Source organism: Mycolicibacter virginiensis (assembly GCF_022374935.2).
Lineage (GTDB): Bacteria > Actinomycetota > Actinomycetes > Mycobacteriales > Mycobacteriaceae > Mycobacterium > Mycobacterium virginiense.
Window position 1 is genome coordinate 227772 of the sequence record NZ_CP092430.2, and the last position, 115343, is coordinate 343114.

Here is a 115343-nt window from a genome sequence, read left to right on the forward strand (position 1 = left end):
AGCCGCGGCGTCGCGCCAATACTGCGGCAGTGCGCTGAATGTTCCCGGCGGCGTGAGCCGCCCGGTCCAGGCCAGTGACGTCGAGACCATCAGCGCCGTCAGGACCACCAGACCGACCGCGGCCGACTTGTGGTGTTCGGGATGGACGAACGCGCGCCGCCACACCAGTGCCGGCGCGCTGCCCGGCAGCGGGATGCGGCCCAGCAGATGGGTGAGCCCCAAAACCAGCGGGATACGGATCACCGACTCGAGTTTGTGCAGGTTGCGCAGCGGCGCCCCGGCGCCGTCCAGGAAGGCCTGCACCGAGTGGGCCAGCGGCGAGCCGAGCCCACCGGCATAGCCGATAGCCAGCAGCGTCACCCCGATCAGCAGCATGGTGACCAGCCGTCCGGCGCCGGGCAAGCGCCGAGACAGCATGCCGGTCAGTCCGGCCAGACCCGCGGCCGCCACCAGGCAGGTACCCAGGACCATCACCGGACGTGTGACCAGCGGTGCCCCGGCCGTGGCATTCGGCGCGACGAACGGTGTCCAGCTGTGGGTGCCGCGCAGCATCTCGGTCAGCGACGTCCACCGGGTGGTGACGCCGGCCGATTCGATGAAGTCCAGGAACGGCGGGCTGACTCGGCCGAGCAGCAGCAGGGCCACCACCCACCAGGTGACCGCTAAGGCCAGCGCCAGCAGCCACCAGCCGGTGAACCGCCACCAGCGCCGGTTCGGGCGATGACACAGCCACCAGATGATCGCCGGCAGGCACCCCGCGAGCGTCGCGACCGCGTTTACCGCGCCCATCAACGCAACCGCGACCCCTGCCTGGCCAGCCAGCACCCGTGCGGACCGCTCCGCGGTGTCCGGGCCGGGATCACGTGGCGCCCCCAACGCCCGGATGACCGGCAGCAACACCCAGGGGGCCAGCATCATCGGCAGTGTCTCGGAAGAGATGGAACCCAACGTGGTGAGCACTCGTGGCGACAGGGCGAATGCGGTGGCGCCGATCAACCGTGCCGTCGGGGTCCCGATCCGCAACGTCTCGGCGACCCGCAGCAGGCCCCAGAACCCCACCGTGAGCAGTACCGCCCACCACAACCGCTGAACGATCCAGCCGGGCAGCCCCAGCAGATCACCGGCCAGGAAGAAGGTGCCATGCGGGAACAGGTAGCCATACGCCTGGTTCTGCACCTGGCCGAACGGCAGTTCGCTGCTCCACAGGTTGGCGGCACGAGCCAGAAACCGCAGCGGAGCGATGGTCAGATCGAGCTTGGTGTCCGGCGAGATCCGTCCGGGCGCCTGCAGCAGGCTGAAAGTCAGGGAGACGGCGCCGACCAGCCACAACCAGCGCCGGGACAACGGTGTTACAGCCTGCGGCTTTGCCGGCGGACGGTCGGGCGTTGCCGGCGTCCGCAGGTCAGCCGCGGTTGCCGTATTCCACCCTGTTCAGCACCGAGGACTGCGGGTCGCCACCGGCGATCTGCGGCTTGGTGTCTTGTTGCACCATCAGCGTGACCCCGAAGACGGCCGCCGCACCCAGCAATACCCCCACGACGATGCTTATGGCGGCCGGCACCACGAACCGAGGCATGGTCAGGCTCCTTCTGCACTCTCGTGACGTAGGTCAGGGGCGCCATCAACATCAGCCCCCGCTTGGGCCCCGACCGCCAACGTAGCACGTGGGCCTTCATGAGCCCGGCGGTTCAGTGAGGCTCGACGTAGGAGAGGCGATGCTGGGACCGCCGCATGAGCCCGGCGGTTCAGTGAGGCTCGACGTAGGAGAGGCGATGCTGGGACCGCCGCATGAGCCCGGCGGTTCAGTGAGGCTCGACGTAGGAGAGGCGACGCTGGGACCGCCGCATGAGCCCGGCGGTTCCGGCCGTGACAGCATGGTGCGATGCCTGGATCGCTGACTCGACAACTGCCCGGTCTGCTGCTGGCCGCCGCGGTGCTGCCGGCACTCGTCACGTCGTGCTCGCACCGTGACGAGACGCCCGCACCGTCGGCTGACGCCGGGGCGTCGCCTACTGCGACGGCCTCCGCGCCGGTGGATCCGGTGTGTGCACAGGTGTCGGCCCTCTCGGTCCGCGACAAGCTGGCACAGCTGGTGATGGTGGGGGTCCGTGATGCGGCCGACGCCCGTGCGGTGGTCACCGATCACCACGTCGGCGGCATCTTCATCGGCAGCTGGACCGAGCTGTCCATGCTCACCGACGGTTCGCTGAAGGAGATCAAGGAAAGCCAGGCGCCCACCGGCCCGCTGCCGCTGGCGGTCAGCGTGGACGAGGAGGGCGGCCGGGTGTCTCGGCTGTCGTCGCTGATCGGGAAGTCGCCGTCGGCGAAGGAGCTGGCGCAGGCCAGTAGCGCCGCGCAGGTGCGTGAGTTGGCCGCTGAGCGGGGCCGCAAAATGGCTGACCTGGGCATCACCGTCGACTTCGCGCCGGTTGTCGACGTGGTGGACGCCGACACCGACGAAGACACCGTGATCGGTGACCGTTCGTTCGGTTCGGATCCGGCCAAGGTCACCGAGTACGCCGGCGCGTATGCGCAGGGTCTGCGGGACGCCGGGCTGCTGCCGGTGCTCAAGCACTTCCCCGGCCACGGCCACGGTTCCGGTGACTCGCACACGGCCGGCGCGGTGGTCACACCGCCTCTGGCGCAGTTGCAGGACAACGACTTGGTGCCCTACCGCACCTTGGTCACCGAGGCGCCGGTGGCGGTGATGATGGGCCACCTGGAAGTGCCCGGGCTGACCGAGGATCCAGCCAGCCTGAGCCCGGCGGCGGTCAAGCTGCTGCGCACCGGCACCGACTATCACGGCCCGGCGTTCGACGGCCCGGTGTTCAGCGACGACCTGTCGTCCATGGCGGCGATCACCGAGCACTACGGGGTCGCCGAAGCGGTGCTGCGCAGCTTGGCGGCCGGTGTCGACATCGCGCTGTGGGTCACCACCGACGAGGTGCCCGCGGTGTTGGACCGGCTGGAGCAGGCGGTGTCGGCCGGCGAGCTGAAGCAGGAAGCCGTCGACGCGTCGCTGGCGCGCGTCACCGCGGTCAAGAAGCCCGGTACGCACTGCCACGGGTGATTCCGGCGGCACCGAGCAGCACACAAGTTACTCTTCGGTAAGATCGGGCCGAGGGGGAGCGCGGAAGGACCTCGAGGCGATGGCAGCTGGTAGCAAGCGGTTACCGCGGGCCGTGCGCGAACAGCAGATGCTCGACGCCGCGGTGCAGATGTTCTCGGTCAACGGCTACCACGAGACCTCGATGGATTCGATCGCCGCGGCCGCGCAGATCTCCAAGCCGATGCTCTACCTGTACTACGGCTCGAAAGAAGAGCTGTTCGGGGCATGTCTGGACCGCGAACTGCGCCGGTTCGTCGAGTCGGTGCGCACCGAGATCGACTTTCAGCAGCCCCCGAAAGACATGCTGCGCAATACAATTCGCGCCTTCTTACGCTATATCGACGCCAACCGGGCGTCGTGGATCGTGATGTACACCCAAGCCACCAGTTCGCAGGCGTTCGCCCACACCGTGCGCGAGGGCCGCGAGCGAATCATCGAGCTGGTCGGCCGGCTGTTGCGGGCCGGCACGCGCAAGCCCGAACCGGGCGTCGACTTCGAGCTGATGGCCGTCGCGCTGGTGGGCGCCGGCGAGGCGATCGCGAGTCGGGTCAGCACCGGCGACACCGGCGTCGACGAAGCCGGCGAGCTGATGATCGACCTGTTCTGGCGCGGCCTCAAAGAAGCCCCCGGCGGCCGCGACGGCGCCGACGCCGCCGCGACCGGATAGTCGGGCGCGGCCTCAGGCCGTGAAGAGATCCTGGATGGTCGCGGTGATTTCGCGGACCGCACCGTTGAGTGCGAGGAACTCGAAACCGGCTGCCAGCGTGCCCAATCCGACGACGCCGGCAATCGGCAGGCCGATGGCGTCGATGATGTCGCCTTGGGCGAGTTCCTGGGCGAACACCTCGAATGCATACGCCGGTGCGGTGGTGAACAGGGCGTTGAGGATGTCGGCAGTCGGCAGCAGCGTCGCGTAAGCCGACGCAGCGATGCTGCTGAACGCGTTGGCGAGTTCGCTGAGGCTGGGCAGCGCGAACGATGCGACATCGCCCGCCGAGGCGCCCAGGAAATCGGCCGCGCTGGGGAAGGACAGGTTCGACAGATCGTCGACGAAGTTGTTCCAGCCCTCTTGCGCCCCATTGCCCAGCGCGGTCAGGACCTCACCCCAGTTGAGGTCTGTCGGGAACAACTCGAACGGCGCGGCCACATTGGCCGGGCCGGAAGACCAGCCCTCGGTGATGCTGCCGTAGCCGAGGTTCACCAGGATCCGCATGCTCGGTTCCAGCAAGTCGTAGAGCGGCTCGCCGATGACTGGGATCGAACGCAGCGGCATCAACAGCGGCAGTATCTCGCTGGGAATCATGAAGTAGTGGGTGTTGCCGTCGTAACCCTCGCTCATCGGCAATTCGATGGCCGTCGCCAGTTGTTCGGCGGTCAGGCTCGGGTAGATGGTGTGTTCGTAGATGATGCCCAGGACGGCGTTGAGGTCGGCCAGGAAATTGATCGGGTACTTCGGGAAGTCGGCGTAGCCGTCGTATTCCAGCGTGTAGACCGAGGTGTCCCACGGGGTGCCGTCGGGGATGGCGCCGTTGAACGTGATGCCCAGGCTCGGGATGGTCGGGTAGCTGCCATCGGTCAAGACGTCGAAGCGCTCGAACAGGCCGCCGTTGGGATTGTTGGGGGCGCCCAGCAGCACGAAGGACAGCTGGTCGGCCGTCGGCTGTTGGTCGGGCGGCAGCGCCAACAGATCGCGCATCACGATGGTCGAAATGGTGCTGCTCTGGGAGTAGCCCAGTACGACGAGATTGTTCCCTTCGGCGATCTGCTTGTTGATCGTGTCGTGCAGGATGGTGACACCCTGGGCGACGGACGGGTCCAGTTCCAGGCTTTTTACGCCACTGTTGGGGTAGAGGCCTTCCGGTGTGAACAAGGGATTCGTCTTATCCACCGGGTAGCGCGGCTGACCGTCGAAGAACGGGGTGGCGGGATCGATGTAGCGCTCGAAGAGCGCGTCGATGTAGCTCTGGGGCGGGATCGGCAGGCCGCTGCCGCCCATGATCCATGCCTCGGTGTCCAGCAATTTCACCTGGGCCGCAACGGTTTTCCATGCCGTGGTCGATACCGGGTGCAGGGCCGGGGATACGCCCAGGGTGACGGCGGAGGTGATGGCCAGCGGTACGGCGAGCGCTTGCAGCGGCCGGCGGGTGTTCTCGAGACGAAACGTGAAGGTCATCGGTGTGTCCTTACAATGCCTCATGGCAGGGTCTTCGGGCCTGAACAGCGGAAATGACGACCGAGCCTCAGTTGACTGTTCATCTGATCAGTCAGATTAGCTGTGGCGGACCTGTTAATGCAATAGGGGAATCCCAATGAAAAATGGCACGCGGGCCGAGCAGCGCGCCGCCACGCGTCAAGCATTGGTGGGTGCGGCGGTCGAACTGCTGCGGACCGAGGGGGTCGTCGCGGTGACCACGCGCCGCGTCGCCGGCGCCGCGACCGTGTCGCAGAGCACGGTGATGTATCACTTCCCGACCCGCGATGATCTGGTGACGGCCGCGGTCGCTCAGCTCGCTTTCGAACTGGCCAATCAGGCCCGCATCCATTTCGAAGAGACGGCCGCGACCGCCACGCTGGACCTGGGCGGATATCTCGACCTGATCTGGTGCGAATTCACTACACCCCAAGCACTTTCGGTCGCCCAGTTGTGGGTGGCATGTTGGACCGACCCACAACTGGCCAAGACGGTGAAGTCGTTGGAGCAACACATCTACGGTCTGGCGGTCGCCTCCGCCGAGGCGCTACCCGCGCCGGGCCCAGGGTTCTCCGCGCGGGCTTACATGGACACCGTGATGGTGGTCGTCCGTGGGCTGGTGATGTCGATTCCGGTCTGGGGGATCGAGGTCGTCAGCGCCCGCTGGGAGGTCAGTAAGGCGACGCTGCTGAAGGCGGCCGGCCTCGCGGCCGACAACGCCTAAGACGCAATGCGGCGCGGGTTACAGCGCCCGCACTGCCCCGGTCAGGTAGGGGTAGCCCTTGGCGATATTGCGCAGCGCCAGATCCCAGCCGCCGTCGACCTTGTCGATGTAGAGGCCGGGGCTTGCCGGCAGCAGCATGGGCTTGCCGAACCGCACCGTGTAGTCCACCGCGTCCGGCAGCGCCCCTTCGATGTTGGCCAGAACCGTTGCTGCCGAGAACATCCCGTGCGCGATCGCGGTGGGGAAGCCGAACAGCTTGGCGCCGATCGAGCTGGTGTGGATCGGGTTGTGATCGCCACCGGCCGATGCGTAGCGCCGAATCTGTCCCGGGGTCACCCGCAGCACCGCGCTGGGCGGGCCCAGCTTGGGCTGCTTGGCCGGCGGCGGCTTCGGCTCGTCGGACAGGCTGGTGCGCTGCTGGTGCAGGAACGTCGTCACCTGATGCCAGGCGGGGTCGTTGCCCACGGTGATGTCGGTGACGACGTCGACCAGCAGGCCCTTGCGGTGTTCCCGCAGGTTCTCCGCCCGCACCGTCACGCCGACGGTGTCGGTGACCGCGATCGGGCGGTGGCGGGTGATCCGGTTTTCGGTGTGCACCGAACCCATCGCGGCGAACGGGAAGTCAAACCCAGTCGCCAGCTCCATCACGGTAGGGAACGTCAGCGCGAAGGGATAGGTCAGCGGGACCTGATCCGCGAAGCGCAGCCCGGTGACGGCCGCGTAGGCGGCGACGTGGTCGGGGTCGATGGTCAGCTCGTCGACTCGCAGCGTCCGGTTCGGCAGGGTTTGCGTGCGCGAAACGAACGGCAGCGCCCCCGCGACCGCGCGCACCATGTTTCTCATGCCACTTGGCTGGGCCATGCCGCTCAGGCCCCCAACATCGCTTGGCCGCAGACCCGGATGGTGTTGCCGGTCACCGCATTCGAAGCCGGGCTGGCGAAGTAGCCGATCAACTCGGCGACATCGACGGGCTGACCACCCTGGAACAGCGAGTTGAGCCGACGCCCGACCTCGCGGGTGGCCAGCGGGATCGCCGCCGTCATCTCGGTTTCGATGAACCCCGGCGCAACGGCATTGATCGTGATGCCCTTCTTGGCCAGCGTCGGAGCCAGCGCTTCGGTCAGTCCGATCATCCCGGCCTTGGTGGCCGCGTAGTTGGTCTGGCCGCGGTTACCCGCGATCCCGGCCATCGACGACAGGCCGATCACCCGACCGCCCTCGCCGATGCTGCCGTTGGCGACCAGTCCTTCGGTAAGGCGCTGCGGCGCAAGCAGGTTGACCGCCAGGACCGCGTTCCATCGTGCGTCGTCCATGTTGGCCAGCAACTTGTCGCGAGTGATACCGGCGTTGTTGACGAGTACGTCGGCCTTGCCCCCATGGTGTTCGGCGAGGTGCGCGGCAATCTGGTCGACTGCGTCCTCGGCGGTGACGTCGAGGGCCAGCGCGGTCCCGCCCACTCGGGAAGCCGTCTTTTCCAGCGCCTCGGCGGCCTGAGGTACGTCGATCGCCACCACCTTGGCGCCGTCACGGGCGAACACCTCGGCAATGGTGGCGCCGATGCCGCGCGCCGCGCCGGTGATGATCGCGACCTTGCCCTCCAGCGGCCGGTCCCAGTCGGCGGGGGCGGTCGCGTCGTCGGCACCCACGTAGAACACCTGGCCGTCGACGTAGGCCGAGCGGGCCGAGAGGATGAATCGCAGCGTCGATTCCAGGCCGGTGGCACCAGGCTTGGCGTCCGGCGACAGGTACACCAGCTGCACGGTGGCGCCGCGCTGCAATTCCTTGCCCAGCGAGCGGGTGAAGCCCTCCAGTGCACGCTGGGCGATCTGCTCGTCGGCGCTGCCGGTGGCCTCGGGGGTGGTGCCGACGACCACCAAACGGCCGCAGCGGCCCACGTTGCGCAGCAGCGGGGTGAAGAACTCGTGCAGTGCGGTCAGTCCGGCGGGTGAGGTGATGCCGGTGGCGTCGAAGACCAGTCCGCCAAACGAGTCGGCCCAGCGGCCGCCCAGGTTGTCGCCGACCAGTTCGTAGTCGTCGGCGAGTGCGGCGCGCAGTGGCTCGACCACCCGGCCCGACCCACCGATCAGCAGGGGCCCGGCCAGTGCCGGCTCGCCGACTCGGTAACGGCGCAGCGTCTCGGCCTGCGGAACGCCGAGCTGCTTGGACAGGAACGATCCGGGTGCGGAGTTGAGGATCTGGGACAACAGGTCCGAGGAGAGCTTGGGGGCCTTAGGGGGCATGGGTGCTGCCTTCCATGTGGGGACGTGCCTGGTGCGGGCCACGGTGTCGACAACGAACTTACTCCAGAGTAAGAATACTGGGTAGTATCAGCCCGACGGTCCCCGGCAATGCGGGGGACCCACCATCAGAGACGAGAGATCGTGGCATCTGCATCTGCTGCTAAACCTGCCGAGGCAACCGCCGGCACGCGACGCCGTGTCGCCGTTCTCGGGGGCAATCGCATTCCATTCGCACGCTCCGACGGCGCCTACGCGAACGCGTCCAACCAGGACATGTTCACCGCAGCGCTGGGCGGCCTCATCGATCGGTTCGGCCTGGCCGGCGAGAAGCTGGACGCGGTGGTCGGCGGGGCGGTGCTCAAGCACAGCCGTGACTTCAACCTGATCCGCGAATCGGTGCTGGGCTCGGCGCTGTCGCCCTACACGCAGGCCTTCGACCTGCAGCAGGCCTGCGGTACCGGGCTGCAGGCGGCGATCTGCGCCGCCGACGGGATCGCCGCCGGTCGCTACGAGGTGGCCGCCGCCGGTGGCGTGGACACCACCTCGGACGCACCCCTGGCGATCGGCAACGAACTGCGCCGCACGCTGCTTGCGCTGCGCCGGTCGAAGTCGAACCTGCAGCGCCTCAAGCTGGTCGGCAAGCTGCCCGCCGCGCTGGGCGTGGAGATCCCGGCCAACAAAGAATCGCGGACCGGCCTTTCCATGGGCGAGCACCAGGCCATCACCACCAAGCAGATGGGCATCAAGCGGGTCGACCAGGACGAGCTGGCCGCGGCCAGCCACCGCAACATGGCCGCCGCCTATGACCGCGGCTTCTTCGACGACCTCGTGACGCCGTTCCAGGGGCTCTACCGTGATGACAACCTGCGGCCCCAGTCCAGCCCGGAGAAGCTGGCCACGCTCAAGCCGGTGTTCGGCGCCAAGGCCGGTGACGCCACCATGACCGCGGGCAACTCCACCCCGTTGACTGATGGTGCGTCGGTGGCGCTGCTGGCCAGCGAGGAGTGGGCGGCCGCGCGCAAACTGACTCCGCTGGCGTATTTCGTGGACGCCGAGACGGCCGCGGTGGACTACGTCAACGGTGCCGACGGGCTGCTCATGGCCCCGACCTACGCGGTGCCGCGGCTGCTGGCGCGCAACGGCCTGACCCTGCAGGACTTCGACTTCTACGAAATCCACGAGGCGTTCGCCGCCACGGTGTTGTGCCACCTAGCGGCGTGGGAGTCCGAGGAGTACTGCAAGGAGCGGCTGGGACTGGATTCGGCGCTGGGCGCCATCGACCGGGCCAAGCTCAACGTCAACGGCTCGTCGCTGGCTTCGGGCCACCCGTTCGCGGCCACCGGCGGGCGGATCGTGGCGCAGGCGGCCAAGCAGATCGCCGAAGCCAAGGCCGCCAAGAAGGGTGCCTCGAAGAACAAGCCCGTGCGCGCGCTGATCTCGATCTGCGCCGCCGGAGGCCAGGGCGTCGCAGCCATCCTCGAGGGGTAGCGCCGATCGCAAGTGCGGCGGAGCCGGGCGCCGCGGGTCGGCGCCGATAACGCAGCAGGCGCGACGATCCACGTTTGACACGCGCCGTTGCCGGGTAGTCGAGACATCGGTTCGCTTCGCGTGGCTACGCGCCCCCGGTGGCAGCGCGAAGCAACCTGCCCGGTCCGCCGCTGAACTGAGGGGATTCAGCGGCGGACCGTTTGGGTCCGCCGGTTGCGAACCGCGCCGATCGCCTGATCCCACAGCAGCAGTGCGCTGGCCTTCAATTGGGCCGGCTTCGCCAGCTCCCTGGCCATCAGGGCGGTGGCCGCCGCCTTGGTCTGCGCCGATGCCTTCGAGGTGTGCCCGGAGTCGAACGGCGGCTGCGGGTCGTATTCCATCGACAACTGGATGGCCTTGGCGCGGCCCTCGCCGCCGATCTGGCCGGCCAGCCACAGCCCGAGATCGATACCGGCCGACACCCCCGCGCAGGTGACGATGTCTCCCTCGTGCACGATGCGCTCGTCGCCGACCGCGGTGGCGCCGAACGTCTTCAGCGCGGGTAGTGCCATCCAGTGCGAGGTGGCGCGCTTGCCGGTGAGCAGACCGGCGGCGCCCAGTACGACCGAACCCGAGCACACCGACGCCGTCCACGTCGCCGTCTGGTGGGCGGCGCGTACCCAGTCCAGCAGCTTCTCGTCGCGGGCATGCTCCATGGTCGTCATTCCGCCGGGGATCAGAATCACGTCGGGGGAGGGCGTCTCGCCGAACGAGTGGGTTGCCCCGACCACCAGGACACCGGAGTCCGCGGTGATCGGACCCGGCTCGTGCCACACGAAGCGCACCTGCGCATCCGGCAGCCAGCGCAACATCTCGTAGGGGCCGATGAAGTCCAGCGAGGTGAATCCGGGGTAGAGCACAATTGCGATCTGCATGGGTTTTCCTTTCAGGCGAAGGTCTTGCGGTAGTGATCGGGTGAGATGCCGAGCCGGCGAATGAAGGTGCGCCGCAGGGTTTCCGCAGTGCCGAATCCACAGCGTCCGGCGATCGCGACGACGGTGTCGTCGGTCTCCTCGAGTTGTCGGCGTGCGGCCTCGGTGCGCACTCGCTCCACGTATGCGCCCGGTGCCATGCCCACCTCGTCGGTGAAGACCCGGGTGAAGTGCCGGGGGCTCATCGAGGCTCGGGACGCCAGTTCGGTAATCCGGTGCAGGCCACCGGGTTCGGACTCGATCAGCTCCTGGACATCACGGATCGGCGCGCGACGCGAACGCGGCAGCCAAGCGGGAACCGCGAACTGGGACTGGCCGCCGGGGCGCCGCAGATACAGCACCAGCCAGCGGGCCGCGGTCTGTGCCACCTCGGTTCCGTAATCTTCTTCCACCAACGCCAAGGCCAGATCGATACCGGCGGTGACCCCGGCCGCGGTCCACACCGTCGCCGAACTGCGCACGAAGATGGGCTCCGGGTCGACGGTGACGCTCGGGAACTCGCGGGCCAGCGCGTCGGCAAATGCCCAATGCGTGGTGACGCGGCACCCGTCGAGCAGACCCGCCTGCGCGGCCAGGAAAGCACCGGTACACACACTGACCACCCGCCGGGTCTGGGCAGCGGCGCGGCGGACCCATTCGACGGTTTCCGGATCGGCCTGCACCGTGTGGACACCGACGCCGCCGGGCAGCACCAGGGTGTCGACGGGCTCGCTCGGCGCGGGTAGGGGACTCGGCGCGAGAGCCAGCCCGCTGCTGGTGGCGATCGGGGCGCCGTCGACGCTGGCCACCGTGACCTGGTAGCCGTCCTCGCCGCGGCCCTGACCGAGCAGGACGAGCGTCGCGGTGGCGAACACCTCCGCGGGCCCGAAAACATCCAGCGCCTGGATTCCGGGGTAGCCGAGGATGACGACGTCGCGTGTCATGCCATCAGTGTCAGCGGTCCGGCGCGTGGCGTCTACGACATACATCCCACAAATCAGGACAAGCCGCCCCGCCCCGGGTCCGGACCCGGAAATGCAGCAGGCCCCCAAGGGGTCTCCCCGGGGGCCTGCGCGGTCTGTGCTGGGCGTTTAGAACGCCGCTTCGTCGAGCTCCATGATGTCGTTGTCGATGTTCTCGATCACCGAGCGAGTGCTGGTCAGCAACGGCAGGAAGTTCTTGGTGAAGAACGACGCCACCGCGATCTTGCCCTCGTAGAAGGACCGGTCGGCACCCTCGGCACCGGCATCGAGCTTCGCCACCGCCACCGCGGCCTGGCGAGCCAGCAGCCAGCCGATCATCAGGTCGCCGACGCTCATCAGGAAGCGCACCGAACCCAGGCCGACCTTGTAGATGCTGGAGATGTCCTCCTGCGCGGCCATCAGGTAGCCGGTCAGCGTCGCCGCCATGCCCTGCACGTCGGCCAGCGCGGTGGCCAGCAGTTCCCGCTCGGCCTTCAGTCGGCCGTTACCGGTCTCGTTCTTGATGAACGTCTCGATCTCGCCCGCGACGTGGGCCAGTGCGGCGCCCTTGTCACGGATGATCTTGCGGAAGAAGAAGTCCTGTGCCTGGATTGCCGTGGTGCCCTCGTAGAGCGAGTCGATCTTGGCGTCACGGATGTACTGCTCGATCGGGTAGTCCTGCAGGAAGCCCGAGCCACCCAGGGTCTGCAGACTCTCGGTGAGCTTGGCGTAGGCCTGCTCGGAGCCGACACCCTTGACGATCGGCAGCATCAGGTCATTGATCTTGACCGCCAGATCGGCGTCGACACCGTGCAGCGCCTTGGCGACCGCTTCGTCCTGGAAGGTGGCGGTGAACATGTACAGCGCCCGCAGACCCTCGGCGTAGGCCTTCTGGGTCATCAGCGACCGGCGGACGTCCGGGTGATGGGTGATGGTCACCCGCGGTGCGGACTTGTCGGTCATCTGGGTCAGGTCGGCGCCTTGCACCCGCTCCTTGGCGTACTCGAGCGCGTTGAGGTAGCCGGTGGACAGCGTCGCGATGGCCTTGGTACCGACCATCATCCGGGCCTGCTCGATCACGTCGAACATCTGCGCGATGCCGTTGTGCACCTCGCCGACGAGCCAGCCCTTGGCCGGTACGCCGTGCTGGCCGAAGGTCAGCTCACAGGTGGCCGAGACCTTCAGGCCCATCTTGTGCTCGACGTTGGTCACGAAGGCACCGTTGCGCTCGCCGAGCTCACCGGTCTCGAAGTCGAACAGGAACTTCGGCACGAAGAACAGCGACAGACCCTTGGTGCCGGGCTTGGCGCCCTCCGGGCGGGCCAGCACCAGGTGGAAGATGTTCTCGAACAGGTCGTCGGAGTCAGCCGAGGTGATGAATCGCTTGACGCCGTCGATGTGCCACGAGCCGTCCTCTTGCTGGACGGCCTTGGTGCGGCCGGCGCCCACGTCCGAGCCGGCATCCGGCTCGGTCAGCACCATGGTCGAACCCCAGCCGCGCTCCGCGGCGAGGACAGCCCACTTCTTCTGCTCGTCGGTGGCGATGTTGTAGAAGATGTTGGCGAAGCCTGCGCCGCCGCCGTACATCCACACCGCCGGGTTGGCGCCCAGGATGTGCTCCTGCAGGGCCCACATCAGGACCTTGGGCATCGGAATGCCGCCGAGCTCCTCGATGACCCCGACCCGGTCCCAGCCGCCTTCCAGGTGGGCGCGCACCGACTTCTTGAAGGACTCGGGCAGCGTCACCGAGTGGGTGGCCGGGTCGAACACCGGCGGGTTGCGGTCGCCGTCGACGAACGACTCCGCGATCGGGCCCTCGGCCAGGCGGACCATCTCGCCGAGCATCTCTTGAGCGGTGTCGACGTCCAGGTCGGCGTAGTCGCCTTCGCCGAAGACCTGGTCCAAGCCCAGCACCTCGAACAGGTTGAACACCTGGTCACGGACATTGCTCTTGTAGTGGCTCACTACTTCCTCCTCATGGAATGCCACCTGTGGTTGGGTACTCAGGCTTAAGTTACCCACCAGTAACGTAACCTGAAATATACTCGCCAGTAGCCATAGTGCAAGCTGATGTGAGCTATGTCCTTTATGCGGGTAACCAACCGGTTGGTCTCGGGCTGAAAACGTGGTCGTTGGCGGCCGATCTGCCGAGGTGGAGGGGCGGCGAGTAGGGTTCTGGGCGACCAGACCAGACGAGGCGAATGAGTCCCCGGTGAATCCCCACGTGAGTTCCGCGAGCAACTTGACCCCGTTGACCCCGTCGTCGCTTCGGGAGGCCTTTGGGCATTTCCCGTCCGGAGTGGTGGCGGTGGCGGCCGAGATCGATGGCGTTCGGGTCGGCCTGGCGGCCAGCACCTTCGTGCCGGTCTCGCTGGAGCCGCCGTTGGTGTCCTTCTGCGTGCAGAACACCTCGACGACGTGGCCGAAGCTCAAGGACTCGCCGCGGCTGGGCATCAGCGTGCTCGGCGAGGCGCACGACGTCGCGGCGCGCACCCTGGCTGCAAAGACCGGTGATCGGTTCGCCGGGCTGGAGACGGTGACCAACGACGGTGCGGTGTTCATCAAGGGCACCGGCGTATGGCTGGGCAGCTCGATCGAGCAGCTGGTGCCCGCCGGGGACCACACCATCGTGGTGCTGCGCGTCTGCGAATTGACCGTCGATCCGGAGATCGCTCCGATCGTGTTCCACCGCAGCGGTTTTCGCCGCCTCGGTGGCTGAGGTCCGAGCCGCTGTAGGCGTGCCGGGGGTGCGATAACCCCCGCCGATGTGTTGCTATGGGCAGATGGCGCCCCTGCGTAGCGACCCCGTGCAGTTGAGGACCACCGCCGAGACACTGGTGGCCGAAGCAGCCACCTTCGTCCGGCGTCGACGCGCCGAGGTGTTCGGCGCCGAAGCGGCCGAGTCGTCCTCCGGCCTGGTCCAGACGAAAAGCAGTCCGACCGATCCGGTGACCGTGGTCGATACCGAGACCGAGAGCTTCATCAGAGATCGACTGAGTCGGCTTCGGCCCGGTGATGCGGTGCTGGGCGAGGAAGGCGGAGGATCCGGCGACGTCTCCGGTGCTGAACCGGGGGTCGTCACCTGGGTGGTCGACCCGATCGACGGCACAGTGAACTTCATGTACGACGTCCCGGCCTACGCGGTTTCGGTGGCAGCGCAGATCGGCGGGGTGTCGGTGGCCGGCGCGGTGGCCGACGTCGTCGGTGACCGGATCTATTCTGCCGGTGCCGGATTGGGCGCCCGAGTGACCGACCGGCAGGGAACCACCGGTCTGCGCTGCACCGATGTCAGCGAGCTGTCGCTGGCGCTGCTGGGCACCGGGTTCGGCTATTCACCCCGGCGCCGGGCCGCCCAGGCGGCACTGCTTGCCCGACTGCTGCCGGAAGTGCGCGATGTACGGCGAATCGGATCGGCTGCGCTGGACCTGTGCATGATCGCTGCCGGGCGACTGGACGCGTACTACGAGCATGGGATCAAGCCGTGGGATTACGCCGCCGGCGCGTTGATCGCGGTCGAGGCCGGGGCGCGGGTGGTGCTGCCCGGCCCGGAGATCGACAGCGGCGAGGTGTGCGTCGCCGCCGCACCCGGCGTCGCCGATGCCTTGATCGCATTGCTGCAGCGCGAAGGCGGCTGGGCTGCTATTCCGCAGTAGCCAGGTCATACGAAGAGTGTTGTGAGCGAGTTCACTTCGCGACCGGTTTATTGCCTATCACCTGTTGACCACCATTCAGCCGCGTCGGTAGAACGGGACGTGCAGAAGCGCTGAAGCTTCTGCGGCCGCAACGGCGCGGCCAGCGCCAGAGAGATGAAACCTGGCTATTAGCAGCTGGTTTCCCGGCTGATTGACACGTAACTAGTGATGGCAACGTAACGGAGCGTGTAGGTCGAAGATATGACGATTTCATTCGAGTTGGAATCCGCCGCAGATACTTCCCTGTCGATTCCCCAGGTGGCCCTCAATGACGAGGTGGCCATGCCCGTGTTGGGTCTGGGAGTCGCCAAACTGTCCGACGAGCAAACCGAGGCATCGGTGCTGGCAGCCCTGGAAAGCGGTTGCCGGCTCATCGACACCGCCGCGTCCTACGGCAACGAGGCCATAGTGGGACGGGCGATCGAGGCTTCCGGTGTGCCGCGTTCGGAGTTGTTCGTCAGCACCAAGCTGGGCACCTCCAATCAGGGCTACTGTGCTGCCAAACAGGCCTGCGAACGCAGCCTGGATCAGCTCGGTCTGGACTACATCGACATGTACCTCATCCATTGGCCGGCACCGCAACTGGGCAAATACGTGGAGAGCTTCCAAGCGATGATCGAGGCGCGTGACGCCGGCCTGGTCCAGTCGGTCGGAGTATGCAACTTCACCGAGGAACACCTGACCGAGGTGATCGACGAGACCGGCGTGACCCCGGCGATCAACCAGATCGAACTACATCCGCGGCTCAACCAGGCCGAACTGCGTGACGTCAACGCCAACCGGGACATCGTCACCCAGTCCTACAGTCCGCTGGGTGTGGGGAGCCTGCTCGATGACCCCGCGGTGACGGCACTGGCGAGCGCCCACGGGCGAACCCCGGCGCAGATCTTGATCCGGTGGAATCTGCAGTGCGGCAACGCGGTGATCTCACGATCCGGGAATCCGGAGCGGGTTGCGGCGAATCTGGACGTATTCGAGTTCGAGCTGTCCGAGGCCGACATGGCTACCCTGGACAGCCTGCATGACGGCACCCGGGTGTTGCACGACCCGATGACGTTCTTGGGAACCTAGGTCAGTCGGCCTTGCGGCGGAAGATCTTTCGACCGAGCCAGACGACCGGGTCATAGCGGTTTCCGACCACCCGTTCCTTCATCGGGATGATGGCGTTGTCGGTGATCGTGATGTGCTCCGGGCAGACCTCGGTGCAGCACTTGGTGATGTTGCACAATCCGAGCCCGGCGTCGTCCTGGGCGAAGTCACGCCGGTCGGCGGCGTCCAGCGGGTGCATGTCCAACTCCGCGAGTCGGATGAACATCCGCGGCCCGGAGAACCGTGGCTTGTTCTCCTCGTGGTCTCGGATGACGTGGCAGACGTTCTGGCACAGGAAGCATTCGATGCACTTGCGGAACTCCTGGGAGCGCTCCACATCGACCTGCTGCATCCGGTACTCGCCGGGCTTGAGATCCGCCGGCGGCTTGAAAGCCGGCATCTCGCGGGCCTTCTCGTAGTTGAACGAGACATCGGTGACCAGGTCCCGAACCACCGGGAAGGTCCGCACCGGGGTGACGGTGATCGTTTCGGCCGGGTCGAACATCGACATCCGCGTCATACACATCAATCGCGGGAATCCGTTGATCTCCGCCGAACACGATCCGCACTTGCCGGCCTTGCAGTTCCAGCGCACCGCCAGATCCGGGGTCTGGGTGGCCTGCAGGCGATGGATGACGTCGAGCACCACCTCGCCCTCGTTGACCTCGACCTCGAAGTCTTCAAGTCCACCGCCGTCAACGTCACCACGCCAGACTCGCAGGTGGGCGTTGTGTGTCATTACGCTCTCCGTCCCGGATGTTGCGCCAGCTCTTGGTCGGTGTAGTACTTCTCCAGTTCGGAGATCTCGAACAGCTCCAGCAGGTCCTCGCGCATCCCGGTCTGAGGCTCCGGGGTGATCGTGATGTCGGGGACCGCGCTACTGTCCGTGACCCGGCAGACCAACAGGGTCTTGCGCCAGTTGGCGTCCATCCCCGGGTGGTCGTCGCGGGTATGCCCGCCGCGGCTCTCGGTGCGTTGCAGCGCTGCTTTTGCCACGCATTCGCTGACCAGCAGCATGTTGCGCAGGTCGACGGCCAGATGCCATCCCGGGTTGTAGTGCCGTCCGCCGTCGACGGTGACCGCCGCGAACCGGGCCTTGAACTCGGCAAGGCGGACCAGGGCCTGCTCCAGCTCGCCGGCATTGCGGATGATGCCGACCAGGTCGTTCATCGACTGTTGCAACTCGGCGTGCAGGGTGTAGGGGTTCTCCGGTGTCCCACCGCCGGCTGGACCGTGGAACGGCGCCAGTGCCAACTCGGCCGCGGCCTCCAGCGCTGCCGGTGTCACGGCCGGTCGAGTGCCCAGCCCCTGCACGTACTGCGCCGCGCCCAAACCGGCGCGACGGCCGAACACCAGCAGGTCCGACAGGGAGTTGCCGCCCAGTCGGTTGGAACCGTGCATCCCGCCGGAGCATTCGCCGGCGGCGAACAGTCCGGGTACCGCCGCCGCGCCGGTGTCCGGGTCCACTTCGATGCCACCCATCACGTAGTGGCAGGTGGGGCCGACTTCCATTGCGTCCTTGGTGATGTCGACCTCGGCGAGCTGCATGAACTGGTGGTACATCGACGGCAGCCGGCGCTTGATCTCTTCGGGTGTCAGCCGAGAGGCGATGTCGAGGAACACTCCGCCGTGCGGCGAACCGCGTCCGGCCTTGACCTCGGAGTTGATGGCGCGGGCCACCTCGTCACGGGGCAGCAGGTCCGGGGTGCGGCGGGCCGAGTCATTGTCCTTGAGCCACTGATCGGCCTCTTGCTCGGTCTCGGCGTACTGACCCTTGAACACCGGCGGGATGTAGTCGAACATGAACCGGGTTCCGTCGGAGTTTTTGAGTACTCCGCCGTCGCCGCGGACGCCCTCGGTGACCAGGATCCCCTTCACGCTGGGCGGCCACACCATCCCGGTCGGGTGGAACTGGACGAACTCCATGTTGATCAGCGTCGCGCCGGCGCGCAGCGCCAGCGCGTGGCCGTCGCCGGTGTACTCCCAGGAATTCGACGTCACCTTGAACGATTTGCCGATGCCGCCGGTGGCCAGCACCACTGCCGGCGCTTCGAACAACACGAAGTTGCCGCTTTCACGCCAGTAGCCGAACGCGCCCGAAATAGCTCCGGTAGCTTCGTCTTTGAGCAGTTCGGTGATGGTGCACTCGTGGAAGATTTTGATCCGGGCCTCGTAGTCACCGAATTCGGCGTAGTCGTCCTGCTGCAGCGAGACCACTTTCTGCTGCATGGTGCGGATCAACTCCAGGCCGGTGCGGTCACCGACGTGGGCCAACCGCGGATAGGTGTGGCCGCCGAAGTTGCGCTGGTTGATCTTTCCGTCGGGGGTGCGGTCGAACAGCGCACCGTAGGTCTCCAGCTCCCAGACCCGCTCGGGTGCTTCCCGGGCGTGCAACTCGGCCATCCGCCAGTTGTTGAGGAACTTCCCGCCGCGCATGGTGTCGCGGAAGTGCACCTGCCAGTTGTCCTTGGAGTTGACGTTGCCCATTGACGCCGCGCAACCACCCTCGGCCATCACGGTGTGCGCCTTGCCGAACAGCGACTTACACACCACCGCAACGCTCAAGCCCTGTTCGCGGGCTTCGATCACCGCGCGCAGGCCAGCGCCCCCGGCACCGATCACGACCACGTCGTAGGAGTGCCGTTCGACTTCAACCATGAATTCTCGCTAACCCTTCGTGTGATCGCGGCACTTAGCCGACGAACCGGAAATCGGTGATGACGCCGCTGGACACCAGGGCGACGTAGAGGTCGGTGAACGCCAGCGTGCCCAGGGTGATCCAGGCGAACTGCTGGTGGCGGCCGTTGAACCAGCTGATCTTTGTCCAGAACCAGTAGCGGACCGGGTGTTTGGAGAAGTGGTTGAGGCGACCGCCGAACACATGCCGGCAGGAGTGACAGCCGCCGGTATAGGCCCAGAGCATCGCCACGTTCGCGAACAGCACGATGTTGCCCACGCCGAACCCGAACCCGCCAGGCCCGTCGTCGGAGTGCAGCGCGGCGAACGCGTCATAGGTATTGAGCGCGGCCAGCGCGAACGCGGCATAGAAGAAATAGCGGTGGCTGTTCTGCAGGATCAGCGGGAAGCGGGTCTCGCCGGTGTAGTGGGCGCGGGGTTCGGGAACCGCGCAGGCCGTCGGCGACTGCCAGAAGGCGCGGTAATAGGCCTTGCGGTAGTAGTAGCAGGTGAGCCGGAAACACAGCAGGAAGGGCAATACCAATGCTCCCAAGGGAATCCACCGAGGGAACTCCGGTAACCAGACGCCCAGGTGGCTTGAGCCGGGCACGCATGACGCACTGATGCACGGCGAGTAGAACGGCGTCAGGTAGTGGTACTTGTCAACCCAGTAGGCGCTGCCCCAGAACGACCGGATGGTCGCGTAGATGATGAACGCGTCCAGTCCGAGGTTCACCCGCAGCGGCGACAGCCACCAGCGGTCGGTGCGCAGCGTGCGATTCGCGATCCGTGCGCGAGTCGCCGAGAAGACGCCGGGACGGTTCACGGCGGGTGCGCTCATCTGGTGGGGTTCCCTTCGGCTCAGTTCGTCGGAGGGCGCCCCTTGGCCGCAAGCAGCACCCGGTGTGGGTCAGTACCTGCCTTGGCCGCCGACGCCTTCGTCGTCGACGTCGCGCCAGAATTCGCTGTCGTATTCGGTGTCGGGGATGGTGATCTTCTCGTGCGACCGCTCGGCCGCCCAGCGCTCCAAGTCCATCTCTCCGGCATCGGATTCGAGGAGTTGAACGTCGGTGAGAATGCGCTCGGCGTCCAGTTCGATGCGGCGCATTCCAGGGATGTCGCCGAAGCGCGTCTTCAGCCCCAGCACGCAACGCCGCAGGTCACCAATCAGGGTGTGCAGTTCGGCGAGTTCGGTAGTGCTCGACACCAGACCTCCTCGGGTGGTACGGATCACAGTACGTTCACCCGATGCTAGTCACACCGGGAACGGAACGTGAGACAGATCACGTTGTGCGCACGACGTGTTGGACGCCGAAAACCCCCACACACGGGCGTGTGCAGGGGTTTTCGGGTCGGACGGCGCCTAGCCGGCTTACTTGGTGATGGCGATGGACTGCGGCTGAGTGCCCGCGTACACGCCCGCTACCCGGACCGTCAGTACGCCGGCGTCATACGTCGCCGTCACGGCTTCGCTGGTGACGTGCGCCGGAACCGCGAACGAGCGGCGGAACGTGCCGTAGCGCACCTCCCGCAGCGTGCGGTTGGTGTCGGCGTCGGTCTCGGCGTGCTCATCGCGGCGTTCGCCGCGCACCACCAGGTGACCGCTGTCGAGTTCGACCGTCACGTCCTTGTCGACGTCGATGCCCGGCAGTTCCAGCCGGACCACCGCGTCGTCGCCATCCTTGGTGATCTCGGCGGCCGGCCGGAACCCGGTCGCGGCGGGCGCCCGCCAGTCGCTGGCCGTGGCGGGGCTGAAGAAGTCGCGGACCCAACGGTCGGTGTCGAAGGCGGGGCTGAAGCGGTGGCTTGAATAGGGCTTGAATGGACGTTGCCACAGAGTCGGGGTGCTCATGGGTGTCTCCTTGTGGTGGTTGCTTGCGTGCCGGTCGGGTACCGGTCCGTCACCGGGTAGAACTTGAGTCGACCGCGCTAAAGTTCCGTGTTCGCCGTGGGTGAACGAGCACTTCAGACGGGGCTGTCGTGAGGGGTCTCACAGCGGCGTGAGCAGACCGTCACACGCTTGTAACGTATGGCGATATTCCGGCAATATCGGCTTCCTAGCCTCTTTGTCATGACCACGATCGAAACCCCGCGCGCCGTGAAAGACCTTGTCGTGGTCGGACACGGGATGGTGGGACACCGCTTCGTGGAGGCTCTGCGCAGCCGGTCCGGCGGCGAGAACTGGCGGGTCACGGTGCTCGCCGAAGAATCCGATCCCGCCTACGACCGCGTCGGGTTGACCTCCTACACCGACGGGTGGGACCGATCCAGGCTGGCGCTGCCGGGCAACGACTATGCCGACGACGAGCAGGTGCGGCTGATGCTGAGCACTCGGGTCGAGAAGGTCGACTTGGCCGACAAATCGGTGCTCGCCGTGGACGGACAGCGGTACGGCTACGACACCCTGGTGCTGGCGACCGGCTCGCGGGCGTTCGTCCCCCCGGTGCCGGGCCATGATCTGCCCGGGTGCCACGTCTACCGGACTCTGGATGATCTGGACGGAATCCGGGCCGACATCGAGTGCATGCTCGAAGCCGGTAACACCCGAGCCGGAGTGGTGATCGGCGGCGGGCTGCTGGGGCTGGAGGCCGCCAACGCGCTGCGGGCGTCTGGCATTGAACCGCACATCGTCGAGATGGCGCCGCGGCTGATGCCGCAACAGCTCGACGACGCCGGCGGTGTCCTGCTGAGCCGGATGATCTCGGACCTGGGCATCGCGGTGCATGTCGGCGTGGGTACCGAGTCCATCGAGCAACTGACCCACCAGTACGGTTCACCGACCCTGCAGGTAAAACTCTCTGACGGCAACGCGATTGAGGCCGGGCTGGTGATCTTCGCCGCGGGGGTGCGCCCGCGCGACGAACTGGCTCGTGAGGCCGGCCTGGCGATCGCCGAACGCGGCGGGGTATTGACCGATCTGTGCTGTCGGACCAGTGATTCCGACGTGTACGCGATCGGCGAGGTGGCCGCCATCGAGGGTGTCTGCTACGGATTGGTAGGGCCCGGCTACACCAGCGCCGAGGTGGTCGCCGACCGCCTGCTCGAGGGTGTGGCTGAATTCGGCGAGGCGGACATGTCCACCAAGCTCAAGCTGCTCGGTGTCGACGTGGCCAGCTTCGGTGACGCGATGGGGGCGACCGAGAACTCGCTGTCGGTCGTGGTCAACGATCCGGTGAAGCGGACCTACGCCAAGCTGGTGCTCTCCGACGACGCCAAGACCCTGCTCGGCGGGATCCTGGTCGGTGACGCCTCGTCCTACGGTGTGCTGCGTCCGATGGTCGGCGCCGAGCTGCCCGGCGATCCCCTGGATCTGATCGCCCCGGCCGGCTCCGGCGACAACAAGAGGGCACTGGGGATCAGTGCGTTGCCTGGAGCGGCGCAGATCTGCTCCTGCAACAACGTCAGCAAAGGCCAGCTGTGCGACGCGATCGCCGGGGGCTGCCACGACGTGCAGAGCCTGAAGGACTGCACCAAAGCGGGAACCTCGTGCGGATCCTGCATTCCGCTGCTCAAGGAGTTGCTGGTCGCCGAGGGCGTCGAGCAGTCCAAGGCGCTGTGCGAACACTTCGCCCAGTCGCGCGCGGAGCTGTTCGAGATCGTCCAGGTCACCGGAATTCGCACCTTCTCCGAACTGCTGGAGCGGTTCGGCACGGGCCACGGCTGTGACATCTGCAAGCCCACCGTCGCCTCCATCTTGGCGTCCACCGGATCCGACCACATCCTTGAGGGCGAGCAGGCGGCCCTGCAGGACACCAACGACCACTTCCTGGCCAACATTCAGCGCAACGGCAGCTACTCCGTGGTTCCGCGGGTGCCCGGCGGCGAGATCAAGCCCGAGCACCTGATCCTGATCGGCCAGATCGCCCAGGAATTCGGCCTTTACACCAAGATCACCGGCGGGCAGCGGATCGACATGTTCGGTGCACGGGTGGATCAGCTACCCGCTATCTGGCGCAAGCTGGTGGACGCCGGCATGGAATCCGGTCAGGCGTACGGGAAGTCGTTGCGGACGGTGAAGAGCTGTGTGGGCAGCGACTGGTGCCGCTACGGGCAGCAGGACTCGGTGAAGATGGCCATCGATCTGGAGCTGCGCTACCGAGGACTGCGCGCGCCGCACAAGATCAAGATGGGTGTCTCGGGCTGCGCGCGCGAGTGTGCCGAGGCACGCGCCAAAGACGTCGGCGTGATCGCAACCGAGATCGGTTGGAACCTTTACGTCGGCGGCAACGGCGGTATGTCGCCCAAGCACGCCCAGCTGCTCGCCAGCGACCTCGACACCGAGACGGTGTTCCGCTACGTCGACCGGTTCCTGATGTTCTACATCCGCACCGCTGATCGGTTGCAGCGCACCGCGCCGTGGATCGAGGCGATGGAAGGTGGACTCGACCACGTCCGCGAGGTCGTCTGCGACGACTCCCTCGGGCTGGCAGAGGAATTCGAGGCGGAGATGGCCCGCCACGTCGACAACTACACCGATGAGTGGAAGGGCGTCCTGGACGACCCGGAGAAGCTGTCGCGATTCGTCTCGTTCGTCAACGCCCCCGAAGCCGAAGACCCCACCGTCGCGTTCACCGTGCGCGACGGCCGCAAGATCCCGTTACCCGTACCGGTCGTGCGCTCATCTAAGGAGGAATCATGAGCACCAGCAACATCGACACTTGGACCACCGCCTGCCGCTACGACAGTCTGATTCCCGGGCTCGGCGTAGGCGTGTTGCTCCCGAACGGTAAGCAAGCGGCATTGTTCCGGCTTGATGACGGCTCGGTGCGTGCGGTGTGCAACATCGACCCATTCTTCCGGGCAGCGGTGATGTCCCGCGGGATCGTCGGCGACCGCGGTGGCCGGCTTTCGGTCATCTCTCCGCTGAAGAAGCAGGCGTTCGCCTTCGACGACGGCAGCTGCCTCGATGACCCGAGCGTGTCGGTGCGGGTGTACCCGACTCGGATCACCGAGGACGGTTATGTGCAGGTCGGACAGGCCGTCGCGGAACGCGCCGTTGCCTAGCCGGTCTTAGCCGGTCTTAGCCGGCTTCCTGATCTACCTGGTCCACGGCCAGGCGATATCCCCGTTTGACAACGGTGGCGACAATGTTCTTGTCGCCCAGGGTGGTTCGCAGCCTCAGGACGGCGGTTTCTACCGCGTGGGTGCTGGCACCGTTGCCGGGCAGCGCTTCGAGCAGGGTCTGCCGCGAGACGACACGACCAGGCTGGTGAGCCAGCGCCCGCAGGGTGGCCATACTCGAGGGCGACATCGGCTTGGCCACCCCGTCGATTATCACGCAATTGCCGCGGAGTTCGATTCGATGTCCGGCGGCCTGGACGGTGTGGGTGCGCAGCCGCGGCAGCTCGTCGATGATGTGACGAGCTAACGCCCCCAAGCGCATTCGCCGCGGAGATGAAGTAGGGACGTTCAGCAGCGTCAGCGGCCGGGCCGTCAACGGTCCGACGCACATCGCGTGTACGTCGGACCGCAGAGCGAGAAGTAGCGCGTCGGAGATGCCGAGGTCGGCCGCACGAGCGAGTGTCGCCATCACGGCGGCAGCCGAGGTGAAGCTGACCGCGTCGAACTGGCGCTGGGCGATCTGCGAGGTGAGCTGGTCGAACTCCCCACCTGGGTGGGCCGGCCGCCACCGGTAGACGGGGATGGAAAGAACTTCGGCTCCCGCTCTGCGAAATTGGTCGAGCAGCTCGGGGGCGGGATCCCAGTCGCCGGTGGTGCCGTGCAGCTGCACTGCCATGCGAGCGCCGGCAATGTCGGACTTCAGGTAATCGAACATCGCTTCTGACGACTCGGATTCGGGCGACCACTCCTCAGGCAGGCCCACGGTGCGCAACGCGCCGACTGCCTTTGGCCCCCGGGCCACGATGCGGGCGGTGGTCAGGGCTGCGATCAGCCGGTCGGCGATGCCCCACCCTTCGGCCGCAGCGATCCAGCCCCGAAAGCCCATAGCGGTCGTCACAACCAGGACATCTGGCGGCGTCTCGATCAATGCTTCGGTACGTCCGCGCAGAACGACATCGTCGGTCAAGTCGATCATGGTGATAGCTGGTGCTGCGCAGACCGAGGCGCCGTGGCGCCGCAACAAGGTGCAGAGCTCGTCAGCGCGGCGCGCTGACGTCACCGCGACCCGATAACCGCTCAGCGAAGTGGACACCTTATGCCGGTGCCAACGCGGCCTGGGCCGATTGCGGGGCGAAGAACGGCCGACGTACGTACCTCAGCCAGGTCAGCGCCGCAGCACCGACATAGCCCACCAGGAAGATCCAGAACGCCGTGGTAGCCGAGCCGCTGGTGATATACGACTGGCGCAACGCCAGATTGATTCCTACCCCGCCCAACGCGCCGATTGCGCCGGCGAACCCGATCAGCGCCCCCGACATGGCCCGCGCCCAGTGCCGACGGTCGCTCTCGTGCATCCCCATTTGGTGACTGCGGGCCTCGAAGACCGACGGAATCATCTTGTACACCGAGCCATTGCCGATGCCGGACACGATGAACAGCGCCACGAAGCCGATGACGTAGCCCACCATGACGGCGCCGGACGTGGGGCCGGTGCGACTGCTGTCCAGGGTGCTCACGGCGACGAGCAGCCCCGAGGCTGCGAACAAGCCTCCGAAGGCAGCCAGCGTGACGCGGCTGCCGCCGAGTCGATCGGCGAGGCGCCCGCCGAAGATCCGCGACAACGACCCCAAGAGCGGGCCCAAGAACGCTATTTGGGCAGCGTGCAACGAGGCCTGGGCGGGACTCTGGCCGCCGCCCACAAAGCTGATCTGCAACACCTGGCCGAAGGCGAACGAGAATCCGATGAAAGAACCGAAGGTGCCGATGTAGAGCAGTGCGACGATCCAGGTGTCGAGTTCGGGAAGGATCGCACGCATGGCCGTCAGGTCTGCCCGTTGACCGTCGAGATTGTCCATGAAAAGTGCTGCGCCGATCGCGGCAACCGCGAGGACCACCAGATAGATCGCACACACCCAATACGGCTGGCGGTTGCCCACGGTTGCCAGCACCGCCAACCCGACCAGCTGGATCAGCGGAACGCCCAGGTTGCCGCCCCCGGCATTGACTGCCAGCGCCCAGCCCTTGAGTCGATGTGGGTAGAAGGCATTCACGTTGGTCATCGAGGCGGCGAAGTTACCGCCGCCCAGACCAGTCAAGGCCGCGCACAGCAGGTAAGGCCAGAGCGGCAGTCCAGGGTTGGCCAGCAGGCCCATCATCCCGATGGTCGGGATCAACAGCACCAGCGCGGAGAAGATCGTCCAGTTACGCCCGCCAAAGGCCGCGGTGGCCAGCGAATACGGTATACGCAGCAGACCGCCGGCAAGGGTGGCGGTGGCTGCCAGCAGGAACTTGTCGCCGGCGCTGAAGCCGTACACCGACTCGGGCATGAACAACACCATTACCGACCAGATCGACCAGATCGAAAAACCGGCGTGCTCAGCAATTGTCGACCAGATCAGGTTGCGCCGCGCGATCTTGTCGTTGCCGGCCTTCCAGGCCACGGTGTCTTCGGGATCCCACTGGGTAATCAGGTGTGAACGAGCCATGTGGTCACGGTAGAAATCTTTCGTTACCGCAATGCTGCACGAGATGACTCAGCCGTGAACTTCTCCTCACGGCGCTGATGGCCGCGTGTGAGGCGCAGCGGTGGTCCGGGGAGGGGCGGGAGGCAGCGCGGGTCGCCGATCAACACGGCGGGGACAGAAAGGAATTCACGGTGCCCGCGTCGGGCCGAAGCTTGCACTGACGCGGATTGTTGCCGAAAGAGTGTTATCGCACCGGAATCCGGGTGTTGGCGGTGATGAACCGGTCGGCGACGACTCGGGCGATCCCGGGATGCGTGCCCAGCGGCTCGGTCACCAGGTCCGCGCCGGCATCGCGCAGGCGGCGCTGGAAAAGGCCGTCGGCCAACAAGTAAGACGCGATCACGACGCGTGACGCGCCTTGGTTGCGCAGGTTGGCGACAGCTTCGGGGACGCTGGGCCCGCCGATGGCGGCGAATGCCACTGTGACGGGCGTCCCGATCATTCCGGACACCATCTGCGCTGCTTGCTTGAGGTCGTTCTGCGCGACCGGGTCTGAGGAGCCGGCCGCAGCGAGAACCACCGAGTCGCCGGGGCGCCAGCCTGATTCGGTCAGCCGAGCGGCGACCACCGCGGCGACACGAGCGTCGGGCCCCAGTGCCGGAGTGATCGTGACGTCGGGGTGACCGCTGGTGGCAACCTGCGTGGGAACGTCCACGCCGACGTGGTAACCGCGTGCGAGGAAGGCGGGTACGAGGATGGCCGGGCAGCCGTTTTCGGCCTCAGCGGCAAGGATCTCGGCCGGGCTGGGTCCCAGTACGTCGACGAATGCCACTCTGACCGGTTGTGCCAGCAGGGTGCTGACCCGTTCGGCGAGTTCGCCGATCATGACGACCCCGTCGGGCTGACGGGTGCCGTGCGCGACCAGGATGGGGATCATGCTGCGCCCTGCTCACTGTCGATGGCCAGTCGGTACCCACGCTTGACCACCGTGGCGACGATCTGGCTGTCGCCCAGCGCTGTTCGCAGTCGGAGCACGGCAGACTCGACGGCGTGCATGCTGTTGCCACGTCCCGGGAGTGCGCGCAGCAGGGCGTCCCGGGCGACGACGTTGCCCGGACGGTGCGCCAGGACGCGCAGGGCGGCCAGGCCGGCTGGAGAGACCGGCTTGACCATCCCATCCACGAGGACCCGGCTCTCCTCGATCTCGATACGGTGACCGGCGGCGTAGACGGCGGTACTCATGTATAAGATTTAGCCCCAGTCGATTTCATCTGTGTTACCGAGCGATTTCGGAACCGTTGCCCTATTTGGCCCGTGTTCCACGTCACGCCGAGATCTTCTCGGTGTCGACCGGAACGCCGGCGCTTCGGGTGCCTCGCGGCCGGCGGACGTACATCGCCCAGGTCAAACCCGCAACCGCGCAGTATGACGCCAGAAACACCCAGAACGCCGGTGTCTCTGACCCGGAGCTCGCGTAGGCCTGACGCAGGATCAGGTTGATGGCGACACCGCCGAGTGCGCCGACGGCGGTCGCGAAGCCGATCAAGGCGCCGGAATGTGAACGTGCCCAATGCCGGCGCTCGGTTTCGTCGGCGTCCAGCGACCGACTGCGGGCCTCGAAGATCGACGGGATCATCTTCAACACCGATCCGTTGCCCATCCCAGCCAGGATGAACAGCACCATGAACGCGGCGATGTAGATCGCGATCGTCGATGTGGTTGCGCGGCTGGTGTGGTCGTCGATAGTGCTGGTCGCGACCAGTACGGCGGACGCCAGGATCATGCCGAGGAACACCACCAGGGTGACGCGGCCCCCGCCGCGGCGGTCGGCCACCCGGCCGCCGTAGATGCGGGCCAAGGCGCCCAACAATGGGCCCAGGAACGCGATTCGCGCGGCGTAGAGGGCCGCCTCGGCGGGGCTGTGGCCGGCCTTTTCGAAAGTGACGTGCAGCACTTGGGCGAACGCGAATGCGAAGCCGATGAACGAGCCGAACGCCGCGCAGTACAGCGCCGAGACGATCCAGCTATCCGGGACCGACAGGATCGACCGAATGCTGCCCACCTCTTCCATGCCGTGGTCGAGGTTGTCCATCCACAGCGCGGCGCAGGTGCCCACCACGGCAAGCAGCACCAGGTACACCGAGCAGACCAATTCGGGCTTGGTGTTGCCGACGGTGGCCAGAACCAGGAGGCCGACGAGCTGGATGGCTGCCACCCCGAGGTTGCCGATGCCGCCGCACAGTCCGAGGGCGACGCCCTTGAGGCGCTGGGGGTAGAAGGCATCGACGTTGGCCAGCGAGGCGGCGTAGTTTCCGCCGCCCAGGCCGGTCAGCGCAGCGCACACCAAATACATCCACAGTGGTTGACCGGGGTTGACGAGCAGCAGCAGGGTCCCGACGGTCGGGATCAGCAAGATCAGCGAGGAGGCCACCGCCCAGTCGCGGCCGCCGAATTTCGCGGTGGCCCGAACGTAGGGCACGCGGACGCATCCGCCGACCAGGGTCGCGACTGCGGCGAGCAGGAGTTTGTCGCCGGCCTTGATGCCGTAGACCGATTCGGGCATGAACAGCACGACCACCGACCACAGCGACCAGATGGAGAAAGCGACATGCGTACTGGCGGTTGACCAGATCAGGTTGCGGCGTGCGATGGCGGCGTTGCCGGCCTCCCAGGCTGCGCAGTCCTCAGGATCGAAATTTGTGATGTGGCCGTTCGTCATGCGATCTCCTCGGGCTCTGGGCCACCGCTGCGCGCAGAATCTCGCATCACGATGGACGGTGTGCGAACCTACCGACCCGATCTGGCAAGTGGCAGAGCAGAACCTGAAAATGCGGTGGGCTCACCGACTGCGAGTGGCCCACATCACGTATTGGCCGCGCGCACAGGACATTTCGCCTGGTCGATCGACCGAGCGGAGAAGCGTTGCGTTCGGTTGGAACCTTCTGTCAGCTGACTGGAAGCCAAAGGTTGACGGCCTTGGCGATCTGCAGATACAGCGGTATCCCGATGGTCACGTTGTAGGAGAACGTCAGGCCCAGAGATGCGGCCAACGGAACCGTGGGACTGGCCTCGGGGATCGCCATTCGCTGCACCGCCGGCACGGCGATGTAGGACGCCGCGCCGCACAGCACCGCGAAGAGCACGTAGCTGCCGGGTTCGAAATGGGTGCCGGTGATTTGCGAGTAGGTATGGATGATGAAAATTCCGGCTATCGCAAAGAGGTTGGGCGCCAACAACCCGAAGGCGATCAGACCGCGTCCCGCCGACCGCAGGTCCTTGAGCTTGCGCGACGCGGTCATCCCCATTTCGAGCAGGAAGAGGCACAGCATCCCCTGGAACGCGGTGACGAAGACGTGGTCACCGTCCTCGATGACCGAGGCGCCCTGCAGGCGACCGACGAAGCCGATGAGGATTCCACCGAACAGCAGGTAGAGCCCCGGGTTGAGCAGCACTTCGCGCAGCAGCGCTCCGCTGGGCGGTGCTGAGGAGGTAGTCGATGTCGCAGCGCTCGGCCGGACGTGCTCCTGCCTTTCCAGCGCAAGGTCGATTTCGTCTTGGATGCCCTTGTTGTGCCGGGTCGAGGTGTGCGACCCGTTCGCCTGGGTAGTGGCGGCGACGAGCTGGCGGCTGACTTTCTTGTTGTAGCCGGGCTCGTCGGCCATGTTGCCCTGCGCGTCCATCCCGCGTGCCCGCAACCGAGACACCAGGGCTAGGGCCACGATGCAGCCCGGGATCTCCATGACGGCCAGCATCACCGGCATATAGGCGTCGAACGCTATGTCCAACGTTGCAAGCACACCAAGGCAGGTGGCGAAAGTACCGGCGGAGTCCGACCCGTAATACCCCGCGACGGTGGCTCGGTCGATACGTCTCATCTTGGTCATCCGGGTCAGCAACCAGTAGGCGACGAATCCGATGATCAGGTTGGTGGCGAAGCCCAGCACGATGAAGCCCAGGACGCCACCGATGCTCGATGAGTCGACGGTTGCGAGCTCTTCGCCGCCCCGCCAGCCGATGGCGAGCAGCAAATACAACGTCAAGCCCTGATACAGCACGTAGGGGAACTCGAACTGGATCTTCAGCAGCGGGATGAGGAAGCCCATGTAGAAGAAAAGCAACAGTGGCTTGAACAAGTTGTGGGTGAAGTTGTGCCAGAACTCGTACAGCATGAGGGTGCGTCTTTCGAGAGGGGGGCCGTGCAGGGCCGGGGCAAGCCGTGACGGTCACACCATAAGGCCACTTTCGTGGGGAGTCGCCCCGAAGTCAGGCCCCCGCGACTATTGGCAGCAGAGTGGCAGGGAGCCGCAGAATTCGGCCCTGCGCCCGAAGTGTCTCCGCGCACGGCGCGGGGGGCTGACGCGGCCGGCGCGACCGGTATGCCCAGGTCAAAGCGTTGAATACTTTCCGATCGGCGGCGAACAGTCGCAATGCCGGCATAGTCGCGCCGGTTCGCCTGTGAGGCTGACGCAATATTAAGTTAACAATCAATCCTGGCGCTGCTTGAATCGCACGGCTGATTCTTATGAACACTGCAGGGATTGTGAGCCGTCTCACTGCAGTCCCGCTCGGCCACCAGGCATACACCGGCTGTCCACGGGCCGTTAACCCGTTGTTACCAGACGTGGCCGTCCCGCCAGTCGCATGTCAGCTCGGCGGTGACGTCCAGGTCTCTACCCACCGGCATGACGAACACGGTTCCGTCCGCCTCGGGGGTGCGCACCGGACCGGTCGGTGCTAAGACGGCCGTTGGTCCACGCCACAGCAACCATCCGCGCGCGGCGTAGAGCCGGCGGCTGAAGCTTGGCGAACTGAGCGCGCCGAGCTCGAACGCGCCGCGGATCACCTGTTCGCATGCCTCAAGTACCGCGGTGCCCAGGCCCCGCTCCCGGTGATCGGCGTGGACGGTGACGGCCTCTATATAGCCGCACCGCAGCGATCTGCCGCGATAGAGCAGTTGGCGCCGGATCACAGAGCCATGGGCGATCAGGACGCCGTGGTGCCAGATCAGTGCGTGCATGCCACCGAGCGCGTGCTGCCAATCGGCGTCGGAAAGTGTGCCGCCGGAGGCTTCGGTGACCAGCCGATGGGCGCCGCGGCGGGTCTCGTCGTCCAGATCGCTGGTATGGATCAGGCGGGCGGTATGAACCTGGCCGGGCACCCGACGGGCCTACCAGGCCGAGCGCGAGGCGGGGTGCTGGCGGGGCCGAGACCAGTGCATCCGTACGGTCTGCCCGGGCTGAACCTGGGCCAACGTGTCGATGTCCTCGTCGACCACCACCCCCACCACCGGGTAGGCGCCGGTCACCGGATGATCCGGACCCAGGATTATCGGAAAGCCGTTCGGCAGGATCTGGATTGCCCCACGGTCGGCTCCCTCGGCGGGCAATTGCCGTTCCGGCCACCGGTATTCCAGCGGCATCCCCACCAAGCGCATGCCGACGCGGTCGCTGCGGTTACTCACCAGCCAATTGGTGCGCACCATGATGTCCGGATCGACGAACCAGTCGTCGCGTGGGCCGGGTGTCACCCGCAGTTCGACTACGTCGTCAGGGATGGTCGCCACCGGCGCCTGGTCGATCTCGGGGAAGTGGCCGGTCCGTTCGCCGATCTGCAGCACGTCGCCGTCACGCAACGGGGCCGGGCCGATATCGCCCATCACGTCGTAACTGCGGGAACCCAGCACCGGGGTGACATCGATGCCGCCCCGCACCGCCAGATAGCTGCGCAGGCCAGAGCGCGGCCTGCCCAAGGAGACCACCTGGCCGTCGCGGACATGCTGAATGCTGTTGGTGCCGAAGCTGGCTCCGTTGACATTCGGGTCTGTGTCGGCGCCGGTGACCGCGATGTCGACGTCTCCGCCGTGGACTCGCACGGACAACCCGCCGAATGCCACCTCGATGGTGGCTCGATCATCGGGATTGGCCAGCAGCCGGTTGGCCAGCTTGTGCGAGCGGCGGTCGGCGGCTCCGGACGGGCTGACTCCGAGGTGACCCATCCCCGCCCGGCCCAGATCTTCGACCAGGGCCAGCGGGCCGGTGTGCAGAACTTCCAGGGTGGTTGTCATGGCGGTCACGCAGCCCGGAATCGCACCGACAGGCCCGGCGTCAACAGCGCCGGGTCGGGACGGTCCAGGTCCCACAACAGGGCGTCGGTGTGGCCGATCACCTGCCAACCGCCGGGCCACTGCCGCGGATAGATGCCGCTGAACTGGCCGGCCAGCGCCACCGAGCCGGCCGGAACCGGCCGCAACTCGGCGCGGCGGGGCACCTGCAGCCTAGGGTCGCCGCCGAGCAGGTAGGCGAAGCCCGGCGTGGATCCGCCGAACCCCACCACCCAGGGCGTTGCGGTGTGGGCATTGATGACCTGGGCGACGCTCAGGCCGGTGTGTTCGGCCACCTCGCTCAGGTCTGGCCCGTCGTAGATGACATCGACCACCACGTCTGCGGGCCCATCGGGGGCGCGGGTCTGGACTGCGTCCGGGTTGACATCCAGGGTCGTCAGGCGGCGCCGGACGCCGGCCCGGTACCGGGGGGCGGCCAGTTTCACCAATACCGTGTGGGACGCCGGGACGATGTCGACAACGCCGGGCAGCGCGGCGGAATGCAGCGCCGCGGTCCATGCCAGCACGTCGGCGGTGGAGTCGAACTGCAGCAACAAGGCGCTGTCGCCGTAGTCGAGGACCACGTCGGTCTTGGTGAAATCCTGGAAATCCAATGCCACGCTCATGCCACGACCGTAGCCTCGAATGACGCCGAATAGTGACGTAGAACACAATTCTGCGGGGTATGCCAGAGGGGTCTTACTGAACGCGCAGAGTTGGCCCTAACCAGTGATCTTGGCGATCAGGGCGGGTAGCTGTTCGGCCACCAGCGGGTAGCTCAGCGGGGAGGCGAAGGCGATCGCGCCGGCCTGATCCTTGGTTGTGAAGATGCTGCGTGACTCGAACCCGGCGATGTCCGGTTCGGCCAGCAGCGCCGTGCGCTCGTCGTCGCTCTCGGTGGTCCAGATCAGCACATCCGCGCCGCCGAGCGCCGATCTGATCCGCTCGTGCTCGATCACCGTGGGCGCCGCGGCGACGGTCAACCCCATCTGGGTCAGAAACGCGGTACGCCAGCCGGTGGCGGCGCTGACATTGCCCTGGTCCAGTCGGCCGGCCAGCAGCAGCACCTTCTTGCCCTTGAAGCCGGGGCGCGCAGCGGCGACGTCGGTGAACGCGCGGTCGACCCCGTCAATCAGCGACTGCATCTGCTGGCCGCGATGCACCGCCTTACCGATGGCGGTGGCCTGAACCTTCCAGGGCTCGAAGAAGGCGTCACCACCCGACTGCGGCACGGTCGGCGCGATCGCCGACAGTTTCTGATATGTGTCGGCATCCACCCCGGCGTTAGTCGCGATGATCAGATCCGGCTTGAGGTCGGCGATCTGTGTCACCGCGATCCCGTTGTCCAAGTCCAGCACCACCGGTTTGGCATCCCCGAGCTGTCGCTGCGCCCAGGGCCACACCGCGAACGGCTGATCGCCGAACCAGTTGGTCACCGCGATCGGGACGACACCGAGCGCCAGCAGGTCGTCCTGGCCGGTGTAGCCGGCACACACCACCCGGCTGGGTGGCTCCGGGACAGTGGTCTCGCCGAAGATATGGGCGATGGTGACCGGCCCGGGTGCGCCGTCGTCGGAGTGCTCCTCCGACGAGCAGGACGCCAGAAGCACGGTGGCACCGGCCGCGCCGCAGAGGCCGAAGAAACCGCGCCGGCTCCACTGGTCTCGCATCGCGTGAGATTAACCCGCGATCAGGCGGGCTCGCCATAGCCGCCGCCACCGGGAGTCTCGATCACCAGCACGTCGCCGGGGCCGAGGTCGGTGGAGTCGCAGCCGGCCAACTCGGTCACCGAGCCGTCCGCGCGTTCCACCCGGTTACGTCCCAAGTCGCCGGTTTGGCCACCGGCCATGCCGTAGGGCGCAACTCGCCGGTGTCCGGTCAGCACGCTGACCGTCATCGGCTCACGGAATTCGATCTTGCGCACGCCGCCATCACCGCCGTGCCAGCGTCCGGACCCGCCGCTGCCGTGCCGGATCGCATACTCGCGCAACAACACCGGGAAGCGCATCTCCAGCACTTCGGGGTCGGTGAGCCGCGAGTTGGTCATGTGGGTCTGCACCACCGACGCGCCGTCGAAACCGTCGCCTGCGCCCGACCCGCAGCCGAGCGTCTCGTAGTACTGGTGGCCCGAGTTGCCGAACGTGACATTGTTCATCGTCCCGGAGCCCTCGGCCTGCACCCGCAGTGCGGCCAGCAGCGCACCGGTGATCGCCTGGGAGGTCTCGACGTTTCCGGCAACCACCGCGGCCGGGTAGGCCGGCGACAACAGGGTGCCGTCCGGGATCGTGATCCGTAGCGGGCGCAGGCACCCGTCGTTGATCGGGATGTCGTCGGCTACCAGCGTGCGGAACACATAGAGCACTGCGGCGGTGGCCACCGAAGACGGCGCGTTGAAGTTCGTCGCCAACTGCGGCGATGTCCCGGCGAAGTCGATGGTGGCACCGCGAGCTGCACGGTCGACGGTAACCCGCACCGCGATCGTCGCGCCGGAGTCCATCTCATATCGGTACTCGCCGTCGTCGAGGGAATCGATGACCCGGCGCACCGCCTCCTCGGCGTTGTCCTGGACGTGGCGCATGTAGGCCTGCACGACATCCAGACCGAAATGGGCGATCATCGCCCGGATCTCGTCGATGCCCTTCTGGTTGGCGGCGACCTGCGCACGCAGATCCGCGAGGTTGGTGTCGGGACTACGCGAGGCGTAGGTCGCCGCGGTGAGAAGGTCGCGGGTCGGTGCCTCGCGAAAGTGGCCGTCGTCGACCAGCAGCCAGTTGTCGAACAGCACGCCTTCCTCGACCACGGAGCGGCTGTCCGCGGGCATGGAACCGGGTGTGGTTCCGCCGATCTCGGCGTGGTGACCGCGCGAGGCCACAAAGAACAACACGGGGTCGCCCTCGCCCGCGGCTTCGGCGTACACCGGAGAGACGACGGTGATGTCGGGCAGGTGGGTGCCGCCGTGATACGGGTCGTTGACCGCATAGACCTGGCCGGGCCGCATCGTGTCGGCGCGGCGGGAGATAACCTCCTTGACGGTGGCGCCCATCGATCCCAGGTGCACCGGGATATGGGGCGCATTGGCCACCAGATTGCCGTCGGCGTCGAACAATGCGCAGGAGAAGTCAAGCCGTTCATGGATATTCACCGACTGGGCGGTTGCCTCCAGTCGGGTTCCCATCTGCTCGGCGATGGCCATGAACAGGTTGTTGAAGATCTCCAGCAACACCGGATCGGCCGCGGTTCCGGCGGAAACCGGCGCGGTAGTGGCCAGCCGCTGCAGCACCAGTTGACCATCGGCGGTGAGCTGCGCCTGCCAACCGTCGTCGACGACGGTGGTGGCGTTGTCCTCGGCGATGACGGCCGGCCCGACCACCACATCGGTGATCGCGGCGCGCTGGTGCAGCGGCGCGTCATGCCAGGCGCCGCCGGCGTAGAGGCGCACGGCTTCAGCGGGTTGACGGGCTGTATCGGCATCGCTGCGCCCGAACAGTTCGGGTTGCTCGGTGAGTCCGGTCGCCTCTACCGAAACCGCCTCGGCGATCAGCGCACGCTCCATCAGGAACGAGTACATGCCGCGGTGGATCTCTTCGAATGCCGCCGTCATCGCAGCGATGCCGCCGAGCTCGACCGGGATCGAGGTGTCGGTGCCCTGGTAGCGCAGGTGCACTCGGCGTATCGCGTGGGTTTGGTTGGCCGGGATGTGCTGGGCGGCGAGCTCGCCGCGGGCCTGCCGCTCCAGGTCGTCGGCGACCTCGGCCAATCCGGCGAGGGTGGTGGCGTCCAGCTCGGCCTCGACGGCGCGCTCGCGGATCACGGTGGTGTCGGCCAATCCGATTCCCAGTGCGGAGAGCACGCCCGCCATCGGCGGCACCAACACCGTGCGGATGCCGAGCTCGTCGGCGACCGCGCACGCGTGCTGTCCACCGGCACCACCGAAGGTGGTCAGGGCGTAGCGGGTTATGTCGTGTCCCCGGGCCACCGAGATCTTCTTGACCGCGTTGGACATGTTGGCCACAGCGATGCGCAGGAATCCCTCGGCAACCTGCTCGGGGCTGCGGTCATCGCCGGTGGCGGAACGGATTTCGTCGGCCAGCGCGGCGAAGGAGCGCCCGACCGTCGCTGCGTCCAGTGGTTCGTCGCCGGCCGGCCCGAACACTGCGGGGAAATGTGCCGGTTGGATGCGCCCCAGCATGACGTTGGCGTCGGTGACGGTCAACGGACCACCGCGCCGGTAGCAGGCCGGCCCCGGGTCGGCGCCCGCGGACTCTGGGCCCACCCGGTAGCGGCTGCCGTCGAAGTGCAGGATCGAACCGCCGCCGGCCGCGACGGTGTGGATGTGCAGCATCGGTGCGCGCAGCCGTACCCCGGCGACCTCGGTGGTGAACACCCGCTCGTATCCGTGCGTGGCGGTGTAATGCGAGACGTCGGTGGAGGTTCCGCCCATGTCGAAACCGATCACCGAGTCGAATCCGGCCAACGCCGACATCCGAACCATGCCGACGATTCCGCCGGCCGGACCGGACAGGATCGCGTCTTTGCCGCGGAAGTGATCTGCCGCCGCCAGCCCGCCATTGGACTGCATGAACATCAGTCGCACGCCGGTGAGCTGGTCGGCCACTTGGGCCACATAGCGGCGCAGTACCGGTGATAGATAGGCATCGACGACCGCGGTGTCGCCCCGCGGGATCAGTTTCGGCAATGGACTGACCTCACACGACAACGAGACCTGGTCAAAGCCGATCTCGCGGGCCAGATCACCGATAACCCTTTCATGCAAGGGATTTCGGTAACTGTGCAGGCATACCACCGCGCACGCGCGGATGCCGTCGGCGTGGGCGGCCCGCAGCTGTGCGGCCAAGGCTTCCAGGTCCGGTTTCTGCAGTACGGTCCCGTCTGCGGCCACGCGTTCATCGACCTCGAGGGTGCGCTCGTAGAGTTGCTCGGGCAGCACGATCTGCCGGTCGAAGATGTGTGGCCGATTCTGATAGGCGATGCGCAGCGCGTCGCCAAAACCCCGCGTGATGACCAACAGAGTCCGCTCGCCGGCGCGCTCCAGCAAGGCGTTGGTGGCTACCGTCGTGCCCATCCGCACCGATTCGATCAGCCCGGCCGGAATCGGTGCCCCGCTCTCGATCTGCAGCAGGGCGCGGATTCCGGCCACCGCCGCGTCTCGGTATTGCTCGGGATTCTCCGAGAGGAGCTTGTGGGTGAGCAGGCGCCCGTCGGGATGGCGCGCCACGATGTCGGTGAACGTGCCGCCCCGGTCGATCCAGAACTGCCAGGTACCCGCCACGGGTCACATTCTGCCGTCGGCTGCCGATGGTGGGGAAGCCGGTCCGGGACTGCACGGCTTGGTGAGTAGGGAGACAGCGAAATCGGCGTAGGTGCGTGCGGTCTCCTCGGGGGTGGCCGGACCGTCGGGGTTGAACCACTGGGGCAGCGACGTGCACATGGTCGTGATGGCGCGTCCTGCGATGCGGCGGTCGAGGACATCGGCGACGTCGACGTCAGACTCGCGCGCGGCGCGGTCGATGGCGGCGTCGAGGGTGTGCTGCAGTTGATTTCGTGAGTCGGCGATACGTTGCCGATTCGCCGCTGTCAGGCTGCGCATCTCGCTGGCTCCGATGAAGGCCAGCTTCTGGCGGTGCGTGTGGAACAGGGCAAGGGCTTCAACGACCAGCCGCACCTCCTGGAGGCCGGTTGTGGCGTCGGCGCGGGCAGCGGTGACCCGCCAGTGCAGTTCGCTCATGGTCAGGTCGAGGATCGCCACCAGCAGGGTCTGCTTATCGGGGTAGTGGTGGTAAATCCCGGGCACACTCATGCCCGCGCGCGCGGAGACATCCCGCATGGAACTGCCGTGGTAGCCGGTGTCGACGAACGCATCGATGGCAGCGGCCAAGACGCTGTCCAGGGTCAGCGGCGGAAACCGTCGCCAGTCGCGCTGCGCGGAATCGGCCACATCGCTGCGGGTGTGCGCTGGGCGGGCCGACGCTGCGGAGACGGTGCCCGCCAGGATCTGGGCCGGTGTGACACCCAGCGCCCCGGCGCACGCCTGCAGGCGTGCCACCGAGATTCCGGTCTTGCCGTTCTCGATGGCGCTGATTGTGGCGGGGCTGACCTGCAGGCACTGCGCAAGGTCGCGGACGGTCAGGCCTCTGGCCTGACGGGCGGCGCGGATCGCCGTGCCGCACTCCGGCGATCCCGCCACGGCTACCTCCAGTTTGTTCAGGATTACTGAACTATATCGCAGGGTAATGGCGCCGCTCGATGGCCGATTTTGACGGAAAATGGACTCCTGTGTCACAGTCCGTAGTGTTCGGGCCGAGTGATCGGTCGGTCATTGCGAGAGTGGTGATGGGGTGTCATGGCGATCGAGTTGAGCTACTCGGCGGAAGTGTCGGCGCTCGTCGAAAAGACGCGAGCGTTCATCGAGGACGTGGTGCTGCCGGTGGAGGACCGCTTCGGCGGGGACATCGCCGCCGCGGGCGGTGACGCCGCGGTCAAAGAACTGCAAGCGGCTGCTCGCGATGCGGGGGTGTTTGCGCCGCACGCTCCCGTCGAATACGGCGGGCTGGGCTTGAACATGTCCGACCGGGCGCCGGTCTTCGAGGCTGCCGGCTACTCGCTGTTCGGCCCGGCTGCGGTGAACATCGCCGCGCCCGATGAAGGCAACGTGCACCTGCTGGCGGAGGTGGCCAGCCCCGAACAGAAGGCGCGTTACCTCGCGCCCTTGGCGGCCGGCGACGTGCGATCCGCGTTCGCGATGACCGAGCCAGGGCCGGGCGCGGGCTCGGACCCGTCGGCGCTGACGACAAAGGCCGAACGCCGTTCGGGCGACTGGTACATCACCGGACGCAAGTGGTACATCACCGGCGCCGACGGCGCGGGATTCTTCATCGTCATGGCACGCACCTCCGGGGAGCCCGGCCAGCGCGGCGGCGCCACCATGTTCCTGGTCCCCGCCGACACTGCGGGGCTGACCGTCGGCCGACACATCCCGACCCTGGACCGATCCATGGTGGGCGGCCACTGTGAGGTGTTCTTCGATGACGTTCGGGTTCCCGAGGAAGCGGTGCTCGGCGAGGTGGACCGCGGCTTCGAATACGCCCAGGTACGTCTCGGGCCCGCGCGCATGACGCACGTCATGCGATGGCTCGGCGCAGCGCGTCGCGGCCACGACACCGCACTGTCGCACGTCGTGGAGCGTCAGGCCTTCGGCTCGACGCTCGCCGACCTCGGCATGATCCAGAACATGGTGGCCGACAACGAAATCGACATCGCGGCCACCCGAGCGCTGCTGGTGCGCGCATGCTGGGAACTTGATCAGGGTTCTAGCGCCGGCGACGCGACGTCGATCGCTAAGACATTCGCTGCCGAGGCGATCTTCCGGATCGTCGACCGCAGCGTGCAGATGTGCGGCGCGCTCGGCGTCACCGAGGACCTGCCCCCGGCACGGCTTTCTCGCGAGGTGCGTCCGTTCCGGGTGTACGACGGTCCCTCCGAGGTGCACCGCTGGGCCATCGCCAAGCGGCGTGTCGGGGCCGCCCGGCGCGCTCGCAAGGACGCCGCGCAGTGACGGCCGAAGCCCTCGATCCGGTTGCCCTACGGCGATATCTCGTCGCCAACGACGTTCCGGTTCAGGGAGAACTCACCGTCGAACTGATCGCCGGTGGCCGGTCAAACCTCACCTTCAAGGTCAGCGACGAATCGTCGGCCTGGGTTGTACGCCGGCCTCCGCTCGGCGGTCTGACTCCGTCGGCTCACGATGTGGGCCGTGAATTCGCGGTCACCGACAAGCTCTACGGCACCGGTGTTCCGATCGCGCGGCCCGTGGCACTCGACTCCGACGGCACCGTGTGCGGTGCGCCATTGACAATCACGGAGTTCGTGACCGGTCGGGTCTACCGCCACAAGGACGATCTGGACACCCTGTCCGACGCGGAACTGGCGGCCAACGCCTCGGCGCTGGTGCGGATTCTGGTGGACCTGCATGCGGTCGACTACCGCGCCGTCGGGCTCGAATCCTTCGGCAGGCCAGATGGTTTCCTGGAGCGGCAGGTGCGCCTGTGGGCTCGCCAGTGGGAACTGGTCAAAACGCCCGGCAACGATGACGCGCTGTCCGACGATGTCACGAAGCTGGCCGCCGCACTGGCCGACACCATCCCGCCGACATCGCAACCGTCGGTGGTGCACGGCGACTTCCGCATCGACAACACCATCTGCGATCCAGAACAGGCGGACGTCATCCGGGCTGTTGTGGACTGGGAGCTTTCCACCCTCGGTGACCCGCTCACCGATATCGCCCTGATGTGCGTCTACCGGTCACCGGCATTCGACCTGGTGTTCGGCCACCCCGCCGCGTGGACCAGTACACGCCTGCCGTCGGCCGACGCCCTCGCCGAGGAGTACGCACGGCTGTCCGGCCGAGACCTGAGCGACTGGAACTTCTACCTGGCGCTGGCGAACTTCAAAATCGGGGTGATCGCCGAAGGGATCACCCACCGAGCACAGCATGGCGCGAAAGACGTACAGAATGCCGGTGCGGCGGCACAGGCTGCGCCGGAATTCATCGCTGCGGCCCGAAACGCATTGAAATAACCGGAGAAAAGTCGAGAAAGGTGAGTCGGGTGAGCGTACTGGACAAGTTCCGCATGGACGGCAAGGTCGCGGTGGTGACCGGAGCGTCCTCGGGCCTCGGCGTGTATTTCGCCCGGGCCTTCGCCGAGGCCGGTGCGGACGTCGTGCTGGCAGCGCGGCGGGTGGACAAGCTCGCGCAGGCGGCCGAACTCGTCACCGCTGCCGGACGCGCAGCTCTGCCGGTGGCGACCGATGTCGCGGACCCGGCGGCGGCGACCAGGATGGTCGAAGCGGCGATGGAGCGATTCGGCCGGGTCGATGTGCTGATCAACAACGCCGGCATCGGCACGGCGCACCCCGCTACCCGGGAGACTCCCGAGCAGTTCCGGGAGGTCATCGACATCAACCTCAACGGGGCCTACTGGGCGGCGCAGGCCTGCGGGCGGGTGATGGGGCCGGGTTCGTCGATCGTCAACATCTCCAGCATCCTGGGCCTGACCACGGCGGGTCTCCCGCAGGCGGCCTACGCCGCCAGCAAAGCTGGGCTCATCGGTCTGACCCGGGACCTGGCTCAGCAGTGGGGTGGCCGAAAAGGCATCCGGGTCAACGCGATCGCACCCGGTTTCTTCGCATCGGAGATGACCGAACAGTATCGTCCGGGCTACCTGGACAGCGTCGCGCACCGCATCGTGCTGGGTCGGATGGGAGACCCGGAAGATCTTGCAGCCTCGGTGCTGTGGCTCGCCTCGGATGCCGGTGGCTACGTCACGGGACAGACCATCGCGGTCGACGGCGGCTTCACGATCAACTAGCCCGGTGGGCCGGTCAGGGGAAGCGTGCCATCCCCGGCAGGTTCTAAGGTGATCGGTGGCCAACGAGGCGCTGTGCCGTTGGTGCCCGAGAGGACCCGCTTTGTGACCGATGTCGATACCGTGCACGCAACGCAAGGGTCCGGGCTGGAGCCCGACGTCACGCGCTCGGTCCGCAGGGCATTCGGTGTTCTGGAGTGGTTGGCGCCACGTCTGGGCGCGCGCTGGGCGATCGAGTTGTGGTGTACGCCGCCGGAGGCGAAGTCGACGCGCATGCCACCGGGTGCGGGCGTCGGCGAGCCCGTGGAAGCATCTTGGTCAGGCCATCGCATCGTGGGCGAAGCATGGGGTGCGGGACCAACGGTGTACCTCGTGCACGGCTGGGGCGGATGTCGAGCGCATTTGGGCGTCTTCGTCAAACCCCTCGTCGCGGCCGGGCATCGGGTCGTCGCCTTCGACCTGCCCAGCCACCATGAATCCGGGCCGGGCGAGCTGGCACCGGGACGCACCACGATTGCCGAATGCGGGCGAGCGGTGCAGGCCATGGTGGACGCTCACGGACCCGCGCGGGCGATAGTCGCGCACTCGCTCGGCGCCAAGGCCACCGCGCTGGCAATGTCGTGGGGGACACCTGCCGAGCGGTTGGTCTTCTTGGCGCCGATGGGTGGCTTCGCCCACTACCTCGACTGGTTCGCGCGGCGGCACGGTTTCGGTCCGCGCATCCGCGACGCGTTGCACCGGCGCCTTGACCGCCGGCTGGGATTCCCACTGCTGCACGCAGACCTGCCGCATTTGGCGTCGTGCCTAAAAGATCCGCCTCCGCTGCTGATCGTGCACGACCCGGATGACCCAGACAGTCCCTTTGCCACCAGCGAGGAGCTGGCATCCGTGTGGCCGGGGGCGAGCGTGACCGCTACGAACGGCCTTGGGCGCCTGGCGCACTACCGCATCATGCGCAACCCCCAGGCGGTGCGCGCCGCAGTCGCGTTCATCGGCTCGGCGCCCGCGTTGTAAGCCGATCTCCGGCACACGCAGGTAGCCTGCGCTGGTGAGCGTCGCCCCGATTCTGCTATCGGAGCTGGGCACTGACCCGGCCGCCGTCTTGCAGCTGGTCGCCCACTTCGATGCGCTCCTGGAGTCGTCGGCCGATGCCGAGGCGGTGATCTTGTCCGCCGAAGCGGTTGCCGAATGCCCGGTGACCGTGCGGTGGACGTCGGCGACCGAGCCCGAGATCCGGCTGGAACGCGCGGGCCGCGCACCCCATCCACTCGATGAAGTACTGCTCGACCGAGTGCGCCACGCGTTGCGAATGGCGGCATCGCGGGCCGGCGAGACCGTCCGCCTGGGCGACCCAGCGCTGGTGGAACTGTTGTTGTCCGACAACGAATTACCCGCGGAGCGGGCCCGCGCGATCCGGCTATTGGGCCTCGATGAGACCCGCGAGGTCCGGGTGCTGGCGGTGTCGGCGGGATCGCCTGCAGAGGCGTTGCGCGTGGTCGTGCGCGAACTGGGCGACCAACCGGTCCGCTCGGTCACGATCGGCGCCGACACGGCGCTGCTGTGCTACAGCTCCGAAGACGCCCGGACCCTGTCGGACCGGCTCGATGCGGCGATCATCGCGGCCTTTCCGCCACCGTTGCCGGCGCAGGTGGGGCGCGGGCCGTGGGTGGGGATCGGCGCCAAGACCACCGTGTTCGCCGCCGCGGCGTCCTGGCAGCAGGCGCAGCGGGGTCTGCGATTCGCGTCGTCCACCCACTACGGGCGGCGAGCGGTCGCCTACGAACGGCTCAGTGTCCTGGAGTTGCTGGCCGACCTGCCGCTGGAGCAGGTGCTGCGGCACCACGATGTGGCGCGGATCAACGCGATCGCGGCGAAACCGGCCGGTGCGCACGACGTCGACACCACCGAGGCGTTCTGCGTGCTCGGTTCGCTGCGCCGCACCGCCACCCAGCTGCACCTGCACCACAGCACGGTGGCGGCGCGCATCGCCCACGTCGAGACGGCGATGGGCTGGGATCTGGCCGACCCGATCGATCGGTTCACCGCCACCCTGGTGCTCTTCGTGCGCCGGATCGCACTGTCATCGGCCGAGCTCACCGGCAACGGACCGACAAACGTCGGACACAATCCATGATTCGCCAGACGTATGGCGGATGACCGGCGTCGGTGGTTGCAGTGATGATGATCACCACCTGAACGAAGGAGCGAGAATCGTGGCCGTCATCGACCCCAGCCGGACCTGGGCCCCCTTGGAGAAGCGGTTGGCCGAAACCACCAATGAGCGGCACCGGGCCGCCCTCCAAGTGGTGATCGAGCACATGAAGGGCGAGGCGTCGCCCGACCTCGACCAGGTGATGGGGACGCTGAGCCCCGAGCCCGACTACCACTTCTGGATGGGCGGTCAGGATGTCGGTCCCAAGACCACCGAGGGCGTGCACACCTACTACACGGCCTTCATGGCGACCCGGACCAATGTGTTGGAGTTCGAGATCGACCGGTTGGTGGTCGACGACGACTGTGTGGTGACCGAGGGGAACATGAAGCAGCTGTACCCGGGTTCGCAGACCGCCATCCTCGGGATTGAGGTCGAGGATCCCGATGCCGACTACTTGGTGGTGTATCGGCAGGTGCTGCTGTGGCCGCTCGACGCCAACGGCAAGATCGTCGGTGAGGACTCCTACTTCGCCGGCGTGCGCAGCGTGACCCCGGTGGCCCGCGAAGACCTCCCGCAGTCCTACATCGATCTCGTTCACGCGCCCGCGGCCAATGCGTCCTGACATCGCGGGGCTGCTGCTGGATCGCCTCGGCGATCGGCATCTGGGCCTGCGCACCCGGCAACGGGATTGGACCTGGGACGACGTGGTGCGCGAGTCCGCTGCGCGGGCCGCCCTGGCGTCGTCGTTGCGCCGGGACGGACCGTTTCACATCGGCGTACTGCTGGACAACGTCGAAGATTTCGTGTTCTGGCTCGGCGCCGGCGCGCTGGCGGGCGGGGTCATCGTCGGGATCAACCCCACCCGCGGGGATGCCGAGATGGCCGCGGAGATCCGGCACGCGGACTGTCAACTGATCGTCACCGACACCGTCGGGATGGACCGGCTGCGCGGCCTGGACCACGGACTGAATCCCGACCGCTTCCTGGTGATAGACGAGCCCGGCTACGCCGCACTGCTCGACGAGCACCGGGTGGAGCCGGCTGCCGCCACGGGCGTGGGGCCGGAATCGCTGCTACTGCTGCTGTTCACCTCGGGCACCACCGGTGCCTCGAAGGCAGTCAAGTGCAGCCAGGGCCGGCTGGTCCGGATCGCCGAGATGGCCACCGCCAAATTCGGTCACGTGCGCTCTGACGTCGACTACTGCTGCATGCCGCTGTTTCACGGCAACGCGATCATGGCGCTATGGGCGCCCGCGCTGGCCAACGGAGCCACCATCTGTCTGACACCCAAGTTCTCGGCATCGCAGTTCCTGCCCGACGTGCGCTACTTCGGCGCAACGTTCTTCACCTACGTGGGCAAGGCGCTGGGCTACCTGCTGGCCACCGCCGAACAGCCCGACGACGCCGACAACGTCCTGGTTCGCGGCTTCGGTACTGAGGCGTCGCCACAGGATCAGGCGGAGTTCCTCCGCCGGTTCGGAGCCGTCCTGCACGAGGGATACGGCTCCAGTGAGGGTGGCAACGCGGCGATACCCGACCCGGCGGCACCGCCCGGCGCGCTGGGCCGTCCGGCGCATGCGGGCATCGCCATCGTCGATCCGAAGACCCGTGCCGAATGCGCCACGGCGATCCTCGACGAACACGGCAGGGTGGCCAACGCCGACGACGCGGTCGGCGAGATCGTCGACAGGACCGGGGCCCGCGACTTCGAGGGCTATTACAAGAACGACGCCGCGGACTCCGACAAGATCCGTGACGGCTGGTACTGGACCGGCGACCTCGGCTACCGCGATGAAGCCGGCTTCCTGTACTTCGCCGGCCGCCGCGGCGACTGGATCCGGGTCGACGGCGAGAACACCTCCGCGCTGACCATCGAACAGGTGCTGCGCCGGCACCCGCTGATCATCAGTGCCGGCGTCTACGCGGTGCCCGACCCGCGCTCCGGCGACCAGGTGATGGGTGCCGTCGAGGTCGCCGACCCGGACAGCTTCGACGCGGCAGCCTTCGCCGGGTATCTGGCCGCCCAACCCGACCTGGGCCGCAAGGGCTTCCCACGATTTCTGCGGGTCTCGGCCAGCCTGCCGGTGACCGGCTCGAACAAGGTGCTCAAGCGTGAACTGCAGGCGCAGCGCTGGCACACCGACGAACCGGTATACCGCTGGGTCGGGCGGGGTACCCCCGAATACACCCGCATGACCGACGAAGACAAGCGTTCACTGGACGCCGAATTCACGTCCTATGGCCGGCAAAGCTACCTGCGAGGCGAAGGGTAGAGACGATGAGCGACTCCGCGATCCGCGAGTTGGACCACGGCATACCGAAGACCCGCTATGCCCGGGGATGGCATTGCCTGGGGCTGGCCGAAACCTTCCGGGACGGTAAGCCGCACGGCATCAACGCGTTTGGCATCCGGTTGGTGGTGTTCGCCGACTCCAGCGGTGCCGTGCACGTGCTGGACTCGTACTGCCGGCACATGGGTGGCGACCTGTCCCGGGGCACCGTCAAGGGTGACACTGTGGCCTGTCCCTTTCACGACTGGCGTTGGCAGGGCTCGACCGGACGGTGCGTGCAGGTGCCCTATGCCAAACGACCGCCGCGGATAGCGCGCACGCGGCATTGGCCCACCTGCGAGGTCAACGGCCAACTGCTGGTGTGGCACGACCCGGAGGGCTCGACGCCACCGGCCGACCTGACTCCGCCGCAGATCGAAGGAATGGACGCCGGCAGGTGGTCGCCGTGGCAGTGGGATTCGGTTCTGATCGAAGGCGCCAACTGCCGAGAGATCATCGACAACATCGTCGACATGGCCGCACTTCTTCTACATCCATCACTCCTATCCGACCTACTTCAAGAACGTCATCGAGGGAACCTGCGCCAGCCAGTACATGGAGAGCAAGGTGCGGCCGGACTCCCCGGGCGCCGACAGATTGTGGGAGGGCACCTACCTGCGCTCTGAGGCGACCTACTTCGGCCCGGCCTACATGATCAATTGGCTGCACAACGACCTCGCGCCCGACTTCACCGCCGAGATCGCGCTGATCAACTGTCACTACCCGGTCACGCAGAATTCCTTCATGCTGCAGTGGGGCGTCGCCGTCCAACAGATGCCGAATCTGCCGGCGGAGAAGGCCACCAAACTCGCCGCGGCGATGAGCCGCTCGTTTGGTGCGGGATTCTTGGAGGACGTCGAGATCTGGAAGCACAAGGCGCCTGTCGAGAATCCGTTGCTCACCGAAGAGGACGGTCCGGTGTACCAGCTGCGCCGGTGGTACGAGCAGTTCTACGTCGACGCCGCGGCCGTCACCTCGGATATGACCGACCGGTTCGAGGTGGAGGTCGACACCACCCATGCGTTCAGCCACTGGGAGAAAGAAGTCGCCGCGAACCTGGCCGCCGGCATCACCGTGCCCTGATCGTGGATCAGCCCTTGGCGCCCTTCCGGCTCCACGGGCTGTAGTCGGCGATCAACTCTTCCTGGGGTGGGCGCTGAGCCTGCGCGACGTGCTGCAGGTTGATGCGGACTCGGTACCAGATCGAACTCGGACCGCGCATGCCGTCGAGCAGAACATCCTCCGGGGCAAGCTGTTTCGCCGCTGCGGCATGCCGGTCCCGCCAGACATCGAGGGCAGCCATCGCCTCGCCGCGCGTCTTGGTGCGGGCGATCTCGATCAACGGCAGCGGCGACGTCCGCCGGCCGTCGACGCTCTTGCGTGCGCCGCGGGGCGCCTTCTCCGCCGGGCCCTGCGCTTCGGCCAGTTCCAACAGTGAGTCCAGCCCGCCGATGGTGTCGTCCATGCCCGCCCACGGGTCGCCGACCTGGGCGAAGCGATCCGGCACCGTGTCCAACGTGAACGACGCCGGGTCGACGTCGGCGACCTCATCCCAATGCAGCGGCGTCGACACTCGGGCGTCATCAGTGGCCCGCACCGAGTACGCCGAGGCGACGGTACGGTCCTTGGCGTTTTGATTGAAGTCCACGAAGACGCCGTGCCGCTCCTCTTTCCACCACCGGCTGGTGGCCAACTGCGGTGCGCGCCGTTCGATCTCGCGGGCCACCGCCTGCGCCGCCAGTCGTACCTGGGAGAACTCCCACTGTGGCGCGATCCGCGCATAGATGTGCATGCCTCGCGAGCCGGATGTCTTCGGCCACGCCGTCAGCCCGTGGTCGGCCAGTACTTCACGAGCCAGCAGGGTCACCTCGACGATCTGTGACCAGCCGACTCCCGGCGTCGGATCGAGGTCGACTCGCAGCTCGTCGGGATGGTCGAGGTCGCCGGCGCGCACCGGGTGCGGATTGAGGTCCACACAGCCCAGGTTGATCACCCAGGCCAGGCCGGCCGCGTCGTCGACGACGACCTCTTGCGCCGACCGGCCCGACGCGTAGTGCAGCTCTGCGACCGATACCCAATCCGGCCGGTTTGCGGGTGCCCGCTTCTGGAAGATGGCCTCGGCGTCGATGCCGTCGACGAAGCGTTTGAGGATCATCGGCCGCCCGGCCACCCCGCGCAGCGCACCGTCGGCCACCGCCAGGTAGTAGCGGATCAGCTCGATCTTGGTACGCGGGGTGGAACCTCGTCCACCTGGAAACACCAACTTCTCCGGGTGGGTGACCACCACCCGGTGTCCCGCAACCTCCAGCGACATCCCGCCGGCCATGACGTCATGTTAATGAGAGCCCGCCATCCGCCGCCCGACGGCGATCTGCGTCACATAAGGTTGTCCCATGGCTAAGCTCACTGACCTGCCCAGTCAGGCTGCAAACAAGCTCGGTCGCTATCTCGAACGCGGTGGCGCCGAGTTGCATTACCTGCGCAAGATCCTGCAGTCCGGCGCGTTGAAGCTGGAGTCCCCACAGGTCATCGCCAGTGCACTCGCCGACGGAGCGCGCTGGGGCGAGCTGGGGATGATTCCCGCACTCAATGCCCGTCGTAACCCGAACGGCGTCGCCGTGATCGATGACGACGGCAGCATCACGTTCAAGGAGCTGGACGACGCTGTCAACGCGGTGGCCAACGGTCTGCTCGCGATGGGGGTGCGTGGCGGTGACGGCGTGGCGATCCTGGCCCGCAACCATCGCTGGTTCCTGATCGCCAACTACGGTGCCGCCCGAGTCGGCGCCCGGCTGATCCTGCTGAACAGTGAATTCTCCGGCCCGCAGATCAAGGACGTCTCCGAACGCGAAGGCGCCAAGCTGATCATCTACGACGACGAATACACCGCGGCGGTGGCGCAGGCCGAGCCCACGTTGGGCAAGTTGCGGGCGTTGGGCGTCAACCCGGACACCAACGAGCCGTCCGGCAGCACCGACGAGACACTGGCGCAGCTGATCGCGCGCAGCAGCAAGGCGCCGGCGCCCAAGATCACCAAGCACGCCTCGATCATCATCCTGACGTCGGGCACCACCGGTACCCCCAAGGGCGCCAACCGCAGCACCCCGCCCACCATGGCGCCGATCGGCGGCATCCTGTCGCACGTCCCGTTCCGCGCCGGTGAGGTGACGTCATTGCCGTCGCCGATGTTCCATGCCCTGGGCTATCTGCACGGCACGCTGGCCATGTTCTTCGGCTCGACCCTGGTGTTGCGGCGCCGCTTCAAGCCGGCCACCGTGCTGGAGGACCTGGAAAAGCACAAGGTGACCGGCATGGTCGTCGTCCCGGTCATGTTGTCCCGGATCCTCGACCAGCTGGAGAAGACCAGCCCCAAGCCGGACCTGTCGAACCTGCGGATCGTGTTCGTCTCCGGGTCGCAGCTCGGCGCCGAATTGGCGACCCGGGCCATGAAGGACCTGGGACCGGTCATCTACAACATGTACGGCTCCACCGAGGTCGCGTTTGCCACCATCGCCGGCCCCGCCGACCTGCAGCACAATCCCGCGACGGTGGGACCGGTGGTCAAGGGAGTCAAGGTCAAGATCCTCGACGACAACGGCAACGAACTGCCGCAGGGCCAGGTCGGGCGGATCTTCGTCGGCAACTTCTTCCCGTTCGAGGGCTACACCGGTGGCGGCGGCAAGCAGATCATCGATGGCCTGTTGTCCTCCGGCGACGTCGGCTACTTCGACGAGCGCGGGCTGCTGTATGTCAGCGGCCGCGACGACGAGATGATCGTCTCCGGCGGTGAGAACGTCTTCCCTGCCGAAGTCGAGGACCTGATCAGCGGCCACCCCGACGTGATCGAAGCGACGGCGTTGGGCGTCGAGGACAAGGAGTGGGGCGCACGGCTGCGGGCCTTCGTGGTTCGCAAGGAAGGCTCCACCGTTGACGAGGACACCATCAAGGTCTACGTGAAGGAGCACCTGGCGCGTTACAAGGTGCCCCGCGAAGTGGTCTTCCTCGAGGAGCTGCCGCGTAACCCCACCGGCAAGATCCTCAAGCGCGAACTCCGCGACCTGTAGGGGGCGCTTCTCGCGCTCGCTCAGGAGACGGTTTCGATCTCCCGTTTCCAGGTGGCGCCGCTGATATCGGTGAGGACGAGCGTGTAGGAATGTGCGCCGTCCCACCGGATCTGTCCGGTGTCGATGGTCAGCTGTGCTTTGGCGCCGAGCGGGACGATCAGGCTGTACGGGCCGGGTTTCACCTTGGCCACGTAGCGGTTGGCGATCGCCGCCTCGGGCAGCCGGCTGAGCTGCGCGCCATCCAGTTGCATGACGGTATTGCCGGCGGTGTCGTCGACGACGCTGACGCCGATCAGGAATGAGCCGTAGACGTCCGCGCCTTCGGTTCGGTAGAGCTGGAATTGCAGGCTGTTGCCGGCGACCCGGGCTTCGGACACCTCGATCTTCGGCGCGACCGACTTGTTGTGTAGCGGCCCATACACCCCGCCGTGGAACTGCTGGTTGGTGAACAATGCCAACGCCAAAACGGCAAACGAGCCGATGAGTATCGCTGGCGTTTTGATGGTGACCGCGCCGGACGTCAGCCAGTGGAGCCGTGTTCGCTGTGCGAACCGCGGATACTTCGCGGAAAGGACACGATCCACCGAGTAGCGTCCGCCGCCGGTCAAGAACAGCATGAAGCCGCTGGCCACGCCCAGGATGCCGATCTGCCACTCGTCGAGGCAGGTGGTGCCCAGCCAGCCGGCGCTGAGCAAGATACCGAAAGCCAAGCCCAGCACGGCCAGGCTCATGACCCTGGTGAACAGTCCGACGATCACGCAGATCCCGACGATGCCTTCCACGATGGTGAACACCGTCATGGCTGCGGCGAGCAGGCCGGGATGGGTCAGAAGATGCTCGATGATCGGGCCGATGCCAAGCGCATTCGGGAGAAAATGGTTGAACTTCTCGCCGACATAGCCAGGGACGTCCGGATTCAATTTGACATCGAGACCGACTCGTCTCCAGAAGGCGGAGAAATATGTCCAGCCGATGACTAGGCGGACGGGCAGCGCGAAAAGTGCGGCGGTATTGAAATGGCTTGCGGTGATCTTATTTTCGTCAGCAGCGTCAACGGTCACGTAAGCAGTCCTGAGGCATTCGTTCGTGGCGATTCGCCCGCCATGCTAGCAGCGCCGTCAGAACCCCAGCCGAAACCCGTTGCCCCGTCGAATCGATTGCCGAGTGTGCGTTTTCGTTGGCAAAAGAACCTTTTCGCCACCGAAACCGCACACTCGGCGCCTCTGGTGACCCTTTACGGGTCGCGGGGGAGGCCAAGCAGACGCTCGGCGATGATGTTGAGCTGGACCTCCGAGGTGCCGCCGTAGATGGTGGTGGCCCGGCTCATCAACAGGTACTCGGCCCACTTGCCAGGCAGCTGCTCACGATCGCCGATCGCGGCATCACCGCCGAACGTGCCCACCGCGAACTCGGCGTAGCCCTGTCCGGTGCGCATCGACAGCAGCTTGGACACCGCGGCCGCCGGCATCGGGTCCTTGCCCGCCAGGGTCAGCAGCGTCGAGCGCAGGTTGAGCAGCTTGGCGGCGTGCCCTTCGGCGATCAACTGGCCGGCCCGGCGCTGTTCACCGCCATCGAACTGGCCATCCCGGATGAACTCCACGAAGCCGTCGAGGCTCGCCAGGAACGGCATCTCAGAGCCGCCGATCGACACCCGCTCGGCCGTCAGCGTGTTACGGCTGACCTCCCAGCCGCGGTTCACCTCGCCGAGCACCAACTCGTCCGGGATGAACACGTCGTCGATGAACACGGTGTTGAACATCGCCCCGCCGGTGAGTTCGCGCAGTGGGCTGACCGTCACACCCTCGGCCTTCATGTCCAACAAGAAGTAGGTGATGCCGTCATGTTTGGGAGCGCTCGAGTCAGTCCTGGCGAGCAGGGCTCCCCACGAGGAGAACTGCGCGGCCGACGTCCAGATCTTCTGGCCGCTGATCCGCCACCCGCCGTCAACCTTGGTTGCCTTGGTGGTCAGGCTGGCCAGGTCCGAACCGGCGCCTGGCTCGGAAAACAGTTGGCACCAGACCATTTCGCCCCGGAACGTGGTGGGCAGGAAACGCTGTTTCTGCTCCTCGGTGCCGAACGCCACGATCGATGGGATCAGCCAGGCGGCGATCCCCATCGCCTGGCGACGCACCCGGCCGGTGGAGAACTCCTGCTCGATGATGATCTGCTCGATCGGCTCGGCGGCTCGCCCCCACGGCTTCGGCAAATAGGGCAACACCCAGCCGCCCTCGGCGATCGCGACCGTGCGCTCGTCGTGCGCCATGGCCTTCAGTGCAGCGACCTCGGACCTGATCTCGGCGCGCAACTTCTCGGTGTCGGGATCCAGGTCGATGTCGATCTTGCGCATCCCACCGGCGGTGGCGGTGTCGACCACCTGTTGCGGGTATGCGGAGCGGCTCCCGAAGGAAGCGGCCAGAATCAGTGCCCGCCGGTAGTACACACCAGCGTCGTGCTCCCAGGTAAAGCCGATTCCGCCGTGCACCTGGATGCAGTCCTGGGTGCAGTGCTGCGCCGCGCTGGGCGCCAGTGTGGCCGCCACGGCAGTCGCGAACTGCACCGTCGAAACCGCAGCGTCCCAACCATTCTCGTTTGCCTCGTCGATAGCGCGGGCGGCGTCCCAGACCGCGGCGGTGGCCCGCTCGGTGTCGGCGATCATCTCCGCACACTTGTGCTTGATGGCCTGGAACTGGCCGATCGGCCGGCCGAACTGTTCGCGGATCTTGGCGTAATCCGCCGCGGTGTCGGTGGCCCAGCGGGCCACTCCGACCGCCTCCGCGGACAGCAGCGTGGAGATCAGCGCATGTGCCCGCGCCGACGCGAGGTCACGCAGGACCGCGGCGTCGTCGATCTCCACGCCGTCGGCACGCACATGGGCGATCGGGCGCAGCGGGTCCACGCTTGCCACCGGCTCGATCTCGAGCTGGTCGGCGCGCAGCACCACCCACACCTCGGCACCGTCGACCGCCACGGGAGCCACCAACAGCGACGCTTCAGCAGCGGCCGCGACGGCACGGGCCTCACCGCGGATCACCAGGCCCGACCCCGCCACGGTGCCGGTCAGCCCCGGGTTGATCGTGTAGCTGGCGATCACCTCTCCGTTGGCCAGCCCGCTCAGCGCGGCGGCGGACGGATCGTTTGCGGCGATCAGGGCGCTGGCGATTGCCGACGGCACAAACGGCCCGGGCACTGCCCCGTAGCCGAACTCGGCGAGAACCACCGCCAGTTCCAGGATTCCGAAACCCTGGCCGCCGGCATCCTCGGTCAGATGCACACCCGCCAAGCCCTGCTCGGCGGCGGCTCGCCAGTACGGCGGCGGGTTCTGGATCGGGGTGTCCATCGCGGCGTGCAGCATCTCGGATGGCACGGAGCGGGCCACGAAGGATCGCACGGAATCGGCGAGGTCCTGGTGTTCAGAAGTGATCGCTATCGGCATTGAGACGCCTTTCAGGTGAGTACGTATAGTGAATCTAACAACCAGTCGGTTGGTTGACTACGTGGGTCAGGGACTGCCCGTCGCGCAGCCGGCGGCAGTTGTCGACAGCCGCAGCCAGGTAGCGCCCCATGGTGTCGGCGGTATACCAGCTGACATGGGGGGTCAGCACCACGTTCTCCAAGCCGAGCAGCGGATTGTCTGCGGTCACCGGCTCGACGGTGAACACGTCGAGCCCGGCCCCGGCCAGCCGCCCGCCGCGCAGCGCGTCGGCTAGCGCGGTTTCGTCGACGATCGGTCCGCGCGCGGTATTGATCAGCACCGCCTCGGGCTTCATCCGCGCCAGGGCGGCCCGGTCGATCAATCCCTCGGTGGTCTCTGTCAATGGAACGTGCAGCGAGACGATGTCCGAGGCGGCCAGCAGTTCGGGCAGGGGCCGCCAACCGGGCGTGCCGTCGTCACGGGTGCTGGTGTGCAGCACCTGCGCGCCCATGGCGGCCACGATTCCGGCCACTCGCTGGGCGATGCTGCCGAAGCCGACCAGGCCGACGGTGCAGCCGCCGATGTCGCGGCAGCGCTCGCCGAGATCGGGATCGGTCGGCCAACCGCGGACCTCGCGGGTCGCACGGTCCAGCGGCAGTAGCCGGCGCAGCACGGCGAGCATCAGCAGAACGGTGCCCTCGGCTACCGACGCGGCATTGGCACCGGGCATATTGGCCACCGCGATGCCGCGCTGGGTCGCGACGTCGACGTCGATGGTGTTGATGCCGACACCGAATTTGTGCACCAGTCGTAGTTGAGGCCCGCTTCGCAGGTCGTCGCCCGAGAGCGGTCGCAGTACGTGCCAGAGCACCTCAGCGTCGGCCAGTTCGCGGCGGAACGTGACGTCGTCGTCGGCGGCGCACCACCGGATGTCCAACCAATCAGACTCGGGTGCAACGAATTCCTCGACCTTCGGGCCGGGAATGAAGTGCGCCAGGACTCTCAACGCCATGCTCAGGAATTCTCCTCGGTGTAGATGGCCCGATAGAACACGTTGGCCAGCGTGCGAATACACGATGCGTCATCGGGGCCGCCGTCGTCGCGGGGCGTGGCGAGCTGGACGTAGCAGAACTGGTTGAGCATCGACACGATCGCCACCGCGAGCAGTTCCGGGTCGTCATTGGTGCAGTAGCCCTCGGCTTGGGCGCGCTTGACCGTTTCCGTGATGTGGCCGACGGGAACCGCGCAGATCTCCGCCCAGTACCGGGCGAAGTCGTCGTTGACCATCGCCAGCTGGGAGACGCCGACCATCTCGGCCAGCCGGTTGCGGTAGGTGTGCCAATGTGCGGCGGTGGCCTGCTCGATCCGTTCGCGATTGGTCAGCCCGTGCCGCACCACGCTGGATGCTCGCTCGGCGGCCTCGTCGCGGAATCGCAGGGCCCATTCGGCGACCATCGCTTCTTTGGAGTCGTAGTAGTTGTAGAACGACGCCGCCGATCGGCCGGCTTCGGCCGCGATGTCGGCGATGGTGGCGGCCAGCACTCCCTTGCGGGCGATCACCGCGCGCGCCGCCGAGTCGATCGCGGCTTGGGTGCGTCGACCCCGGTGGGTGGGCAACGGGTCGCGGTGGCCGGACTGCTCGGGACTGGTCGACACCGGAACACACTCCCTGTCTTGGTGGGGCTGGATCAAATCTGAATCTGATGTTAGATTCAGTTTCAGATCTTGACCAGAGGAGTGTCCGCACATGATCAAGCCGCACGGTGTCAACACCGAATTCGAAATCAGCGGGATCAACCACGTAGCGATGGTGTGCTCCGACATGGAGCGCACCGTCGACTTCTACAGCAACACCTTGGGCATGCCCCTGATCAAGTCGCTCGACCTGCCCGCGGGTATCGGTCAGCACTTCTTCTTCGACGCCGGCAACGGCGACTGCGTGGCCTTCTTCTGGTTCCGCGACGCGCCGGACCGGGTTCCCGGGATCTCCTCGCCGGCCGCCATCCCCGGAATCGGCGAGATCACCAGCGCGGTGAGCACGCTCAACCACCTGGCCTTCCATGTGCCGGCGGACAAGTTCGACGCCTACCGCCAGCGACTCAAAGAGAAGGGTGTCCGGGTCGGCCCGGTCCTCAACCACGACGAGTCCGAGTGGCAGGCCAGCCCGACGTTGCACCCGGGGGTGTATGTCCGCTCGTTCTACTTCCAGGACCCCGACGGCATCACCCTGGAATTCGCCTGCTGGACCAAGGAATTCACCGGCGACGAAGAGCACGTCACGCCCAAGACCGCAGCCGACCGGCGGGTTCCGGCCAGCACCTAGAAACTGCGTCAATACCGCGCGAGGTTGATCACCCGGTCCAGTTCGTCGATACAGGTGTCGATGGAAGCAAATAACGCGGCATTGCCGGACCGTGCCACCACCATGTGACTGCGGGCCGCTGTCGCGTGCGCGGTCGCGGCAGCGGGCTCGTCACGGGTGAGGGCGGCGGCCGCTGCGGCGAGCTCGCCGACTGTTTTCTGGACCGGTTCGTCGAGCGGTTCGGCGGTCCCGGTGATGGTGCGCGCCAATTGCACGACGGAAGTGGCCAGCAGGGACAGTTGCGCGGCCTGCCGGTCGGCGGCTCGGGTCTCGGTCCGCAGCGGCCAGCGAAACGGGCATACCCGCGCCAACTGTTCGGCGGTACCGCGAGCTTCGGACAGGCCTGCCAGACGGTGGTGCAGCTCGGCCGCGGCTGACAGCATCCAGTCGGAATCGCCGGTGCGGCTGCGTGTCTGGGTGAGGATGTCATGCACCGCCGTCAACACTTCGATCCGGGCATCGCGCAGCACAACTACCGGGTTCCGGGGGAAAATCAGGATGCTAAAGGTGGCCGCGATCCCGCCGCCGACCAGCGCGTCGAACAGCCTCTCCGTTCCGATACCGCTGTGCGGCAGGGACAACACCAGGATGGCTGAGATGACCGTCTGGTTGACGAACATAGGACGGTGCTGCAGGAAACCTCGGCCGATGAGCAACGCCGCAGACAGCGAGACCAAGACGACCACGGACATCGCGATCGGCCCGGTGCCCAGGACCATGTTCACCAAGCTGCCTAATCCGATGCCCAGTCCCACCCCGACCACCATCTCGGCTGCGAGCTGGGAGCGGACCACGTTGGTCGCCCACATGCACACCGCGGCAGCGATCGGCGCGAAGAACGGGGCAGTATGGTCGAGCACGTCGCGGGCCAAGTACCACGCCACGCCCGCGGCCAGCGCGGTCTGCAGGATCGCCCACATGGTGGCGCGCAATCGCGACGTACCGATCATGTTGCCAGCAAACAGCATCTGCGGTATCAGCGCACCACTTCCCGGTAGACCGCATCGATTCGGCGGGTCCAGCCGCGGGCATCGAGAAGCTCCAGCAAGGGGATCGCGACCCGCCGGGTGGTGTGCAACGCCTGCTTGGCTTGGGTGGCGGTGAAAGGCTGCTTCAGCGACGCCAATTCGCGCATCGCCAACGCGGGCGCAGTCGGCAGCAGCACCAGATTCTCGGCCAGGCGTAACAGCCGCCCCACCCGTTCAGCCGCCGCCAGCTCCCGGATTCCCAGGTGCAGCGCGGACAGGTCGTCGGCTTCCGGGGCGTGAAACGGGGACGCCGCCAACCTGGCCTCCAACTCGGTGATCGCGCCCTCGACAGGGCCGAGATCGTCACGGCCGTCCGGCAACCGAATCAATCCGTCGCGGTGCTCCAACCCCGCAGGGCCCACCAGCTCATCGAGCAACGCGGGATCGGGCAGCGAAAGCAGATCCGCCGCCGCGCCCCGGGACAGTCCGGCGGACAGCGGATTCCGCTCTCGCAGGTCACGCACCGCGCTCTGCAGCCGGTCCCGCCACGCGCTATACGCCGTAGCGTGCACCCACCAGCCGCCGATCACTGTCACTTCCGGCGGTACCGGGGGGAGCGCGTACCCAAGCAACTGCAGCCGACGCTGCGACACCGCACCGCGGCGAGCCACCTCGGCCAGCACCTGTCCTGGCTGATCGGCCGGATCGGTTCCGGCGAGTTCGTCGGCGCGTCGGGCCGCGTCACCGCGTCGCCGCAGGGCAGGCGGATCGGCGTCGAGCACCACCACCCCGCCCAGCACTCGACGGGCCCCCGGGTCGCGCAGTGCCAGATGATCCGAAAACATCAGCGGCAGCGGGCTTTCCAAAGTAAGGCGGGCGTGGTCGGCGTCGAGGAGCCGCAGCCGGGCGGGCACCGCGGCCGTGCCTACGTGCACCACGATGCGCTCGGGTGCCTCGGGCAGGGGGCAACCGGTGCGGTGTCGGACGTCGGCCACCATGGTGGTCAGCCACTCGTCGGAGCTGACCAGGGCGTCCCCGCGGCGCACCTCGCCGGCCGCCACCCCGCGCAGATTGACCGCGACCCGCACCGTGGGGTGCAGTTCCGAATGCGTCTCGCCGCAGCTCTGCAGCCCGCGAATGACCACCGCACGCGAATGGCCACGCCCCAGCAACTGCAGCTGATCACCGGCTGCCAACGCGCCCGCGGTCAGGGTGCCGGTCACCACCGTCCCGGCCCCGGTGATGGTGAACGAGCGGTCCACCCACAACCGAACACGCCCCGTGCTCGAAGGCTCCGGGAGCTCGGCCAGCAGGTCGTCGAGCGCAGCACGCAGTGCGTCCAGGCCGGTGCCGTCCAGCGCTGACACGGCGACGATCGGGGCGTCAGCCAGACCCGTCTGGGCCAGTTCGGCGCGCACCTGGTCGGAAACCTGCGCGACGCGTTGATCGCCGGCCCGGTCAACGCGGGTGAGCACCACCAGTCCCTGCGTAATGCCCAGGGCGGCTATGGCGTCGCGGTGATCATCGGACTGTGCCCGCCAGCCCTCGTCGGCGGCGACCACGAAACACACCACCGAAGCCGGTCCCAGACCGGCCAGGGTGTTGGGCAGAAACCGTTCGTGGCCTGGCACATCGACGAAGGCCACTCGCCGGCCCGACGGCAGCGCGGTCCAGGCGAAACCCAGATCGATGGTGAGTCCGCGCCGTCGTTCCTCGGCCCAACGGTCGGGTTCCATCCCGGTGAGCGCCCGCACCAGGGTGGACTTGCCGTGGTCGACGTGGCCGGCCGTGGCAATAACAAACATGGCCGAACGCCCCTCACCCGATCCGGTCGAGCGCGGCCCGCACCGCGGCCAGCAGCCGGTCGTCGTCGGCTTCCGGCACACAGCGCAGATCGATCAGGCAGGCGCCGTCGTGCACCCGGGGCAGCACCGCGGGATCGCCGGTGCGCAGCGCGGCCGCCGCGGCCTCGGGCAGCCGGACCGCCCAGCCCGGCAGCGGAACTCCCGGAGCTCCGCCGCCGCCGACGCGGCCGTCATGGACGACGACGGTGGCACCGACCGCGGCGGCCAGCCGGTCGGCACGCGAACGCAACTGGACGGGGTCGGCGTGCAGTGCCCGGGTCACCGGGGCGGCGGCGCCGGAGACGGTGGCCTCCAGGGCTGCCAGGGTGAGTTTGTCGGCGCGAACCGCGCGAGCCAACGGATGTCGAGCGAGCTGGGCGATGACCTCGGCCCGGCCCAACATGACCCCGGCCTGCGGCCCGCCGAGTAGCTTGTCCCCGCTGGCGGTCACGATGTCGGCGCCGGCGGCAAGCATGGTCGCCGCATCCGGCTCGGCGGGCAACAGCGGATCCGGGGATAGCAGTCCGCTGCCCAGATCGGCTACCAAGGCCACCTCGTGTTCGGTTGCCAGGGGCCGCAATTGCGCCAATCCCACCGCTGCCGTGAAACCGTGGACGGCGAAATTGCTGGGATGGACCTTGAGGATGCAGCCGGTCTGGGGTCCGATGGCCTCGGCGTAATCACGCAGATGGGTGCGGTTAGTGGTGCCGACCTCCCGCAGCCTCGCCCCGGTGGAGGCGATCAGGTCCGGTAGGCGGAAGCCGGCCCCGATCTCGATCAGCTCGCCCCGGCTGACCACCACCTCGCGGCCGGCGGCCAGCGCTGTGGTGGCCAGCACCAGGGCCGCGGCACCGTTGTTGACCACCAGCGCGTCCTCGGCGGCCGGGCAGGCCGCCAGCAGCGCAGCCCGGGCCGCGACCCCGCGTTTGGAGCGCGCGCCGGTGGCCAGGTCCAGCTCGACGTCGACGTAGCCGCTGGCCGCCACCAGTGCCTCGACCGCGGCGGCTGACAGCGGCGCTCGACCCAGGTTGGTGTGCACCACCACCCCGGTGGCATTGAGGACCGGCCGCAACGTCGTCCCCGTCTGGCCGGAAAGGCCTTCCAGAACAACGCTTTCGACTTGCTCTGGTGCCAGATCGCCGCGTCGCGCCCGATCCTGGGCGTCACGCACCAGGCCGCGGACCACATGCTCGCCAAGTCGTGCACGGGCCGCGCGAACCGGAGGCAGCATCAACAGTGCATCGGTGCGTGGAATGGCGCGGCGCGGATCGGTGTCGGTCACGGCTCCTCCTGGCGATACGCGGCTGGCGGAGGCGGACGGGAATCGAACCCGCCAGGCCGAGCTACTCGGCCTCACCGGTTTTGAAGACCGGGGAGCCCACCAGGACTCAGACGCCTCCGCTGATCAACCTAAACCTTCAGCGATTTCGGCGCGGTAATGACCGCTCAGCGGAGAAAAACGCGCCGAGACCGTGGGTAGCATGACCCCGAAGGAGGCCGTGACCATGACGAGCCAAACCAAGCCGGCGGTGGGCGGGCACATCCATGAACCGGCCGGCGTGGAGATCCACGCCCGCAATGTCGAGTTCGACTGGTCACAGACACCGCTGCACTGGATCAAAGACGAGCCGGTGGCCTCCGATGTGGTGAGCATCCTGCACCTGATCCTGCCCGAGGGCGAGCGGTGGTTCTGCGAGGTTTTCAACGAGGCGCTGCCGTACGTCAAGGACGAGGATCTGGCGCGCGCCATGCGCGGCTTCATCGGCCAGGAGGCGATGCACGCCGAGTCCCACGACAAGGCGGTGACCGAGTTCCTGGAAGCGCGCGGCGTCGACACCGGGCCCATCCTGCGGCAGTTCGAGTACTTGTTCCGCAAGCTGCTGGCACCGCGCAGCCAGCGGTTCGCCCGCACCCGCTACAACGACATGGTGCAGCGGCTGTGGCTGATCGCCGCGATCGAGCACTACACCGCGATCCTGGGTGACTTCGTGCTGAACTGCTCGTGGGACGACTACGACGTGGATCCGACGATGGCCGACATCTGCCGCTGGCACGGTGCCGAGGAGATCGAACATCGCTGCGTGGCACACGATGTGGCGAACTACTTTCACCCCGGCTACCTGAACCGTTGCCGTGCGATGGTGGTCGGCCTGGCGTACCTGGTGTTGATGATTCACCGGGCGATCGGATTCATGTGCCGCTCAGATGACACCATCAGCCATTCCTATTTCTGGTTGTGGCGTCAGTACCTGAGCGGGTCGCGGCGCAACATCCTGCCCCAGTTGCGGCAGGTGCTCAAATACACCGTCGTCTATTTCAAGCCGTCGTTCGACCCGGCGTCCATCGGCTCCACCGCGCAGGCTGTCGCCTACCTGGCGACGTCGCCGGCAGCACGCAGGGCGCGGCGTTGACGACCTCGGGACACGACGCCGCGGGATCACGATTCCGGCCGCTGGGCGAGATTCCGGCCGACGTTCCGCCGCAGCTGTACGGGCGGTGGCGCCACGACCCCCTGCTGCGGGCCTCGAATCTGCTGGCCAAGATCGCCTTCCCGGCGTTCAGCGTGTTGATGCGCCGCTGGAAACTGGCCGAGCCGGATCGCACGCGCGAGTTGCGGGTGGCCCGGCGTGAGATCGTGGCCCACGACAAAGACGTGGTGGCGTTGACCCTGGTCGCCGCCGACGGCAAGCCGCTGGCCCGCTGGACACCCGGCGCGCATCTGGACCTGCTGCTGCCCTCCGGCAAGATGCGGGAGTACTCGCTGTGTGGAGACCCCGCCGACTCCGACAGCTACCGCATCGCGGTGCGCCGCATCCCCGACGGCGGCGGTGGGTCGATCGAGGTGCACGACACGTTGCAGCCCGGCGCCACGGTCACGATCAAGGGACCCCGCAACGGCATGCCGATGGCCGTTCCCGGTTTCGGTTCGCCGGCGCAGCGTCTCCGCTTCGTCGCCGGCGGTATTGGGATCACCCCGATCCTGCCGATGATGCGCGCCGCTGAACGCCTGGGACTGGACTGGTCGATGATCTACACCGGCCGCTCGGCCGACTCCATCCCGTTCATCGATGAGGTGCAGCAGTTCGGCGACAAGGTGGCCGTCCGCACGGACGACACCTACGGGCTACCGACGGCCGCCGACTTGATCGGCGACGCGCCGGTGCCGACGGCGCTCTACGCGTGCGGCCCGCCGGCCATGCTCGAGGTGCTCCGTCAGGGGCTGATCGGCCGTACCGACGTAGAGCTGCACTACGAACGGTTCTTTGCCCCACCGGTTCTCGACGGCAAACCGTTCACCGTCACCCTCGCCAAAAGCGGCACCGTCGTCCCTGTCGACGCCGAACAGACCGCGTTGGCGGCGATCCTGCAGGTCCAGCCGGCCACCCCCTACTCATGCAAACAGGGATTCTGCGGCACCTGCCGGGTGCGGGTGCTCGACGGGGAGATCGACCACCGAGATCAGACCCTGACCGATACCGAACGCGCCAACGGCGACATGCTGATCTGCATCTCCCGCGCGGCCGGCGACCACCTCATCATTGACGCATGACCGAACTGCGATTGACCGGCTACGCCCACGGCGGCGGCTGCGCATGCAAGATTCCCCCCGGCGAGCTGGAGGAGGCGGTGCGCGGCCTGACCGGGCAGTCCGGCGAGAACGTTCTGGTCGGCCTCGACGACGGCGACGACGCCGCAGCCGTGCTGGTGCGCGACGACCTCGCCGTGCTGTCCACCGCTGACTTTTTCACCCCCGTCGTCGACGACGCCTACGACTGGGGCCGGATCGCTGCCGCCAATGCGCTCTCGGACATCTATGCGATGGGCGGACGCCCGGTGGTCGCGATCAATCTGGTCGGCTGGCCGCGGGAAACACTACCCCTGGAGTTGATGACGGAGGTGCTGCGCGGCGGTCTGGCGGTGGCGCAGCAGGCGGGCTGCCCGGTGATCGGCGGCCATTCCATCGACGACCCGGAGCCCAAGTACGGCATGGCGGTCACCGGGGTGGCCGATCCGAACAAGTTGCTGCGCAACGACGCCGCGCAGCCTGGCCTACCGCTGACCTTGACCAAGCCGCTGGGGGTGGGGCTGCTCAACAACCGGCACAAGCGCACCGGCGAGGTGTTCGACGACGCGATCGCGACCATGGTCGGACTCAACCGTGACGCCGCCGAAGCCGCACTGTCGCTCGGGGTGCGGGCGGCCACCGACGTCACCGGTTTCGGGCTACTCGGCCATCTGTACAAGATGTGCCGTGCCTCGGGGGTGGGTGCGGTGCTCGACCGATCTGCGGTGCCGATGATCGCCGGCGCGCACGAAGCGCTGCGCGATGGCTACGTCTCCGGTGGCACGCGCCGCAACCTGGACTGGGTGCGTCCGCACCTGCGCCCCGGCCCCGGCGTCACCGAGGACGACCTGCTGCTGCTGGCCGACGCTCAGACCTCCGGGGGCCTGCTGGTCGTCGGAGAGCTGCCCGGCCACCCGGTGATCGGACATACCCTGGCGGGCAGCGGAATTGACGTCGTGTGAGCTGGAACTCTGATAGGTTCCTCGATCACCATGAACCTTTCTCAGGGCAGTGTTCGCAACTCGTTCCGCGCGGTGGCCGTGTGCGCTGCCGCAGTTATCTCCGCCGGGCCGGCCTACGCTGATCCGCCGCTGCTCAACGGCGAATACCAGGGTGCCGACCAGGAGTTCGCCTGGACCATCGCCACCAGCTGTAGCCAGGCCGACTGCAACGGAACCGTCTCCAGCAATCAGGGCTGGACCAGTCCCATGAGCCTGGTCGACGGGCACTGGCAGTTCAGCGTCACCAAGCCGGACGGCGGGATCTGCGCAGACGGCAACTACGCGCCGGCGATCATTCGGGTCTCGATCGACCCGGTATCGCTCGGCGGGGTGGTCACGACCAGTTCCGATGGCGAATGCCCGGGAAGTACTTTGGCCTCCAAGCCATTTCAGCTGCACCAGCTCGGCTGAGATACTCCGGCAGGACTTAATCGGCGGTGGTGATCGAATCCCCGGTGATCCCCGCCGCCTGCCGCTCCGCCAGCCGGCGCTTCTGCGGCTCGATGGTGTAGCGCGGGTCCTTGGCCGAGGCCATGCCGGCCTCGAACACCCCAAAACGAGTCAGCGCCGAGGCGCCTAGCAGCGCCAGCCCCGACAACGCTGCCACGCTGCGGCGACGTCCGCCCAGGAGTGTCCCGACACCTCCGGCGATCGCCAACCGTTCGCTCCATCGCAGCATCGCGCCGGCCCGGCCCTGCTGCAGCGGCTCGGCGGCGATCGGGTCCATCCGATGTTCCATGGCCCTGGTGGCGATGACATCACCGAGCACCCCGAGCACGGCCAATCGCCGCGCCGGGCCGGCCTCGCGCACCGGGGTGGTCAGCATGGCCAGCCCGCCCGAGGCCAGACTTGCCGAGCTGACGAACACGAACGGCAAGTCGCGGTGCGCGCCGTGCCAGGTCGGGGTGGCGGTGTCGCCGAGCAGCACCGCGGTATAGACGGCCAGCGGCGCCGCGAACACGGCAGCCTCCAATCCGGCCGGCCCCTCCGCCGCGTGCAACACGCCGCGCAGCGGGCCCAGCGGTAACCGCTGGCCGGTCAGCCGGTCCACCTCGGCGGCCGCCGCCACCGACGCGCCCGCACCGAACCCCGACAGGATCCACGAACCCACGCTCATCGGCGACGTCAGTTTGATGGTGCGCAGCATGTTGACGAAGCGCTCTGGACGGCCGAGGTCGCTGATCAGGGCCGCCGCACTCAACACGATCGCGACCAGCGCCGCCAGGCGGGAGTTGCGCCGCAACACTTTTCGTCCGGTCAGCTGGGCGCCGGCGGCCAGCAGACCGGAGCCGCCTGCCAGTCCGCCCAGGAACAGGTAGGCGGCGATCTCGTGCGACCACGGTGCGGGTTTGACCACCGGACGGCCGTAGTAGGAGCTGAACTGCACGTCGGGGACCATCGGCATCTCACGGCCACCGTCCCCGCCGCCCCGGCGTCGGCGTCTGCCGCCGCCGCGGCGGGGGCCTTCGGACACCATGTTCATGAGCGTCCCCCCAAGAAGGCGACCGCCGCGGCGGCCAGCATGCCGGCCGCGGCCAGCGCCGATCGCTTGAACATCGTCGGCAGGTCGGCGGTGCCCACCCGCGGGTCGGGCGGTAGCCCGTAGACCTCCGGCTCGTCGAGCAACAGGAAGACCGAGCCGGTGCCACCGACGCCGTCATGTTCATTGGCGCCGTAGAGCCGGGCTTCGGTGCGGCCCTGAGCATGCAACTGGGCGACCCGCTGCCGGGCCCGCTGCACCAGGTCGTCGTGATCGCCGAACCGGATGGACTCCGTGGGGCAGGTTTGCGCGCACGCCGGCGTCTGGCCGTCGACCAGCCGGTCATAGCAGAGCGTGCACTTCTGGGCGACCCCGGTGTTGGGCACCGGTTCTGGGCCGCGGCCGGCCTTCGGCGCGGCGGTGCCGTCGGTGCGGCGCTCGATCACCCCGAACGGGCACGCCGGCACGCAATTGCCGCAGCCGTTGCAGACGTCGGCCTGCACCACCACCGTGCCGAACTCGGTGCGGAACAGCGAGCCCGTGGGGCACACGTCCAGACACCCCGCGTGCGTGCAGTGTTTGCAGACGTCGGACGCCATCAGCCAGCGGAACTGATCGGTGTCGGGCGGAGCGGCGTCCGCCGGCTCGCCGGGCATCTTCGGTAGACCCAGGTTGATCAACTGTCGGCCGGACTCGCGGGCTACCTCGATGCGGTCACGGCTCTGCTCGATGAACGCCACATGCCGCCAGGTGCTGGCGCCCAGCGCACCGGTGTTGTCGTAGGACGACCCGAGCAACTCCAGCGGGCCGTCCTGCGGGTTGTGGTTCCACTCCTTGCACGCCACCTCACAGGCCTTGCAGCCGATGCAGATCGACGTGTCGGTGAAGAACCCTTTGCGCGGGTGCTGTGGCGACCACCTGGCGTCGGCGGCGGGGTCGGTCGGCCCGGACAGTTGGCCCATCAGTCCCGCCCTTCTGGATCTATAGCAGCATTGCCGGTCTCCGGCGTTGTGCCGGAACGGCTTTGATACTCCGAGATCAGGCGCAGCAGCGCCTCACCGTGCGGCCGCCGGCCCGCCCGGATATCGCACGAACCGGCCTTCGATTCCTGGATCTGCACGTTGGGGTCCAGCGTCACCCCGAGCAGATCGTTGGCGGCATCGCCGCTGACCACCGCGTCCCCACCGACTCCCCAGTGATACGGCAGCCCGATTTGGTGCACCGTGTGCCCGCCCACGATCAATGGCGTCATCCGGTCGGTCACCAGCACCCGGGCCTCGATCGCCGCCCGCGGCGAGATGATGGTGGCCCAACCGAAGTTGTCCAGGCCTCGCTCGGCGGCCAGCGCCGGGGAGACCTCGCAGAACATCTCCGGTTGCAGCTCGGCCAGGTACGGCAGCCAGCGGCTCATGCCGCCGGCGGTGTGGTGCTCGGTCAGTCGGTAGGTGGTGAACACGTAGGGATAAACATCCGCGCCCGGCTCACCGGCGCTGGGTGCCGACAGATTGTCCTTGCGGGGGAACGTGATTCGGGCGGGATTGCGCTGCTGACGATAGACCGCGTTGGCGACCGGCGACTCCTGTGGCTCGTAGTGGGTGGGCAACGGCCCGTCCACCACGCCCTTGGGGGCAAACAACCACCCCTTGCCGTCGGGTTGCATGACGAACGGGTCGTCGCCGGCCAACGCATCCGGACCGCCCAACGCCGGATCCGGTCGAGCGCCCGGCGCGCGGTCGATCACAAAGTCGGGCACGTCATTGCCCGTCCAACGGCCGGCCGCGGCGTCCCACCACACGTAGCGTTTACGTTCGCTCCACGGCACCCCGTCCGGATCCGCCGAGGCGCGGTTGTAGAGGATCCGCCGATCAGCCGGCCAGGCCCAGCCCCATTCGGACTGGCTGGGGCTAGGCCCGCCACGAGGCACCCGGCGGGCAGCCTGATTGATCCCACCGCCGTAGACGCCGGCGTAGATCCAGCAGCCGCCGGCGGTGGACCCATCGGCGCGCAGCTCGGTGAAGCCCGAGATGCACCGGCCGGCATCGGGACCGGACAACTGATGGCCATTGATCTCGGCCAGCACGAACTCCGGATCGGGATCGCCGTGCTCATCGACCGGGTAGTCCCACACCAGATCCAACAGCGGGCGATCCCGCGGATCGGTGGAGTCGGCCAGGCGAGCGCGAATTCGGTTGCCCAGCTTGATAAAGAACTCCAGCTCGCTGATGCAGTCCCCCGGCGGAGCGACGGCCTGATGGCGCCATTGCAGTAGACGCTGGGTCTGGGTGAACGTCCCGGCCTTCTCCACGTGACTGGCCGCCGGCAGGAAGAACACCTCGGTCTCGTTGTCTTGCGAGCACAGCTCGCCGGAGGCGATCTCCGGGCCGTCCTTCCACCAGGTGGCCGACTCGATCAGGTTCAGATCCCGCACCACCAGCCACTTCAGGTGCGACATCCCCAACCGCTGTTGCCGGCCGTTGGCCGAACCGACGGCCGGGTTCTGGCCGAGCAGGAAGTAGCCCTCCACTTCGTCGTTCAGCATTCCGGTCACCGCCTGATAGGTGCCGTGTGGTCCGGTCAGCCGGGGCAGGTAGTCAAACGCCCAGTCGTTGTCGGCGGTCGCGGCGTCCCCCCACCACGCCTTGAGCAGGCTGACCAGATACGCGTCGGCGTTGGCCCAAAAGCCTTTCTGGCTCTTCGATCCGACCCGGTCCAGATACTGCCGCAGGGTGTCGTCACGCCCGGCTTTGGGCATCGGCAGATAGCCGGGCAGCATGTCGTAGAGCGTGGGGATATCGGTGGACCCCTGAATGCTGGCGTGCCCGCGCAGCGCCATGATCCCTCCGCCCGGCCGGCCCACATTGCCCAGCAGCAGCTGCAGGATCGCCGCGGTCCGGATGTATTGCGCGCCCAGGGTGTGCTGCGTCCAACCCACCGCATAGGCGAAACACGTGGTGCGTTCACGCCCCGAGTTGGCCGTCACGGCGCGCGCCAGATAGTCGAACATCGCGGTGTCGATACCGCAGACGTCGCGGACCATCTCCGGTGTGTAGCGCGCGTAGTGCCGCTTGAGGATCTGGAAAACCGTACGCGGGTGCTGCAGCGTTTCGTCGCGCTGCACGCGGGCATGTTCGAGGGCTGGCCCGCCGCTTCCGAGCGTCTCACCGAGTGAGCGCGCCGACGCGCTGGCGCCGTGCTCATGGCCACCGCCGGGCGAGCCGATGTCCTCCTCGCCGGCTCCCTGGCTTTGATAGGCCCAGCTCGACGGGTCGTACTGCCCGGTCTGCGGATCGAAGCCGGAGAACAGCCCGCCCAAGTCCTCGGTGTCGCGGAAGTCCTCGCTGACCAGGGTCGCGGCATTGGTGTAGGCCAGCACGTACTCACGGAACCACAGGTCGTGGGTGAGTACGTGGTTGATCAGCGCACCCAACAGCACCACATCGGAGCCGGCCCGGATCGGAATGTGCTTGTCGCACACCGCCGACGTGCGGGTGAACCGCGGGTCGACGTGGATCACCACCGCGCCGCGGGCCTTGGCCTCCTCCACCCACTGGAAACCCACCGGATGGCACTCGGCCATGTTCGAACCCTGGATGACGATGCAGTCGGCATTCGCCATGTCTTGCAGGGTTTGCGTCGCTCCACCGCGACCGAAGGAGGCTCCCAGACCGGGAACCGTGGCGGAGTGTCAAATACGAGCTTGGTTGTCGACCTGTATCACGCCTGCGGCGGTGAAGAGTTTCTTGATGATGTAGTTCTCTTCGTTGTCCAATGTTGCGCCGCCCAGCGAAGCGATGCCCATGGTGCGCCGCAACGGCCGGCCATCAGCGTCGTGGTCCTGCCACGCGTTGCGCCGCGAGGCGATGAACCTCTCGGCCACCATGTCGATCGCGGTGTCCAGCTCCAGCGGCTGCCACTGGGTGGCGCGGGGTGCCCGGTAGAGCACGCTGATCTGCCGGCCGGGCGAGTTGACCAGCTGTTCGCTCGCCGACCCTTTCGGACACAGTCGCCCCCGCGAGATCGGCGAATTGGGATCGCCCTCGATCTGCACGACCTTCTCGTCTTTGACGTAGACGCGCTGGCCGCAGCCGACCGCGCAATAGGGGCAGACGCTGCTCACCACGCGGTCGGCGGTAGCGGTTCGCGGCGCGATGTTGCGGGTGTGCTCGGAGGTGACCGCCGGCCCGCGGCCGAACACGTCGCCGGTGCGCAGTTGCCGGATTACCGGCCACTCCAGGAATTTTCGCTGAACCATCCCTGCAGCGTAGTCCCGCAGTGCTCGCGCGACGCGCTGTTCGGCGGCAACCTGGCGCGGCTGAGAACCCGACCGGCGATGATGGAGCGATGAGTCGGATAACGCAGCGTCGGCGGGTCAGCCGCCTCGTCGCGGGGGATGTGACGCAGCGGCCCGAGACGCTGGCGGTGGAGGAACCGCTGGAGATCCGGCTGGGCGGCGCGCCGCTCACCGTCACGATGCGCACACCGGGATCGGATGTCGAGCTGGCGCAGGGCTTTCTGCTCTCCGAAGGGATCATCGGCGGGCGTGACGATGTGGTGAGCGCGCGTTACTGCGGCGAGTCGGAGGCCGACAACACCTACAACGTGCTCGATGTGACGCTGGCGCCGGACGTGCCGCCCCCGGCGGTGGACATCTCCCGGAACTTCTACGCCACCTCCTCCTGCGGTATCTGCGGCAAGGCCTCACTGGATGCAGTCCGCCTCGCCAGCCGGTATCGCCCGGGCGATGACCCGGTACAGGTTTCCGCGGCGGCGCTGACCGCGATGCCCGATCAGCTACGCGCCGCGCAAGACGTCTTCGCCAGCACCGGCGGCCTGCATGCCGCGGCGCTGTTCGACTTCACCGCCGGCGGCGCCATGCAGGTGGTGCGCGAGGACATCGGCCGGCACAACGCCGTCGACAAGGTGATCGGCTGGGCGCTCGAGCGGCGCCGGATACCCCTGTCGGGGACCGTGCTGCTGGTCAGCGGGCGGGCGTCGTTCGAGCTGACCCAGAAGGCGGTGATGGCCGGTGTCCCCGTACTGGCCGCCGTCTCCGCGCCGTCGTCGTTGGCGGTCGACTTGGCCGGCGAATGCGGGCTGACATTGGTCGCGTTTCTTCGTGGTGACTCGATGAACATCTACAGCCGGGCCGACCGCATCATCAGCTGATTCAGCGGTTTGGCGTCACACGCAGCCACGTCATATTCCAGGGTTTTCTCCCGCAATAACGGGAGATAATGCGTCATTAGTGTCGCATTATCGATAGAGCGATTAGTGTGAGCGGACTGAGTAAGCCCTGGTCGGAAACCCGAGGAGGTGCCCGATGGCCAGTCACCATCAGGATCGAAGTCGCCGGATCAACAGGCGACTGATCAGCGCCGGCATGACGGCCGGTGCGTTCTTGGTCGCCGGATTGGCGCCGATCAGCCTCGCGCCGGCCGCGCATGCCGACCTGTGGGACCTGTTCGTCGATCCGATAGCAGATGTCGTCGACGGCGGGCCGGCTGTCGACCCGTTCGGGGACTTCGGAGATCTGGGACTGGGCAGTGCCGAGGCTGGCCCGCTCGACTTCTGGCAGTCGATCAACGACTCGCTGCAGGAATGGCTCGCCAGCGCCTCCGGCATGCAGATCGCCGAGATGATCAACCAGCCGTTCGTGTATCTGTTCGGGCGGGACCTGATCGGCAATGGCCTCGACGACTTCACCGACGCGAATACCTCGCTGCTGGGCAGCACGGGCATGTTCGGTGATCTCGGTGACGGCGGTTTCCTGTTCGGCAACGGCGGGGCGGGGGCCGCCGGTGAGGTCGGCGTGAACGACGGCGTCGGCTGGGCGGGCGGCTCGGCCGGGATGTTCGGTGACGGCGGCGATGGCGGTGCGGGTGCGGCCGGCGCGGCCGGTGGTGCCGGTGGCGACGGCGGCAGCATGTTCGGCAACGGCGGCAGTGGGGGCGCCGGGGGCGATTCCACCGGCGTCGCGGTCCCCGGCGGTGACGGCGGCGCGGGCGGTAACGCCGGCTCGTGGTTCGGCAACGGCGGCAACGGCGGCGACGGCGGCCTCGGCTTGCTGGGCGTCCAGGGGGTGTCTGCTGGGGCCGGGAGCGCCGGCGGTAATGGTGGCGCCGGCGGTAACGGTGCATCCCTGGGCTACGGCAACGGCGGTGATGGCGGTGCCGGCGGTACGGGCGGCGACGGAGCCGCGGTAAGTGGCAGCGGAACCGGCGGAACCGGCGGCGGCGGTGGCGGCGGTGGCGGCGGAGGAGGTGGCGGGGGCGGCGGCGCCTCAGGCACCAATACCGCGGGCGGCAACGGCGGACGTGGTGGCGCGGGTGGCAGTGCCGCCTTGATGTCCGGCAACGGCGGCAACGGTGGTGACGGTGGCAACGGCGGCTACGCCGGGATCAGGGGGCCCGATAGCCCCGGTGGCCAGGGCGGCGTCGGTGGCCAAGGCGGAGCGGGCAGCATGAGCGGGAGCAACGGCGAAACCGGCACTACAGGGAAGACGCCCGGCAGCCATAGCGGCGGCGGTGGCGGATGTGTCCCCAACCCCGGTGGCGGCGGCCCGGGCGGGCCGGGCAGCGGTACGGGCTGTAATTCCGGCTAGGCGCCGCGCGAAGTCTCCGGGGTCGCCCAGTCGATCGCGGCGGCGATCGCCCAGCCGAGGAGTCCGGCTACCAGGCCGAACCCGAGGTGGAACAGCGCCTTGTCGCCGATGCCTATCACCGCCGCGTGGTGGCCGCCGATAAGCCCAGTCGCAATCGGAACAGCAAGCGCGACAAGGTGTATCGGAGCTGCAGCCAGCGCGACCAGCCAGCGGCGGCTCCGCACGGCCGGGCTGGTGGTCAGCAGGTAGAAGAATGCCGCGGCGCCCAGATAGCGAACCCCGGCCCAGGGGCCGGGACCGGACTGCAGCAATACGGTGGCTGCCGTGGACACCGCACCCACCGCGAGCACCGTCTGCGGCCGTCGTGCGGTGAGGGCCACCGCCACCAGCAGGGTCAGCCACACCAAGCCGCGATGCCCGGGCAATCCCAGCGGCATCCGCATGTCCGAAGACAAGGTGATCACCACAGCAGCGGCGGCCGGGAACGCTACCTCGCGGGCCAGAGCCAGGCTGGACGGTCGCGGTGTGGTCCATGGCAGCACGGTCATCGCCTCAAGGTAGGCCCGACGGCCGGACCGCACAACCTCATCTGAGGGCCGGATCGGCCCCAGGCAGCTTGAATACGTATCGATGCATGCTTACGGTCATGCACATGCGGTCATCTGTTGGGTGCCGGTTCGGACTGGGTTTGGCGGCGCTGGTCGTTGGCATCGGAGTGACAGGGTGCAATGCCGACACCGACATCGGCGAGGACACGGCGACCGGGTTTCACCTGGTGGTCCGGCAGGACGGTCGAATACTGGACGAGTTCGACCTGGCCCGACTGGGTGGCCTGCCGCAGACCGAGATAGCCACGCCGCAATCCCACGGAAGCCCCGTGCAGGCAGGCCCTGCGGTGCGCGCGGTTCTGGACGCGGCCGGCGCCACGGCGGTCCATAGCGTTCGGTTCGAAGGACGCGACCCGGCGCAGACGCTGACCGCCGCCGAGCTCACCGACCAGGTCGTGTTGAGCTTCACCAAACGCGACACCCTCAAGCTGGCGGGCGTCGACCTCGAGCGCGACCGGTGGGTTCGCGATGTCAGCACCGTGATCGTCAACCCGTGACGGTCTTTGCCGGTGTCGATCTGCTGATCGGCATCGACGACACCGATGACCAGTTCAGTCCCGGCACTGGCCGGCGCGCCCGAGCGTTGTTGCGGGAGTTGGCCGATGCCGGCCTGGGCAGCGAGGCCGGCGCCACCCGGCATCAACTCCTCGTCGACGACAGGGTCCCCTACACCTCGCACAACTCCAGCGCGTGCCTGGCTTGGCGCAGCCCTGGTTCCGACCCACACGCAGTGCGCGACGAGATCATCGGCTTTGTGGCCGGATTCCTGGAACGGGTCTGCCCGCCGGCCGCGGATCCCGGTCTAGCGGTGGCAATTCCGGCGGATCTAGCCGACACCGGCCCGCTGGTGGACTTCGGTCGGCGGGCCAAACGGGAGGTGCTGCAGCGGGCGCAGGCCCGCCGGCTCGGCGACGCACTCGGTGTGCACGTGTCCGGACACGGCGGCACCCACGACGGGGTCCTGGGTGCTTTGGCGGCGGTCGGTCTACAACTGTCCGGCAACGACGGTCTGTTCATCACGTTGCCCGGACTCGGGAACTTGCCCACCGAGACAACCGTCGAAGAACTCCGGGCCAGCGTGCCCATCGACGACGCCCGTGACGGCAGCGGCCATCGACCCGCGCCCGGAGAACTGATCGAGTTGGGCGACTGGGTCCGGCCCGTTCTGCTGGATGGGCGCGCGGTGCTGCTCCTGGACCCGCCCGTGCACCACGGCGAAGGCCGCCGTCGTTGGCGAACCGCACCACGATCGGTGGTCAAGAAGCACTGATGTGTATCCGCAGTTACGGGATCATTGAGAGCTTAGCTCGGCATATCGTGACTGCAACAACGTAATTATCCGCAGGTATGGTTGGTGGCATATCGGCCGGAAGGGGGCTCCGTCATGGTCCTGCACGTTGTGCCCGAGGGCTTGGCCGCCACAAGCGCGGCGGTCGAGGCAATCACCGCTGCACTGGCGGCAGCGCATGCGAACGCGGCTCCGTTGATCACCGCGGTGGTACCGCCCGCGATCGATCCGGTTTCGCTGCAGGCCGCGGCGGAACTCAGCTTGCAGGGCAGCCAGCACGAGGCGGTCGCTGCGCGCGGCGCAGAGGTGCTGGGCCGCGCCGGCGTGGGAGTCGCGCAAGCTGGGGCCAACTACCAGGTAGCAGACACCATGGCGGCGTCGGTGTTTGGGCAATAGCGGTGCGGTGATGTCGGCCCCCGCCACCTGGATGGCGGCCCCGCCCGAGGTGCACTCAGCAATGCTGAGCACCGGGCCGGGGCCGGGGCCGCTGCTTGCGGCGTCCACGGCTTGGGCGACATTGAGCAGTGAGTACCTCGCTGCCGCAAGTGATCTCGCCGCCGTTCTCGGCGATTCCCAGCAGGTCTGGGCCGGTCCGACCGCCGATGCGTATGAGGCAGCGCATCTGCCCTATTTGGCCTGGCTGCAACTGGCCGGCACGCTCAGCGCCCGGACCGCCGCCCAGCACCAGGTGATCGCGTCGGCGTACAGCAGCGCCCTGGCGGCCATGCCTACCCTCGCCGAGCTGGCCGCCAACCACACCACCCACGCGGTGCTGGTGGCGACCAATTTCTTCGGGATCAACACCGTGCCGATCGCGGTCAACGAGGCCGACTACGCCCGGATGTGGACCCAGGCCGCCACCGTCATGAGCGCTTACCAAGCGACCACCGAGAGCGCGCGAAACTTGGGGCACACCAGCGGCAGCACACAAGCCGGCGTCGCAGCGGCCGGAGGCGGCGTCGGTGGTGGCGGGGGAGGCAACGGCGGCAACAGCGGAGGCGGTGGCGGGGCCTTTGACCTGCCGACACCGGCAGAGGTCTGGCAGATGCTGTTCGGCTCCGACGGTCAGCAGGTGCCCGGCCAAGGGCAGCCCAACTGGAGCCCCGCCGAATTCCTGCAGAACCTGTCCAATTTCGTCAACGGTAACGAGAAGGCGCTGGCCTGGCTGCAACAGAACTTCCAGGGCGTGCTGACTCCCGCCCAGTGGTGGCAGCTGACAAGCTACTTCGTCGCCTGGCAGACCTACCGCGCCGTCAACTGGACACTGCGCAGCCTGCGATTCCTGCTGCAGCTGTCCCCACTGCTGGCGGGCATCGGGCTGAACCTGGCGATCGGCAGCCTCGCGGCGGTGGGGCCGTCGGCCGGCCTGGCCGGATTGGCGGGGCTGGCCGGTATCCCCGCCCCGGGGGTATCGGTACCGGCGGCACCTGTTGCCGTGGCGCCGGTCATCCCGGCCGGTGTGCCCGCACCGGCGCCGAACCCCGCGACGGTGCCGGGTTCGGCAGCGCCGCCCGCCCCGGCGGCGACGTTGCCTGCCTCCGCTGCCCCCGTCGGCGCCGGACCGCCACCACCGGCGGCGCCCCCTTTGATCGGCACCGAGGGCACCTTCCACAGCTACCTGGTCGGCTGGCTTCCCTCAGCGCAGAGCGCTGCCGGCAGTGCCGGCGTGAAATCGGCCCGGCCGGCCGCCAGGGTTGGCGCCGCAGCGGCGGCGGGCGAACCGGTGGCCGCCACGGCGCGCCATGGCGGCCGTCGGCGCGGCAGATTGATCGACCCCGGCTACCGCTACGAATACCTCGAGGACGATGACCCGGGACCTGAACCGGGCTTCGCGCGGCGGACCCGCCCCAGCGCGGTGGGTTTCACCGGGACGTTCGGCAAGACCGGGTTGGCGCACGCCGCCGGGCTGGCGGACCTGACCGGAGACGAATACGGCGGAGGCCCCACTCTGCCGATGCTGCCCACCTCGTGGGAACCCCAGGGCGGACACCCACCGAGCGAATAAAAGTTAATCCGCATTCGCGGCTATTGAACTAATTAACGGTTCGTAGAACGAGGCAAATGCCGTAGCGTTGATCCTCAGTTATTGAACGGACTGACTCCCCGGCGTTCTGGTCCGGAAGTGCTGTAGCCGCTCTCACGATGCGAGCAACGAGCGGTCACGGTCTCCATGGAACCCAGACGGCGTGGGCTGCGACTAATCGATAGGTGAGAGGAGTGCGGGGATGAGTTTGTTGGATGCGCATATTCCGCAGTTGGTGGCGTCGGAGTCGGCGTTTGGTGCCAAGGCGGCGTTGATGCGGTCGACGATGGCGCAGGCGGAGCAGGCGGCGATGTCGGCGCAGGCGTTTCATGTGGGTGAGGCGGCTGCGGCGTTTCAGGGGTCGCATGCGCGGTTTGTGGCGATGGCGGCGCGGGTGAATGCGTTGCTGGATATGGCGCAGGTGAATCTGGCGGATGCCGGTTCGACGTATGTGGCGGCTGACGCGGCTGCGGCTTCTGGTTACACCGGGGTTTAGCTGGCGGGCCAGGGAAAAGGAGCAGACTGATGTCGCAGATTATGTACAACTACCCGGCGATGTTGGCCCATGCGGCTGAGATGAATGGGTATGCGGGGACGTTGCAGGCGGTGGGTGCCGACATTGCCAGTGAGCAGGCGGTGTTGTCGGCGGCGTGGCAGGGCGATACGGGTATGACGTATCAGGCGTGGCAGGCGCAGTGGAATCAGGCGATGGAGGAGTTGGTGCTTGCTTATCGTGCGATGGCCTCCACGCATGAGACCAACACCTTGATGATGAACGCGCGCGACACCGCCGAAGCCGCCAAGTGGGGCTGACAGAGCGCAAGCTCTGGCCCGTCACGGCGGGTTTCGGCAGCGTTCTTAGGCCGGTTCGCCGCGCTCACCCCGGCGTAGGGTCCGTGGAATGCCTCTAATGCGTAGTGACGGTGACAGCTGGGACATCACCACCAGCGTTGGTTCGACGGCCTTGTTCGTGGCCACCGCCCGGGCCCTGGAAGCCGCCAAGCCCGATCCAGCGGCGGTCGACCCGTATGCGGAGCTGTTCTGCCGGGCTGCCGGCGGGGACTGGGCGGCCGTGCTGGACGGCAACCTGCCCGACCATGAGCTGCTGTCCAGTGATTTCGGCCAGCACTTCGTCAATTTCCAGGGTGCGCGCACTCGGTACTTCGACGACTACTTCAGCGGCGTCGTCGAAGCCGGGGTACGTCAGGTGGTGATTTTGGCGGCCGGACTGGACTCCCGTGCCTTCCGGTTGTCCTGGCCGGACGCAACGACGATCTTCGAGTTGGATCAGCCGCAAGTGCTCGGCTTCAAGAGTTATGTGCTGTCGCAGCGCGGCATCCGTCCGACGACCGAACGGCGTGAGGTCGCCGTCGACCTACGTGAGGATTGGCCCCAGGCTCTGCGTGACGCGGGCTTCGATCCGACCAGGCCCTCGGCATGGATCGCCGAGGGCCTATTGATCTACCTTCCCGCTGTCGCTCAGGAGCAACTGTTCGCCGGTATCGATAGCCTTGCCGCTTCGGGCAGCCACGTTGCGGTTGAGGACGGCGCCCCCATGTCCCAGGACGCGTATGAAGCCGCGGTTGCGGCCGAAGTCGAGGCAGGCGACGACACCCGCAACTTCCATCGGCTGGTCTACAACGAGCAGCACGCTCCCGCCGATCAGTGGTTCGGTGCTCGCGGCTGGTCCGCGGAGGTGACGCCGCTGGCTGATTGCCTGGGTCGGTTGGGCCGCCCCGTTCCGGCGCCGGACACCGGAGCCGGTCAGATGATCCTGCGGAACTCGCTGATGTGGGCGGTCAAGAGGTAGGAGCGGTCAGCGGCCGAGGCCGAGAACCGCTGTGGAAGACGAACCCGGGATGCGGTAGCGTGCGGGACAATCGAAAATGATTTTCAATAAGGAGTCGGTGATGGGTTGGAACGACGTTGGCGCACCAGCGTCCCGTTTTTGGGCTGCAAAGCCGCCTGCGGGAGTGATGGAAGTCGCCTGCCGATCGTCTCGATCGATCTCGACAGTTAGCTTATGCAATGCTAACTTCAGCCGGGTTGGTGCAGTCAAAAACAGTGAAGGGGCGAGCCACGCATGAACAACGGTGATGCGGCTCTGCTCGCCCCACAACCGCGCGTTGATGAGGAAACCCTCAGCCGGTTCGCCACCTGCTGCCGAGCCCTCGGCATAGAGGTTTACCAGCGCAAACGTCCTGCCGACCTGGCGGCGGCGCGTACCGGCTTCGCGGCGCTGACGCGGGTCGCGCACGAGCAGTGCGACGCCTGGATCGGCCTGGCTGCCGCCGGGGATCAGTCGCCGCGGGTGCTGGCCGCGATCTCGCAGACTGCCGCGGGTGCCGGCGCCCTGCAGCGGCGCCTGGACCTTCAGCAGGGTGCTCTCGGGTTCCACTACGACACCGGGCTGTACTTGAAACTGCGCGCCACCGAAGCCGACGACTTCCACCTCGCCCACGCCGCGCAACTGGCGATGGCCGGCCGGTGTGCCGAGGCGAACGCGGTGGTTGCCGAGATCGCCCAGCGGCGTCCCGACTGGAATGACGTTCGCTGGATGGCGATCGCAGTGAACCACCACGCCGGCCGCTGGTCGGACATGGTCAAGCTGCTGACTCCGATCGTCAACGACCCTGATCGCGACGAGCTGTTCACCCACGCCGCCAAGATCGCCCTGGGTATCGCCCTTGCGCGGCTGGGTATGTACGCCCCAGCGTTGTCGTACCTGGAGGAGCCGGAAGGGCCGATCGCGGTCGCGGCCACCGACGGTGCCCTGGCCAAGGGGCTGATCCTGCGGGCCCAAGACGATGAGGAATCCGCGGCTGAGGTGCTGCAGGACCTCTATGCCGCCAACCCGGAGAACGAGCAGGTTCAGCATGCCTTGTTGGACCACAGTTTCGGGATCGTCACGACCACCGCGGCCCGGATCGAGGCCCGGACCGACCCGTGGGACCCCAGTACTGAGCCGAGCGCCGAGGAATTCGTCGACCCGTCGGCCCACGAGCGCAAGGCCGAACTGCTGGCCGAAGCTGAGCGTGAACTCGGCGAATTCATCGGGCTGTCCGAGGTCAAAAACCAGGTGCAGCGACTCAAGAGCTCGGTGGCCATGGAAGTGGTGCGCAAGCAGCACGGCCTGGCCGTCGGCCAGCGCACCCACCACTTGGTCTTCGCGGGTCCCCCCGGGACCGGTAAGACCACCATCGCCCGTGTGGTGGCCAAGATCTACTGCGGCCTGGGTCTGCTGAAGAAAGAGAACATCAAAGAGGTGCACCGTGCCGACCTGATCGGTCAGCACATCGGTGAGACCGAGGCCAAGACCAACGCCATCATCGACAGTGCCCTTGACGGCGTGCTGTTTCTCGATGAGGCCTACGCCCTGGTGGCTACCGGCGCCAAGAACGACTTCGGTTTGGTGGCCATCGACACGTTGCTGGCGCGGATGGAGAACGACCGTGACCGGCTGGTGGTGATCGTCGCCGGGTACCGGGCCGACCTGGACCGGTTCCTGGACACCAACGAGGGTCTGCGGTCGCGTTTCACCCGCAGCATCGACTTCCCGTCTTACCAGCCGCCGGAGCTGGTCGAGATCGCGCACAAGATGGCCGAGCAGCGCGACAGCCGTTTCGAGCAGTCCGCACTCGAAGAGATGCAGTCGCTGTTCGGTCAGCTGGCCGAGGCGTCGCACCCCGACGCCAACGGCGTCGCGCGGCGCAGCCTGGACATCGCCGGCAACGGCCGGTTCGTGCGAAACCTCGTCGAACGCTCCGAGGAGGAGCGCGAATTCCGGCTTGACCATTCCGAACAGTCCGGCACCGGGCTGTTCACCGATGAGGAGCTCATGACCATTACGACCGAAGATGTTCGTAACTCGGTGGCGCCGTTGCTGCGTGGCCTGGGCCTGGAGCCCAAGGCATGAGCGCGGCTCAGCCCGACCGGTCCGATGACGAGCGGCGCTCGTTCGCCTCACGGACGCCGGTCAACGAGAATCCCGACCGGGTCGAATACCGCCGCGGTTTTGTCACCAAGCATCAGGTCAGCGGCTGGCGATTCGTGATGCGGCGCATCGCCTCCGGCGTAGCCCTGCATGACACGCGGATGCTCGTGGAGCCGCTACGCTCCCAGGCGCGGGCAGTGCTGATGGGTCTGCTGGTGCTGGCCACCGTCGCCGGCGGCTGCTTCGTCTTCACCCTGATCTGGCCCAACAGTGCGGCCAACAACGACCCGGTGCTGGCAGACCGCTCCACCTCCGCGCTGTATGTGCGAGTCGGAGACCAATTGCACCCCGTGCTGAACCTGACCTCGGCGCGGCTGATCGCCGGCCGGCCGGTCAACCCGACCGTGGTGAAAAGCACTGCACTGGATAAGTTCGCCCGAGGCAACCTGATCGGCATCCCGGGAGCCCCGGAACGCATGGTGCAGAGCACCTCCCATGACGCCGATTGGACGGCCTGCGATGCGGTGACCGGCTCGACCGCCGGGGTCACGGTGATCGGCGGCCCGTTGTCCTACAACGGATCCCGTGCCGGTGCACTGGACGCGCAGCAGGCGGTGCTGGTTGACAACGGTGCCGGTGCGTGGTTGCTGTGGGACGGCAAGCGCAGCCGGATCGACCTGGCCGACCATGCCATCACCGGAGCCCTGGGCCTCAGCGAGCGGGGTTCGGCGGTGCCCACCCCGCGCCCGATCGCCACCGGACTGTTCAACGCCATCCCAGAGGCACCCGCGCTGGTTGCGCCGGTAATCCCTGGCGCCGGTGACAAGCCGGCATACGACCTGCGCACGGCTGCGCCGGTGGGCGCGGTTGTGGCGGCCCACTCCCTGGACGGCGACACGCAAGGCACCCTGCGCTATTACGCGGTGCTGGAGGATGGGTTGCAGCCGATTTCTGGGGTGTTGGCGGCGGTGTTGCGTAACAGTGATTCGCAGGGTTTGGATCGGCCGCCGGTGTTGGGTGCTGATGATGTTGCGCGGTTGCCGGTTTCGCGGCAGTTGGATGTGTCGCGTTTTCCGGAGCAGCCGGTCAAGGTGGTTGATGCGGTGTCGGCGCCGGTGACGTGTGCGCATTGGAGTAAGCCTGTTGGTGCGTCGACGAGTTCGTTGACGTTGTTGTCGGGTTCGACGTTGCCGTTGCGTGAGGGTGTGCGCACTTTGGATTTGGTGGGCGCGGGAGTGGGTGGCACCGCGGCACGTGTCGCGCTGGCGCCGGGGTCGGGTTATTTCGCGCAGAGCGTCAATAGTGACCCGGCGGCCAACGCGACTGCGGGCCCGCTGTTTTGGATCTCCGACACCGGTGTGCGGTATGGCATCAACACCGAGACCGGCGCCAATGGTGGTGATGGAGATACCGTTGCCGCACTGGGTTTGAGTGAGCCGGCTGTGCCGATTCCGTGGTCGGTGTTGTCGCAGTTTGCTGTTGGTCCTGCGTTGTCGCGGGCGGATGCGTTGTTGGCGCATGACGGGTTGGCGCCGGATTCGCGTCCGGGGCGTCGTGTTGCTGGTGAGTTGGGTGGCGTTTCTAGTGTTGGAGAGTCGCGATGAGTCGTTTGATTTTTGAGGCCCGTCGTCGGCTTCCGGTGCCGCCTGTTGATCGGGGCACGATCACGATTGAGCCGCCGCCGGAGTTGCCGCGGTTGGTTCCGGCGTCGTTTTTGCAGCGGGCGTTGCCGGTGGTGATTGTGATTTTGATTGTGGGCATGGTGATTGCCATGGTCGCGACGGGGATGCGGTTGGTGTCTCCGGTGATGTTGTTCTTCCCGTTTGCGTTGTTGGTGGCTGCGGCCGGTATTTATCGGGGTGGGGATAAGAAGGCCCGCACGGTTGAGGTGGATGCCGAGCGGGCGGATTATCTGCGGTATTTGTCGGTGGTTCGCGACAATATTCGCGGTTCGGCGGCTAAGCAGCGGGCGGCGGCGCAGTGGTCGCATCCGGATCCGGTGGATTTGGTGGCGGTGCCGGGGTCGCGGCGGCAGTGGGAACGCGATCCGCATGATGAGGATTTTTTGGTGGTGCGCACGGGCCGGCATGCGGTGGGGTTGGCTAGTGCGGTGCGGGTCGCCGATACCGCTGATGAGATTGATTTGGAGCCGGTCTCGCATTCGGCGTTGCGCAGTTTGTTGGATACCCAGCGCACGGTGCGTGATGTGCCGGTGGGTATGGATGTGACGAAGCTGTCGCGGGTCACGGTGCTCGGTGAGGGCGAGCACGCCGCTGATGAGGTGCGGGCGGCGGTGCGGGCGTGGGTGGCCCAAGCGGTGACGTGGCATGACCCGACGGTGTTGGGGGTGGCGTTGGCGTCGCCGGAGCTGGAGACGCCGGCGTGGTCGTGGTTGAAGTGGTTGCCGCACACCGATATCGCCGGCGCTGTTGATGGGGTGGGCCCGGCCCGCTATTTGGCGGCCAGTGGTGAGGAACTGGCGGGCTTGTTGGCCCCGGTGCTCGCGGGCCGCCCGCCGTTTACCGGCGAGCCGGCTGAGTCGGGTCGGCATGTGTTGGTGATCATTGATGACCCTGAGTTTGATGTGGCGGCCTCGGTGTTGGGGGCTGCGCGTGCCGGGGTGACGGTCATCGTGCGGTCGACGGCGGCGCCGAACCGTGAGCAGTATGGCGATCCGGAGCGCCCGATTTTGCGGATCACTGCCGGTGGGGTGGCGATTGATCGGTGGCAGTCGGGCGGCTGGGCGCGTTATGTCGATGCCGCGGATGCGTTGGGGGCCCCGGAGGCGGCGCATGTGGCGCGGCGGTTGTCGCGGTGGGATTCCAATCCGACGCATGCCGGGTTGCGGTCGGCGGGCACCCGGGGTGCCACCTTCACCACGTTGTTGGGTATTGCGGATGCCTCACGCTTGGATGTGCCGGCGTTGTGGGCACCGCGCACCCGCGAGGAAGAACTACGCGTGCCCATTGGGGTGACCGCGACCGGGGAGCCGTTGTTGTTCGATCTCAAGGATGAGGCCGAGGGCGGGATGGGTCCGCACGGGTTGATGATCGGGATGACCGGCTCGGGCAAATCGCAGACGTTGATGGCGATTTTGTTGTCGTTGTTGACCACGCATTCGGCGGATCGGTTGATCGTGATCTACGCCGACTTCAAGGGCGAGGCCGGCGCGGACATTTTCCGGCATTTCCCGCAGGTCGTTGCGGTGATCTCGAACATGGCCGAGAAGAAATCCTTGGCGGATCGGTTCGCCGACACGTTGCGTGGTGAGGTGGCGCGGCGGGAGTTGTTGCTGCGGGAGGCGGGCCGCCGGGTTCAGGGCAGTGCCTTTAACTCGGTAACCGAGTATGAGGCCGCGATCGCTGCCGGCCATGATCTGGCGCCGATCCCGACGTTGTTCATCGTCGCTGACGAGTTCACGTTGATGTTGGCCGATCACCCCGAGTACGCCGAATTGTTTGATTATGTGGCGCGCAAGGGCCGCTCGTTCCGCATCCATATCTTGTTTGCCTCGCAGACGTTGGATGTCGGCAAGATCAAAGACATCGACAAGAACACCTCGTATCGGATCGGGCTGAAAGTCGCTTCGCCGAGTGTGTCTCGCCAGATCATCGGGGTCGAGGACGCCTATCACATCGAGTCGGGCAAAGAACACAAAGGTGAGGGCTTTTTGGTGCCCGCCCCGGGGGCGGCCCCGATCAAATTCCGCTCCACCTATGTCGATGGGATTTATGACCCGCCACGGCAATCGCGGGCGGTGGTGATGCATGCACTGCCCGAACCGAAACTGTTCACCGCCGGCGCGGTCGACGCCGGGCACGAAACCACCCTCGTGGGTGAGATCGACGAGGAGGTGGCGGGTCCACCGCGCAAGCTGATCGCCACCATCGGCGATCAGTTGGCCAACTACGGCCCGCAAGCCCCCGCATTGTGGTTGCCGCCCCTGGACGAGCCGATCCCGCTGGCGACCACCCTGGCTTCCGCGGGGATCGCCGAGCGGGCGTTGCGGTGGCCGCTGGGTCAGATCGACAAACCCTTTGAGATGCGCCGGGATCCGCTGGTCTTCGATGCCCGCTCCGCGTCGGGGAACCTGCTCATCCATGGTGGCCCCAAGTCCGGTAAAACCACCGCATTGCAGACGTTCATTTTGTCGGCGGCGAGTCTGCATTCGCCGCGGGAGGTCACGTTCTACTGCCTCGATTACGGCGGCGGGCAGTTGCGGGCCCTCGACGGTCTAGCCCATGTGGGCAGTGTCGCCTCAGGCCTGGAGCCCGAGAAGATCCGCCGCACCTTCGGCGAACTCGAGCAGTTGTTGACGGCCCGTCAGCAGCGTGAAGCGTTCCGTGATGGCAGCATCGGTTCGCTCAACGACGGCTACGGTGAAGTGTTTTTGGTCATCGACAACCTGTATGCCTTCAGCCGCGACAACACCGATGCGTTCAACACCCGCAATCCGCTGTTGGCCAAGGTCACCGAACTGGTCAACGTCGGCCTGGCCTACGGCATCCATGTTGTGGTGACGACGCCGAGCTGGCTGGAAGTGCCGTTGGCCATGCGCGATGGTCTCGGTTTGCGCCTGGAGCTCAAGCTGCATGATGCCCGCGACAGCAACGTCCGGGTGGCTGGGGCGTTGACCCGTCCGGCCGAAGCGGTGCCGGCCAATCAGCCCGGTCGTGGTCTGACGATGGCCGCCGAGCACTTCCTGATCGCCGCACCCGATTTGGGGCAGATCGAGGCGATCAACGCCCGCCATCCCGGATTGGCCGCACCCCCGGTGCGGTTGTTGCCGACCAACCTGGCACCCGAAGAAGTCGGGGTGCTCTATCCCGCGGTCGATCATGTCGTGGTCGGGGTGCGCGAAGAAGACCTGGCACCGGTGCCAGTGGACTTCACCACCAACCCACTGCTGCTGGTGCTCGGCGACGCCAAGTCCGGTAAAACGACCTTGCTGCGCCACATCATCCGCACCGTGCGGGAGCACTCCACCGCCGATCAGGTGGCGTTCACCGTGCTGGATCGGCGCCTGCACCTCGTGGATGAACCGTTGTTCGCCGACAATGAGTACACCGCGAACGTGGATCGGGTCATCCCAGCCATGCTCGGCCTATCAGCGTTGATCGGATCCCGGCGGCCCCCCGCAGGATTGTCGGCGGCGGACCTGGCCGCCTGGAGCTACGAAGGCCACACCCACTACCTGATCATCGACGATGTCGATGCCATCCCCGACACCCCAGCCCTGACCGGCCCCTATGCCGGGCAACGGCCGTGGACCACCCTCATCGAATTGCTCTCACAAGCAGGCGATCTGGGGTTGCGGGTCATCGTCACCGCACGCGCTACCGGCTCAGCACACGCGTTGATGACCAACCCGCTACTGCGGCGCCTCAACGACCTGCAAGCCACCACCCTCATGCTCTCCGGCAACCCCGCCGACAGCGGCAAAATCCGCGGCCAACGCTTCGCACGCCTACCCGCAGGACGCGCAATCCTACTGGCCGACAACGACGAACCCACCTACCTACAACTAGTCAACCCGCAATTCAGCGAGAGCCTGACGCGCTGACGCGTATCGAATTACGGAAGGGGAAATTGTCATGACGCTCAATGTGGTTCCGGAAGGTCTCGCCGCCGCCAGTGCAGCGGTCGAGGCATTGACCGCCCGTCTGGCGGCAGCGCAGGCCAGCGCCGCCCCGTTGATCACCGCGGTGGTTCCGCCGGCGGCCGACCCGGTGTCACTGCAGACCGCTGCCGGTTTCAGTGCGCAGGGCAGCGAGCACGCCGCGGTGGCCGCTCAGGGCGCCACCGAGTTGGGCCGCGCCGGTGTCGGTGTCGGTGAGTCGGGTGTCAATTACGCCGCCGGTGACGCGGCGGGTGCGTCCACCTATTTCGGCGGCCTTCGGGGCGGCATCGGCTGATGATTTCCGCCCCGGTCTGGATCGCCTCCCCTCCGGAGGTGCATTCGGCATTGCTGAGCAGCGGCCCTGGACCGGGTCCGTTGCTGTCGGCTGCCGGGGCGTGGAATTCACTGAGCGTCGAGTACGCCTCAGTGGCAGACGAACTCACCGCAGTGCTGGGTGCAGTGCAGGCCGGCGCATGGCAGGGACCCAGCGCCGAGCAGTACGTGGCCGCGCACGCACCGTATCTGGCGTGGCTGGGCCAGGCTAGCGCGGATAGTGCCGGCGTAGCCGCGCAGCATGAGGTGGCCGCCACGGCGTACACCAGCGCACTGGCGTCGATGCCGACACTGGCCGAACTGGCCACCAATCACATGACGCACGGCGTGCTGGTCGCCACCAACTTCTTTGGGATCAACACGATCCCGATCGCGCTCAACGAAGCCGACTATGTCCGAATGTGGATCCAGGCGGCCACCACTATGAGCACCTATCACGCGGTGTCGGGTGCGGCTTTGGCGTCGGCGCCGCGTGCGGTGGAAGCTCCGCCGGTGGTCAAGTCCGATTCGGCGTTGCCCGCCGATGACACCTCCTCGAGCTCCGGGGATTTCTGGACGGATCTGTGGAACCAGCTGGTCCGGCTCTTCGAGGATCCGATCGGAACCATCAGGGCCATGCTCGCCAACCCGTCGGCCTGGTTCCCGCTGCTGTTCTTCATCGCCTACGAGGCGTTCTTCATCCCCTTTGGCTATACGTTCTGGTCGGTACTGCTCAGTTCGCCGTTCCTGTTGATGGGGATCGCAATCGGTGTGGTGAACGCGCTGTTGACGGACGATCTGCCGGAGGCAGTGCCTTCCGCCGCAACGCCGGCACCGGTCATGGTGCGCGGTGAACAGGCCCTCCCGCTGCCCGCGGCGGTGGGGCTCGGATCGGGCACGGTTCCGGCTGCGGGTGCCGCGGGAGTCGCAGGTACGCCGGCGTCCGGCGCGCCCCCAGGTGCGGTCCCCGGAACCCCGCTGCTTGCCTATTTGGTTACAGGAGCACACCCCGGGAACAGCTTCGGTCCGACCCTGACCGATCGGGAGCGCGGGAAGGCTCCCGCGGAGGGTATCCCCGCGGCCGCGGTGGGAGTGCGGGCGGCGACCCGCGAAAGCGCCCGGGCGCGGCGCCGCAAACGTGCGGTGATGCGTGACCATGCCGACGAGTTCATGGATCTGGATTCGGGCCCGGTCAGCGGCCCGGCCGATACACCGGCAGCGGGTTCTGCGGCGGGCTCGGACCGCGGAGCCGGAGGCCTGGGATTCACCGGGGCCGTGGGTAAGCGCGGCACAGCAACGGCGTCGGGCCTGGCCACGATGGCGGGCGACGGGTTCGGTCGCGGCCCAAGTATGCCGATGTTGCCTGAGACCTGGGGTGAACCCGAAGGCGTTGACCCGGAGTGGGGAGCGGAGTCGACGGGATGACGGTCGAAAAATCAGAAGTAGTAGCAGTCAGGAAAGGAGTGCAGCGATGAGTATGTTGGATGCGCATATTCCGCAGTTGGTGGCGTCGGAGTCGGCGTTTGGTGCCAAGGCGGCGTTGATGCGGTCGACGATGGCGCAGGCGGAGCAGGCGGCGATGTCGGCGCAGGCGTTTCATGTGGGTGAGGCGGCTGCGGCGTTTCAGGGGTCGCATGCGCGGTTTGTGGCGATGGCGGCGCGGGTGAATGCGTTGCTGGATATGGCGCAGGTGAATCTGGCGGATGCCGGTTCGACGTATGTGGCGGCTGATGCGGCTGCGGCTTCTGGTTACACCGGGGTTTAGCTGGCGGGCCAGGGAAAAGGAGCAGACTGATGTCGCAGATTATGTACAACTACCCGGCGATGTTGGCCCATGCGGCTGAGATGAATGGGTATGCGGGGACGTTGCAGGCGGTGGGTGCCGACATTGCCAGTGAGCAGGCGGCGTTGTCGGCGGCGTGGCAGGGCGATACGGGTATGACGTATCAGGCGTGGCAGGCGCAGTGGAATCAGGCGATGGAGGAGTTGGTGCTTGCTTATCGTGCGATGGCCTCCACGCATGAGACCAACACCTTGATGATGAACGCGCGCGACACCGCCGAAGCCGCCAAGTGGGGCTGACCCTGATGATCCGCTCGATGAGGGAAGGCAGTGATGGGTACTGAGCCCAACGCCGCCGAACTGACCGTCGAGCAAGCCTGGTACATCGCGGAAACCGTTGGTGCCGGGTCTTTTCCGTGGGTTTTGGCGATCACCATGCCCTACACGGACGCCGGGGAGCGAGGCGCGTTCATGGCGCGCCAGCGTGACGAGCTCACCCGGATGGGAGTTGTCTCGCCGGAGGGCGCGGTCAATCCGGCCGTGGCCGAATGGATTCGGGTGGTGTGCTTCCCGGACCGGTGGCTGGACCTGCGTTATGTGGGTTCGGCCGCCGGTGGGGCCCCCGAGATGTTGCGCGGCATCGTCGCGCGCCGTGACCAGAACGCCGGCAAGCCCGCCCGGACGGTTGTGGCACTGCGCAATGCGCAACTGGTCACGTTCACCGTGATGGACATCGACGACCCGCGCCTGCTGGTCCCGGTGCTCGGCGCAGGTCTGCGGCAGCGCCCGCCGGCCAGGTTCGACGAGTTCACCCTGCCGGCCCGGGTCGGTGCCCGCGCTGACGAGCGACTGCGCGCCGGCGCTCCGCTCGCCGAAGTGCTTGACTACCTGGGCATTCCCGCCTCGGCGCGGCCGATCGTGGAATCGGTGTTCACCGGATCACGTCACTATGTCGAGGTCGTCGCGGGATGTGCGCGAGACGGTCGGCATACCACCACAGAAGTCGGTATGAGCCTGGTCGACGCCGATGCGGGCCGCATCCTGGTCACCCCGTCGCAGGCCTTCGACGGCGAGTGGGTCTCGACCTTCCGCCCTGGAACCGACTTTGCGACTGCTGTCGCGATTGAACAGCTGACCGCCACCCTGCCCGAGGGCACGTGGTTCCCCGGTCAGCGACTATCCAGAGATTTCACCACCCAGCTGTCCTGAAGGCAGCGAGAAGAACGTCCTAGCAGAGAAGAAGAATAGGGAACACCAATGACCGAAGCCCCGGTGCTGACCAGCGCCGTCATGCCGATTGTCCGCATCGCGGTCCTGGCCGACAGTCGGCTGACCGAGATCGCCGTACCGGCGGAGCTGCCGCTGCGCGAAATCCTGCCGGCGGTGCAACGCCTGGTGGCCCCGGACGCCGGTGACTCCCTTGATTCGGCCGAGCCTGCCGGTGCGACGCGGCTGAGCCTGGCGCCGGTCGGGGGCGCACCGTTCAGCCTGGACGCCAGCCTGGACACCGTCGGGGTGGTGGACGGCGACCTGCTGGCCCTGCGCCCGGTGCCGGTCGGCCCGGCTGCCCCCGGCATTGTCGAGGACATCGCCGACGCTGCTGTCATCTTCTCGGCTTCGCGGCGTAAGCCCTGGGGCGCCAAGCACATTCAACGCGCGGCGTTGGCCGCTGGGACGGGGCTGATCTTCGCCGCCACCGGACTCGCGGCTGCGCACCACGCGGTCACCGGGGAGCCCGCCGGCCTGTTCGCGGCCGGGGCCATCGCCCTGCTCACGGTGCTCGCTGCGCTGCTGTGCCGTACGCGTTCCGCTGACGCCGCACTGACCCTGTCGATCGCGGCACTGGTACCGCTCGCCGCCGTGGGCACCCTGGCGGTGCCCGGGGGGTTCAGTCCGGCGCACGTGGTGCTGGGCGCCGCGGCGGTCAGCGCGTGGTCGCTGATCTGCCTGATCTTGCCGCCGGGCGGTCGTGGTGAGCGCGGGATCGCGTTCTTCACCGCCGCGGTGGTCGTGGGTGTCGGGGTGCTGGCGGCCGCTGCCGTCAAGACCTTCTGGGAGTTGCCGTTCGTAACCCTGGGTTCTGGCCTGATCACCGCGTCCCTGCTGCTGACCGTTGCCGCGCCGCAGGTTTCGGCATTGTGGGCGCGGCTGCCGTTGCCGGTGATCCCGGCGCCGGGCGACCCGACACCGTCCGCGCTGCCGGAGAGCGTGCTTGCCGACCTGCCCCGCCGGGTCCGCGTCACTGACGCCCACCAGACCGGCTTCATCGCCGGCTCGGTGCTGCTCGCGGTGCTCGGTTCGGTTGCCATCGCCTTTGCTCCCGAGGGGCTTTCAGGCTGGGCCTGGTACGTGGTCGCGGGCATCGCGGTGGCTTCGGTGCTGCGGGCCCGGGTGTGGGACTCGGCATGGTGCAAGGCCTGGCTGCTGGCCGAGCCGCACTTGACCGCGATCGCCCTGCTGGTCGGTTACGCGGCCACCGGCCGGTACACGGCCGCCTTCGGTGCGGTGCTGGTGCTGGCTGCCTTGGTGGCGGTGTGGGCAGTCGTCTCGTTGAGCCCGTCCGTGGCCTCGCCGGAGAGCTACTCGCTGCCGGTGCGCCGCCTGGTCGGCTTCCTGGCTTCCGGCGTCGACGCCACCCTGATCCCGGTCATGGCCTACCTGGTCGGAATCTTCGCCTGGGTTCTGTCTCGATGATCGTTGCCGAAAAGCCCGGTCGGAGTCGGGCGGCGGGCGGTGCCTTCCAGGGGGCCGGGATCGCAGTGCTGGCAGCATTGCTGACCAGCGCGCCGGCCCTGGCGATCACCCCGCCGACGGTGGATCCGACAGTGCCGCCGCCCAGCGGAGCGCCCGGCCCCGTCGCGGCGATGGAACAGCGCGGCGACTGCGCCAGTTCGGGTTTGCTCCCCGGCAGCAACCTCAGCGCCGCGACGGCTGGACAGCGGATGCTCGACCTGCCCACCGCGTGGCAGTTCTCCCGTGGCGAAGGCCAGACGGTGGCCGTCATCGACACCGGTGTGCGGCCGGGTCCGCGCCTTGGAGCGGTGGAACCGGGCGGGGACTACATCGGGACCACCGACGGGCTGACCGACTGTGACGGGCACGGAACCCTGGTCGCCGGGATCATCGCGGGCCTGCCCGCGTCAGATGGGTCGGACGGCTTCACCGGCGTGGCTCCGGCGGCCCGGCTGCTGTCACTGCGGACCGCCTCGGCGACGATCTCGCCGCGGCTGGGCGGCGACGACCCGCGGGCGACTCGGGTGATCACCGACATCACCGCGCTGTCGCGAGCCATCGTGCACGCCGCCGACCTCGGTGCACGGGTCATCACCATCTCCACCACCACCTGCCTGCCGGCCGACCGCAACGTCGACCAGACGGCTTTGGGTGCGGCGCTGCGCTATGCGGCGGTGGAAAAGGACGCGCTGATCGTGGCGGCCGCCGGAGACGCCGGCCAGACCGGATCGGTCGGCGGTGGCGGGGAGGCGTGCGAATCCAATCCGCTCACCGACCTGAGCCGCCCGCAGGACCCGCGCAACTGGGCCGGGGTGACGTCGGTGTCGGTGCCGTCGTGGTGGCACCCCTACGTGCTGTCGGTGGCCTCGCTGTCGTCGAGCGGCCGGCCGTCCGGATTCACCATGGCCGGACCGTGGGTCGGCGTGGCCGCCCCCGGCGAGGACATCGTCTCGGTGAGCAACCGCGAAGACGGCGGCCTGGCCAACGCGCTGCCCGGCAACCAAGGTCGACTGGTACCGCTCAGTGGCACCGGCTACGCCGCCGGCTATGTGGCCGGCGTGGCCGCGCTGGTCCGCAGTCGTTACCCCGATCTGAGCGCGATGCAGACCGCGCACCGGATCGTCTCCACCGCCCACAACTCCGCACGCGCGCCGTCGGATGTGGTGGGCGCCGGAACCATTGACCCGGTGGCCGCCCTGACCTGGGAACTGCCCCCGGCTGCGGACCCGGCTGCCTCACCCGCGAAGAAGATCACTCCACCCCCGGCACCGCAACCCGAGGACCCGGCGCCGCGGATCGTGGCCTTCGCCGGAACCGCGCTACTGGCCGGGTTGGTCGTCGCCGTCGCCACTGGCGCCGCGGCGGCCGCTCGCCGACGAAAGGAAAACCAGCTGTGAGCACGCACCGAACCACCATTCCCCGGCCCGGGCCGGCCCGGATCGCCTTGGTGCTGTTGGCCGTCGTGCCCGCGGTGATGGCGAGCCCCTGGGAGACCACCACGCAGCGCTGGGCGCTCGCCGTGGGCATCATCGTGACGATCCTGCTACTCGGCTGGTGGCGTGGCCTGCACTTCACCACGATCGCTCGCCGCCGGTTGTCGATGCTGCGTTCGCGCGGCGGCGCGCACACCGACCGTCGGGACGCTGCCGGCGCACGCGCGACCGCGGCGCTGCGGATCACGGCCTCGGCAGCCGGGAACGCTGTACCGCTGTCGCTGATCGCGAGCTACTTGAACCGGTACGGCCTGCGGGCCGATGCGGTGCGCATCACCAGCCGCGCCGGTGCCGGGGCCACCGACACCTGGATCGGCGTGACGTACGCGGCCGCGCCGAACCTGGCCGCGTTGCAGGCCCGCTCGGCGTCCATCCCGCTGCAGCGGACCGTGGACATCGCTGTGCGGCGCCTCGCCGACCATCTTCGTGAAATCGGTTGGGACACCGCGATTGTCGCCGACGACGAGATTCCGTCGCTGATCGACGCGGGTGCCCGGGAAGCATGGCGGTCGGTCGTCGACGGCACAGGAGACCACGTCGCCGCCTACCAGGTGGGGATCGACGCGGCGCTGTCCGACACGATCAGCCGAATCCAGGCTGTCAATGCCAACGAGACCTGGACGGTGTTGGAGGTCGCCGAAGCGGACGGCCAGCAGACCGTAGCCGCGGCCTGTGCGCTGCGTACCGGCTCGGCGCCCGACGGGGGCGCCCCGCTGGCCGGGCTGCTGCCGCAGCAGGGCAATCACCGCAATGCGTTGCTGGGCTTGCACCCGCTGTCCGGCGTCCGCTTGGACGGGCACACCCCGGTGTCTGGTGACGAGCTCGCCAGCCTGCGGTGGCCTGTCACGGTGGTAACAGCGGCCGCGCGCTAGCGGGGATCGCAAGCGCGGCGGGCCGCCGCCGTAGGGCTAGGGCCAGCCGGCATCAGCGGCTAGAACATGTACGGCCGTAGGAACGCAGTCATCCGGCGCAGGTAGGTCGGTTGGCTGACGTGTAGCACATGGTTTCCCGGAAACCAGTGCAGTGCGCACTGATCCCAGTGGTGCCAGAGCATTTCGGACTGCTCCGGCGGTGCCAGTCGATCGCCTAGGCCAGTGATGATCAGTCGCCGTTCCTTGGCCATCAGCGGCGGGTAGTTCAACGGCGAGTGGTAGGCCGTCGCTGCGACGAAATCGTCGCCGGCGACCTGCCCCAGCCGTTGCCCGCCCTGGAGTATCAGGTTGGCCGGAAACCAGTCGCGGATCTCCGATTCGACGGAAACCACCGGAACATTCGGGATCACCGCCTGCAGTCTGGCCTCGACAGCCGCCAGCAGGGCACTGGTGTAACCGCCCAGCGACAGACCGGTCAACGCGAAGCGGTCAACGCCGGTGGACTCCAGATAGTCGATCATCGATCGGAAGTCGTGGACCGCCTGGGCCATCGCCTCGGCGAAGCCGGACATGCCGTGCGAAAAGTAGCCGTATCCGCTGAAGGGCGAGTACTTTTCGGCGCGCCGCCCATGGAAGGGCAACGTGAACAAGGCCACGTCGTACCCGGTCCGGAAGAACCAGGGCAGCGAGAAGAACAGCCCGTTGAACAAGTAGGGCGACCCCATGAAACCGTGGATGACGCACAGTGTCGGTCTAGGGCCGTCGTCGTGACGCCAATGCTGAAACCGTGCGGTGGTGTTGTTCCCCAGGGCATTCCACGAATCGCGCATCGCCGGATTGACCGCTTCGAAACCGCTGTGGAACGAGACGTTCTCGACCGTGCCGCGGGCGATCCGCTCCGCGATCGGATTTGCCGGCCGAATTGATACCCGCGGCAGCTCCGCGGGAGCGGGAAAGGATCGGATCGGGTCGTGGTGGGACGCCAGTTCGGCGTAGAACGCCAGCCGTTCGCGCTCCTGCCGTGACTGCTTGCGGCCCACCGCGGTGGTGAGCACCGACGGGATCATCGCCGCGGCAACCATGGAAGCGACCGCGGTGCGCAAGCCGATATCGGCGAAAGCTGACGCATCCACGATCACCTTCTCCCGCAACGACAACTCGCTTCGATGCGGCAGGCCGTGTTCGCCGGCATCGGCACCGGGGACATCGGGAATCGGGATGGGCGGATCGAGCGGGGTGACGTCAGTGCTCACGGTCGCCGGCCTTTCGCGGGTGTTGGTCGCCCCGGCCCTGCGGGCCCCGGTGCGACGTCAACCGGATGGTAACTCGGTTGCGAACAGGCGCGCGGCATTGTCGTGCAGAACCCCACGTAGCCAGACGTCGTCGATGCCGGGAAGCGCGGTGATCGCGTCCAGTGCCTCACGGTAGCCGTATGGGATGTTCGGAAAGTCGCTGCCGAACAGGATCCGTTCCCCCGCGGAGCGTAAACGCGGATCCTCTCCGGTTGGGAACGGCATCAACTCGTCGACGAACGCGGTGAAAGCCATCGTGGTGTCCAGGTGCACGCTGGGTGATTCCAGGCAGATGTCGAGGAATTCGTCGTACTCGGGCATGCCCATGTGCGCGATGATCAAAGCCAGCCGCGGGTGGCGGCGCAGCAGCTGTCGAACCGGTGCGGGCCCGGTGAAGCGGCCGGGTTGTGGGCCGGAGCCGCAGTGGATGACGACCGGGACGCCGCAGTCCTCGATCACTCCCCAGACGTCGTCGAGCAGCGGGTCGGTCGGGTCATAGTCACCGACCTGGATGTGTGCCTTGAATATTCGGGTTCCAGCATCGATGGCGGCCTTAACGTAGTCGGCCGCGCCGGGTTCGGGATAGAACGTCGCCGTGGGCAGGCAATCCGGTGTGTCGCGAGCGAATTGGGCTGCCCATTGGTTGAGCCACGCCGCCATGTCCGGCTTGTGCGGATACACCAGGGAGGTGAACCGGCGCACCCCGAATGCGCGCAGCGTAGCGACTCGATTGGACTCGTCCATGCGGTAGTTGATGGGCCACGGCCGGCCGACCATCGGGCCGGCCGAATCGAAGTAATTCCACACCTTGTCCATCACCGACTTGGGCATGAAATGGGTATGGACGTCGATGATTCCCGGCAGTCCCAGCTCCGACCAGACCTTGCGGACTGCGGCAGCTTCGTCCTGCTCAGTCATGGTTTCTCCCAACTGTTTTCGGAGACGAATTCGCTCAGGGGCTGGCGGTAGGCCCACTCGTCGATCTCTAGTGCCGGCCGGTCGGGGAACTCCGGGACAGGGCCCAGGCACAGGATCGCTACGGGCTCCGCATCTGTGGGCATGCCCAGCAGCTCCGCCAGCGGAGCGGGTTCGAACAGCGACACCCAGCCCATGCCCAGCCCCTCGGCGCGGGCTGCTAGCCATAGGTTCTGAATCGCGCACGACACCGACGCCAGATCCATCTGCGGCAAGGTACGGCGACCGAAGATATGTGCCTGCCTGCCGTCTCGCAACGCCACCACCCAAAGTTCGGCGCACTCGCGGATGCCTTCCACCTTCAACGCCAGGAATTCCTGCTCGCGACGGCCCAGTGCCTCAGCGGTGCGATGGCGCTCCTCGTCGACCAAGGCATGGATCCGCTGCCGAAGGGCATCGTCGGTGATTCGGACGAACCGCCACGGCTGCATGAGGCCCACACTCGGTGCAGCATGGGCCGCCGCCAACAGGCGCGCCAGGACATCGGTGTCGACCGTGCTGCCGGGCACGAATCGGCGCATGTCGCGCCGCTCGGCGATCACCCGGTACACGGCCTGACGCTCCTGCGCGGTGAACGATGGATCAGCCACGGGATCATGGTAGGAGCCACACGAAGGGACGCTCGTCATGAAACGTTCGCAATTGCTCGACCACTTCTCCGCCGGCGCCGCCGCAGACCTCGTCTACGGCGAACCCCACCAGACCGCGGACGGAGCGACGGTCATCACCGCCGCCCGGGTGACCGCGTCGGGCCCGGACGGTTCGAAGGTGAACGCGACACCCCTCGGGGTGATGGTGATCCGCGGCGACCAGGCCAAGTGGGTGGCCGCGGTCGACGCGAATCGGATCGCATTGGTCGGGGTGCTCACCGGGTTGCTGTCCGCCGTCATCGCCTCCCTGGCGGTACTGCGCCGCCCGCCCTGGCCGGACCTGCGCGGGGGCGGAACTTCCCGCGGCGGGAACTAGCTGGTGTCGCCTTCGGCCGCGCGTGCGGCGGCGCTGATCTCGGTAGCGGCCGCGGTGGCGGTCTACGTAGTGATGTTGGTGGGTTATCGGCAGGGCTGGACCTGGCTGGCCGAGGTCGACACCGCCTCCTTGGGCACGAGCTACGACATCGCGGTCAAACACCCGATCTGGGTCCGGTTCTGGGATGGCATCTCAAGCGTTTTCGAGCCGGCGGTGTTCCGGGCGGTGGGCATGGTGGTGGCCCTGGTTGCGGTGCTGCGTCATCGGCTGCGCGCAGCGCTGTTCCTGCTGGTTTCGGTAGAGGCGACCGGGCTGCTGACGGTATTGGCCAAGGGCTCCGTCGGGCGGCCCCGGCCGGTGACGGCTCTGGTCTCGGCGACCTCGACCTCGTTTCCGTCCGGACACGCGCTGGGGGTGGCGATCGGGGTCGGCGCGCTGTTGTTGCTGGCGCTGCCCGCGCTGCGGCACAACGCCAGGGTGGCGGCGGTAAGTGTCGGCGTGCTGGTGGTGGCTGCGGTCGGGGTCTCGCGAGTGGCGCTCAACGTCCACCACCCCTCCGACGTACTGGCAGGCTGGGCGCTGGGCTGGGCTTATCTGACGGCGTGGGCCCTCGTCCTGCAACCGTGGCGGCCGCCGGAGTTGACCAGATCCGCCGGCGCGCCCCAAGATGGCCACGATGACCAGCAGTAACGCCGATCCCGTCGGTGCACTCATCTGCTCCCGTAAGGGCTGCAGCGCTGATGCGGTGTACGGCATGTTGTGGAACAACCCGAAGCTGCACACCCCGGAACGTCGCAAGGTCTGGCTGACGTGTGCCGCACACCGCGAGTACTTCCGTGACTACCTGTCGTCGCGCGGCCTGTTCAAGGCCGAGGCGCCGGTCGAAGACCTGGCGCGCCGGGAGGGGGCGTGAACACCGCGTCGTGAAAGCGGCGTCGTGAAAGCGGCGTCGTGAAAGCGGCGTCGTGAAAGCGGCCACCCGAACCCCGGCACGCCGTGAGCGGTGTTTGACCCGCCCCTGACATGCACAGATGATGAGTGAATGCGCCGACTTGTGAGCTTGTTCAGCGCTGCCCTGTGCACGGTTGCCGCGGCGCTGACCGCGGCCCCGGGCGCCCAAGCCGATGTCATTCCGTGGTTTGCCCGTTCGGTGGGCAACGCCAACCAGGTGATTTCGGTTGTCGGAGTAGGTGGTTCGGACGCCAAGATGGACGTCTATCAGCGCAGCGCGACGGGCTGGCAACCGGTGGCCGCCGGGATTGCGACTCACGTCGGCTCAGCCGGCATGGCAGCCAAGGCGAAGAGCGGCTATCCGGCCACCCCGATGGGCGTCTTCACGCTGCCGTACGCGTTCGGCACCGCGCCGAACCCCGGTGGGGGACTGCAGTATGTACAGGTCGGGCCGGATCACTGGTGGAACGGCGACGACCACAGCCCGACGTTCAACACCATGCAGGTGTGCAAGAAGGCGCAATGCGCATTCGACACCAGTGAGAGCGAGAACCTCGAAATCCCGCAGTACAAGCACGCCGTGGTGATGGGGGTCAACACCGCCCGCACCCCCGGGGACGGCGCCGCCTTCTTCTTTCACACCACCGACGGCGGCCCGACCGCGGGCTGCGTCGCGATCGACGACGCCAAGCTGGTGCAGATCATTCAGTGGCTGCGCCCGGGCGCGGTCATCGCGATCGCGAAGTAGTTCGTCAATCCTCTTCGCAGTACGACGCTCGCGCGATACTGACGAACTGCGACGCCCTGGTCAGGGTGAGGCTGGGATTGGCGTTCTTCACGGCCTTGGCCGCCTGATTGGGCGAGTGCCCCCCGGCGAGGTATTCGCACACCGAATGCCCGCCGGCGACCGCGTCAGCGGCATCGGGGTAGGAGATCCCCATCTTGTCGAGGGCGCCGAGGAAGCCGTTGTCATCGGTATCGGCACCCGCCGGCGCGGCCACACCCAGCAGACCGACCAGCGTGCAGGCGCTCACCGCGAGTATGCGGGGCAAGCGAATCGTCATCGTCGTCCTTGTCGTCAATCGGTGATCGAGTCGGGGCAGAACGCCACCTGGGAGAACGTCACGAACCGGGCGGCGTTCTTCACCGACATGCTGCGGTTCGAGATCCGCACGGCGCGTGCCGCGGAATCTGAGTGATGCCCCGCGCCTAGGTAGGCGCAGACCTCCCGGCCGACGGAGACGGCGTCAGCCGCATTGGTGTATTCGATCCCGGCCTGCTCGATCGCGCTGATGAACATGGCGTCGGGGTCCGGGTCGGCGTATGCCGGCGCGGCCAGGCCAACCAGGGCGGCCGCACCGGCCGCGATCAGGGTCCAACGTCGAATGCTCACAGTGTCAACAGCATCCATGCTCTGAATTAATCGGTAGCAGCCGCAACATGAATTGAATATGAACGGAGATGATCTGGCAAATGCCTGTGAGATGGCTGGAAATATCACAGTTCATTGACGCTCCATCCTGTTGACTACCGCGGTGTAACCCCAGGTTCACCTGAGGGGCGTTTCGTGAGCGCCGTTGAACCGTCTGAAATCCGCCGGAGGCAGGCGGCTCTGACCCAAGGGGATGCCAATGGATATGGACTACGGGGTGCTGCCCCCGGAGATCAATTCGGGACGCCTGTACGCCGGCCCCGGATCCGGTTCCATGCTGTCCGCCGCCACCGCGTGGGAGAACCTGGCCGCCGAGCTGAACACCGCGGCGGCGTCCTATGACTCGGTCACCTCAGGCCTGGCTGCCGGCCCCTGGACCGGCCCGGCGGCGACGGCGATGGCAGCCTCCGCGGCCCCGTATGTGACCTGGCTGCGGGGCGTCGGCGCTCAGGCCGAAACCACGGCTCGTCAGGCGACCGCCGCGGCGGAGGCCTACTCGACGGCGGTGGCCGCGGTGGTGCCCCCACCGGTGATTGCCGCCAACCGCGTGCTGCTGAAACAGCTGGTTGCCACGAACTTCTTCGGGCAGAACTCCCCGGCGATCGCCGAAGCCGAGCGCCAATACGCCGAGATGTGGGCCCAGGACGCGGCCGCGATGTACCGCTACGCCAGTTCCTCGGCGGCCGCATCGGCGTTGACCACGTTCAACCCGCCGCCGCAGACCACCAACGCAGCCGGGCAATCCGCGCAGTCTGCCGCTGTTGCCCAGGCCGGCGCCGCCGCGGCCGGCAATGGCGCGGCCACCGATATTTTCAGTTCATTGATTTCGATCATCGGTCAGATTTCGCCGTTCACGGGGTTGGCCACTCAGGGGCTGAGCGCCACGATGACCGGTTGGTCGGGTACGGCGAACATGCTCAGCAACGTCAACAACGGGATTGGCCTGGCCGCGTTTCAGGCGGAGAACCCCGGCGGCCTCGACGAAATCCTGCACCCGCCCAAGATCGGGCCGGCCGGTCTGGGGCTGGGCGGCCTGGGGCTGGGCAAAACGGGGCTCGGCAGCGCCGGGTTGGGTGCCGGACTGGGCAGTGTGGGGTCGTCGGCAAGCGCCGGAACTGCGCTCAAGATCGGGGCGTTGTCGGTGCCCCACGGCTGGGCGATGCCGGTCACGCTGACCTCGGCGGCCGCGCCGCTACCGGCCGCCGCGGTCCCGGCGGCGCCGGCCCTGGCCGGCGGTGTGCCCGGCGGGGCCTTCGGTGAGACCATGCTCGGCACCCTGGCCGGTCGCGGTCTGGGAGCGGCGACGTCGCGTGCGGCCGCTCATCGCCGCACCGTGGTGCCCCGTCCGCCGGCCGCAGGTTAATCCGCCACCGACATGGACTTCGCCTTCCTCCCTCCGGAGGTCAATTCCGGCCGGATGTACACCGGCCCGGGGGCAGCACCGATGCTCGCCGCGGCGGCCGCCTGGGATGCCGTGGCCGCAGAACTGGAGACGGCCGCGGTCGGCTACTCCGAGGCGATCTCGACTCTGATCGGGCACGCCTGGTCCGGCCCCACCTCGGTGGCGATGGCTGCCGCGGCGGCTCCCTACGTGGCGTGGCTGCAGGCTGCCGCCGCCAACGCCGAGCAGACCGCGATCCAGGCCAAAGCGGTTGCCTCCGCCTATGAAGCCGCCTTCGCTGCCACTGTCCCGCCGACGGTGGTAGCCGCCAACCGAACCCTGCTCGCCACCCTGGTCGCCACCAACTTCTTCGGCCAGAACACTCCGGCGATCGCCGCGACCGAGGCGGCATACGCCGAGATGTGGGCTCAAGACGCCGTCGCGATGTACGGCTACGCGGCGACGGCGATGCCGGCAAGCGCACTACCGGAACTCGAGCAGCCGCCGCAGACCACCAGCCCGGCCGGGCCCGGCTCCCAGTCCGCAGCGGTGTCGCACGCGGCAGCCGGCAATGGCCAGGCGTTGGCCCAGACGACGCTGCAGCAGTTGGTGAATCCCGCGCCCGCATCGGACCCGCCGACCTGGTGGGAGACCTTCACCTCCGAATTGGGTCAGCTGACGCCGTTCAGCAGTATCGCCAGCAGTGGACTCAGTTTCGACTCCAGCCTCTACACCGTGGTGAGCAACGGCGCCGGTTGGGGGCGGTTGGTGTACGTCCGCGGTGGGACCGAGGGTGCGTTGACTTTCGAGGGGATCGGGCCGCGCGGGGTGTTGTCGGCATCCACCGCGCCGCTGACGGGTCCGGGCGTGGGCAGGGCGATTCCGATCGGTGGACTGTCGGTGCCGCCGAGCTGGGCGACCGCGGCCCCGGAGATGAAGCCAATCGCCTTCACGCTGGCCGCGGCCGAGACTCCTATGCCGGTTGCCGCCGGACTACCGCCGGGAATGGCGTGCCAGGAGGCGATGATGGGAACGACTGCGGGCCAAGGCGCAACGCCCGACAACACCAGTCGCCGCAACCAGAAGACCAACGGCAAGAACGACGATCAGGACGGCAAGCCGATCACGACGCTGACCAATGGCAGTGGCTGGCTGGCGTCGTCCTGGGCGTATCACACCCGGCAGCGTGAAGGTCAGCCCCTGCCGACGCACTGGCGAACGGGCTAGCGCCTGATCGGCTAACCGCGATCGCGTTGTAGGTAGTGGGCGACCATGTCGAGCAACGCCCGCCGTTCGGTCTGCCAGTCAATGGGGCCGCCCATGATCATCTGCGCCAACACAATTCCCCGCAGCGCTGCCCAGATCACCTCGGCCACGCCGGAATCCGCGGGGTCGTCGGAAACCAGCCGGCCCAACATGTTGATCGCGGTGTTCATCTGAATCAGGTGCTCGTGAGACTGCTCGCCCAAGCTGCCGCGAGTGGCCCGCAGGATCTCGAACGCGGCCAGCGAAGTCGGGCTGGCATAGCAGCGCCAGGCCGTGTCGACAACGGCTTCGATGCGCTCCCGCAGTGCCAGCTCGCTGACGTCGACGGCAGACAGGCTCGTCAGCAGTTCGGCCACCCCGTCGTCGACCACGGCCATCAACAGGCCGTTGCGGTCTCCGAAGTGGTACTGGATGACCCCCCACGTGACCCCGGCCCGCTCGGCGACGTGCTTGGCGGTCGCCGCGCCGAACCCCTCTTCGGTAATGCAGCGCACGGTCTCGTCGATGATCCGGGCACGGGTGTCATCGCCGCGCTTGCGGGGCGCGCTGGTCCGCCGGGTCGGCCCAGAGGGCCCCGACGCCCGGGCGGAACCAGCAGAAATAGTCATTGTTGACTTTATAACATAGACCCAACTATTTTTTAGGCCGTGACCGAATCCAGGTATGCGTCGCTGTCCCGCGACGAGTTGGCTGTGCTCGTGCCCGAACTACTGCTGATCGGGCACATGATCGACCGTTCCGGCATGGCCTGGTGCATCTCGGAGTTCGGCCGCGAGGAAATGGTGCAGATCGCCATCGAAGAGTGGGCGGGCTCCAGTCCCATCTACACCCAGCGGATGCAGCGCGCGTTGGGATACACCGGCAACGACGTATTCACCATCTTCAAGGGCCTGCAGTTCGACATCGGTTCCCCGCCGCAGTTCATGGACTTTCGCTTCACCGTCCATGACCGCTGGAACGGCGAGTTCGAGCTGGCCAGCTGCGGCGCGCTGCTCGACGTGGAGCCGATGGGCGACGACTACGTCTTCGGCATGTGCCACACCATCGAGGACCCGACCTTCGACGCAACCGCGGTGGCCACCAACGCCCACGCCCAGTGCCGTCCGGTGCACCGGCCACCTCGCACGCCGTCGGACCGACAGCCGCACTGCCACTGGACCGTCATCATCGACGAGTCTTACCCGCCGGCCCAACCGATTCCCGCATTAGCGGTGATCAGCGAAAGCAAAGCCGCCACTTGGCAACTCGACGACATCGATGCCGCCGACGAAGGGTTGGCGGACTACTCCGGACCACTGTTGACCGACGTCGACTTCACCGCCTTCTCCCATTCGGCGCTGGTCCGCATCGCCGACGAGGTCTGCTTGCAGATGCACCTGCTTTACCTGTCCTTCGCGCTCGCGGTGCGCGCCCGGGCGGACTCCGATGAGTTGGCCGCATCAGTGGGCCGGCGCCAGCTCACCGGCCTGGCTGGGCTGGGCGCCCAGCGAATCAAGAACGCGCTGAAGCTTCCCGCGGACCTCGACGGCGCACTGCGCACCTTTGAACTGCACCCGCTGCTCAATCCGATCGGCTACGTGCGCGCCGACATCGGCGAGAACACCATCGCGGTGCACCCCTCGCCCGCACACGACGACGGTGCCTGGATCACGCTGTGCTCGCCGCAGGACGTCAATCCGCTGCAGGCCATCGCGACGGCGGTGAACCCGCTGCTGCGGGTGGAGGTCGAGGGGTCTGAGAACGAGTGGACGGCTCGGCTGACCGAGACCGACAGTGAGGCAAAAGAACTGCCCGAGGTGATGGTGACCAAGGTCAGCAGCGGCGCGGATTTCGTGTTCCGCACTCGCAAGTCGTTGCCGCTAACGGTTGTATAACCCTATGGTCTCGGCGGTGGTGGCTCGCCCCGCCGTCCCCCTATCGTGGTCACGACCGCCGTTGTCGATGCAAGGTAAGCAGCAATGTACGACCCGCAGGCCGACGATGCCACCCAGGAAGCCGAGGCAATCGGAGCAACCGTGATGGCGCCGACGGCGCCCTCGGATGCGGGTTCCGGCGTTGTGGACGCGTTCGCCTGGTCGCAGGAGGACGGCAGTGCTGGCGCCGAACCGGTGCCCTACGTCCCTTTTGCCGAGGACCCCTACTACGACCAGGATCTGAGTACCGGACGCCGTTCGACGGTTTCGGTGCCTGCTGCGCCGATCCCCGGCCGTCGGGCACCTTCGCGGCTACCTCGGGTGGCGCTGATCGTGGGCATCGTGGTGGCGCTGGTCGCGGTTGCCGGGGCGCTCTACAGCTTGACCCGCGGCCAGGACGACGAGACGCCGGTGGTTCCCGAAACCAGCGCCGTGGCGCCGCCGACCCCGACGCCCAGCACGCCGCCGCGGACCGGCGCTCCCGCGCCGCCGCCGGTGGCCACGACGTCAGCGCCGCCGCCGCAGACCACCACGGAGCCGCCGCCGCCGCCGACTACGACGACGGCGCCGCCCACCACCACGACCACGCCGCCGCCGACCAGCACCACGACAACCACGACGGCTCCACCCACGCCGACCACGACGCCGCCGACCACGACGGTTCCGCCGACGACCAGCGAACCGCCCAGCACCACGGTGCCGCCGACCACCACCGTGCCGATGACCACCGAATACCTGCGCATCCCGTTGGTGCCGATTCCGATCCCGATCACGGTTCCGCAGAACTAGCCGCGCCGGCCGGCATTGCCTGAGATCGTGGCCGGATCCGCCTTGCGCAGGCACACTGGGGTGTGGCGACCAGCGTGAAAGGGGCTCGCAATGGGCGACAACGGCGCCTTCGGATTCGACTCCGAGGATTTGGACCGAATGATGCGTGAGGCCGGCGAGGGGCTACGGGCCGCGTTCGACCGGTTCTCCGGCACGTTCGGCTCCGCCGGGGACCACCGGGCGGGCTGGGGTGCGATCTTCGCTGACCTGGCCCGGGCCGCGCGGGCCGAGCCGGCAACCGCCGGCGAGACCGGCGACGGAGTCTGGGCTATCTATACCGTCGGCGACGACGGGGCGGCGCGGGTCGAGCAGGTTTACGCCACCGAGATCGACGCCCTGCGGGCCAGTCAGCGCAATCCCGACCCGAAACGCCGGGTGCGGTTCCTGCCCTACGGGATTACCGTCGGCGTACTCGACGACAGTGCCGACGGCAGCGAGACAACCTAGAGGTGACATAGGCCACGCGGGCGGGCTTGCCTTGTTTGACACCGGTGCGGTGTGGGTTAGATTGCCACCGTGCCCGAGATGAACCGCCGCCAAGTCATGATGATGCTGGGTGCCGGCGCATTGGCCGCCGCAGCCCCCACCCCCCAGGCCAGAGCCGTTCCCGCGGTCCCTGGAGCGCCGGGCGACCCGGCCCAGCCGCCGTCGGCCCCGGCCGACCCCGCTGCGCCTGCTGCGCCTGCTGCGCCTACGGCTACCGCCAAGCCCGGGGGCTTCATCTGGCACGACGAGTTCGACGGCCCGGCCGGCTCGGCTCCCGATGCTTCGAAGTGGACGATCTCGAACCACCGTACCCCGATCCGTCGCCCGGTCGGCTGGGACCGGCCCGAGTACTTCTACCAGTACCGCGACAGCCGCAAGAACGTCTTCCTCGACGGCAAATCCAACCTGGTGATCCGGGGCACCCAAGAAGGCAACACCTACTTCGGTGGCCTGGTGCACGGCAACTGGCGCGGCGGCATCGGCACCACCTGGGAAGCCCGTATCAAGTTGAACTGCCAGACCGCGGGCTGCTGGCCCGGATGGTGGTTGTCCAACGACGACCCGGGCCGCGAGGGCGAAATCGACCTGATGGAGTGGTACGGCAACGGCGAGTGGCCCTCGGGCACCACCGTGCATGCCAACCCCTACGGCACCGCCTTCGAAACTTTCGCGATCCCGGTTGACGGCAACTGGCACAACTGGCGCGTCACCTGGAACCAGAGCGGGATGTACTTCTGGCAGGACTACGTCGAGGGCATGGAGCCCTACTTCTCCGTTCCCGCGGTCGGCATCGAGAACATCGACGAGCCGGGCCGGGAGTGGCCGTTCAACGACCCCGGCTACACGGTGTTCCCGATTCTGAACCTTGCCATCGGCGGATCCGGCGGCGGCGACGCCCGGGTGGGCAGCTACCCGGCCGACATGCTGATCGACTGGGTGCGGGTCTTCTAGGACGCCGCTGTTAGGACGCCGCTGTGCCGAGTGCCTTGGGTATCGGCGCACGTGAGCGCCAGCACGATCGGTGGCGCAGGCGCTGCTCGGATCGTCGGCTCGTAACTCGCGCCCAGGTTGGTCAGCTGCCCGGCGGACATGCGGATCGACGCGGTGCAGGCGCTCTAGAGGCGTCTACCGGGGTGACTTGAGTGCGGGTTCCGGACCGCGGGGAGTTCGTGCACTAATCGCGACGCGGGTTCTTTTGCTTCCGCCGCCTGCCGGAAACGTTAACGAAACCGGCTGTCTTTCACAGGTTCTCGAACAAGTTCGCTTCCTTGGCTACCGGTCAGTAGGGATTTGGAAGCCGTGCCCGGCTCGGCGAGTCAGTGTGTGATTTGCATCACATTATTGCGACGTTCATGTGGAATCCGTTGCAGCTCAGCGGCATTGGCGAGTGACTAGACACCCGTCAAGCTGGACAAGGTCCGGCACGAATGAGTATCGCTGAGGTAGCGTCCCACTCGCTCGCCATCTAAGGCGACGCTGAGGGAGACACGACTGCCTGACGGCAAGTCCACAGGAGGGGATTTCTTTGATGAGTCAACGTCACAACGGTGGCGCGCGTCGGCGCGTGGTGGGCGCTGGGGGCGCCGTGGGTGCATTCCTGGCCCTGGGTCTGAGCCCGCTCGCCGCAGCTCCGGCCGCCAACGCGGACTTCGACTTTGACTTCGGCGATGTGCTGAGCGCGCTCGGTTGGGACGACTCGTCCCACGGCGCTGCGGGATTCGACGGCTCGAGCTTTGACTTGGCCCTGCCTGGAGCCGCAGACAGCACTGGGCTGGAAGGCATCTACGACTCGATCTACAGCAGCATCCACTCGGTGGGCGACATGCTGATTCCGATCTTCGATGCGACCGGCATCAACACGCTGTTCGCGTTCGGTGACAGCTGCGGCTTGATCTGCGACGGCGTGAACGCGTCGCTCAGCGACGACGGTGTGCTGACCGAGGCCACCAACGGTGGTCTGCTGTTCGGTGACGGCGGCAACGGCATCGCCGGTTCCGCCGGTGGTGACGCCGGCCTGATCGGCAACGGTGGCGACGGCGGCGCCGGCGCGCTGGGTGTCATCAAGGACGCCGAGGGCAACGTGGTCGAGGGCACCAACAACGGTGGCGATGGTGGCGCCGGCGGTTCGTTGCTGGGCAACGGTGGCAACGGTGGCGTCGGCGCCGCCAATGGTGGCAACGGTGGCAACGGTGGCTCTGCGGCGCTGCTGGGTGCCGGTGGCGATGGTGGCGTCGGCGGTGCCGGCAGCACTGGAGCCAAGGGGGACAACGCAACTAACACGACGGCCGCGGAGACCGGTGCCAAGGGTGGCAACGGCGGCAACGGTGGCAACGGTGGCAACGGCGGCTCGCTTATCGGTAGCGGCGGTAACTCCGGCGCCGGTGGTGTCGGTGGCACTGGTGGTGCCGGTGGAGACGGCTCGCTCGTCAACACCACGTTCAACAACAACGGTGGTAACGGTGGCGTCGGTGGCGAGGGCGGTGCGGCCGGTGCGAAGGCTGGAACCGCGGGCATCCTCGGTGGCAGCGCCGGCACGATCGGCAACGGTGGTAATGGTGGCGTCGGTGGCGCTGGCGGTACTGCTGGGTTCGGTGCGACCGCCGGTACCGGTGGCACCGGTGGTGCCGGCGGCGACTCGACGTCGGGCAACGGTGGCAACGGCGGCGTCGGTGGCGCCGGTGGGGCTCGTGGCTCGAACGGTCTGGCGTCCGGTACGGGCGGCGTCGGTGGCGCTGGCGGCGACAGCGCCACTGCTACCGGTGGCAACGGTGGTACCGGTGGTGCGGGCGGCAGCGCTTCCGGCGGGCTCACCGCCGGCGACGGCGGCCACGGGGGTGCTGGTGGCGCCTCCGGCGAGACCGCTGGTGCACCGGGCTCCGCCGGCGCCGACAACAACGGGACCAACCCGGGTGCTGGTGGCCAGGGCGGCGCCGGCGCTGCTCCAGCAGCCGGCTAGTCGCTCGCGACAACACGCGACGGAAGCCCCGCACGCCTGCAGGCGTGCGGGGCTTCTGCCATTGAGTGCCATTGATGCCCAGGCCGCTGTAGTGGTTTCATGCGAAGGTGGCCGAGATAAATCGACGCAGCCTGATGTTGACCACGGGAATCGGCATGCTCGCCGCCGCGATGCGCCTGCCGGAGGCATGGGCACGGCCCGGGCCCGCCGATCCACTGCCCGCCGCCCCGTCGCAGACCTACCTGTTCAGCGACGAGTTCGATGGCCCGGCCGGTTCCGCGCCGGATCCGTCCAAGTGGGCGGTGGCGCAGGCCCGGGAATCGATGAAAGACCCGACATTTTGGGAGCGTCCCGAGAACGTCGGCCAATACCGCGACGATCGCAAGAACGTGTTCGTCGACGGCAAGTCGAACCTTGTGCTGCGCGCCGCCAAAGATGCCGACACCTACTACAGCGGCAAGATCCAGAGCCGGTGGATGGGCGGTATCGGGCACACCTGGGAAGCACGGATCAAGCTGAACTGCCTCACTGCCGGGGCTTGGCCCGCGTGGTGGATGGGCAACGAGGACCAGGGCGAGATCGACGTGCTGGAGTGGTACGGCAACGGCAATTGGCCGTCGGCGACCACCGTCCATACGAGAGCGAACGGTGCCGAATGGGCAACCCAACAGATTTCAATGGACTCCGCCTGGCACACCTGGCGGTGCCGCTGGGACGCCGACGGTATTCGATTCTGGCGCGACTATGTCGAGGGTGCTGCGCCCTACTTCACCGTTCCGGCGAACTCGATCGCGGATTGGCCATTCAATAACCCTGGCTACCAAGTATTTTCGGTGCTAAACCTAGCTGTGGCCGGTTCAGGCGGCGGCGATCCTCGACCGGGCAGTTATCCCGCAGAGATGCTCGTCGACTGGATCCGAGTCTCCTAAAGCGGGCTTGCCTCTCCGGTCCCGCTCGGATCGGCACCACGTTCGCGGGCTTCGAGCCAAGTAACACCTTGTTCGGCTGCTCGGATCAGCGCACCCCGCTCGCCGAAATAGCCCGCAATCAAACCGAATCCGGGCAAAGAGCCTAAGCGCTGATAGAGCTTCTTCGGGTGCGGGCGTTTGCTCACCTCGTCAAAGGTCGCCCGCAGGATGCCGGCCAATTGCCAGACCGTCCGGGTGATCACCACCGGAGTCGACGACGTGATCGACGCCAGCGGCTTCCATCCCGGCGGCGGTGTAATGGGAAGCGGTGCGGGATCGGGTTGTGTTGGTACCTCCACGGTCTCGGGCAGATGCCGCCCGCACAGCACGTCGGCGAGCAACCGCACCTGCTCACGCCGGTCGGTGACGCCATACTCGCGGGCCAGCGCGCACAACACGATGGCGTGATTGACGAATCCCGCCAGCTCGCCCACCGGGACCAGTCTGGCCAGCAATCCGAACGCCCCGGGGGAGGCGACCACCAGAGTGTTGATCGCACCGACCCGGTGCACCCACCAGTGCGCGCGTTGCTCGCGGCTCATCCGCTCCCAGGCCGCGGTGCCGGGCAGGTCCGCGGCATTGATGAGCTGTGCTCCGGCGTTCAGGGCGCGGTTGGTGACGCTGGGACCGCGACCGGCCTCGTTGCGGCGCCGCCGCAGCCGAAACCGCCGGATGCGATGGGCTAGGCCGTGCGGTGGCCGCAGCAGCCGGTGAGAGCGTTTACGCAGCCCGATCGGATCCGCCTCGGCGAGCAGGTCGAGCAGCGGGTCGATCACCGCGACCGCGCGGCCCAGTGCATCAGCGACCTCGGTGTCGGTCAGGGTGGCATGTGGCTTCGGAAACAGACCCATACCGCTGATTGTGGCGGGATCAGCCGGCGTGGGGGGCGTTTGGCGCGAGTGCGCCGCGCAGCGCGACTTCGGCCAGCCGCCGCGCGTGGTCCTCGGTGAGCGGGTAATGACCGGTCATGCGGCGAAAGATGAGCGGCCCGAACAGCAGATCGATGATGTCGTCGATAGCGATGTCGGCATCGACATCGCCGCGAGTGACTCCCCGTTGCCACAGTTCGCTGATGGCGGCGCGGCGACCGCCGAGAAAGTACTCCCGAAAATAGGCGGCGCCCGCCGGATCCTCTACGCAGGCTGCGAGCAACTGCGCGAACACGTCACCGCGGGCGCTGGTGTAGAACGCCGAGACCCGCACCACCTGTTCGGTGAGATCGCCGACGGCGCTTCCGGTGTCCGGCAAGGGCAGATCCTGGGCCATCATCGCGCCGAACGCCTCGGCGGCCACCGCAGTGCGCGACGGCCAGTGCTTGTAGATGGTGGCCTTGCTGGCCCCGGACCGGGCCGCGATCGCGTCGACGGTCGTGGCGGCGTAGCCGCCCTCGTCGAGGAGTTGTGCGGTCGCATCCAAGATCGCCTGATGGATGCGATCGCTGCGAGCGCCGGTGGGGCGGGCGAAGGTGTATTCGGCCGCCCCACCGACGTTTTCAGGCGACATCGTCGAAGTCGGTCGAAGACGAGACGTCGCGCCACTGGGCCAACTCGGCTTGGACGTGGGCGAGCTTGCCCTCGACCGCGGCGATGGTGTCGTTGCCCAGCAGCAGACGCACCGGGGGACGCTGCGATTCGACTACGTCGATGATGGCTGCTGCCGCCTTGACGGGGTCGCCGGGCTGGTCGTGGTTGCGCTCGCCCGCGGTGATGCGCATCTTGCCCGCGGGGCCGTCGGTGTAGTCGTCGATGGTGTGCTGTTGGATCTGCAAGCTGGACGAGTCGAGGAAGTCCGTGCGGAAGTAGCCGGGCTCGACCACCATCGCGTGGATTCCCAGTGGTTGCAGTTCGGCGTGCAGCGCCTCGGAGAGTGCTTCGACGGCGAACTTGGTGGATGCGTAGACGCCCCATCCCGGGGAGCTGACGAACCCACCCACCGACGAAATGTTGACGATGGTGCCGGACCGCTGCGCCCGCAGTATCGGTGTGACCGCGCGGGTGACGGTCAACAGGCCGAACACGTTGGTCTCGTAGACGGCGCGAACCTCGGCGTCGGTGGCCTCTTCGACGGCGCCCAGCAGTCCGCGGCCGGCGTTGTTGATCAGCACGTCGATGCGACCGAAGCGGTCCACTGCAGCCTGCGCGGCCTGGCGGGCTTGCGTCTCGTCGGTGACGTCCAGGGCTACGGCGAGCACGTTGGCGTTCTCGCCGAGCGCTTCGGTGACCGTTGCCGCGTCGCGCGCGGTCGCGACCACTTGGTGTCCGCGGTCCAGCAGGTCGCGTGCGATCTGCAGGCCGAACCCGCGGGAAGCTCCTGTAATGAACCAAACGCTCAATGTTCTCGCCCTTCCGTAACTGAACTGTACGTCCAGTTTAGTTAATGCGACCGGACGTTGCAAGATCTGAGTCGACGCCGCGAGATGTGCGGCTATATTCGCTGGTATCGACATCAACACCCGCAAGCTGCGCCACTTCGTGGTGGTTGCCGAGGAGCTGCATTTCAGCCGCGCCGCCACCATCCTGTGTATGACCCAGCAGGCGCTTAGCCGGGAGATCAAGGAAATCGAGGCGTCGGCCGGTGCCAAACTGTTGGACCGCACGACGCGGAAAGTGACGCTCACCCCGGCCGGCGAGATCTTCCTGGCCGGGGCGCGGGAGATGCTGGCGACGCTGGACGCCACCACCACCGATATCGCACGGGCGGTCCGCGGACTGTCCGGGACGCTGCGGCTGGGTTTTGGCCCCGGTGGCGCACTGGAGTTGACCGGCCTGATCGTCGACGAGTTCCGTCGTTGCTATCCCGGCGTCGACGTCACCATGCGTGAGTTCCCGATTGGCGATCCGTCGGCCGGGCTGGCGTCGGGGGTCAGTGATGTGGCGCTGCTGCGGTTGCCGGTGAGCACCCCCGATATTGAGACGGAATCACTGTTCGTCGACCCGGTCGTCGCGATGGTGTCCGCCAACCATCGACTTGCCGCCTGCTCCTCGGTATCGGTGCGCGATCTCATCGACGAACCGATCACGGTCACCGACACCACCGATGAGAGTCATCGTGCCTTCTGGTGTCTGGATGCCGTGCGCGAAGATGCGACCGCGGCCCGGCGCTTCCCGATCAACTCGGTCACCGAGGAGGCACAGCTGGTTCAGGCCGGGATGGCGGTCGCAATTACCAGTGCGGCAGTCACGGAGTACCTGCCGGCGCCGGGCGTGAGATGCCTGCCGATCGACGACTGGCCGGGATCTGTGGTGGCAGTCGCCTGGCTGCGCGATGAACCCAGCCCGCTGGTGGCGCGGTTCGTCGAAGTGGCTTGCGCCGTTCGCGACCGGGAGGCCGACGTGATACGCGCAATCGAGGGCCGACTGGCGGGGCGCTGATAGAGCGGGGCCGCGCCTTTGCTTCGCCAGGGTTCGTTCATCTGCCGTTGCATACGGAAAACATCGTTGACACATGACGCCGTTAGCGTTCGCGCTATGAGAATCGCCGTCACCGCGGTATTGCTGGCTACTACGCTCACGGGGGTGGCTGTGCCGGCCACGGCCGCTGCGGCGTGCGGGGATATCGGCCAATCACTGTGTACCGGAGCCATTCCCACCGCTGATGAGGTGCTCGCCGCGATGGCCGAGCTGACCGACCCGAACATCCCGGCGGCGAACAAGTCCAACATCGTCGCTCCCGGCTTCACCCCCGAGGAAGCCCAGACCATCGACGAGCGCCTGCGCGAGACCCAAGAGGCCGGACTGTTGCCCTACCACTTCGTGGTGTCCGACATTCAGCCCGCGCCGAACAATTCCGCCGGAGCGACGGTCACCTCCGTGGGGGGCTTTCATGAAGAGAGCGCGCCCGAGCCCATCGGGCTGATCAACCAGGGTGGGCATTGGTTGATCGCTCACGACACCGCAGTTACCGCGCTGGAGCATTTCTGGCACAACGCCAACCGGCCGTTTGTGCCCATCGTGCCGTGGGTTAAGTGAGCGGGTCTCCCCAGCAGGTCGGCACTGGTCAAACGTGGAGCCGATGACGGGAATCGAACCCGCGTATTCAGCTTGGGAAGCTGATGTTCTGCCATTGAACTACATCGGCACTGGTGCGCTAGCAGGCTAGCATCCGGGCCCCCACGCGCTCCGCGAGTGTGCGGAATCGTCGGCCGAACCGCCGAGAACCGAATCAAACCGCGCACTCGGTGGCCACCACGGGCTTGGTCATCCGGCCCAGCCCGCGGGCCGGGCGATACGCTCGTGCCGTGCTGCTCTCCGATCGCGATCTGCGGGCCGAAATCGCTGCTGGCCGGCTGGGCATCGACCCGTTCGACGACGCGCTGGTACAGCCGTCCAGCGTGGACGTCCGCCTCGACAGCCTGTTCCGGGTGTTTAACAACACCCGCTACACCCACATCGACCCCGCCAAACAGCAAGACGAGCTGACCACGCTGGTTGAACCCAAACCCGGCGAGCCGTTCGTGCTGCATCCCGGTGAGTTCGTGCTGGGCTCCACGCTGGAGTGCTGCACCCTGCCGGAGGATCTGGCCGGCCGGCTGGAGGGCAAGTCGAGTCTGGGCCGACTGGGCCTGTTGACCCACTCCACCGCGGGTTTCATCGACCCGGGCTTCTCCGGGCACATCACGTTGGAGCTGTCCAACGTGGCGAATCTGCCGATCACGTTGTGGCCGGGGATGAAGATCGGTCAGCTGTGTCTGCTGCGATTGACCAGTCCAGCGGAGCACCCTTACGGCAGTACGCGCGTAGGGTCGAAATATCAGGGCCAGCGCGGGCCGACGCCGTCCCGCTCGTACCAGAACTTCATCAAGTCCGGTTAGCCCTCGGACCTGACGGCCGCCCTGCGGCTGCGATGAAGCCGGTATCGGCCAGCCCTGGTGGGGGTTCGGCCCACATGCCTGGCCGATAAGCAGTAACAGGGGAGGTTTCGTGGAGATCGTTCTTGGGGTGTCGGTGGCACCCTCGGCGGTCCGCATGGTGTTGGTGGAAGGCGAGAACGCCGACGGGGTCACCGTGGAGCACGACGACTTCGACGTCGTCGACGGCGCGCAAACCGCTCCGGAGCGGGTGGTGTCGGCGATCCTGGGCACTCGCGAGGGCGCCCGTGAGGGCGGCTATGAGCTCAGCTCCACCGGCGTGACTTGGAGTGATCCGGCCGAAGCGAACGCGCTGCGCGAGGCGCTGGCCGGCCGCAAGGTCGAGAACGTGATGCTGGTGTCGGCGTTTCTTGCCGCGGCGGCGCTGGCCCAGTCGGTGGGAAGTGCGACGCGCTACGCCCGGACGGCTCTGCTGTTCGTCGAGCCGGAAGCCGCCACCTTGGCTGTCGTGAACTCTGACGACGGCTCGATCACCGAGATTCACCGCCAGTCGCTGTCGAACGACGATGAGCGTGCGGTCGGCGAGATCACCGAGTTGGCCGCCGGTGCGCAACGGCTGGAGTCGAACCCCGATGCCCTGTTCGTGGTGGGTTCGGGCGTCAACGTGGCGATGATCAAACCGGAGTTGGACAAGGCCACTCCGCTGCCGGTGAGCGTGCCGGAGGAACCGGACATGGCGTTGGCCCGCGGCGCGGCGCTGGCCAGCGCGCATGCCCCGCTGTTCTCGTCTTCTACCCGGGCAGTGGCCTGGGCGCAGGACCCGGGCACCGGTGAGCTGGGTCCGGCACTGGCCAGTGCCGGATACGCCTACATCGCGCCCGGCGGCGTCGACTATGACGAGGTGGACTACAACGCCACCAGTGACAACGAGCCGCTGGCCTACAGCGCGCTTCCGGACAGCGGCGTGGTTCTGGGCGGCGCGCTTCCGGATCTCGCCGACGATCCCGAACTCGTCGACTCTCGGATGCTCGACTTCAGCACCGGTATCCAGCCGCGGGAGCGCAAGCCGATGCTGGTCACCGGCGGGGTCGCGGCGCTGTTCGTGATCGGGGTGCTGGGCTTGGCGGTCGCGTTGGCCATCGGCATGCGGGCGGCCAATCAGCACCGACCCGACGTGCGGGCCAACGTCGTCACCCAAAAGGCACCGCCGCCGGCCGCCGTCGTCACGCCCGCACCTGCGCCTCCGCAGGCTCCGCCTGCTCCGGCCGGCGAACCGGCTCCGCCGCGGGCTCCCGCTCCAGCCCCAGTGCCCGAGGCTCCGGCTCCAGCAGCCCCCGCACCGGTGGCACCGCCTCCGCCACCTCCGGCACTCCCGCCGCCACCGCTTCCCAACCTCGGGATTCCGGGTCTGCCCGGCGGTCCGCCGCTGTTCGGCCCGCCCCGGGGCGGGTGGGGCCGCGGCGATGACGACTGGGGGCCCGGCGGTGGTCATGGCCGCGGGGGCGGTCATGGCGGTGGTCACGGTGGCGGTCATGGCCGCGGCGGTGGCGGGTTCCCGTTCAAGATCCCCGGCCTTCCGTTCTGAGTGGGCACGCGCATCCAACAGTCGTAAGATGGGCTAATAATTCGCCGGCCCTAGTGGAGGAGGTGCGGTGGACATCGTTCTGGGGGTCTCGATGGCACCGCCATCGGTACGCATGGTGCTCGTCGAGGGGGAGCGCGCCGGTGGCGTGACCGTCGACGAAGACGGATTCGAGGTGGACGCCGACGAGCTCGCGTTCCCCGACCAGGTCGTATCGGCCATCCTGGGCACTCAGGAAAGTGCACGGGAGAGCGGCTACCGGCTGGCCTCGACCGGGGTGACCGTCGCCAATCAACTGCAAGCCGGCCAGCTGCGTGATGCGCTGGCCGGTCACCGGGTCGAGAACGTGATGTTGGTGTCGGCGTTCTTGGCCGCGGCCGCGCTGGCGCAGACGGTGGGCGGGTCGGTCGGCTACGAGCGGACCGCGCTGATGTTCATCGAGCCGGACGGGGCGACCCTGGCGGTTGTCGACTCGTCGGACGGCTCGATCGCCGAGGTGCAGCGGGTGGCGCTGCCCTCCGATGACACCGCCGCGGTGGGCGCGTTGACCCGGCTGGCCGCCGAGGCGGGCCGGCTGTCGTCGCGACCCGACGGTTTGTTCGTGGTCGGTTCTGGAGTCAACGTCGGCATGGTCAAGCCCGAGCTGGACGCGGCGAGTGCCATCCCGGTCAGTGTGCCCGAGGAGCCCGAGACCGCGCTGGCGCGGGGCGCGGCGCTGGCCAGTGCCCACGCGCCGCTGTTCGACTCCTCGACGTCAGCCCTGGCGTGGGCCCGTGACCCAGGCACCGGCGTGATCGACCCGGACCTGGTCGCGCTCGGTTACGCCTACCAGGCTGACTATGACGCGACCAGTGGCGAGTACGCGCTGGCCTACAGTGCGGTTCGCGACGACACCACCGACAGCGGCTACCTGAAGCTGGTCGACGTTGACGGCTATGACGGCGCTGTCATCGAGGACGACGA

At 67.3% G+C, this 115343-nt stretch carries 105 protein-coding genes, 2 tRNA genes and 2 pseudogenes (2 of these 109 cut by a window edge); 61 read left to right on the top strand and 48 right to left on the bottom strand.

Features of this window, described 5'->3' with window-relative positions:
* Positions 1–1344, bottom strand: partial view of an alpha-(1->3)-arabinofuranosyltransferase gene (locus tag MJO54_RS01100; protein ID WP_240175497.1) — the 5' end (the start) only. It extends 2949 nt beyond the left edge of the window; the window shows 1344 of its 4293 coding nt (coding positions 1–1344); the start codon lies at positions 1342–1344; its stop codon lies off the left edge, out of view.
* A 58-nt stretch (positions 1345–1402) separates the two neighbouring features.
* Complete coding sequence (locus MJO54_RS01105) at positions 1403–1576, bottom strand: DUF2613 domain-containing protein (RefSeq protein ID WP_013827163.1); 174 nt, start codon at positions 1574–1576, stop codon at positions 1403–1405.
* Positions 1577–1715: 139 nt separating this feature from the next.
* Between MJO54_RS01105 and MJO54_RS01110 the strand changes: the two genes are divergently transcribed.
* From MJO54_RS01110 to MJO54_RS01120, 3 genes are all read left to right on the top strand, one after another.
* Entirely contained in the window at positions 1716–1898 is a 183-nt protein-coding gene (locus MJO54_RS01110) for a hypothetical protein (protein WP_240175498.1), read from the top strand.
* Positions 1883–3070, top strand: a complete 1188-nt coding sequence (locus MJO54_RS01115; protein ID WP_240175499.1) for a glycoside hydrolase family 3 N-terminal domain-containing protein — start codon at positions 1883–1885, stop codon at positions 3068–3070. Before MJO54_RS01110 ends, MJO54_RS01115 begins: the two co-directional genes overlap by 16 nt.
* A 79-nt stretch (positions 3071–3149) precedes the next feature.
* Entirely contained in the window at positions 3150–3776 is a 627-nt protein-coding gene (locus tag MJO54_RS01120; RefSeq protein ID WP_046286480.1) for a TetR/AcrR family transcriptional regulator, read from the top strand.
* A 12-nt stretch (positions 3777–3788) separates the two neighbouring features.
* On the opposite strand, the gene MJO54_RS01125 is transcribed toward MJO54_RS01120, so the two are convergent.
* Positions 3789–5282, bottom strand: coding sequence for a PE-PPE domain-containing protein (locus MJO54_RS01125; protein ID WP_046286481.1), 1494 nt, complete (start codon positions 5280–5282; stop codon positions 3789–3791).
* A 136-nt stretch (positions 5283–5418) separates the two neighbouring features.
* Between MJO54_RS01125 and MJO54_RS01130 the strand changes: the two genes are divergently transcribed.
* Complete coding sequence (locus MJO54_RS01130) at positions 5419–6024, top strand: TetR/AcrR family transcriptional regulator (protein ID WP_240175500.1); 606 nt, start codon at positions 5419–5421, stop codon at positions 6022–6024.
* An 18-nt stretch (positions 6025–6042) separates the two neighbouring features.
* On the opposite strand, the gene MJO54_RS01135 is transcribed toward MJO54_RS01130, so the two are convergent.
* Positions 6043–6885, bottom strand: a complete 843-nt coding sequence (locus MJO54_RS01135) for a MaoC/PaaZ C-terminal domain-containing protein (RefSeq protein WP_240175501.1) — start codon at positions 6883–6885, stop codon at positions 6043–6045.
* 5 nt (positions 6886–6890) lie between these two features.
* Positions 6891–8264 carry a 3-oxoacyl-ACP reductase gene (locus tag MJO54_RS01140; RefSeq protein ID WP_046286484.1) on the bottom strand — a complete coding sequence of 458 codons (1374 nt, stop codon included), beginning with the start codon at positions 8262–8264 and terminating at the stop codon, positions 6891–6893.
* 108 nt (positions 8265–8372) lie between these two features.
* On the opposite strand from MJO54_RS01140, the gene MJO54_RS01145 reads away from it, so the two are divergent.
* Positions 8373–9752, top strand: coding sequence for an acetyl-CoA C-acetyltransferase (locus tag MJO54_RS01145; protein WP_052741345.1), 1380 nt, complete (start codon positions 8373–8375; stop codon positions 9750–9752).
* Between the two features lie 185 nt (positions 9753–9937).
* On the opposite strand, the gene MJO54_RS01150 is transcribed toward MJO54_RS01145, so the two are convergent.
* The 3 genes from MJO54_RS01150 to MJO54_RS01160 all read right to left on the bottom strand — a co-directional run bounded on the left by MJO54_RS01150 (position 9938) and on the right by MJO54_RS01160 (position 13629).
* Positions 9938–10666 (bottom strand): DJ-1/PfpI family protein, encoded by a 729-nt coding sequence (locus MJO54_RS01150; protein ID WP_240175502.1) that lies wholly within the window; start codon positions 10664–10666, stop codon positions 9938–9940.
* Positions 10667–10677: 11 nt separating this feature from the next.
* Positions 10678–11646, bottom strand: a complete 969-nt coding sequence (locus MJO54_RS01155; RefSeq protein WP_240175503.1) for a GlxA family transcriptional regulator — start codon at positions 11644–11646, stop codon at positions 10678–10680.
* A gap of 147 nt (positions 11647–11793) precedes the next feature.
* A complete protein-coding gene (locus tag MJO54_RS01160; RefSeq protein ID WP_065153439.1) occupies positions 11794–13629 on the bottom strand; it encodes an acyl-CoA dehydrogenase in 1836 nt (611 codons plus the stop codon).
* Between the two features lie 277 nt (positions 13630–13906).
* Here MJO54_RS01160 and MJO54_RS01165 point away from each other — a divergent pair, with 277 nt between their 5' ends.
* The 3 genes from MJO54_RS01165 to MJO54_RS01175 all read left to right on the top strand — a co-directional run bounded on the left by MJO54_RS01165 (position 13907) and on the right by MJO54_RS01175 (position 16427).
* A complete protein-coding gene (locus MJO54_RS01165) occupies positions 13907–14383 on the top strand; it encodes a flavin reductase family protein (protein WP_396877533.1) in 477 nt (158 codons plus the stop codon).
* 64 nt (positions 14384–14447) lie between these two features.
* Positions 14448–15317: an inositol monophosphatase family protein gene (locus tag MJO54_RS01170; protein ID WP_065153427.1), complete on the top strand. Its 870-nt coding sequence runs from the start codon at positions 14448–14450 to the stop codon at positions 15315–15317.
* 240 nt (positions 15318–15557) lie between these two features.
* Entirely contained in the window at positions 15558–16427 is an 870-nt protein-coding gene (locus tag MJO54_RS01175) for an aldo/keto reductase (RefSeq protein ID WP_065153428.1), read from the top strand.
* Between the two features lies 1 nt (position 16428).
* On the opposite strand, the gene MJO54_RS01180 is transcribed toward MJO54_RS01175, so the two are convergent.
* From MJO54_RS01180 to MJO54_RS01200, 5 genes are all read right to left on the bottom strand, one after another.
* Positions 16429–17184, bottom strand: a complete 756-nt coding sequence (locus tag MJO54_RS01180; protein ID WP_046286623.1) for a succinate dehydrogenase/fumarate reductase iron-sulfur subunit — start codon at positions 17182–17184, stop codon at positions 16429–16431.
* Positions 17184–19103, bottom strand: coding sequence for a fumarate reductase/succinate dehydrogenase flavoprotein subunit (locus MJO54_RS01185; protein WP_046286624.1), 1920 nt, complete (start codon positions 19101–19103; stop codon positions 17184–17186). Before MJO54_RS01185 ends, MJO54_RS01180 begins: the two co-directional genes overlap by 1 nt.
* Before the next feature lie 34 nt (positions 19104–19137).
* On the bottom strand, positions 19138–19962 hold the full coding sequence (sdhC, locus tag MJO54_RS01190; RefSeq protein ID WP_046286625.1) for a succinate dehydrogenase subunit SdhC: 825 nt from the start codon (positions 19960–19962) through the stop codon (positions 19138–19140).
* 69 nt (positions 19963–20031) lie between these two features.
* Positions 20032–20328, bottom strand: a complete 297-nt coding sequence (locus tag MJO54_RS01195) for an Rv0250c family protein (protein WP_046286628.1) — start codon at positions 20326–20328, stop codon at positions 20032–20034.
* Between the two features lie 165 nt (positions 20329–20493).
* The gene (locus MJO54_RS01200) at positions 20494–20973 is read right to left on the bottom strand and encodes an Hsp20/alpha crystallin family protein (RefSeq protein WP_240175504.1); all 480 of its coding nucleotides are present in this window, start codon (positions 20971–20973) and stop codon (positions 20494–20496) included.
* 219 nt (positions 20974–21192) lie between these two features.
* On the opposite strand from MJO54_RS01200, the gene nirB reads away from it, so the two are divergent.
* Together nirB and nirD are read left to right on the top strand one after the other, a co-directional pair.
* Complete coding sequence (gene nirB / locus MJO54_RS01205; protein WP_240175505.1) at positions 21193–23760, top strand: nitrite reductase large subunit NirB; 2568 nt, start codon at positions 21193–21195, stop codon at positions 23758–23760.
* Complete coding sequence (gene nirD, locus MJO54_RS01210) at positions 23757–24125, top strand: nitrite reductase small subunit NirD (RefSeq protein ID WP_046285907.1); 369 nt, start codon at positions 23757–23759, stop codon at positions 24123–24125. The genes nirB and nirD overlap by 4 nt, the downstream gene beginning before the upstream one ends.
* Before the next feature lie 16 nt (positions 24126–24141).
* Here nirD and MJO54_RS01215 read toward each other — a convergent pair whose 3' ends face one another.
* From MJO54_RS01215 to MJO54_RS01270, 12 genes and pseudogenes are all read right to left on the bottom strand, one after another.
* The gene (locus MJO54_RS01215; RefSeq protein ID WP_065153430.1) at positions 24142–25275 is read right to left on the bottom strand and encodes a uroporphyrinogen-III synthase; all 1134 of its coding nucleotides are present in this window, start codon (positions 25273–25275) and stop codon (positions 24142–24144) included.
* A 1-nt stretch (position 25276) separates the two neighbouring features.
* A complete protein-coding gene (locus MJO54_RS01220) occupies positions 25277–26668 on the bottom strand; it encodes a nitrate/nitrite transporter (RefSeq protein ID WP_046285905.1) in 1392 nt (463 codons plus the stop codon).
* 223 nt (positions 26669–26891) lie between these two features.
* The gene (locus MJO54_RS01225) at positions 26892–27584 is read right to left on the bottom strand and encodes a sirohydrochlorin chelatase (protein ID WP_064891088.1); all 693 of its coding nucleotides are present in this window, start codon (positions 27582–27584) and stop codon (positions 26892–26894) included.
* Positions 27581–27871: pseudogene (locus MJO54_RS01230) on the bottom strand (winged helix-turn-helix domain-containing protein); the annotation flags it as partial. The gene MJO54_RS01225 and the pseudogene MJO54_RS01230, both read right to left, overlap by 4 nt.
* 100 nt (positions 27872–27971) lie before the next feature.
* Entirely contained in the window at positions 27972–29366 is a 1395-nt protein-coding gene (locus MJO54_RS01235; protein WP_240175506.1) for an MFS transporter, read from the bottom strand.
* Positions 29367–29592: 226 nt separating this feature from the next.
* Entirely contained in the window at positions 29593–30816 is a 1224-nt protein-coding gene (locus MJO54_RS01240) for a sodium-dependent bicarbonate transport family permease (RefSeq protein WP_240175507.1), read from the bottom strand.
* 443 nt (positions 30817–31259) lie between these two features.
* On the bottom strand, positions 31260–31805 hold the full coding sequence (locus MJO54_RS01245) for a GNAT family N-acetyltransferase (protein ID WP_064891082.1): 546 nt from the start codon (positions 31803–31805) through the stop codon (positions 31260–31262).
* A 9-nt stretch (positions 31806–31814) separates the two neighbouring features.
* Positions 31815–32711: a 5-oxoprolinase/urea amidolyase family protein gene (locus tag MJO54_RS01250; protein ID WP_240175508.1), complete on the bottom strand. Its 897-nt coding sequence runs from the start codon at positions 32709–32711 to the stop codon at positions 31815–31817.
* A 5-nt stretch (positions 32712–32716) separates the two neighbouring features.
* The gene (locus tag MJO54_RS01255) at positions 32717–33373 is read right to left on the bottom strand and encodes a 5-oxoprolinase subunit B family protein (protein ID WP_046285899.1); all 657 of its coding nucleotides are present in this window, start codon (positions 33371–33373) and stop codon (positions 32717–32719) included.
* A 96-nt stretch (positions 33374–33469) separates the two neighbouring features.
* On the bottom strand, positions 33470–34417 hold the full coding sequence (locus tag MJO54_RS01260) for an ABC transporter substrate-binding protein (protein ID WP_240175509.1): 948 nt from the start codon (positions 34415–34417) through the stop codon (positions 33470–33472).
* 20 nt (positions 34418–34437) lie between these two features.
* The gene (locus tag MJO54_RS01265; RefSeq protein ID WP_240175510.1) at positions 34438–38037 is read right to left on the bottom strand and encodes a hydantoinase B/oxoprolinase family protein; all 3600 of its coding nucleotides are present in this window, start codon (positions 38035–38037) and stop codon (positions 34438–34440) included.
* Between the two features lie 3 nt (positions 38038–38040).
* On the bottom strand, positions 38041–38952 hold the full coding sequence (locus MJO54_RS01270) for a type II toxin-antitoxin system RelB family anti-toxin (protein WP_064891109.1): 912 nt from the start codon (positions 38950–38952) through the stop codon (positions 38041–38043).
* 156 nt (positions 38953–39108) lie between these two features.
* Between MJO54_RS01270 and MJO54_RS01275 the strand changes: the two genes are divergently transcribed.
* The 8 genes and pseudogenes from MJO54_RS01275 (at position 39109) to MJO54_RS01310 (ending at position 47698) form a co-directional block, all read left to right on the top strand.
* Positions 39109–40320: an acyl-CoA dehydrogenase family protein gene (locus MJO54_RS01275; RefSeq protein WP_046285988.1), complete on the top strand. Its 1212-nt coding sequence runs from the start codon at positions 39109–39111 to the stop codon at positions 40318–40320.
* On the top strand, positions 40317–41342 hold the full coding sequence (locus MJO54_RS01280) for a phosphotransferase family protein (RefSeq protein WP_046285989.1): 1026 nt from the start codon (positions 40317–40319) through the stop codon (positions 41340–41342). The genes MJO54_RS01275 and MJO54_RS01280 overlap by 4 nt, the downstream gene beginning before the upstream one ends.
* Positions 41343–41371: 29 nt before the next feature.
* Entirely contained in the window at positions 41372–42133 is a 762-nt protein-coding gene (locus tag MJO54_RS01285; RefSeq protein ID WP_046285990.1) for an SDR family NAD(P)-dependent oxidoreductase, read from the top strand.
* A 102-nt stretch (positions 42134–42235) separates the two neighbouring features.
* The gene (locus MJO54_RS01290) at positions 42236–43144 is read left to right on the top strand and encodes an alpha/beta fold hydrolase (RefSeq protein ID WP_105295639.1); all 909 of its coding nucleotides are present in this window, start codon (positions 42236–42238) and stop codon (positions 43142–43144) included.
* Between the two features lie 52 nt (positions 43145–43196).
* Positions 43197–44264, top strand: a complete 1068-nt coding sequence (locus tag MJO54_RS01295) for a helix-turn-helix domain-containing protein (protein ID WP_434085454.1) — start codon at positions 43197–43199, stop codon at positions 44262–44264.
* A gap of 79 nt (positions 44265–44343) precedes the next feature.
* A complete protein-coding gene (locus tag MJO54_RS01300; RefSeq protein ID WP_464515781.1) occupies positions 44344–44907 on the top strand; it encodes a nuclear transport factor 2 family protein in 564 nt (187 codons plus the stop codon).
* Positions 44897–46558 carry a steroid-22-oyl-CoA synthetase gene (gene casI, locus MJO54_RS01305; protein ID WP_240175512.1) on the top strand — a complete coding sequence of 554 codons (1662 nt, stop codon included), beginning with the start codon at positions 44897–44899 and terminating at the stop codon, positions 46556–46558. Before MJO54_RS01300 ends, casI begins: the two co-directional genes overlap by 11 nt.
* Before the next feature lie 5 nt (positions 46559–46563).
* Positions 46564–47698: pseudogene (locus MJO54_RS01310) on the top strand (3-ketosteroid-9-alpha-monooxygenase, oxygenase component).
* Between the two features lie 7 nt (positions 47699–47705).
* Here MJO54_RS01310 and MJO54_RS01315 read toward each other — a convergent pair.
* Entirely contained in the window at positions 47706–48941 is a 1236-nt protein-coding gene (locus MJO54_RS01315; protein ID WP_240175513.1) for a DNA polymerase domain-containing protein, read from the bottom strand.
* 67 nt (positions 48942–49008) lie between these two features.
* Here MJO54_RS01315 and fadD2 point away from each other — a divergent pair, with 67 nt between their 5' ends.
* On the top strand, positions 49009–50679 hold the full coding sequence (gene fadD2 / locus MJO54_RS01320) for a long-chain-fatty-acid--CoA ligase FadD2 (protein WP_240175514.1): 1671 nt from the start codon (positions 49009–49011) through the stop codon (positions 50677–50679).
* 20 nt (positions 50680–50699) lie between these two features.
* Here fadD2 and MJO54_RS01325 read toward each other — a convergent pair whose 3' ends face one another.
* The 4 genes from MJO54_RS01325 to MJO54_RS01340 form a co-directional block, all read right to left on the bottom strand.
* Positions 50700–51740 carry a TQO small subunit DoxD gene (locus tag MJO54_RS01325; RefSeq protein ID WP_065153437.1) on the bottom strand — a complete coding sequence of 347 codons (1041 nt, stop codon included), beginning with the start codon at positions 51738–51740 and terminating at the stop codon, positions 50700–50702.
* 173 nt (positions 51741–51913) lie between these two features.
* Positions 51914–54112 (bottom strand): acyl-CoA dehydrogenase family protein, encoded by a 2199-nt coding sequence (locus tag MJO54_RS01330; protein ID WP_046285851.1) that lies wholly within the window; start codon positions 54110–54112, stop codon positions 51914–51916.
* 34 nt (positions 54113–54146) lie between these two features.
* The gene (locus MJO54_RS01335) at positions 54147–55103 is read right to left on the bottom strand and encodes a 2-hydroxyacid dehydrogenase (protein ID WP_174549795.1); all 957 of its coding nucleotides are present in this window, start codon (positions 55101–55103) and stop codon (positions 54147–54149) included.
* Positions 55104–55105: 2 nt separating this feature from the next.
* On the bottom strand, positions 55106–55747 hold the full coding sequence (locus tag MJO54_RS01340; RefSeq protein WP_046285852.1) for a TetR/AcrR family transcriptional regulator: 642 nt from the start codon (positions 55745–55747) through the stop codon (positions 55106–55108).
* Between the two features lie 91 nt (positions 55748–55838).
* Between MJO54_RS01340 and MJO54_RS01345 the strand changes: the two genes are divergently transcribed.
* Positions 55839–56414 carry a VOC family protein gene (locus tag MJO54_RS01345; protein ID WP_046285853.1) on the top strand — a complete coding sequence of 192 codons (576 nt, stop codon included), beginning with the start codon at positions 55839–55841 and terminating at the stop codon, positions 56412–56414.
* An 8-nt stretch (positions 56415–56422) separates the two neighbouring features.
* On the opposite strand, the gene MJO54_RS01350 is transcribed toward MJO54_RS01345, so the two are convergent.
* From MJO54_RS01350 to MJO54_RS01365, 4 genes are all read right to left on the bottom strand, one after another.
* Positions 56423–57403, bottom strand: coding sequence for an FUSC family protein (locus MJO54_RS01350; protein ID WP_205843419.1), 981 nt, complete (start codon positions 57401–57403; stop codon positions 56423–56425).
* Positions 57404–57429: 26 nt separating this feature from the next.
* Positions 57430–59226, bottom strand: coding sequence for a selenocysteine-specific translation elongation factor (gene selB / locus MJO54_RS01355; protein ID WP_105294890.1), 1797 nt, complete (start codon positions 59224–59226; stop codon positions 57430–57432).
* A gap of 13 nt (positions 59227–59239) precedes the next feature.
* Positions 59240–60547: an L-seryl-tRNA(Sec) selenium transferase gene (selA, locus tag MJO54_RS01360; RefSeq protein WP_240175515.1), complete on the bottom strand. Its 1308-nt coding sequence runs from the start codon at positions 60545–60547 to the stop codon at positions 59240–59242.
* A 23-nt stretch (positions 60548–60570) separates the two neighbouring features.
* Positions 60571–60665, bottom strand: a tRNA-Sec gene (locus MJO54_RS01365).
* A 105-nt stretch (positions 60666–60770) separates the two neighbouring features.
* On the opposite strand from MJO54_RS01365, the gene MJO54_RS01370 reads away from it, so the two are divergent.
* The 4 genes from MJO54_RS01370 to MJO54_RS01385 are packed head-to-tail and all read left to right on the top strand — an operon-like array spanning position 60771 to position 64242.
* Positions 60771–61676: a metal-dependent hydrolase gene (locus MJO54_RS01370; protein WP_105295620.1), complete on the top strand. Its 906-nt coding sequence runs from the start codon at positions 60771–60773 to the stop codon at positions 61674–61676.
* 41 nt (positions 61677–61717) lie between these two features.
* The gene (locus MJO54_RS01375) at positions 61718–62815 is read left to right on the top strand and encodes a PDR/VanB family oxidoreductase (protein WP_105295621.1); all 1098 of its coding nucleotides are present in this window, start codon (positions 61718–61720) and stop codon (positions 62813–62815) included.
* The gene (gene selD, locus MJO54_RS01380; protein WP_046285856.1) at positions 62812–63792 is read left to right on the top strand and encodes a selenide, water dikinase SelD; all 981 of its coding nucleotides are present in this window, start codon (positions 62812–62814) and stop codon (positions 63790–63792) included. The genes MJO54_RS01375 and selD overlap by 4 nt, the downstream gene beginning before the upstream one ends.
* Before the next feature lie 30 nt (positions 63793–63822).
* Positions 63823–64242, top strand: a complete 420-nt coding sequence (locus MJO54_RS01385) for a hypothetical protein (RefSeq protein ID WP_046285857.1) — start codon at positions 63823–63825, stop codon at positions 64240–64242.
* Between the two features lie 16 nt (positions 64243–64258).
* Here the strand turns inward: MJO54_RS01385 and nrfD are convergent, their stop codons facing one another.
* The 3 genes from nrfD to fdh are packed head-to-tail and all read right to left on the bottom strand — an operon-like array spanning position 64259 to position 69563.
* The gene (gene nrfD, locus MJO54_RS01390; RefSeq protein WP_064887566.1) at positions 64259–65314 is read right to left on the bottom strand and encodes an NrfD/PsrC family molybdoenzyme membrane anchor subunit; all 1056 of its coding nucleotides are present in this window, start codon (positions 65312–65314) and stop codon (positions 64259–64261) included.
* Entirely contained in the window at positions 65311–66273 is a 963-nt protein-coding gene (locus MJO54_RS01395) for a 4Fe-4S dicluster domain-containing protein (RefSeq protein WP_064887593.1), read from the bottom strand. Before MJO54_RS01395 ends, nrfD begins: the two co-directional genes overlap by 4 nt.
* A complete protein-coding gene (gene fdh / locus MJO54_RS01400; RefSeq protein ID WP_240175516.1) occupies positions 66273–69563 on the bottom strand; it encodes a formate dehydrogenase in 3291 nt (1096 codons plus the stop codon). Before fdh ends, MJO54_RS01395 begins: the two co-directional genes overlap by 1 nt.
* A gap of 89 nt (positions 69564–69652) precedes the next feature.
* Between fdh and fdhD the strand changes: the two genes are divergently transcribed.
* Together fdhD and MJO54_RS01410 are read left to right on the top strand one after the other, a co-directional pair.
* Entirely contained in the window at positions 69653–70477 is an 825-nt protein-coding gene (gene fdhD / locus MJO54_RS01405) for a formate dehydrogenase accessory sulfurtransferase FdhD (RefSeq protein ID WP_240175517.1), read from the top strand.
* Between the two features lie 154 nt (positions 70478–70631).
* A complete protein-coding gene (locus MJO54_RS01410) occupies positions 70632–71912 on the top strand; it encodes a PE family protein (protein WP_259602769.1) in 1281 nt (426 codons plus the stop codon).
* On the opposite strand, the gene MJO54_RS01415 is transcribed toward MJO54_RS01410, so the two are convergent.
* Complete coding sequence (locus MJO54_RS01415) at positions 71909–72460, bottom strand: hypothetical protein (protein WP_240175518.1); 552 nt, start codon at positions 72458–72460, stop codon at positions 71909–71911. The genes MJO54_RS01410 and MJO54_RS01415 overlap by 4 nt on opposite strands.
* Before the next feature lie 104 nt (positions 72461–72564).
* Between MJO54_RS01415 and MJO54_RS01420 the strand changes: the two genes are divergently transcribed.
* The 18 genes from MJO54_RS01420 to eccE all read left to right on the top strand — a co-directional run bounded on the left by MJO54_RS01420 (position 72565) and on the right by eccE (position 92577).
* Positions 72565–73017: a hypothetical protein gene (locus tag MJO54_RS01420; protein WP_234783267.1), complete on the top strand. Its 453-nt coding sequence runs from the start codon at positions 72565–72567 to the stop codon at positions 73015–73017.
* Positions 73014–73790 carry a hypothetical protein gene (locus MJO54_RS01425; RefSeq protein ID WP_240175519.1) on the top strand — a complete coding sequence of 259 codons (777 nt, stop codon included), beginning with the start codon at positions 73014–73016 and terminating at the stop codon, positions 73788–73790. Before MJO54_RS01420 ends, MJO54_RS01425 begins: the two co-directional genes overlap by 4 nt.
* Before the next feature lie 114 nt (positions 73791–73904).
* Positions 73905–74204, top strand: coding sequence for a PE family protein (locus tag MJO54_RS01430; protein WP_046286713.1), 300 nt, complete (start codon positions 73905–73907; stop codon positions 74202–74204).
* Positions 74205–74214: 10 nt separating this feature from the next.
* Entirely contained in the window at positions 74215–75813 is a 1599-nt protein-coding gene (locus tag MJO54_RS01435) for a PPE family protein (RefSeq protein WP_240175520.1), read from the top strand.
* A 220-nt stretch (positions 75814–76033) separates the two neighbouring features.
* Complete coding sequence (locus MJO54_RS01440) at positions 76034–76327, top strand: type VII secretion protein EsxS (RefSeq protein ID WP_067968459.1); 294 nt, start codon at positions 76034–76036, stop codon at positions 76325–76327.
* 29 nt (positions 76328–76356) lie between these two features.
* The gene (locus tag MJO54_RS01445; RefSeq protein ID WP_240175521.1) at positions 76357–76644 is read left to right on the top strand and encodes a WXG100 family type VII secretion target; all 288 of its coding nucleotides are present in this window, start codon (positions 76357–76359) and stop codon (positions 76642–76644) included.
* Between the two features lie 97 nt (positions 76645–76741).
* Entirely contained in the window at positions 76742–77641 is a 900-nt protein-coding gene (locus MJO54_RS01450; RefSeq protein WP_105295373.1) for a class I SAM-dependent methyltransferase, read from the top strand.
* Between the two features lie 273 nt (positions 77642–77914).
* Positions 77915–79747 (top strand): type VII secretion AAA-ATPase EccA, encoded by a 1833-nt coding sequence (gene eccA / locus MJO54_RS01455; RefSeq protein ID WP_046286893.1) that lies wholly within the window; start codon positions 77915–77917, stop codon positions 79745–79747.
* Positions 79744–81369, top strand: coding sequence for a type VII secretion protein EccB (gene eccB / locus MJO54_RS01460; protein ID WP_046286892.1), 1626 nt, complete (start codon positions 79744–79746; stop codon positions 81367–81369). Before eccA ends, eccB begins: the two co-directional genes overlap by 4 nt.
* Positions 81366–85328, top strand: a complete 3963-nt coding sequence (eccCa, locus tag MJO54_RS01465; RefSeq protein WP_240175522.1) for a type VII secretion protein EccCa — start codon at positions 81366–81368, stop codon at positions 85326–85328. Before eccB ends, eccCa begins: the two co-directional genes overlap by 4 nt.
* Before the next feature lie 31 nt (positions 85329–85359).
* The gene (locus MJO54_RS01470) at positions 85360–85680 is read left to right on the top strand and encodes a PE family protein (RefSeq protein ID WP_046287082.1); all 321 of its coding nucleotides are present in this window, start codon (positions 85360–85362) and stop codon (positions 85678–85680) included.
* Between the two features lie 2 nt (positions 85681–85682).
* Complete coding sequence (locus tag MJO54_RS01475; protein WP_434085455.1) at positions 85683–87122, top strand: PPE family protein; 1440 nt, start codon at positions 85683–85685, stop codon at positions 87120–87122.
* A 46-nt stretch (positions 87123–87168) separates the two neighbouring features.
* Complete coding sequence (locus tag MJO54_RS01480) at positions 87169–87462, top strand: hypothetical protein (RefSeq protein ID WP_064890669.1); 294 nt, start codon at positions 87169–87171, stop codon at positions 87460–87462.
* A gap of 29 nt (positions 87463–87491) precedes the next feature.
* Positions 87492–87779 carry a WXG100 family type VII secretion target gene (locus MJO54_RS01485; protein WP_046287208.1) on the top strand — a complete coding sequence of 96 codons (288 nt, stop codon included), beginning with the start codon at positions 87492–87494 and terminating at the stop codon, positions 87777–87779.
* Between the two features lie 33 nt (positions 87780–87812).
* Complete coding sequence (locus MJO54_RS01490) at positions 87813–88688, top strand: ESX secretion-associated protein EspG (RefSeq protein ID WP_240175524.1); 876 nt, start codon at positions 87813–87815, stop codon at positions 88686–88688.
* Between the two features lie 48 nt (positions 88689–88736).
* Entirely contained in the window at positions 88737–90173 is a 1437-nt protein-coding gene (gene eccD, locus MJO54_RS01495) for a type VII secretion integral membrane protein EccD (RefSeq protein WP_275564483.1), read from the top strand.
* Entirely contained in the window at positions 90170–91609 is a 1440-nt protein-coding gene (mycP, locus tag MJO54_RS01500; protein ID WP_105295575.1) for a type VII secretion-associated serine protease mycosin, read from the top strand. Before eccD ends, mycP begins: the two co-directional genes overlap by 4 nt.
* The gene (eccE, locus tag MJO54_RS01505; RefSeq protein WP_046286597.1) at positions 91606–92577 is read left to right on the top strand and encodes a type VII secretion protein EccE; all 972 of its coding nucleotides are present in this window, start codon (positions 91606–91608) and stop codon (positions 92575–92577) included. The genes mycP and eccE overlap by 4 nt, the downstream gene beginning before the upstream one ends.
* Positions 92578–92636: 59 nt before the next feature.
* On the opposite strand, the gene MJO54_RS01510 is transcribed toward eccE, so the two are convergent.
* The 3 genes from MJO54_RS01510 to bluB are packed head-to-tail and all read right to left on the bottom strand — an operon-like array spanning position 92637 to position 95434.
* The gene (locus MJO54_RS01510) at positions 92637–93830 is read right to left on the bottom strand and encodes an alpha/beta hydrolase family protein (RefSeq protein WP_240175525.1); all 1194 of its coding nucleotides are present in this window, start codon (positions 93828–93830) and stop codon (positions 92637–92639) included.
* Between the two features lie 57 nt (positions 93831–93887).
* Positions 93888–94787 carry an amidohydrolase family protein gene (locus MJO54_RS01515; RefSeq protein WP_046286595.1) on the bottom strand — a complete coding sequence of 300 codons (900 nt, stop codon included), beginning with the start codon at positions 94785–94787 and terminating at the stop codon, positions 93888–93890.
* Positions 94784–95434, bottom strand: a complete 651-nt coding sequence (gene bluB, locus MJO54_RS01520; protein ID WP_105295572.1) for a 5,6-dimethylbenzimidazole synthase — start codon at positions 95432–95434, stop codon at positions 94784–94786. Before bluB ends, MJO54_RS01515 begins: the two co-directional genes overlap by 4 nt.
* Positions 95435–95471: 37 nt before the next feature.
* On the opposite strand from bluB, the gene MJO54_RS01525 reads away from it, so the two are divergent.
* From MJO54_RS01525 to MJO54_RS01540, 4 genes are all read left to right on the top strand, one after another.
* Positions 95472–95810, top strand: a complete 339-nt coding sequence (locus tag MJO54_RS01525) for a hypothetical protein (RefSeq protein ID WP_064890122.1) — start codon at positions 95472–95474, stop codon at positions 95808–95810.
* Positions 95811–95813: 3 nt separating this feature from the next.
* A complete protein-coding gene (locus tag MJO54_RS01530; protein WP_240175526.1) occupies positions 95814–96500 on the top strand; it encodes a phosphatase PAP2 family protein in 687 nt (228 codons plus the stop codon).
* Positions 96487–96723, top strand: coding sequence for a hypothetical protein (locus MJO54_RS01535; RefSeq protein ID WP_240175527.1), 237 nt, complete (start codon positions 96487–96489; stop codon positions 96721–96723). Before MJO54_RS01530 ends, MJO54_RS01535 begins: the two co-directional genes overlap by 14 nt.
* A gap of 129 nt (positions 96724–96852) precedes the next feature.
* Positions 96853–97509 (top strand): L,D-transpeptidase family protein, encoded by a 657-nt coding sequence (locus MJO54_RS01540; RefSeq protein WP_046286582.1) that lies wholly within the window; start codon positions 96853–96855, stop codon positions 97507–97509.
* A 4-nt stretch (positions 97510–97513) separates the two neighbouring features.
* On the opposite strand, the gene MJO54_RS01545 is transcribed toward MJO54_RS01540, so the two are convergent.
* Positions 97514–97825 (bottom strand): DUF732 domain-containing protein, encoded by a 312-nt coding sequence (locus tag MJO54_RS01545; RefSeq protein WP_065152069.1) that lies wholly within the window; start codon positions 97823–97825, stop codon positions 97514–97516.
* A 14-nt stretch (positions 97826–97839) separates the two neighbouring features.
* On the bottom strand, positions 97840–98172 hold the full coding sequence (locus tag MJO54_RS01550) for a DUF732 domain-containing protein (RefSeq protein ID WP_240175528.1): 333 nt from the start codon (positions 98170–98172) through the stop codon (positions 97840–97842).
* 220 nt (positions 98173–98392) lie between these two features.
* On the opposite strand from MJO54_RS01550, the gene MJO54_RS23575 reads away from it, so the two are divergent.
* Complete coding sequence (locus MJO54_RS23575) at positions 98393–99556, top strand: PPE family protein (RefSeq protein WP_275564484.1); 1164 nt, start codon at positions 98393–98395, stop codon at positions 99554–99556.
* A gap of 12 nt (positions 99557–99568) precedes the next feature.
* Positions 99569–100801 (top strand): PPE family protein, encoded by a 1233-nt coding sequence (locus MJO54_RS01565; RefSeq protein ID WP_064890133.1) that lies wholly within the window; start codon positions 99569–99571, stop codon positions 100799–100801.
* An 11-nt stretch (positions 100802–100812) separates the two neighbouring features.
* On the opposite strand, the gene MJO54_RS01570 is transcribed toward MJO54_RS01565, so the two are convergent.
* Positions 100813–101448 (bottom strand): TetR/AcrR family transcriptional regulator, encoded by a 636-nt coding sequence (locus tag MJO54_RS01570; protein WP_240175529.1) that lies wholly within the window; start codon positions 101446–101448, stop codon positions 100813–100815.
* A gap of 39 nt (positions 101449–101487) precedes the next feature.
* On the opposite strand from MJO54_RS01570, the gene MJO54_RS01575 reads away from it, so the two are divergent.
* From MJO54_RS01575 to MJO54_RS01600, 6 genes are all read left to right on the top strand, one after another.
* A complete protein-coding gene (locus tag MJO54_RS01575) occupies positions 101488–102714 on the top strand; it encodes a hypothetical protein (protein WP_064890134.1) in 1227 nt (408 codons plus the stop codon).
* An 84-nt stretch (positions 102715–102798) separates the two neighbouring features.
* Positions 102799–103542 (top strand): hypothetical protein, encoded by a 744-nt coding sequence (locus tag MJO54_RS01580; protein ID WP_240175530.1) that lies wholly within the window; start codon positions 102799–102801, stop codon positions 103540–103542.
* A gap of 90 nt (positions 103543–103632) precedes the next feature.
* Complete coding sequence (locus MJO54_RS01585) at positions 103633–104028, top strand: Rv0313 family protein (RefSeq protein ID WP_046286588.1); 396 nt, start codon at positions 103633–103635, stop codon at positions 104026–104028.
* Between the two features lie 78 nt (positions 104029–104106).
* Positions 104107–105018: a glycoside hydrolase family 16 protein gene (locus MJO54_RS01590; RefSeq protein ID WP_240176027.1), complete on the top strand. Its 912-nt coding sequence runs from the start codon at positions 104107–104109 to the stop codon at positions 105016–105018.
* A 577-nt stretch (positions 105019–105595) separates the two neighbouring features.
* Positions 105596–107023 carry a hypothetical protein gene (locus tag MJO54_RS23580; protein ID WP_275564485.1) on the top strand — a complete coding sequence of 476 codons (1428 nt, stop codon included), beginning with the start codon at positions 105596–105598 and terminating at the stop codon, positions 107021–107023.
* Positions 107024–107130: 107 nt separating this feature from the next.
* Positions 107131–107952, top strand: coding sequence for a glycoside hydrolase family 16 protein (locus MJO54_RS01600; protein WP_240175531.1), 822 nt, complete (start codon positions 107131–107133; stop codon positions 107950–107952).
* Here MJO54_RS01600 and MJO54_RS01605 read toward each other — a convergent pair.
* Genes MJO54_RS01605 through MJO54_RS01615 form a run of 3 tightly spaced genes read right to left on the bottom strand, consistent with a single transcriptional unit; the run spans position 107949 to position 110323 of the window.
* Positions 107949–108842 (bottom strand): hypothetical protein, encoded by an 894-nt coding sequence (locus MJO54_RS01605; protein WP_240175532.1) that lies wholly within the window; start codon positions 108840–108842, stop codon positions 107949–107951. The two genes, MJO54_RS01600 and MJO54_RS01605, sit on opposite strands and share 4 nt — an antisense overlap.
* Before the next feature lie 19 nt (positions 108843–108861).
* Positions 108862–109494: a TetR/AcrR family transcriptional regulator gene (locus MJO54_RS01610; RefSeq protein ID WP_105294974.1), complete on the bottom strand. Its 633-nt coding sequence runs from the start codon at positions 109492–109494 to the stop codon at positions 108862–108864.
* The gene (locus MJO54_RS01615; RefSeq protein WP_065152061.1) at positions 109484–110323 is read right to left on the bottom strand and encodes an oxidoreductase; all 840 of its coding nucleotides are present in this window, start codon (positions 110321–110323) and stop codon (positions 109484–109486) included. The genes MJO54_RS01610 and MJO54_RS01615 overlap by 11 nt, the downstream gene beginning before the upstream one ends.
* Before the next feature lie 127 nt (positions 110324–110450).
* Here MJO54_RS01615 and MJO54_RS01620 point away from each other — a divergent pair, with 127 nt between their 5' ends.
* The gene (locus MJO54_RS01620; RefSeq protein ID WP_082957423.1) at positions 110451–111362 is read left to right on the top strand and encodes a LysR family transcriptional regulator; all 912 of its coding nucleotides are present in this window, start codon (positions 110451–110453) and stop codon (positions 111360–111362) included.
* Positions 111363–111458: 96 nt separating this feature from the next.
* A complete protein-coding gene (locus MJO54_RS01625; RefSeq protein WP_240175534.1) occupies positions 111459–111959 on the top strand; it encodes an MTB12 C-terminal domain-containing protein in 501 nt (166 codons plus the stop codon).
* A gap of 35 nt (positions 111960–111994) precedes the next feature.
* Here the strand turns inward: MJO54_RS01625 and MJO54_RS01630 are convergent.
* Positions 111995–112068, bottom strand: a tRNA-Gly gene (locus tag MJO54_RS01630).
* Positions 112069–112228: 160 nt separating this feature from the next.
* Here MJO54_RS01630 and dcd point away from each other — a divergent pair.
* The 3 genes from dcd to MJO54_RS01645 form a co-directional block, all read left to right on the top strand.
* Positions 112229–112801: a dCTP deaminase gene (dcd, locus tag MJO54_RS01635; RefSeq protein WP_046286451.1), complete on the top strand. Its 573-nt coding sequence runs from the start codon at positions 112229–112231 to the stop codon at positions 112799–112801.
* Between the two features lie 109 nt (positions 112802–112910).
* Positions 112911–114383: a DUF7159 family protein gene (locus MJO54_RS01640; protein WP_239652177.1), complete on the top strand. Its 1473-nt coding sequence runs from the start codon at positions 112911–112913 to the stop codon at positions 114381–114383.
* 67 nt (positions 114384–114450) lie between these two features.
* Positions 114451–115343, top strand: the 5' end (the start) of a protein-coding gene (locus tag MJO54_RS01645) for a DUF7159 family protein (protein WP_240175535.1). It continues 913 nt past the right edge of the window; the window shows 893 of its 1806 coding nt (coding positions 1–893); its start codon is at positions 114451–114453; its stop codon lies off the right edge, out of view.

What these genes read in the sequence shown, in the direction of transcription:
- MJO54_RS01105 (WP_013827163.1), bottom strand. Translation starts at nt 1,576, where the DNA reads ATGCCTCGGTTCGTGGTGCCGGCCGCCATAAGCATCGTCGTGGGGGTA.
- MJO54_RS01110 (WP_240175498.1), top strand. Translation starts at nt 1,716, where the DNA reads ATGCTGGGACCGCCGCATGAGCCCGGCGGTTCAGTGAGGCTCGACGTA.
- MJO54_RS01115 (WP_240175499.1), top strand. Translation starts at nt 1,883, where the DNA reads ATGCCTGGATCGCTGACTCGACAACTGCCCGGTCTGCTGCTGGCCGCC.
- MJO54_RS01120 (WP_046286480.1), top strand. Translation starts at nt 3,150, where the DNA reads ATGGCAGCTGGTAGCAAGCGGTTACCGCGGGCCGTGCGCGAACAGCAG.
- MJO54_RS01125 (WP_046286481.1), bottom strand. Translation starts at nt 5,282, where the DNA reads ATGACCTTCACGTTTCGTCTCGAGAACACCCGCCGGCCGCTGCAAGCG.
- MJO54_RS01130 (WP_240175500.1), top strand. Translation starts at nt 5,419, where the DNA reads ATGAAAAATGGCACGCGGGCCGAGCAGCGCGCCGCCACGCGTCAAGCA.
- MJO54_RS01135 (WP_240175501.1), bottom strand. Translation starts at nt 6,885, where the DNA reads ATGGCCCAGCCAAGTGGCATGAGAAACATGGTGCGCGCGGTCGCGGGG.
- MJO54_RS01140 (WP_046286484.1), bottom strand. Translation starts at nt 8,264, where the DNA reads ATGCCCCCTAAGGCCCCCAAGCTCTCCTCGGACCTGTTGTCCCAGATC.
- MJO54_RS01145 (WP_052741345.1), top strand. Translation starts at nt 8,373, where the DNA reads ATGCGGGGGACCCACCATCAGAGACGAGAGATCGTGGCATCTGCATCT.
- MJO54_RS01150 (WP_240175502.1), bottom strand. Translation starts at nt 10,666, where the DNA reads ATGCAGATCGCAATTGTGCTCTACCCCGGATTCACCTCGCTGGACTTC.
- MJO54_RS01155 (WP_240175503.1), bottom strand. Translation starts at nt 11,646, where the DNA reads ATGACACGCGACGTCGTCATCCTCGGCTACCCCGGAATCCAGGCGCTG.
- MJO54_RS01170 (WP_065153427.1), top strand. Translation starts at nt 14,448, where the DNA reads ATGGCGCCCCTGCGTAGCGACCCCGTGCAGTTGAGGACCACCGCCGAG.
- MJO54_RS01175 (WP_065153428.1), top strand. Translation starts at nt 15,558, where the DNA reads ATGACGATTTCATTCGAGTTGGAATCCGCCGCAGATACTTCCCTGTCG.
- MJO54_RS01180 (WP_046286623.1), bottom strand. Translation starts at nt 17,184, where the DNA reads ATGACACACAACGCCCACCTGCGAGTCTGGCGTGGTGACGTTGACGGC.
- MJO54_RS01185 (WP_046286624.1), bottom strand. Translation starts at nt 19,103, where the DNA reads ATGGTTGAAGTCGAACGGCACTCCTACGACGTGGTCGTGATCGGTGCC.
- sdhC (WP_046286625.1), bottom strand. Translation starts at nt 19,962, where the DNA reads ATGAGCGCACCCGCCGTGAACCGTCCCGGCGTCTTCTCGGCGACTCGC.
- MJO54_RS01200 (WP_240175504.1), bottom strand. Translation starts at nt 20,973, where the DNA reads ATGAGCACCCCGACTCTGTGGCAACGTCCATTCAAGCCCTATTCAAGC.
- nirB (WP_240175505.1), top strand. Translation starts at nt 21,193, where the DNA reads ATGACCACGATCGAAACCCCGCGCGCCGTGAAAGACCTTGTCGTGGTC.
- nirD (WP_046285907.1), top strand. Translation starts at nt 23,757, where the DNA reads ATGAGCACCAGCAACATCGACACTTGGACCACCGCCTGCCGCTACGAC.
- MJO54_RS01220 (WP_046285905.1), bottom strand. Translation starts at nt 26,668, where the DNA reads ATGGCTCGTTCACACCTGATTACCCAGTGGGATCCCGAAGACACCGTG.
- MJO54_RS01225 (WP_064891088.1), bottom strand. Translation starts at nt 27,584, where the DNA reads ATGATCCCCATCCTGGTCGCGCACGGCACCCGTCAGCCCGACGGGGTC.
- MJO54_RS01235 (WP_240175506.1), bottom strand. Translation starts at nt 29,366, where the DNA reads ATGACGAACGGCCACATCACAAATTTCGATCCTGAGGACTGCGCAGCC.
- MJO54_RS01240 (WP_240175507.1), bottom strand. Translation starts at nt 30,816, where the DNA reads ATGCTGTACGAGTTCTGGCACAACTTCACCCACAACTTGTTCAAGCCA.
- MJO54_RS01250 (WP_240175508.1), bottom strand. Translation starts at nt 32,711, where the DNA reads ATGACAACCACCCTGGAAGTTCTGCACACCGGCCCGCTGGCCCTGGTC.
- MJO54_RS01255 (WP_046285899.1), bottom strand. Translation starts at nt 33,373, where the DNA reads ATGAGCGTGGCATTGGATTTCCAGGATTTCACCAAGACCGACGTGGTC.
- MJO54_RS01260 (WP_240175509.1), bottom strand. Translation starts at nt 34,417, where the DNA reads ATGCGAGACCAGTGGAGCCGGCGCGGTTTCTTCGGCCTCTGCGGCGCG.
- MJO54_RS01275 (WP_046285988.1), top strand. Translation starts at nt 39,109, where the DNA reads ATGGCGATCGAGTTGAGCTACTCGGCGGAAGTGTCGGCGCTCGTCGAA.
- casI (WP_240175512.1), top strand. Translation starts at nt 44,897, where the DNA reads ATGCGTCCTGACATCGCGGGGCTGCTGCTGGATCGCCTCGGCGATCGG.
- MJO54_RS01315 (WP_240175513.1), bottom strand. Translation starts at nt 48,941, where the DNA reads ATGGCCGGCGGGATGTCGCTGGAGGTTGCGGGACACCGGGTGGTGGTC.
- fadD2 (WP_240175514.1), top strand. Translation starts at nt 49,009, where the DNA reads ATGGCTAAGCTCACTGACCTGCCCAGTCAGGCTGCAAACAAGCTCGGT.
- MJO54_RS01330 (WP_046285851.1), bottom strand. Translation starts at nt 54,112, where the DNA reads ATGCCGATAGCGATCACTTCTGAACACCAGGACCTCGCCGATTCCGTG.
- MJO54_RS01335 (WP_174549795.1), bottom strand. Translation starts at nt 55,103, where the DNA reads ATGGCGTTGAGAGTCCTGGCGCACTTCATTCCCGGCCCGAAGGTCGAG.
- MJO54_RS01345 (WP_046285853.1), top strand. Translation starts at nt 55,839, where the DNA reads ATGATCAAGCCGCACGGTGTCAACACCGAATTCGAAATCAGCGGGATC.
- MJO54_RS01350 (WP_205843419.1), bottom strand. Translation starts at nt 57,403, where the DNA reads ATGATCGGTACGTCGCGATTGCGCGCCACCATGTGGGCGATCCTGCAG.
- selB (WP_105294890.1), bottom strand. Translation starts at nt 59,226, where the DNA reads ATGTTTGTTATTGCCACGGCCGGCCACGTCGACCACGGCAAGTCCACC.
- MJO54_RS01370 (WP_105295620.1), top strand. Translation starts at nt 60,771, where the DNA reads ATGACGAGCCAAACCAAGCCGGCGGTGGGCGGGCACATCCATGAACCG.
- selD (WP_046285856.1), top strand. Translation starts at nt 62,812, where the DNA reads ATGACCGAACTGCGATTGACCGGCTACGCCCACGGCGGCGGCTGCGCA.
- MJO54_RS01385 (WP_046285857.1), top strand. Translation starts at nt 63,823, where the DNA reads ATGAACCTTTCTCAGGGCAGTGTTCGCAACTCGTTCCGCGCGGTGGCC.
- nrfD (WP_064887566.1), bottom strand. Translation starts at nt 65,314, where the DNA reads ATGAACATGGTGTCCGAAGGCCCCCGCCGCGGCGGCGGCAGACGCCGA.
- MJO54_RS01395 (WP_064887593.1), bottom strand. Translation starts at nt 66,273, where the DNA reads ATGGGCCAACTGTCCGGGCCGACCGACCCCGCCGCCGACGCCAGGTGG.
- fdhD (WP_240175517.1), top strand. Translation starts at nt 69,653, where the DNA reads ATGAGTCGGATAACGCAGCGTCGGCGGGTCAGCCGCCTCGTCGCGGGG.
- MJO54_RS01410 (WP_259602769.1), top strand. Translation starts at nt 70,632, where the DNA reads ATGGCCAGTCACCATCAGGATCGAAGTCGCCGGATCAACAGGCGACTG.
- MJO54_RS01415 (WP_240175518.1), bottom strand. Translation starts at nt 72,460, where the DNA reads ATGACCGTGCTGCCATGGACCACACCGCGACCGTCCAGCCTGGCTCTG.
- MJO54_RS01420 (WP_234783267.1), top strand. Translation starts at nt 72,565, where the DNA reads ATGCGGTCATCTGTTGGGTGCCGGTTCGGACTGGGTTTGGCGGCGCTG.
- MJO54_RS01430 (WP_046286713.1), top strand. Translation starts at nt 73,905, where the DNA reads ATGGTCCTGCACGTTGTGCCCGAGGGCTTGGCCGCCACAAGCGCGGCG.
- MJO54_RS01435 (WP_240175520.1), top strand. Translation starts at nt 74,215, where the DNA reads ATGTCGGCCCCCGCCACCTGGATGGCGGCCCCGCCCGAGGTGCACTCA.
- MJO54_RS01440 (WP_067968459.1), top strand. Translation starts at nt 76,034, where the DNA reads ATGAGTTTGTTGGATGCGCATATTCCGCAGTTGGTGGCGTCGGAGTCG.
- MJO54_RS01445 (WP_240175521.1), top strand. Translation starts at nt 76,357, where the DNA reads ATGTCGCAGATTATGTACAACTACCCGGCGATGTTGGCCCATGCGGCT.
- MJO54_RS01450 (WP_105295373.1), top strand. Translation starts at nt 76,742, where the DNA reads ATGCGTAGTGACGGTGACAGCTGGGACATCACCACCAGCGTTGGTTCG.
- eccA (WP_046286893.1), top strand. Translation starts at nt 77,915, where the DNA reads ATGAACAACGGTGATGCGGCTCTGCTCGCCCCACAACCGCGCGTTGAT.
- eccB (WP_046286892.1), top strand. Translation starts at nt 79,744, where the DNA reads ATGAGCGCGGCTCAGCCCGACCGGTCCGATGACGAGCGGCGCTCGTTC.
- eccCa (WP_240175522.1), top strand. Translation starts at nt 81,366, where the DNA reads ATGAGTCGTTTGATTTTTGAGGCCCGTCGTCGGCTTCCGGTGCCGCCT.
- MJO54_RS01470 (WP_046287082.1), top strand. Translation starts at nt 85,360, where the DNA reads ATGACGCTCAATGTGGTTCCGGAAGGTCTCGCCGCCGCCAGTGCAGCG.
- MJO54_RS01480 (WP_064890669.1), top strand. Translation starts at nt 87,169, where the DNA reads ATGAGTATGTTGGATGCGCATATTCCGCAGTTGGTGGCGTCGGAGTCG.
- MJO54_RS01485 (WP_046287208.1), top strand. Translation starts at nt 87,492, where the DNA reads ATGTCGCAGATTATGTACAACTACCCGGCGATGTTGGCCCATGCGGCT.
- MJO54_RS01490 (WP_240175524.1), top strand. Translation starts at nt 87,813, where the DNA reads ATGGGTACTGAGCCCAACGCCGCCGAACTGACCGTCGAGCAAGCCTGG.
- eccD (WP_275564483.1), top strand. Translation starts at nt 88,737, where the DNA reads ATGACCGAAGCCCCGGTGCTGACCAGCGCCGTCATGCCGATTGTCCGC.
- mycP (WP_105295575.1), top strand. Translation starts at nt 90,170, where the DNA reads ATGATCGTTGCCGAAAAGCCCGGTCGGAGTCGGGCGGCGGGCGGTGCC.
- MJO54_RS01515 (WP_046286595.1), bottom strand. Translation starts at nt 94,787, where the DNA reads ATGACTGAGCAGGACGAAGCTGCCGCAGTCCGCAAGGTCTGGTCGGAG.
- MJO54_RS01525 (WP_064890122.1), top strand. Translation starts at nt 95,472, where the DNA reads ATGAAACGTTCGCAATTGCTCGACCACTTCTCCGCCGGCGCCGCCGCA.
- MJO54_RS01535 (WP_240175527.1), top strand. Translation starts at nt 96,487, where the DNA reads ATGACCAGCAGTAACGCCGATCCCGTCGGTGCACTCATCTGCTCCCGT.
- MJO54_RS01540 (WP_046286582.1), top strand. Translation starts at nt 96,853, where the DNA reads ATGCGCCGACTTGTGAGCTTGTTCAGCGCTGCCCTGTGCACGGTTGCC.
- MJO54_RS01545 (WP_065152069.1), bottom strand. Translation starts at nt 97,825, where the DNA reads ATGACGATTCGCTTGCCCCGCATACTCGCGGTGAGCGCCTGCACGCTG.
- MJO54_RS01550 (WP_240175528.1), bottom strand. Translation starts at nt 98,172, where the DNA reads ATGGATGCTGTTGACACTGTGAGCATTCGACGTTGGACCCTGATCGCG.
- MJO54_RS23575 (WP_275564484.1), top strand. Translation starts at nt 98,393, where the DNA reads ATGGATATGGACTACGGGGTGCTGCCCCCGGAGATCAATTCGGGACGC.
- MJO54_RS01565 (WP_064890133.1), top strand. Translation starts at nt 99,569, where the DNA reads ATGGACTTCGCCTTCCTCCCTCCGGAGGTCAATTCCGGCCGGATGTAC.
- MJO54_RS01570 (WP_240175529.1), bottom strand. Translation starts at nt 101,448, where the DNA reads ATGACTATTTCTGCTGGTTCCGCCCGGGCGTCGGGGCCCTCTGGGCCG.
- MJO54_RS01580 (WP_240175530.1), top strand. Translation starts at nt 102,799, where the DNA reads ATGTACGACCCGCAGGCCGACGATGCCACCCAGGAAGCCGAGGCAATC.
- MJO54_RS01585 (WP_046286588.1), top strand. Translation starts at nt 103,633, where the DNA reads ATGGGCGACAACGGCGCCTTCGGATTCGACTCCGAGGATTTGGACCGA.
- MJO54_RS01590 (WP_240176027.1), top strand. Translation starts at nt 104,107, where the DNA reads ATGAACCGCCGCCAAGTCATGATGATGCTGGGTGCCGGCGCATTGGCC.
- MJO54_RS23580 (WP_275564485.1), top strand. Translation starts at nt 105,596, where the DNA reads ATGAGTCAACGTCACAACGGTGGCGCGCGTCGGCGCGTGGTGGGCGCT.
- MJO54_RS01605 (WP_240175532.1), bottom strand. Translation starts at nt 108,842, where the DNA reads ATGGGTCTGTTTCCGAAGCCACATGCCACCCTGACCGACACCGAGGTC.
- MJO54_RS01610 (WP_105294974.1), bottom strand. Translation starts at nt 109,494, where the DNA reads ATGTCGCCTGAAAACGTCGGTGGGGCGGCCGAATACACCTTCGCCCGC.
- MJO54_RS01625 (WP_240175534.1), top strand. Translation starts at nt 111,459, where the DNA reads ATGAGAATCGCCGTCACCGCGGTATTGCTGGCTACTACGCTCACGGGG.